This is a genomic window from Pirellulales bacterium (assembly GCA_019694435.1).
Classification (GTDB): domain Bacteria; phylum Planctomycetota; class Planctomycetia; order Pirellulales; family JAEUIK01; genus JAIBBZ01.
On sequence record JAIBBZ010000011.1, the window covers coordinates 1 to 115,343 of the forward strand.

Annotated in this window: 89 protein-coding genes and 18 tRNA genes (1 of these 107 running past the window's edge); 48 read left to right on the forward strand and 59 right to left on the reverse strand. The window is 63.9% G+C overall.

Annotated elements, in window-relative coordinates; translation table 11 throughout:
- Nucleotides 1-253 precede the first annotated feature (253 nt).
- The 4 genes from rpsP to K1X74_10485 all read left to right on the forward strand — a co-directional run bounded on the left by rpsP (nt 254) and on the right by K1X74_10485 (nt 2,336).
- Nucleotides 254-679: a 30S ribosomal protein S16 gene (rpsP, locus tag K1X74_10470; protein ID MBX7166758.1), complete on the forward strand. Its 426-nt coding sequence runs from the start codon at nt 254-256 to the stop codon at nt 677-679.
- Between the two features lie 44 nt (nt 680-723).
- Entirely contained in the window at nt 724-1,467 is a 744-nt protein-coding gene (gene trmD / locus K1X74_10475) for a tRNA (guanosine(37)-N1)-methyltransferase TrmD (GenBank protein MBX7166759.1), read from the forward strand.
- 1 nt (nt 1,468) lies between these two features.
- A complete protein-coding gene (gene rplS / locus K1X74_10480) occupies nt 1,469-1,852 on the forward strand; it encodes a 50S ribosomal protein L19 (protein ID MBX7166760.1) in 384 nt (127 codons plus the stop codon).
- A gap of 73 nt (nt 1,853-1,925) precedes the next feature.
- Nucleotides 1,926-2,336, forward strand: coding sequence for a YraN family protein (locus K1X74_10485; GenBank protein ID MBX7166761.1), 411 nt, complete (start codon nt 1,926-1,928; stop codon nt 2,334-2,336).
- 21 nt (nt 2,337-2,357) lie between these two features.
- On the opposite strand, the gene K1X74_10490 is transcribed toward K1X74_10485, so the two are convergent.
- Nucleotides 2,358-4,700: a tetratricopeptide repeat protein gene (locus K1X74_10490; GenBank protein MBX7166762.1), complete on the reverse strand. Its 2,343-nt coding sequence runs from the start codon at nt 4,698-4,700 to the stop codon at nt 2,358-2,360.
- A gap of 66 nt (nt 4,701-4,766) precedes the next feature.
- The gene (locus tag K1X74_10495; protein MBX7166763.1) at nt 4,767-6,299 is read right to left on the reverse strand and encodes a tetratricopeptide repeat protein; all 1,533 of its coding nucleotides are present in this window, start codon (nt 6,297-6,299) and stop codon (nt 4,767-4,769) included.
- Between the two features lie 287 nt (nt 6,300-6,586).
- On the opposite strand from K1X74_10495, the gene K1X74_10500 reads away from it, so the two are divergent.
- The 3 genes from K1X74_10500 (at nt 6,587) to K1X74_10510 (ending at nt 12,195) form a co-directional block, all read left to right on the forward strand.
- Nucleotides 6,587-8,221 (forward strand): tetratricopeptide repeat protein, encoded by a 1,635-nt coding sequence (locus K1X74_10500; protein MBX7166764.1) that lies wholly within the window; start codon nt 6,587-6,589, stop codon nt 8,219-8,221.
- An 84-nt stretch (nt 8,222-8,305) separates the two neighbouring features.
- A complete protein-coding gene (locus K1X74_10505; GenBank protein MBX7166765.1) occupies nt 8,306-10,963 on the forward strand; it encodes a tetratricopeptide repeat protein in 2,658 nt (885 codons plus the stop codon).
- Complete coding sequence (locus tag K1X74_10510) at nt 10,960-12,195, forward strand: hypothetical protein (GenBank protein ID MBX7166766.1); 1,236 nt, start codon at nt 10,960-10,962, stop codon at nt 12,193-12,195. Before K1X74_10505 ends, K1X74_10510 begins: the two co-directional genes overlap by 4 nt.
- Before the next feature lie 41 nt (nt 12,196-12,236).
- On the opposite strand, the gene K1X74_10515 is transcribed toward K1X74_10510, so the two are convergent.
- Entirely contained in the window at nt 12,237-14,747 is a 2,511-nt protein-coding gene (locus K1X74_10515; protein ID MBX7166767.1) for a tetratricopeptide repeat protein, read from the reverse strand.
- 510 nt (nt 14,748-15,257) lie between these two features.
- Between K1X74_10515 and K1X74_10520 the strand changes: the two genes are divergently transcribed.
- Nucleotides 15,258-17,090, forward strand: coding sequence for a hypothetical protein (locus K1X74_10520; protein ID MBX7166768.1), 1,833 nt, complete (start codon nt 15,258-15,260; stop codon nt 17,088-17,090).
- A 79-nt stretch (nt 17,091-17,169) separates the two neighbouring features.
- On the opposite strand, the gene rph is transcribed toward K1X74_10520, so the two are convergent.
- The 9 genes from rph to rpsB all read right to left on the reverse strand — a co-directional run bounded on the left by rph (nt 17,170) and on the right by rpsB (nt 26,819).
- A complete protein-coding gene (rph, locus tag K1X74_10525) occupies nt 17,170-17,895 on the reverse strand; it encodes a ribonuclease PH (GenBank protein ID MBX7166769.1) in 726 nt (241 codons plus the stop codon).
- Between the two features lie 49 nt (nt 17,896-17,944).
- Nucleotides 17,945-18,865, reverse strand: coding sequence for an ornithine carbamoyltransferase (gene argF / locus K1X74_10530; GenBank protein ID MBX7166770.1), 921 nt, complete (start codon nt 18,863-18,865; stop codon nt 17,945-17,947).
- A gap of 35 nt (nt 18,866-18,900) precedes the next feature.
- Complete coding sequence (locus K1X74_10535; GenBank protein MBX7166771.1) at nt 18,901-20,088, reverse strand: aspartate aminotransferase family protein; 1,188 nt, start codon at nt 20,086-20,088, stop codon at nt 18,901-18,903.
- A 123-nt stretch (nt 20,089-20,211) separates the two neighbouring features.
- Complete coding sequence (argB, locus tag K1X74_10540; GenBank protein ID MBX7166772.1) at nt 20,212-21,111, reverse strand: acetylglutamate kinase; 900 nt, start codon at nt 21,109-21,111, stop codon at nt 20,212-20,214.
- Between the two features lie 172 nt (nt 21,112-21,283).
- Nucleotides 21,284-23,395, reverse strand: a complete 2,112-nt coding sequence (locus tag K1X74_10545) for a peptidyl-prolyl cis-trans isomerase (protein MBX7166773.1) — start codon at nt 23,393-23,395, stop codon at nt 21,284-21,286.
- Between the two features lie 180 nt (nt 23,396-23,575).
- Entirely contained in the window at nt 23,576-24,136 is a 561-nt protein-coding gene (gene frr / locus K1X74_10550; GenBank protein ID MBX7166774.1) for a ribosome recycling factor, read from the reverse strand.
- 115 nt (nt 24,137-24,251) lie between these two features.
- A complete protein-coding gene (gene pyrH / locus K1X74_10555) occupies nt 24,252-25,010 on the reverse strand; it encodes a UMP kinase (protein MBX7166775.1) in 759 nt (252 codons plus the stop codon).
- Between the two features lie 64 nt (nt 25,011-25,074).
- Nucleotides 25,075-25,902 (reverse strand): translation elongation factor Ts, encoded by an 828-nt coding sequence (gene tsf, locus K1X74_10560; protein ID MBX7166776.1) that lies wholly within the window; start codon nt 25,900-25,902, stop codon nt 25,075-25,077.
- Between the two features lie 167 nt (nt 25,903-26,069).
- Nucleotides 26,070-26,819 carry a 30S ribosomal protein S2 gene (rpsB, locus tag K1X74_10565; protein MBX7166777.1) on the reverse strand — a complete coding sequence of 250 codons (750 nt, stop codon included), beginning with the start codon at nt 26,817-26,819 and terminating at the stop codon, nt 26,070-26,072.
- Between the two features lie 217 nt (nt 26,820-27,036).
- Between rpsB and K1X74_10570 the strand changes: the two genes are divergently transcribed.
- Complete coding sequence (locus K1X74_10570; GenBank protein ID MBX7166778.1) at nt 27,037-27,885, forward strand: DUF547 domain-containing protein; 849 nt, start codon at nt 27,037-27,039, stop codon at nt 27,883-27,885.
- A 16-nt stretch (nt 27,886-27,901) separates the two neighbouring features.
- Here K1X74_10570 and K1X74_10575 read toward each other — a convergent pair whose 3' ends face one another.
- From K1X74_10575 to K1X74_10605, 7 genes are all read right to left on the reverse strand, one after another.
- On the reverse strand, nt 27,902-28,174 hold the full coding sequence (locus tag K1X74_10575) for a hypothetical protein (protein MBX7166779.1): 273 nt from the start codon (nt 28,172-28,174) through the stop codon (nt 27,902-27,904).
- A complete protein-coding gene (locus K1X74_10580) occupies nt 28,156-29,040 on the reverse strand; it encodes an ATP-binding protein (GenBank protein ID MBX7166780.1) in 885 nt (294 codons plus the stop codon). The genes K1X74_10575 and K1X74_10580 overlap by 19 nt, the downstream gene beginning before the upstream one ends.
- Nucleotides 29,041-29,349 carry a hypothetical protein gene (locus K1X74_10585; GenBank protein ID MBX7166781.1) on the reverse strand — a complete coding sequence of 103 codons (309 nt, stop codon included), beginning with the start codon at nt 29,347-29,349 and terminating at the stop codon, nt 29,041-29,043.
- Nucleotides 29,350-29,416: 67 nt separating this feature from the next.
- Nucleotides 29,417-30,847 (reverse strand): DUF1501 domain-containing protein, encoded by a 1,431-nt coding sequence (locus K1X74_10590; GenBank protein MBX7166782.1) that lies wholly within the window; start codon nt 30,845-30,847, stop codon nt 29,417-29,419.
- Nucleotides 30,848-30,850: 3 nt separating this feature from the next.
- Nucleotides 30,851-33,418, reverse strand: coding sequence for a PSD1 and planctomycete cytochrome C domain-containing protein (locus tag K1X74_10595; protein MBX7166783.1), 2,568 nt, complete (start codon nt 33,416-33,418; stop codon nt 30,851-30,853).
- Between the two features lie 66 nt (nt 33,419-33,484).
- Nucleotides 33,485-34,603 (reverse strand): mandelate racemase/muconate lactonizing enzyme family protein, encoded by a 1,119-nt coding sequence (locus K1X74_10600; GenBank protein MBX7166784.1) that lies wholly within the window; start codon nt 34,601-34,603, stop codon nt 33,485-33,487.
- A 24-nt stretch (nt 34,604-34,627) separates the two neighbouring features.
- Nucleotides 34,628-35,503 (reverse strand): hypothetical protein, encoded by an 876-nt coding sequence (locus K1X74_10605; protein MBX7166785.1) that lies wholly within the window; start codon nt 35,501-35,503, stop codon nt 34,628-34,630.
- Between the two features lie 176 nt (nt 35,504-35,679).
- Between K1X74_10605 and K1X74_10610 the strand changes: the two genes are divergently transcribed.
- From K1X74_10610 to K1X74_10620, 3 genes are all read left to right on the forward strand, one after another.
- On the forward strand, nt 35,680-36,246 hold the full coding sequence (locus K1X74_10610; protein MBX7166786.1) for a DUF1559 domain-containing protein: 567 nt from the start codon (nt 35,680-35,682) through the stop codon (nt 36,244-36,246).
- Between the two features lie 171 nt (nt 36,247-36,417).
- Nucleotides 36,418-36,999: a hypothetical protein gene (locus K1X74_10615; GenBank protein MBX7166787.1), complete on the forward strand. Its 582-nt coding sequence runs from the start codon at nt 36,418-36,420 to the stop codon at nt 36,997-36,999.
- Nucleotides 37,000-37,156: 157 nt separating this feature from the next.
- The gene (locus tag K1X74_10620; protein ID MBX7166788.1) at nt 37,157-39,394 is read left to right on the forward strand and encodes a penicillin acylase family protein; all 2,238 of its coding nucleotides are present in this window, start codon (nt 37,157-37,159) and stop codon (nt 39,392-39,394) included.
- Nucleotides 39,395-39,510: 116 nt separating this feature from the next.
- Here the strand turns inward: K1X74_10620 and K1X74_10625 are convergent, their stop codons facing one another.
- Nucleotides 39,511-43,782 carry a tandem-95 repeat protein gene (locus K1X74_10625; GenBank protein ID MBX7166789.1) on the reverse strand — a complete coding sequence of 1,424 codons (4,272 nt, stop codon included), beginning with the start codon at nt 43,780-43,782 and terminating at the stop codon, nt 39,511-39,513.
- Between the two features lie 807 nt (nt 43,783-44,589).
- On the opposite strand from K1X74_10625, the gene K1X74_10630 reads away from it, so the two are divergent.
- On the forward strand, nt 44,590-46,167 hold the full coding sequence (locus K1X74_10630) for a B12-binding domain-containing radical SAM protein (GenBank protein MBX7166790.1): 1,578 nt from the start codon (nt 44,590-44,592) through the stop codon (nt 46,165-46,167).
- Nucleotides 46,168-46,342: 175 nt separating this feature from the next.
- On the opposite strand, the gene K1X74_10635 is transcribed toward K1X74_10630, so the two are convergent.
- From K1X74_10635 to K1X74_10645, 3 genes are all read right to left on the reverse strand, one after another.
- Entirely contained in the window at nt 46,343-47,887 is a 1,545-nt protein-coding gene (locus K1X74_10635; GenBank protein MBX7166791.1) for an ammonium transporter, read from the reverse strand.
- Between the two features lie 456 nt (nt 47,888-48,343).
- Nucleotides 48,344-48,417: transfer RNA gene (locus K1X74_10640), tRNA-Arg, on the reverse strand.
- 34 nt (nt 48,418-48,451) lie between these two features.
- A complete protein-coding gene (locus tag K1X74_10645; protein MBX7166792.1) occupies nt 48,452-48,994 on the reverse strand; it encodes a hypothetical protein in 543 nt (180 codons plus the stop codon).
- Between the two features lie 424 nt (nt 48,995-49,418).
- Here K1X74_10645 and K1X74_10650 point away from each other — a divergent pair, with 424 nt between their 5' ends.
- Entirely contained in the window at nt 49,419-50,501 is a 1,083-nt protein-coding gene (locus tag K1X74_10650) for an SGNH/GDSL hydrolase family protein (protein ID MBX7166793.1), read from the forward strand.
- Here the strand turns inward: K1X74_10650 and K1X74_10655 are convergent.
- The 3 genes from K1X74_10655 to K1X74_10665 all read right to left on the reverse strand — a co-directional run bounded on the left by K1X74_10655 (nt 50,471) and on the right by K1X74_10665 (nt 52,824).
- Nucleotides 50,471-50,878 (reverse strand): hypothetical protein, encoded by a 408-nt coding sequence (locus K1X74_10655; protein MBX7166794.1) that lies wholly within the window; start codon nt 50,876-50,878, stop codon nt 50,471-50,473. The genes K1X74_10650 and K1X74_10655 overlap by 31 nt on opposite strands.
- Before the next feature lie 89 nt (nt 50,879-50,967).
- Nucleotides 50,968-51,912: a ribose-phosphate pyrophosphokinase gene (locus K1X74_10660; protein MBX7166795.1), complete on the reverse strand. Its 945-nt coding sequence runs from the start codon at nt 51,910-51,912 to the stop codon at nt 50,968-50,970.
- A gap of 168 nt (nt 51,913-52,080) precedes the next feature.
- Nucleotides 52,081-52,824 (reverse strand): NTP transferase domain-containing protein, encoded by a 744-nt coding sequence (locus tag K1X74_10665; GenBank protein ID MBX7166796.1) that lies wholly within the window; start codon nt 52,822-52,824, stop codon nt 52,081-52,083.
- Between the two features lie 276 nt (nt 52,825-53,100).
- Between K1X74_10665 and K1X74_10670 the strand changes: the two genes are divergently transcribed.
- From K1X74_10670 to K1X74_10690, 5 genes are all read left to right on the forward strand, one after another.
- Nucleotides 53,101-53,781, forward strand: a complete 681-nt coding sequence (locus K1X74_10670; GenBank protein MBX7166797.1) for a hypothetical protein — start codon at nt 53,101-53,103, stop codon at nt 53,779-53,781.
- A gap of 108 nt (nt 53,782-53,889) precedes the next feature.
- Nucleotides 53,890-55,191: an aminotransferase class I/II-fold pyridoxal phosphate-dependent enzyme gene (locus K1X74_10675; protein ID MBX7166798.1), complete on the forward strand. Its 1,302-nt coding sequence runs from the start codon at nt 53,890-53,892 to the stop codon at nt 55,189-55,191.
- Between the two features lie 74 nt (nt 55,192-55,265).
- Nucleotides 55,266-56,114 carry a class I SAM-dependent methyltransferase gene (locus tag K1X74_10680; GenBank protein MBX7166799.1) on the forward strand — a complete coding sequence of 283 codons (849 nt, stop codon included), beginning with the start codon at nt 55,266-55,268 and terminating at the stop codon, nt 56,112-56,114.
- A gap of 375 nt (nt 56,115-56,489) precedes the next feature.
- Nucleotides 56,490-57,626, forward strand: a complete 1,137-nt coding sequence (carA, locus tag K1X74_10685) for a glutamine-hydrolyzing carbamoyl-phosphate synthase small subunit (GenBank protein MBX7166800.1) — start codon at nt 56,490-56,492, stop codon at nt 57,624-57,626.
- A 133-nt stretch (nt 57,627-57,759) separates the two neighbouring features.
- Complete coding sequence (locus K1X74_10690; GenBank protein MBX7166801.1) at nt 57,760-59,421, forward strand: glycosyltransferase family 39 protein; 1,662 nt, start codon at nt 57,760-57,762, stop codon at nt 59,419-59,421.
- On the opposite strand, the gene K1X74_10695 is transcribed toward K1X74_10690, so the two are convergent.
- Genes K1X74_10695 through K1X74_10710 form a run of 4 tightly spaced genes read right to left on the reverse strand, consistent with a single transcriptional unit; the run spans nt 59,418 to nt 63,866 of the window.
- Nucleotides 59,418-60,716, reverse strand: a complete 1,299-nt coding sequence (locus K1X74_10695) for a hypothetical protein (GenBank protein ID MBX7166802.1) — start codon at nt 60,714-60,716, stop codon at nt 59,418-59,420. The two genes, K1X74_10690 and K1X74_10695, sit on opposite strands and share 4 nt — an antisense overlap.
- Nucleotides 60,717-60,749: 33 nt before the next feature.
- On the reverse strand, nt 60,750-61,661 hold the full coding sequence (locus tag K1X74_10700) for a hypothetical protein (protein ID MBX7166803.1): 912 nt from the start codon (nt 61,659-61,661) through the stop codon (nt 60,750-60,752).
- Nucleotides 61,658-62,959 carry a formylglycine-generating enzyme family protein gene (locus K1X74_10705; GenBank protein MBX7166804.1) on the reverse strand — a complete coding sequence of 434 codons (1,302 nt, stop codon included), beginning with the start codon at nt 62,957-62,959 and terminating at the stop codon, nt 61,658-61,660. Before K1X74_10705 ends, K1X74_10700 begins: the two co-directional genes overlap by 4 nt.
- A gap of 40 nt (nt 62,960-62,999) precedes the next feature.
- Nucleotides 63,000-63,866, reverse strand: a complete 867-nt coding sequence (locus tag K1X74_10710) for a hypothetical protein (protein ID MBX7166805.1) — start codon at nt 63,864-63,866, stop codon at nt 63,000-63,002.
- A gap of 385 nt (nt 63,867-64,251) precedes the next feature.
- Between K1X74_10710 and K1X74_10715 the strand changes: the two genes are divergently transcribed.
- From K1X74_10715 to K1X74_10725, 3 genes are read left to right on the forward strand one after another with little or no spacing between them, the layout of a single operon-like run.
- Complete coding sequence (locus tag K1X74_10715) at nt 64,252-64,590, forward strand: hypothetical protein (GenBank protein MBX7166806.1); 339 nt, start codon at nt 64,252-64,254, stop codon at nt 64,588-64,590.
- A 56-nt stretch (nt 64,591-64,646) separates the two neighbouring features.
- Nucleotides 64,647-66,068 (forward strand): iron-sulfur cluster-binding protein, encoded by a 1,422-nt coding sequence (locus K1X74_10720; GenBank protein ID MBX7166807.1) that lies wholly within the window; start codon nt 64,647-64,649, stop codon nt 66,066-66,068.
- A complete protein-coding gene (locus tag K1X74_10725) occupies nt 66,065-66,751 on the forward strand; it encodes a lactate utilization protein (GenBank protein ID MBX7166808.1) in 687 nt (228 codons plus the stop codon). Before K1X74_10720 ends, K1X74_10725 begins: the two co-directional genes overlap by 4 nt.
- Before the next feature lie 6 nt (nt 66,752-66,757).
- Here K1X74_10725 and K1X74_10730 read toward each other — a convergent pair whose 3' ends face one another.
- The 6 genes from K1X74_10730 to K1X74_10755 form a co-directional block, all read right to left on the reverse strand.
- Nucleotides 66,758-68,239: a B12-binding domain-containing radical SAM protein gene (locus K1X74_10730; protein ID MBX7166809.1), complete on the reverse strand. Its 1,482-nt coding sequence runs from the start codon at nt 68,237-68,239 to the stop codon at nt 66,758-66,760.
- A gap of 24 nt (nt 68,240-68,263) precedes the next feature.
- Nucleotides 68,264-69,559, reverse strand: coding sequence for a glycosyltransferase family 2 protein (locus K1X74_10735; GenBank protein ID MBX7166810.1), 1,296 nt, complete (start codon nt 69,557-69,559; stop codon nt 68,264-68,266).
- A gap of 142 nt (nt 69,560-69,701) precedes the next feature.
- Nucleotides 69,702-70,127: a rhodanese-like domain-containing protein gene (locus tag K1X74_10740; protein ID MBX7166811.1), complete on the reverse strand. Its 426-nt coding sequence runs from the start codon at nt 70,125-70,127 to the stop codon at nt 69,702-69,704.
- 95 nt (nt 70,128-70,222) lie between these two features.
- A complete protein-coding gene (locus K1X74_10745) occupies nt 70,223-71,515 on the reverse strand; it encodes an acetyl ornithine aminotransferase family protein (GenBank protein MBX7166812.1) in 1,293 nt (430 codons plus the stop codon).
- Between the two features lie 3 nt (nt 71,516-71,518).
- Nucleotides 71,519-73,063 (reverse strand): aldehyde dehydrogenase family protein, encoded by a 1,545-nt coding sequence (locus K1X74_10750; protein ID MBX7166813.1) that lies wholly within the window; start codon nt 73,061-73,063, stop codon nt 71,519-71,521.
- Nucleotides 73,064-73,277: 214 nt separating this feature from the next.
- Entirely contained in the window at nt 73,278-75,023 is a 1,746-nt protein-coding gene (locus tag K1X74_10755) for a carbon starvation protein A (protein MBX7166814.1), read from the reverse strand.
- Between the two features lie 215 nt (nt 75,024-75,238).
- Between K1X74_10755 and K1X74_10760 the strand changes: the two genes are divergently transcribed.
- Both K1X74_10760 and asnS read left to right on the forward strand, forming a co-directional pair.
- Entirely contained in the window at nt 75,239-76,363 is a 1,125-nt protein-coding gene (locus K1X74_10760; protein MBX7166815.1) for an FAD-dependent oxidoreductase, read from the forward strand.
- Between the two features lie 33 nt (nt 76,364-76,396).
- Nucleotides 76,397-77,788: an asparagine--tRNA ligase gene (gene asnS, locus K1X74_10765; protein MBX7166816.1), complete on the forward strand. Its 1,392-nt coding sequence runs from the start codon at nt 76,397-76,399 to the stop codon at nt 77,786-77,788.
- A 51-nt stretch (nt 77,789-77,839) separates the two neighbouring features.
- On the opposite strand, the gene fliM is transcribed toward asnS, so the two are convergent.
- From fliM to K1X74_10810, 9 genes are all read right to left on the reverse strand, one after another.
- Nucleotides 77,840-78,850 carry a flagellar motor switch protein FliM gene (gene fliM, locus K1X74_10770; protein MBX7166817.1) on the reverse strand — a complete coding sequence of 337 codons (1,011 nt, stop codon included), beginning with the start codon at nt 78,848-78,850 and terminating at the stop codon, nt 77,840-77,842.
- A 39-nt stretch (nt 78,851-78,889) separates the two neighbouring features.
- Nucleotides 78,890-80,164, reverse strand: a complete 1,275-nt coding sequence (locus K1X74_10775; GenBank protein ID MBX7166818.1) for a glutamate-5-semialdehyde dehydrogenase — start codon at nt 80,162-80,164, stop codon at nt 78,890-78,892.
- A gap of 191 nt (nt 80,165-80,355) precedes the next feature.
- The gene (gene folP / locus K1X74_10780) at nt 80,356-81,156 is read right to left on the reverse strand and encodes a dihydropteroate synthase (protein MBX7166819.1); all 801 of its coding nucleotides are present in this window, start codon (nt 81,154-81,156) and stop codon (nt 80,356-80,358) included.
- 136 nt (nt 81,157-81,292) lie between these two features.
- Nucleotides 81,293-81,856: a hypothetical protein gene (locus tag K1X74_10785; protein ID MBX7166820.1), complete on the reverse strand. Its 564-nt coding sequence runs from the start codon at nt 81,854-81,856 to the stop codon at nt 81,293-81,295.
- Nucleotides 81,857-81,874: 18 nt separating this feature from the next.
- Complete coding sequence (locus K1X74_10790) at nt 81,875-83,206, reverse strand: tetratricopeptide repeat protein (protein ID MBX7166821.1); 1,332 nt, start codon at nt 83,204-83,206, stop codon at nt 81,875-81,877.
- 7 nt (nt 83,207-83,213) lie between these two features.
- Nucleotides 83,214-83,969, reverse strand: coding sequence for a DNA repair protein RecO (gene recO, locus K1X74_10795; protein MBX7166822.1), 756 nt, complete (start codon nt 83,967-83,969; stop codon nt 83,214-83,216).
- A gap of 105 nt (nt 83,970-84,074) precedes the next feature.
- Nucleotides 84,075-85,274, reverse strand: coding sequence for a hypothetical protein (locus K1X74_10800; GenBank protein ID MBX7166823.1), 1,200 nt, complete (start codon nt 85,272-85,274; stop codon nt 84,075-84,077).
- A gap of 89 nt (nt 85,275-85,363) precedes the next feature.
- Nucleotides 85,364-87,799 (reverse strand): tetratricopeptide repeat protein, encoded by a 2,436-nt coding sequence (locus K1X74_10805; protein MBX7166824.1) that lies wholly within the window; start codon nt 87,797-87,799, stop codon nt 85,364-85,366.
- Entirely contained in the window at nt 87,796-90,198 is a 2,403-nt protein-coding gene (locus K1X74_10810) for a tetratricopeptide repeat protein (protein ID MBX7166825.1), read from the reverse strand. Before K1X74_10810 ends, K1X74_10805 begins: the two co-directional genes overlap by 4 nt.
- A 332-nt stretch (nt 90,199-90,530) precedes the next feature.
- Between K1X74_10810 and K1X74_10815 the strand changes: the two genes are divergently transcribed.
- Together K1X74_10815 and K1X74_10820 are read left to right on the forward strand one after the other, a co-directional pair.
- A complete protein-coding gene (locus K1X74_10815; protein MBX7166826.1) occupies nt 90,531-92,384 on the forward strand; it encodes a caspase family protein in 1,854 nt (617 codons plus the stop codon).
- 318 nt (nt 92,385-92,702) lie between these two features.
- Nucleotides 92,703-93,131: a hypothetical protein gene (locus tag K1X74_10820; protein MBX7166827.1), complete on the forward strand. Its 429-nt coding sequence runs from the start codon at nt 92,703-92,705 to the stop codon at nt 93,129-93,131.
- Nucleotides 93,132-93,298: 167 nt separating this feature from the next.
- On the opposite strand, the gene K1X74_10825 is transcribed toward K1X74_10820, so the two are convergent.
- Nucleotides 93,299-93,946, reverse strand: coding sequence for a DUF1080 domain-containing protein (locus K1X74_10825; protein MBX7166828.1), 648 nt, complete (start codon nt 93,944-93,946; stop codon nt 93,299-93,301).
- Nucleotides 93,947-94,714: 768 nt separating this feature from the next.
- Here K1X74_10825 and K1X74_10830 point away from each other — a divergent pair.
- From K1X74_10830 to K1X74_10845, 4 genes are all read left to right on the forward strand, one after another.
- Nucleotides 94,715-94,786 (forward strand) — tRNA-Phe (locus K1X74_10830).
- Between the two features lie 55 nt (nt 94,787-94,841).
- Nucleotides 94,842-94,915: transfer RNA gene (locus tag K1X74_10835), tRNA-Glu, on the forward strand.
- 81 nt (nt 94,916-94,996) lie between these two features.
- Nucleotides 94,997-95,068 (forward strand) — tRNA-Lys (locus tag K1X74_10840).
- Nucleotides 95,069-95,281: 213 nt separating this feature from the next.
- Nucleotides 95,282-95,352: transfer RNA gene (locus K1X74_10845), tRNA-Gly, on the forward strand.
- Between the two features lie 100 nt (nt 95,353-95,452).
- Here K1X74_10845 and K1X74_10850 read toward each other — a convergent pair.
- Entirely contained in the window at nt 95,453-95,890 is a 438-nt protein-coding gene (locus tag K1X74_10850; protein MBX7166829.1) for a hypothetical protein, read from the reverse strand.
- A 230-nt stretch (nt 95,891-96,120) separates the two neighbouring features.
- On the opposite strand from K1X74_10850, the gene K1X74_10855 reads away from it, so the two are divergent.
- The 9 genes from K1X74_10855 to K1X74_10895 all read left to right on the forward strand — a co-directional run bounded on the left by K1X74_10855 (nt 96,121) and on the right by K1X74_10895 (nt 97,712).
- Nucleotides 96,121-96,195: transfer RNA gene (locus tag K1X74_10855), tRNA-Asn, on the forward strand.
- 188 nt (nt 96,196-96,383) lie between these two features.
- Nucleotides 96,384-96,455: transfer RNA gene (locus K1X74_10860), tRNA-Gly, on the forward strand.
- Nucleotides 96,456-96,467: 12 nt separating this feature from the next.
- Nucleotides 96,468-96,538: transfer RNA gene (locus K1X74_10865), tRNA-Gln, on the forward strand.
- A gap of 132 nt (nt 96,539-96,670) precedes the next feature.
- Nucleotides 96,671-96,746 (forward strand) — tRNA-Gln (locus tag K1X74_10870).
- Between the two features lie 62 nt (nt 96,747-96,808).
- Nucleotides 96,809-96,894, forward strand: a tRNA-Ser gene (locus K1X74_10875).
- 24 nt (nt 96,895-96,918) lie between these two features.
- Nucleotides 96,919-96,989 (forward strand) — tRNA-Val (locus K1X74_10880).
- A gap of 14 nt (nt 96,990-97,003) precedes the next feature.
- Nucleotides 97,004-97,074: transfer RNA gene (locus tag K1X74_10885), tRNA-Thr, on the forward strand.
- Between the two features lie 484 nt (nt 97,075-97,558).
- Nucleotides 97,559-97,629: transfer RNA gene (locus K1X74_10890), tRNA-Ala, on the forward strand.
- Nucleotides 97,630-97,641: 12 nt separating this feature from the next.
- Nucleotides 97,642-97,712, forward strand: a tRNA-Ala gene (locus K1X74_10895).
- Between the two features lie 17 nt (nt 97,713-97,729).
- Here the strand turns inward: K1X74_10895 and K1X74_10900 are convergent.
- Nucleotides 97,730-98,032, reverse strand: coding sequence for a hypothetical protein (locus K1X74_10900; GenBank protein ID MBX7166830.1), 303 nt, complete (start codon nt 98,030-98,032; stop codon nt 97,730-97,732).
- 42 nt (nt 98,033-98,074) lie between these two features.
- On the opposite strand from K1X74_10900, the gene K1X74_10905 reads away from it, so the two are divergent.
- The 6 genes from K1X74_10905 (at nt 98,075) to K1X74_10930 (ending at nt 101,471) form a co-directional block, all read left to right on the forward strand.
- Nucleotides 98,075-98,161: transfer RNA gene (locus K1X74_10905), tRNA-Ser, on the forward strand.
- A gap of 195 nt (nt 98,162-98,356) precedes the next feature.
- A complete protein-coding gene (locus K1X74_10910) occupies nt 98,357-98,734 on the forward strand; it encodes a hypothetical protein (GenBank protein ID MBX7166831.1) in 378 nt (125 codons plus the stop codon).
- Nucleotides 98,735-98,919: 185 nt separating this feature from the next.
- Entirely contained in the window at nt 98,920-99,516 is a 597-nt protein-coding gene (locus K1X74_10915) for an HNH endonuclease (protein ID MBX7166832.1), read from the forward strand.
- A gap of 42 nt (nt 99,517-99,558) precedes the next feature.
- Nucleotides 99,559-99,628, forward strand: a tRNA-Trp gene (locus K1X74_10920).
- A 265-nt stretch (nt 99,629-99,893) separates the two neighbouring features.
- Nucleotides 99,894-99,967 (forward strand) — tRNA-Leu (locus K1X74_10925).
- A gap of 397 nt (nt 99,968-100,364) precedes the next feature.
- Nucleotides 100,365-101,471, forward strand: a complete 1,107-nt coding sequence (locus tag K1X74_10930; GenBank protein MBX7166833.1) for a slipin family protein — start codon at nt 100,365-100,367, stop codon at nt 101,469-101,471.
- Nucleotides 101,472-101,638: 167 nt separating this feature from the next.
- Here the strand turns inward: K1X74_10930 and K1X74_10935 are convergent, their stop codons facing one another.
- From K1X74_10935 to K1X74_10950, 4 genes are all read right to left on the reverse strand, one after another.
- Nucleotides 101,639-102,652 carry a transglutaminase domain-containing protein gene (locus tag K1X74_10935; protein ID MBX7166834.1) on the reverse strand — a complete coding sequence of 338 codons (1,014 nt, stop codon included), beginning with the start codon at nt 102,650-102,652 and terminating at the stop codon, nt 101,639-101,641.
- A gap of 147 nt (nt 102,653-102,799) precedes the next feature.
- Nucleotides 102,800-103,672 (reverse strand): arsenite methyltransferase, encoded by an 873-nt coding sequence (gene arsM, locus K1X74_10940; GenBank protein ID MBX7166835.1) that lies wholly within the window; start codon nt 103,670-103,672, stop codon nt 102,800-102,802.
- 59 nt (nt 103,673-103,731) lie between these two features.
- Nucleotides 103,732-104,043, reverse strand: a complete 312-nt coding sequence (locus K1X74_10945) for a metalloregulator ArsR/SmtB family transcription factor (GenBank protein MBX7166836.1) — start codon at nt 104,041-104,043, stop codon at nt 103,732-103,734.
- A gap of 216 nt (nt 104,044-104,259) precedes the next feature.
- Nucleotides 104,260-104,333 (reverse strand) — tRNA-Arg (locus K1X74_10950).
- Nucleotides 104,334-104,956: 623 nt separating this feature from the next.
- Between K1X74_10950 and K1X74_10955 the strand changes: the two genes are divergently transcribed.
- Nucleotides 104,957-107,197 carry an SIR2 family protein gene (locus K1X74_10955; GenBank protein MBX7166837.1) on the forward strand — a complete coding sequence of 747 codons (2,241 nt, stop codon included), beginning with the start codon at nt 104,957-104,959 and terminating at the stop codon, nt 107,195-107,197.
- Between the two features lie 218 nt (nt 107,198-107,415).
- Here K1X74_10955 and K1X74_10960 read toward each other — a convergent pair whose 3' ends face one another.
- The gene (locus K1X74_10960; GenBank protein ID MBX7166838.1) at nt 107,416-107,931 is read right to left on the reverse strand and encodes a hypothetical protein; all 516 of its coding nucleotides are present in this window, start codon (nt 107,929-107,931) and stop codon (nt 107,416-107,418) included.
- Here K1X74_10960 and K1X74_10965 point away from each other — a divergent pair.
- On the forward strand, nt 107,930-108,097 hold the full coding sequence (locus K1X74_10965) for a DUF1328 domain-containing protein (protein MBX7166839.1): 168 nt from the start codon (nt 107,930-107,932) through the stop codon (nt 108,095-108,097). The genes K1X74_10960 and K1X74_10965 overlap by 2 nt on opposite strands.
- Nucleotides 108,098-108,771: 674 nt before the next feature.
- Here the strand turns inward: K1X74_10965 and K1X74_10970 are convergent.
- Nucleotides 108,772-109,443 (reverse strand): hypothetical protein, encoded by a 672-nt coding sequence (locus K1X74_10970; protein MBX7166840.1) that lies wholly within the window; start codon nt 109,441-109,443, stop codon nt 108,772-108,774.
- Nucleotides 109,444-109,684: 241 nt separating this feature from the next.
- Between K1X74_10970 and K1X74_10975 the strand changes: the two genes are divergently transcribed.
- A complete protein-coding gene (locus K1X74_10975) occupies nt 109,685-110,662 on the forward strand; it encodes an integrase core domain-containing protein (GenBank protein ID MBX7166841.1) in 978 nt (325 codons plus the stop codon).
- A gap of 447 nt (nt 110,663-111,109) precedes the next feature.
- Here K1X74_10975 and K1X74_10980 read toward each other — a convergent pair whose 3' ends face one another.
- The 5 genes from K1X74_10980 to K1X74_11000 all read right to left on the reverse strand — a co-directional run.
- Nucleotides 111,110-111,628 carry a hypothetical protein gene (locus tag K1X74_10980; protein MBX7166842.1) on the reverse strand — a complete coding sequence of 173 codons (519 nt, stop codon included), beginning with the start codon at nt 111,626-111,628 and terminating at the stop codon, nt 111,110-111,112.
- A complete protein-coding gene (locus tag K1X74_10985) occupies nt 111,625-112,995 on the reverse strand; it encodes an RHS repeat-associated core domain-containing protein (GenBank protein ID MBX7166843.1) in 1,371 nt (456 codons plus the stop codon). Before K1X74_10985 ends, K1X74_10980 begins: the two co-directional genes overlap by 4 nt.
- 22 nt (nt 112,996-113,017) lie before the next feature.
- A complete protein-coding gene (locus K1X74_10990; GenBank protein ID MBX7166844.1) occupies nt 113,018-113,578 on the reverse strand; it encodes a hypothetical protein in 561 nt (186 codons plus the stop codon).
- Nucleotides 113,579-113,580: 2 nt separating this feature from the next.
- Nucleotides 113,581-114,615, reverse strand: coding sequence for an RHS repeat-associated core domain-containing protein (locus tag K1X74_10995; GenBank protein ID MBX7166845.1), 1,035 nt, complete (start codon nt 114,613-114,615; stop codon nt 113,581-113,583).
- A 220-nt stretch (nt 114,616-114,835) separates the two neighbouring features.
- Nucleotides 114,836-115,343, reverse strand: the 3' portion of a protein-coding gene (locus K1X74_11000; protein MBX7166846.1) for a hypothetical protein. It continues 155 nt past the right edge of the window; only the last 508 of its 663 coding nucleotides appear in the window; its start codon lies off the right edge, out of view; it ends in the stop codon at nt 114,836-114,838.

A 115,343-nucleotide genomic window follows, 5' to 3' on the forward strand; every position in this document is an offset into this window, starting at 1 on the left:
CGCGAGCGTCTACGGCACGTGCAGCAGCTCGCCTCGGGCGGGTTTCTCAATCCCGGCGCCAAGCTGCTCAAGCAGAAGCAAGGCACCGGCAAACGGTTGAGCAACTCGGAAAAGGCCCGGCTGCGCAAGCAGCGCGAAAAAGAAGCCCGCAAGCGCCGTCGCGGCGATCGCGGATGATCTCACAGCCCCACGACAAAAAACCAGCAATTACGTTCACCAAAAGCGAGGAGATTCTGTGGCAGTACGCATTCGCATGAAACGATTCGGCCGGAAGCACCGCTCGTTCTTCCGCATCTGCGCGACCAACTCGCGGCAGCCGCGCGACGGCGAGGTGTTGGAAGAATTGGGCACGTATGACCCGATGGTGCCGGACACCGACGCCCGGGCCCTGCTCGACGGCGAGCGGATCAAGTACTGGCTTAGCGTCGGCGCGCAGCCCAGCGACAAGGTGCGCGTGCTGATCAAGAAGTACGGTCTCGACGGCACGCACGTCGCGGCACAGACCGACGCCCGCGCGCGGCTGGCCATGCCGAAGGTCGTACCGCCGGCACCGCCGCTGCCCGAGCCGCCGAAGAAGCCCGAACCGGAAGCCGTTGCCGAGGTTAGTGACGAGTCCGGCCCGACCGATGCCGCGGAAGCCGCGGCCGCGGAACCGGCCGCCGAGGAGGCCGCCGGCTGAGCGCCTGCCCGGAGGGGCGCTATTGCGGCGGTTGCAGACGCGCCATGCGGTTCGATGTCTTGACCCTGTTTCCCGGGATGTTCTCGGGCTACTTGAACGAGAGCCTGTTGAAGGCCGCGATCGAGCAAGGGTTGATCGACGTTCGGTTGCACAACATCCGCGACTGGGCAGAGGGCAAACATCAGCGCGTCGACGATCGGCCCTATGGCGGTGGACCCGGCATGGTCCTGATGGTCAAGCCGGTGGTGGAGTGTGTCGAAGCGGTGCAGGCCGAATCAGGCACGCAACCAGGCCATGTCGTGCTGCTGCGGCCGCAAGGCCGCCGGCTGACGCAGGCGGTGATCGAGGAACTGGCCGAGAAGCCACGGCTCGTACTGATTTGTGGGAGATACGAAGGATTTGACGAACGCGTGATCGACATCCTCGCGCCCGACGAGGTGTCGATCGGCGACTATGTGCTCAACGGGGGCGAAGTCGCTGCGATGGTTGTGATCGACGCGGTCATGCGATTGCTGCCCGGCGTGTTAGGACACGAAGACAGTAGCCGCGAGGATTCGTTTTCGGGCACAGAACGACTCTTGGAGCATGAACAATACACCCGGCCGCGCGAGTTCCGCGGCCGAAGCGTGCCCGAGATCCTGCTGACTGGCAACCACGGCCAGATCGCCCAATGGCGCCGTCAGCAACAGGAGCTCCGGACGCGCAGTCGCGAGGCGCAGCCGCCGGGCATCCATCCGGCACAGCCCGAAGCGGCCTCCCCGAACCAACCTGAAGAAAGGACCCCCTGAGATGACACACAAGATTCTTTCGCTCGTGGAGAAATCGAGCCTCCGCCCGGACAAGCCGAAATTCGAGATCGGCGACACGGTCGACGTCCATACCCGGATCTTGGAAGGCGACAAGGAGCGAATCCAGATCTTCAATGGTGTGGTGATCGCCCGCGCCGGGGCCGGCAGCCGCGAGACGTTTACCGTGCGCCGCATCGTGCAGGGCGAAGGGGTGGAGCGCAAGTTCCCCTTGCACTCGCCGAAAATCGCCAAGATCGAGGTCAAGCGCTCGGGTGTTGTCCGCCGGGCCAAGCTCTACTACCTGCGCGACCGCGTGGGCAAGGCGGTGCGGCTGACCGAGAAGCGCACCGATCGAGGCGGCAAGGACAAGAAGGCCAGCGTGTAATTCGACCCGTCCTGACCGGCGGGACGGGGCAGTCAGCATGCAGGGCCACGCAACCGGAAACACGTTGGGCTGGATGCTGCGGCTCGTCCCGGAAGCCTGGCGGCAATCGCTGCCCTTGGGGCGACGCGGTGAGCGCGCCGCGGCGCGCTATTTGCGCCGGCTGGGCTACAAGATCGTGGCTCAGGGCGACCGTTCGCGACCAGGCGAACTCGACTTGGTGGCGGTCGACGGCCGCACCGTCGTGTTTGTCGAAGTGAAGACGCGCAGCTCGCATCGCCGGGGCCACCCTGCCGAGGCGGTTGGTCCGGAAAAACAACGCCGCCTGGCACGCCTTGCGCTGGTTTATCTCAAGGCACACGGCCTCTTGGCGTGCGCCGCACGGTTCGACGTGGTTGCCGTGACCTGGCCGGCGGGCAGGCGGCCGTCGATCGAGCATTTTCGCAATGCCTTCTCGCCGCCGGGACGCGGGCAGCTCTACAGCTGACCGGTTCGGCCGCAGCCTCGGTTAGCTCCCGGCCTCGATCCGCTGCAGGTCCTGCCTGGCGGCCGTGTAGTTGGGCGCGATTTCGATGGCCTTGCGCAAATGAGCGAGCGCCTCGTTGCGCCGTCCTTGCTGGTCGAGCAACAGTGCCAGTTGATGATGTGCCAGCGCCGAATCGGGATGGTCGGCCAGGGCTCGTTGCGACTCGGCCACGGCTGCGGCCAGTTGTCCCAGCGATGCCAAGGTCGCGGCCAGCGAGAGTCGCGCTTCGAGCAACGTGGGCTGGGCGTCCAGTGCGGCACGAAACTCGGCCGCAGCCGCGGCGTGCTGCCCCCGGCGCGAGAGGATCGCCCCCAGGTTGTAGTGTGCGTTCGCATCGCGAGGGTGTTCGTGCAATGTGGCCCGCAGCTCGCGCTCGGCCTCGTCGGCGCGGCCCATTTGCAACAAGGCGGTGGCCAGATTGATGCGCAGCTCTGTGCGCTGGGGCGCCAAACGGCAGGCTCGACGCAGATGATCCACGGCTGCGTCTGTCCGATTGGTCTGCAGCAGCACCTGGGCCAGCTGCGCGTGCATCGCCGGGTCGCGCGTATCGAGGCGCAGCGCGGCGCGGAAGCAGGCCTCGGCTTCGGTCGGTTGCCCGGCCTGGACCCAGAGCAACGCAGCACGCGAGTAGAGGCTCGCGGTCTGGTCGCGTCGGGCGGCGTCGTTCATCTCGCGGGCCGCTTGCGAAAAGTCCCCCGTCGCGGCGAGCGCGTCGGCCAGATTGATTCGGGCATAGACATAGCTGGGGTCGGCCGCCAACACCCGGCGAAACATCTCGATCCCCTGCACAAGCTCGCCGCGAGCGGCCCGTGCCATGCCGACGGAATTCATGATCCGCGTTTGCCCGGGCGCCAGAGCCAGGGCTCGCTCGTAACAGGCGAATGCGTCGTCGAACTGGCCCGCGTTGTGGTACCACTTGCCCAGGTTGTGCAAGGCACTGAGACTCTGCGGGTTTCGCCGAGCGGCCTCTTGGTAAAGTGCGGCCGCTACCGCAGGGTCGTCGTCGAGTTGCTCTGCCCGAATCGACGCAAAGATCCAACTCGCTGGGTTTGTGCGCAAGACTCCTTCGGCCAGCGTAACGGGATCTCGCCAGAGGCTCTGCTGCTGGAAGGAGACCCCGGCCAGCAGTACCAGGCAGCCGCCAAGCACGAGGGTCCAGCGGGCGTTCTCCGCACGGCGATGATCGACGACGAGTGCCAAGAGCCACGCGACGGGAAGCATGGCGAGATACAAATAACGGTCGGCCACGGTTGAAATGTCTTGATGGCCGAACGTCACGAGCCCGAGCACCGGTGCCACTGACAACGCAAACACCACGGGAACGATCCAGGCGGCGCGGTTGCGAGTCTTCCAGGCGAGCACGGCCGAGCCAAGCACCACGAGCACGGTTGCCGCGATGTAACCACTCTGCGCCGGCAGCGCGGCAATCAGTGCCTGGGGCGTGCGGCCGTAGTCCGGGACCAATCGCCAGGGCCAGACCAGGCAGGCGAGATAGAACCCCAGGGCATCGAGCGCGATCACCGGCCTCCAAGGCCAGGGATTTGCGAGCAGCATCGAGGCGTCGGTCTGCTCGCCGATCGTGACGCAAGTCACGGCGAATGCCGCGCCCAGCCAGGGCAACAGCAGGGCCAAGGCCGATTGCCAGGGACGCCGAAACCAGGCGACATCGAGCAGACCCACGATCGCCGGCACCATTACGACCAGCGGCTTGGCGACGGTCGCCAACACGAACAGCGCCGTCGCAGCTGCATAGCGTCCCCCGGCGACGCCACGCACCGTTCGACCGTGGCTGGTAGCAGCGCGCAAATCAAGAAACAGAATCATCGCCCCCAGTGCGAGGCACGTGCCAAGCAGCCCTGGCAGCCCGGAAATCCACGCCACGCTTTCCACCTGCACCGGGTGCACAGCAAACAAGGCTGCGCCGCAACCTGCTGCACGGCGCGATGTGCCGAGGCGCGTCAGGAGCGCAAACACCAGGACCGTGGCCAGGGCATGCAGGGCGACAGCCGCGGCATGAAAGAGGAGCGGGTCGGCCGTCTCGCGCGTGCCGTGGCCCAGGGCCACGGCTGCCGCCGAGATCGCCAGGTACAGCGAATATCCGGCCGGGATGTATACACCGTGATATGGCGCCGTCCAGAAGGCGGCGAACGCCCCCCAAGAAGGCCGCATCACGCGCTCGTTGGCGCTAACATAGACCTGATCGTCATAGCCGCAGAAGTCGAACGCGAGCGTGCGGCCGAACACGACGACCACGACCAACGCCAACGCGAGCGGCGCGTAACGCAGTTCGCGGCGAACCGTCTGCTTGCCGGCGGTACTTGACACGATGCGTTCCATCACGGGTTCGACGCCGCGGCCAGCACGCCGGCGGTGCGATGCTGCCATCATAGCTCAGGGGCCGGAACGTACCTGGCCCAGCCGCTGGAGGGCCTCGATGGCCTTGGGGTAATCGGGCCGGAGGACGAGAGCCTTGCGGTAGTAGGCGACGGCCTCGTCGGTGTGCCCTTGCAGTTCGCAGATTCGTCCAAGGTTGACGTAGGCTCCCGCGGCAGCGGGCTGAATCGCCGCGGCCTCTCGGTACCAGCGTTCGGCCTCGGACCATTCGCCGCGACGGACGGCCGCGTGACCAAGCGCATTGCAAGCGACCCAACTGCGCGGATTCAGCTCATAAGCATGCTGGAACAGCGCTCGGTCGTCGTGCCAAAGCAAGGTCTGCCGAAAGCTCAGCACACTGAGCGTGACAAGGAGCAGCACGCCGATGGTCGCCAGCCATCTTCGCGGCAGGCGAGCGCAGACGGCCGCGACCATCCATGCCGGCGCAATCAACGCCAGGTAGGCGTAGCGATCGGCGGTGGTAGAAAACTGCTGGTAGTTGAACGGCACCAAGCCCAGAACCGGCAACAGCGCCGCCACGAAGATCAGCCAGGCCGCCAGCCAGCGCTTTCGCCCCGGGAGCAAGAAGGCTGCGCAAGTCACGGCGACCGGCACGGCGAAATCGAGCGCGCTGGCCGTGGCGAGCACTTGCTGCGGCGTGGCGCCGTAATCCGGCGAGAGTCCGGCGGGTGCGACCGTCTTGACGACGTAAAATCGCAAGGCCGTTGCGGCAACTTGCGCGCGCTCGCCGAAGCCGAGCTTGGGCAATTCGGTGACCAGTGTCGTTTGGATTTGCTGAGTGATCAGCGAGCACAGCGCGGCGGCCAGCAGCCACGGCGCGACGCTCGCCAGGCTGCGCCGCGCCGGGCGGACCGCCAGGAAGCGGTCGATTGCCAACGCGATCAGCGGCACGACAACTGCTGAGGGTTTGGCAAGCAGGCTGAGAACGTAACTCGCCAGCGCCCACCCAGGGCGATGCTGACAGCGGTTCGCCGGCTCAGTTCGTACCTCGGCCGGCAGCCACAAGACGATGGCCCATACGGCAAACGCTGCCGAGAGCAAACCCTTGGCTTCGGTGACCCAGGCGACGCTTTCGACGTGCAACGGATGCAGGGCAAAACACAATGCGCCGACCAGGGCTGCCAGACGATGGTGGACCAGGTACCGCAGGAGTTGCCAGACGCCGCAGGACGCCAGCGCATGCCACACCAGGTTTGCGCCGTGGAACAAGACCGGGCGTTGTGCGATCTCGTCGGCCGCGACACCGAAGGCCAGTTCGGTGAGCCGCGACTCGATCAACCAGGAGGTATAGGTGACAGGCACGTAGAGATCGGCAAACGGCCGGGTCCAGAAGTACGCCAGGGCCACGTACCACGGTTGGTGCAGGACCTTATTCGAGGTGACGTTGACCGGGTCGTCCCAGCTGATGAACTCGGCAGTCAGCGCCGTGCCGTAGACGAGCAAAATCGCCGCGCAGATGACCGCGGCCGCTACTTGCCACGACGGACTTGCGGACGGCGGCGGATCGGCAAGACGGGGCGTTGCGGTCACGGGCGATTCCAAGACGCTTGAGGGCGAGCCAACCGGGCCGATTGGCGCGGCTCGCACGTTTATACAGGGCCAAACCGCCCCATTGGACCGATCGCTTTGACAGTCCTCAATGGCGGTTCTTAAAGTGGGTTTTTCGCAGTCTTGCCCGTCTCACGGTCATTGCCGCCCGTCGCCGGGGGTGTCCGCTGGCTCGTCGAGGTTTGCACCGCAAAGCCGATCGCGCGGCGCAGGCAACCGCCCCCGGGGCAAGCCGGCCTACGCTGTTCCTCTGGGCAATTTCGCTCGCATTGGCATTGACCACCGTGGCGTTGTATGCCCGAGTGGCCACTTACCCCTTCCTGGAGTACGACGATCAAGACTACGTCTGGCGAAACGACATGGTCAGCCATGGTTTTTCAACGGCAGGCTGGCGGTGGGCCTGGACGACTCGGCATGCCGGCAATTGGCACCCGCTGACCTGGTTGTCGCATATGCTCGACTGCCAATTGTTCGGCGTTGAGCGCCCGGGTGCCCACCATTTGGTCAATGTTGGGCTGCATGCGGCAAACGCGTATCTGGTATTTGCCGTCTTGGTGTCGTTGACCAGAACGGTCGGGTCGAGCGCCCTGGTCGCCGCGCTGTTTGCGGTGCACCCACTTGCGGTCGAAAGCGTGGCCTGGGTGGCCGAGCGCAAGAACCTGCTGGCGATGATGTTTTGCCTGCTGGCCATCGGGGCCTATACGCGCTTCGCCCGCGGTGGTGGGCCGCGTTGGTACGGGGTCGTGTGGCTGTGCTTTGCCTTGAGCCTCATGGCCAAGCCGACTTGGGTCACCTTGCCGATGGCTCTCCTACTGCTTGACTATTGGCCGCTGGAGCGCCTGGGTACATCGACCTGGCGAAGCCGGGTTGTCGAAAAGCTGCCGTTGTTGGTGCTCACCCTGGCCTCTTGCTGGCTCACGCTCGACGCACAACAGGTTGCTCGAGCCGATACCGAGACACTGCCGCTGGCCGTGCGGCTCGCCAACGCATCCGTGGCATACGTCGAGTATCTTCGTCAAGCGATCTGGCCCGTGGATCTGGCCGTGCTCTATCCGCATGCGCGCGGCGGGTTGCCGGCCTGGCAGGTGGTTGGTAGTGGCGCGGTGCTCGTGTTGATTACCGTCGCGGCTTGGTCGCAGCGAAAGCCGCGCCCTCAACTCCTCGTCGGGTGGCTGTGGTACTTGGGGACCCTGGTGCCAGTGATGGGCGTTGTGCAGGTCGGGATGCAGGCGCACGCCGATCGGTATACGTATGGTCCGCTTCTGGGCGTTTTTGGCGCGGTGGTCTGCCTGGCGGCCGAGTTGGCCCGTCGTGGGCGGCTCTGGCGAATGGCCGTGGTCGCCGTAGCGAGCGCGGCCGTCGTCTCGCTGGCTGCAGTGACCTACGTGCAAGCGGGCTATTGGCGCGCTGAGCATGCCCTGTTTCAGCGCTGTCTCGACGTGGGCCAGGAGAGCGGCGTTGCGCACATGAACGTGGCTCTCGCGCTATTGCGCGAGCGCCAGCCGGCTGAGTCGATTGCCCACTTCGAGGCGGCCGCCCGACTGGAGCCGGGTCGCCTCGAAATCCACCTGGCCCTGGCCCAGGCGCTGCTGGAACTGGGCAATCCGGCCGCGGCCCATCGTGCGCTCGATCGGGCCTTCGAACTCGATGCGGATAGTGCCCGCGCCTGGTTTTTCCGCGGTCAGGCTTTTCGCGCCGAGAATCGTTTGCTTGAAGCAGAACAAGCATTTGCGCGCGCCGTCGAGCTGGGCCTCGGCAACGTAGCCGGCTATTTCAACTTGGGGATCGTCCGGCTGAGTTTGGGCGATCGGGCCGGCGGTGTCGCCGCGCTCGAAGAGGCCTTGCGACAGGCACCCGACGATGCGGAAATCCAGGCGATTCTGGCCCGCGAGCGCGGCCGCTAGTTTTCAGCACGATCGACGCACCGTCGCCTAACGCCATTGATTGCAGAACTGATTTCGACAGATTTCGCAGGAACCTCGCACGCCATGTCTCAAGCCAAACGCTATTTCGATGCGTTGACCGGCGTGCGCGCAGCGATGATGTACCTGGTATTCCTCTGCCACTACAACTTTGTCGACCCGCGGATTTTCGGCGAGGTGCTCTACCGTTTCTCGCGCGAGTTCCACGTCGGCGTGCCGGTCTTCTACGTGCTGAGCGGGTTCTTGATCTACTACCGCTACGGGCATCAATTGACGCGCATGTCGTGGCGCTGGGGCCTGCAGTACCTGCAAAACCGCGCCGCGCGGATCTACCCGATCTACTTCTTCGCGTTGACCTACACCTACCTGGTGCGCGGCCTGCCACGCTGGTTCGACCACGGCTACTTGCGCGTTGATTGGCGCGAGACGCTCGTCACCTATACGCTCACCCAGTCGTTCTTCCCCGACCTGGTGCACAAAGGCATCGCCCAGGCCTGGACGCTGACGATTGAAGAGACGTTCTACTTCCTGGCACCCGTATTATTCCTGCTGGCCCACCTGGGCATTAATTTGCTGGGCCGGGGCATGAAGCCGCTGGCCGTCCAGGCACGCTGGGCGGCAGACGTCGTCGATGGTCTCTCGATCGCCGGCGTGTGCTTCTTGGTGGGGGCTTCGGGCGTGGCGCTGGCCGAGGTCTACCGGGCGTACTTTCCGCAATACGATCCGCTGAAGCATGTCTACGGTCGCACGTTGTGCGGCACGATCGCCTGTTTCGGCAGCGGTATGTACCTGGCGCGCGTGGTGCTGCGCTACGGGCGCGAATTGCCCTCCGGAAGGCGGCCCTATTGGACGTACCTAGGCGCGTGCGCAGCGATCGGCGTCGTGTTTATCACGTCGCAGCTCTGGGTCTTTGTCGACCCGGCAACGCTGTCCGCGGGCAAAGTTCCCCGCGGGGTCGATCACCCCTTGGGTGCGATCCTGGTATTCTGGGTGTTCCCGGTGTTCGTGGCCAGTACGATGTGGGGCCTAATGACCGAGGAGAGCCGGCTGCGGCGAGTGCTCGGCCACCCGCTGCTGGTCCTGCTGGGGGGAAGTTCCTATGTTTTCTACCTGATCCACTTGGGGGTGGTGCACGATCAGATTCAGCAGCGCGTCACCGAGAATTACGTGCTGCGGTTCTTGTTGTTGAACCTGATCGCGGTGACCGGGTTCGTGCTGGTGGAGCGGCCGGCCAACCTGTTTCTCAAGCACCTCGGGCACCGCCGGCCCGAGGGTCAGGACAAATCGACTGACGGCGAGCAAGGGTTTTTGCACATGTCGAGTCTCGTGTTTCCTTGGCCGGTCTACCTGGTGATCGCGGGCATCGTCCTGACGATCGAAATGCTGCCGCGGTTCCTGGCCGCTGAATACTCGCCGAGCAAGGTCGACGGCTGGCTGTTTCGCGAGGACGGCGTTTACGAGTCGGCCGAGGCCGTGCTGTGTCTTTTGGGGGCCGTGGCCTTCCTTTGGATCGCCGCCCGCGTACGCAGCGGTGAAGGCGACGAGCCACCCCAGCGGAACGACCGCATCTGGCATTATGTGTTTGGCGCCGTCTGCATTTTCATGTTCGGCGAGGAAATCAGTTGGGGGCAGCGACTGTTGGGATTCAGCACGCCCGATTGGATGAACCGTCAGAATTTTCAGGGTGAGTTCACGCTGCACAATATGAAGGTTTTTCAGCCGGGCCAGACGACCAACGTCATGCAGGCCACGTGGTTATTAGGGATGCTTTTCTACCTGGGGATCTTGCCCTGGGCGCGGTTTGCCTTTGCGCCCGTGCGCGAGCTCCTGGACCGTTGGGGAATCCCCGTGCCCAGTTGGCCCATTGCGCTAGTGACTCTGGGTTGGTTCATCATCTACGCCTCTGGAGGCTATACGAGCAGCGAAGTCCTCGAGTTGGTCATCGTCTTTCTGTTCGGCTGCGTGGCGGCCGAGTCGTTCTTCCGCTTTCGCGGCGCACTGGGTGTTCAGGAAGCGCGCATCCTGGGGGCCACGTTGGCCGTGGTTGCCGCACTGTTTCTGGTGTCGATCCCCTTGCAAGGTGGCGACTCGGACCTGCCCAGCGTGCGCAGTATGAATCTCACCCGCCAGGCGGCCGACGAGTACAAGGAGAACAACCTCGACGACGCGCGCCAGCACTACGAAGAGGCCCTGAAAATCTGGGAAGGCAACGGTATGGCGTGTTACGGGCTGGGCCGGGTCTTGATGTTGCAAGGCGACACAGCCAAGGCCATCGAACAGTTTGGCAGAGCCGTGCAGCTCGAGCCCGAATACCAAGAGGCCAAAGAGCAATTGGCCTTGGCCTACTGGAAAGACGGCCGCGTGGCGGATGCCATCCGCACGCTGCAGTCGATCATCGCCGAAAACGAACAGCATCTTGGCGCGACGAACTTCCTGGCATGGCTTTGGGCGACCACTCCCGATCAGTCGCTGCGCAATGGCAAGCAGGCCGTCGAGCTGGCGCGGCGCGTGTGCAACGCCGGCAAGCAGACTCCTGCCACTTATCTCGACACTTTGGCGGCAGCGCTTGCCGAGACGGGCGATTTTGAAAGCGCAATCAGCACGGCCCGACGTGCGGTCCAGGTGGCGCTCGAAGAAGGCAACGTGGCCTTGGCTGCGAAAATCCAAGACCGGGTCGCGTTGTACGAGATCAAGCAGCCCTATCGTGAGGTATCCGGCAAATGACCGGTGACCTGCGCGAGGTCGCTGGCGCAACGGGCCGCGCGCCGCGCGCCGCGCCGTGGCGCTCCGTCATGCTGCTGGCGGCTGGGGCACTGGTGCTGGTCGTGGTGTTGATCCAGGCGCTCGTGCCCTGGCTCCATCGAATCGACCGTACCGACTGGGCCGCGGCCGTGGTGCGCGAAGATGGCCTGTTCGAGTCCCTCGGCGCGATGGCATGCCTCGTGGCGTCGGTTGGCTGTTTCGCCACGGCCGCTGCGCTGCGCCGGCACGTGCCTGCGGCGTCCATGTCTCGGGTTGCCGCTTGGGTGGCCTTGGGCGCGATGCTGTTGCTGATGTTCGGCGAAGAGATCAGTTGGGGACAACGCGTCCTGGGGTTCGCCACGCCCGAGTGGGCACGCAAGGGCAACATCCAACGCGAGTTCAATCTGCACAATCTGCGGTTCTTCCATCCCGCGCTGAACTTGAATTGGCTGAAACTGCTGTGGAGCCTGGCGAGCGTCGTTTACTTGGGGCTGGCGCCGCTCGCTTTCGCCCTGGTGCGCCGCCGGGCGACACCCAACGTCGGGCACGCGGTGCCCGTCGCCGGTCCGGTCATTGGCGCATGCATGGTCGCCAGCTTCATCCGCTATTGGGTCGGGACGCAGTCGGCGATTCGTGCCAACGACAATTTCGGCGGCCACGAGATTGGCGAGGCCTTCGAGGCGACCATCGAGCTGCTCTACCTGGCCTTGGTCGTCGAAGGTTTTCTTGCCTTGCGCGAGAATGGCTGGAATCTGCCCGTCGCCCGCTGGCTGCGCGCGCTGGGAGTAGCAGTCTCTGTGGGGTTGGTGATCTGCACGATCGGCTGGTGGCGCTCGCCGGAGCTCGATTCCGAGGCCCTGGCCGGGATCCATTACCGTCGTGGCCGCTACCTGCTCGATCAGGGACGCCTGGGTGAGGCTTGTGAGGAGTTTCGCCTGGCCTCGCAGGCAGTCCCCGACGCCGCCATCGTGTATCTCGATTGGGCCAATGCACTCGCGTTGAACCACCGCGACAGTGAAGCGGCAGCGCATTACGAAGACTACTTGCGCTACTTCCCCGACTCGCCACTGGTCTGGCAGCAACTGGGATTGGCCCGGCTGCGGCTCGGGCAGCGCGGCCCGGCCGTGGCCGCGTTTGAACAGGCGATCGCACGCGGCGGCGACTCGCCGGAGAATCGGGCCAACCTCGAACGAGCCCAGGCGCTGTTGCCTTGACGAAGCGCGCTGGCGACGCGCTTGCGCAGGGCGCCGAGCGTTTACTGCGGGCGTTCGTGGTACGGAAGCTGATCCCGGTAAAGCGCCAACCGCGCTTGGTAGGTTCGCACGGCTGTTTCGTCGCCGTGTTGACGGGCCAGGTCGATCGCGCGGGTCGCGGTGGCGATCGCGGTCGCGAAATCCCCCGCTTCGGCATAGGCTGCGGCCAACGTGTCGAGCATACCCGCGCTGGGATGGTCAGTCTGCCGGCACATCGACTCGGCCAGCGCGACGGCTTGCGCGCCATCGCGCTGCGGCGCCGACGGGCAAGTCGCCAGCAGCCAGGCCAGGCGGTTGAGCGCTGCGACCCAGCCTGGGCGCAACGCCAGGGCTCGCTGGTAGTGATCCAGGGCTCGATGGAAATCGCCGGTCTGGGCCAGCAGATCGCCCCAACCGAGATCCACGGCCGGATTCTCGCTCTCCAGTTGTCGGGCGCGCTCGAGCCGGCTGCGCGCCTCGTCGAAACGCTTTGATTTCACGAGCACGCTTGACGCCAGGAGATACCCGGCGGCACGATCGTTGGCCCGGGCTGCAAGTCGCTCAAACGCGGCGAGCGCCAGCTCCGTACGGCCCGATTGAAGGTAGACATTGCCGAGCAGTTCTTCGACCTGCACGTCGTCGGGCGCGAGTTGCTGGACCATTTGCAGCTGCTGCTCGGCCGCGGAAAAATCGCGCTCGGCGAGCGCAATCTCGGCCAACAGCTTGCGCGGCGCAGTTTCCTTCGGCCGGTCGGCCAGGATCCGCTGCAACTGCTCTCGGGCGCGCGCGTGGTCGCCGTCCTGCAACAGCAGCCGCGCCAGCTCAAACCGGGTTTCGTGGCGCGTGGGATCGAGCCGCAAGGCGAGCTCGAACATTTGCCTGGCGCGCTGGCGTTGGCCGAGGCCGGCCAGATAGCGGCCGCGAGCGTGTAACCGGTCGACCGGCCAGAGCGTCGTCACGATGCGCAGTCCGGCGTCGCTGGCCGCTGCCGGAATGTATCTCTCGTAGATGAGCAGTGGCGAACCGGGAAAGCCATCGCGAAACAGCACGCGATCGCGAGGATCGGGCAGCGGAATCTCGCCCGTCGCGTTTTGTCGAAAGCGGTTGTTGAGATACACGAAGACCGGATCGGTAGGCGCGTCGTCGAGCACGGTATCGGCCGGCCGAAACGTGGACGTGGTAAACGAGTTCACCGACACGCCCGACAACGGGCGAGCCACATATCCCAAGCGCGGCAGCGACAGGAAATGCACCAGGGGGTTGCCCGCCACGATCGGGCGGCTACTGCAATGTTCGGCCAGGTAGCGCACCGCTAACTGATTGGCGCGGTGGTCGAGCAAATATTCGCGGCTCCGCTCGAGCACCGCGCCGGTGCGCAGATCGACGGCGGCCTCCGTGGGAATGGCCGGAAAAAACCGGCCGTCGGAGTTGGCGAGATTCAGACCGATGACGACCGCCAAGGCGGCCGACCCCAGCGTTCGTGTCCACGCTGTGCGCCCCAGCAACGTGCCGACGATCAGATATACGCAGACCAGCGGCAGGCAGAGATATCGGGGGATCGTGTAGGCCACGGCCAGGGCCACGACCATCAGCGCGACAATCAGCCACGCGAACAAATACAGCGGCTCGTTCAGGACGAGCGCCTGCCAGAGTCCGATGAGACGCCGGCTGGCGGTGAGTTCGCGTCTGCGGCGATGCCGCCCGGCAATGACGCCAGCCGCGACCAGGGTGCCCAAGAGGGCGACGGCGGCAACCGACAGAATGTCGGGGCACCAATACGGCAGGTCCGCCATCACGGCCATGCCGCGCGTGGTGTCGTGCTCGTAGTTTTCGGCCTGGCTTGTCGCCTGGGTCGACAGATAGACGACCAACAGCACCAGGCCATCGACCAACAACAGGCTGGTGCCCAGGGCCAGCCACAAGCGCCGCCGCCAATGCGCGGTTGCGCGTGGATAGCGCGCGGCCGTGGCCACGACGAGATAGGCGAACCAGGCCGCGCCGACGATCGCGCCGATCATCTTGCAGGCCGCGGCGACGAGCACCAGTCCGAACGCCGTGAAATTGCGCCCTTCTAGCATCGCCCCGATGGCCAGCAAGGCGCAGAACACCATCGGTACGTCCATTCCCAACATGTCGATCTGCGTGGCCAGCAGGGGCGTCGTCAACGCGGCGGCGGCCGAGAGGACGGCCACGAGCGCTCCCGACCGCCGACGGACGATGGCAAACATCGTCAACGCGATCCCCGCGGCGCACGCAAACGTCAGCAGGTGATAGGCGATGAACACGTCGCGGGGCGCGGGCAGCGTCTTCATCAGCGCCGCCACGACGGTCGGCAACACGCTGATGAGATAAATCGCCGAGCCCCCTTCGACGAATCGCTTTTCCTGCAGCCACAGGCGCGGGTAGTCGAAGTTCGTGTCGGCCAGAAAATTGGCCTCGAGAAACAGCCCCATCGCCGAGTCCCAATAGGGCGGCGAAGCGACGATCTCGAAGCGCCAGGCCGTGATCAGCGCGAAGACAAACAGGAACGCCACCCCTCTGCTCAGCCGGGGGTGGCGCTGAACCCAACGAACCGTCGGGCCGGCAGCCGTACCAGATTCATCGGTCGTGGGCCGCGCGGCTCGATTCGGCATCGCCGGAGAACTGGAGACAGCCATCGGCGAATTGCGGCCCGGGAGCCAGGGACAAATTCGACTCATAGCGGATAAACCCTCAGTCTAGAGCGCTGCGGCTGGGGCGGACAAGCTTCATCGGCCGATCCGCGGTGGGTGCACATGCCGCGCTGCGCACGGCGACGAACGCGACGCTTGCCCGACACGAACGCCGCAGCCGCAACCGGAGGCCAGTCCAGGGGGTTGCTGGTCCGCGACCTGACCCGATGTTACAAGAGAACCTGCAGCGGCCGGTCAATCGATGGCCCTCGCGGCGCGCCGGTCGAGACAACTTTTCGCCCAGATCTTGTGATAGAACTCCGCCAATCATTGATCGTCGCGGCGTTGCTCGCCGTTACCTTGGGCGCTGCTCGATGGTTCGGACCCGAGGCGGTGGCGCTTGCGCCTCAGGCGGCGCCCGCGGTTCCCACGCCTGATGTGCGGCATGCCCAGTTTGTCGGACTCGAAACTTGCGCCGAATGCCATGCGGACAAGGCAGCCGGTTTCACGACGACGGGGCACTACCTGGCCATGCGGTTGCCCGAGCCGCGGCTGCTAGAGCAGGCGCTCGCCACGGCAGGCCCGACGATGGTGACTCGCTCGGAGAAGCTCGTTTACGAATTCACGCGTCAGAGCGACCAGTTTGCCTGGACTTCGGTCGACACGGTCGATGGCCCTCTGAACAAGCGCAGCGAGCCGGTGGCGCTCGTGATGGGCTCGAACAAAATGGGACTGGCCTTTTTCTATCGTCAAGGGACGGCGCTGTTCCAGATGCCCGTGATGTACGCGGCCTGCATCGACAAATGGAGCAATCCGCCAGGCTATCTCGACACCTGGGCCCGTTGGGACCGTTCGATCGATGCCCGCTGCCTGGAATGTCACTCGACCTACTTCGAGCAGATTCGCGGCTCGCAGAACTGCTACTACCCGGAAACGGCCATCCTTTCGATCACCTGCGAAAAATGCCACGGGCCCGGCAGTGCGCACGTGGCCCATCATCGCGAGGTGCCCGACGCCGAGAGCGGCGCGCATATCGTCAACCCGGCCCGGTTGTCGCGTGCGCGGCAGCTCGACGTCTGCGCCCAGTGCCACGGCGAGGTTGGGCAATCGCTGCAGCCCGAGTTCTCGTATCTGCCGGGCGAGCCGCTCGAGCAGTACATGGCTTTTACCGGCGACGAGGAACACTCGAACAAGGTCCACACGGTCAACCAGACGGCACGGCTGGCCAAGTCGGCCTGTTTTCAGCACAGCGAAATGAATTGCGCCACGTGCCACGACCCGCATGCGGACGAGCGCGGCAACGTTGCGCTGTTTTCCGGCCGCTGCCTGGAATGTCACCAGGTGGCGCAGTGCGGCGTCTCGGCGCGTTTGGGCGATTCGATCGCGCGCAATTGCGTCGATTGCCACATGCCGATCCAGGACGACCAGAGCCTGCCGATGTACAACCTGGTCGGCGACAAAATGCGGCTGTTGCAGTTGCGAGACCACTTTGTGGCCGTCTATCCGCGCGAGTCGCAGGCCGTCGAGGCGGCGTGGAATTCGCCCGAAATGCAGCTCGACCCGCTCGAGCGAAGTTACCGCCTGGCCCGGCAACGGATCGCCGAAGCGGGCAGCCAGCGAGCCGCCGACCTGCTGGCCGCAGGCGACCGGCCGCAGGCCGAATGGGTCTGGCGGCAGACGATCGCGATGGTGCCGCACGAGCTGCTCCCTCGCACGCGCTACGCGCAATATTTGAACGAGCAAGGGCGTTTCGGCGACGCCGCTGCGGCGCTCGAACCGCTGGCCGAGGCGGCTGCGACCGACGCCGGGGCAGTCGAGGCTTGGGGGTGGGCATTGACGGGCACCCAGCAGACCGCCCGGGCCGTGGCGGCCTATCGCCAGGCGGTCGAACAGGGCATGGCGACTCCGGCGACCCGTTTGCGGCTGGCCTGGCTGTTGGCGACCGATGCTGATGACGCGCTACGAAACGGTGCCGAGGCGCTGGCTCTGGTCGAACCGCTGCTCAAGGCGGACTCGAACAGTTGGGCCCTGCTCGACACGCAGGCCGCGGCCTTGGCCGAACTCGGCCGGTTCGACGAAGCGGTCGCCGCCGCCGAAGCTGCGCGACAGATGGCCGTCGCCCAACAACGTGCCGACCTGGTGGCCGAGAGCGAAGAACGCCTCAAGCAGTTCCGCGAGGGCAAGCCGCATCGCCGGCGAAACCTTCGCGCTGGCGATGTGAAGTAAGCGCAAACCGCTTGTTCTTTGCTCAAAGGGCAGGAGCTACTGACTCGGAGGCAAGTGTGCCAATCGAATCGCCAGCCCGCTACACCCCGAGTGGCCAATTCCTCCCCAAAGTTTTGCGCTGAAACTTGCCCAGCGTCGTGATGCCGCCGCGGGCCAGTTTGAGCAGAGCGGCCAGTTGCTTTTCGCTGAACGTGCTGCCTTCGCCGGTGCCTTGCACCTCGACGAACTGGCCTGCGCCGGTCATGACGACGTTCATGTCGACCTCGGCGCGCGAGTCTTCCTGGTAGTCGAGGTCGAGCACCGGGCGGCCCGCCACGATGCCCACGCTGATGGCCGCGACGCTATCGCGAAGCACCGGTGCCGGCGAGACGGGTTCGAGCGTCGCCAGGGCATCGGCCAGGGCGAGCCAGGCGCCGGTGATGCTCGCGGTGCGCGTGCCGCCGTCGGCTTCGAGCACGTCGCAATCGACGGTGATCGTTCGCGGGCCCAGGGCGGCGAGGTCGACGACGGCACGCAGGCTGCGGCCGATCAGTCGTTGGATCTCGGTGGTGCGGCCGTCGACACTGCCGCCCCGATCGCGGCGTTTGCGCGGGCTGGTGCTGCCGGGCAGCATGTTGTACTCGGCCGTGACCCAGCCCCGGTTTTCATCCTTCATCCAGGGCGGCACCTGCAAATCGACGCTGGCCGTGCAGAGCACGGTCGTACGGCCGGCTTGGAGCAGCACGCTGCCGGGGGCCGAACGCGTGTAGCGCCGCTTGACGCGCAGGGTTCGGAGCTGGTCGGGAGCGCGTCCGTCGGGTCGCATGCGTGACCGTGGCCTGTCTGGTTGAGGAGGAGCGAGGGGGGCCGTTCGGTTAGCGTGCCTGGGGGCCCAGCAGCCAGGCGAGGATCCCCTTTTGCACATGCAACCGGTTGCCTGCCTGTTGCACGACGACGCTCTGATCGCCGTCGATTACCTCGGCGGAGACCTCCTCGCCGCGGTGCGCGGGGAGGCAATGCATGAACAACGCGTCGCGCGGCGCGGCCTGCATGAGCCGCTCGTTTACCTGGAACGGAGCGAAGGCCTGGCGCCGCAGATCGCGCTGTGCCTCTTGGCCCATGCTGGTCCAGACGTCGGTATAGACGACCGTCGCGCTGCGTACCGCGGCTTGGGGATCGCGCGTGACGGTCAGTTGCAGCTCGGGTACCTGGCGACGGCAGATCTCCAGAAAATCGGCGTCGAACTCATAACCGTCGGGCGCGGCCAGGACGAACGGCATCCCCAGTTTCCCACAGCAGATGGCCAGGCTCCGCGCCACGTTGTTGCCGTCGCCGATGAAGGCCACGGTGTGTCCGGCGAGGCAGCCAACGCGCTCGCGGACCGTGTACAGATCGGCCAGCGATTGGCACGGGTGGAAATAGTCGGTCAGGCCGTTGATGACCGAGCAGGTGCAATAGCTGGCCAGGTCGAGAACCGTCTGATGGCGATAGGCACGAACGACGACTACGTCGACATACTCGCTGAGCACGCGGCCGAAATCGGCCACGCTCTCGCGCGAGCCCCAGCCGACGTCGTTCCCTAAGAACAGGCTGCTGCCGCCGAGGTGGATCATCGCGGCTTCGAAGCTGACGCGCGTCCGCAGCGAGGGTTTTTCGAAGAGCAAGGCCATCACGCGGCCCGGCAGAATCGACTCGCGCAGACCATCCTGGAACTTGGACTTGAGGTCCTCGGTAATGGCGAAGATGTGCTCCATCTCCGCCGCCTTGAGATCGGCCGTCGTAATGAGGTGCCGCATGGCACGCGATCCTCTTGAAATAGCCGTGCTGGCCGTCATCCGGCCAGACCCTTGATGACATCGCCCAGGATGTCGCAGCCCTCGTGGGCCTGCGCAGGCGTGAGATTCATTGCCGGGAGCAGGCGGATAACGACGCCCTGGGTGCAATTGACGAGCAGCCGCCGTTCGAGACATGCCTTGACGACCGGCGCGCCTTCGACGGCCAGCTCGATGCCGATCATCATGCCGCAGATGCGCACCTGCCGGACCAGGTCGGTCTGATCGGCCAGCTCGTCGAGCCGCTGACGAAAGACGGCGCTGAGCTTGTGGACATTGTCCAACAAATGCTCCTGTTCGATCGTTTCCAGCGTGGCGATGCCGGCCCGCGCCGCGAGCGGATTGCCGCCAAAGGTGGCTGCGTGCATGCCGGGCCGCAGGCTGGGGGCGATTTCCCGGGTCGTCAGCAGCGCTGCGCCCGCTACGCCGCCGCAAAGCGATTTGGCCAGCGTCATGACGTCGGGTGTGACGCCGAAATGCTGGTAGGCGAACCAGTTGCCCGTGCGCCCGCAGCCCGACTGGACCTCGTCGAAGATCAACAGCAGGTCGTGCTCGTCGCAGAGCTGGCGGAGACCGGCCAGAAAGCCGTCGGGCGGAATCTTGATCCCGCCTTCGCCCTGGATCGGCTCGATCATGATCGCGGCCGTCTCGTCATCGATCAGCTTGGCCACCGCATCGAGATCGCCGTACGGGGCGTAGGTGAAGCCGGCCATCAACGGGCCCAGGCCCTCGTGATACTTGGGCTGAGCGGTCGCGGTTACGGCCGCAAAGGTGCGGCCGTGGAACCCGCCTTCGAACGTGATGATCTTGTAGCGCTGCTTCGGCGTGTGCAGCCGGGCGAGCTTGATCGCCGCTTCGTTGGCTTCGGCGCCGGAGTTACAGAAAAACGCCTGGCCGCCGAAGCTCCGCTGGCTGAGCATCTGGGCCCAGCGCCCTTGCCACTCGGTGTACCAGGTGTTGGGCACGTGAATCAGCGTGGCGACTTGTTCCTGGATGGCGCGGACGACCGGCTCGGGACAGTGCCCCAGCAGATTGCAGCCCCAACCGGGGAAGAAGTCGAGGTAGCGGTTTTCTTCTGCGTCCCAGACGTAGGAACCCTCGCCGCGCGTCAGGCACACCGGGTAGCGCGTATAGTTGGGCACCACGTACTGGGCGAACAACGCGACGACATCGGCCGACGAGAGCATGCTGGTTGCCACGGCAAGGATTCCTGGAAGGGGGGAATTCTGGAAGTCAGGCGATGCTCACCAAGAGGTTCTCGGCGCAATTCGGTTCGCGCGGGCGAGTGGTGGGATAGTCGCGCAGACCGTTCAGACGCGATCCTGGATGATTTCTGTGCCGACCCCTTTACTCGTGTAAATCTCCAACAGCAGCGAGTGCCGCAGCCGGCCGTCGATAATGTGCACCTTGGGCACGCCGCGGCCGAGCGTCTCGAGGCAGGCTTCGACCTTGGGGATCATGCCCGAATCGACCGCACCCGAGCGGATCAATTCGCGGGCTTCGCTGGCCGTCAACGAATGAATCAGTGAATACGGATCACGCTTGTCGCGGCGCACGCCGTTCACGTCGCTCAAGAACACCAGCTTCTCGGCGTTCAGGCACTGGGCCACGGCCGTGGCGGCGGTGTCGGCGTTGACGTTGAGCTTTTCCCCCGCTTCGCCGATACACATCGACGGCAGCACCGGCACGATGCCCGCGGTGCAGAGATTGCGAATCGTCGCCTGATCGACACGGTTGACCTCGCCGACGAAGCCGAGATCGATCGGCTCGTCGCTGCCGTCTTCGCCGGGCAGCATCAAACGGCGGCCGAACAAGACATTGGTCGTCTTAAAATTCAGTGCCGCGGCGCGTCCACCCAGGTCCTCGATCATGCGGAAGATCTGGTCGTTTGTTTCGTAGGCGAGCACTTGCTCGACGATGTCGCGCGTCGCCTCGTCGGTGAAGCGGCGACCCTGGATGAACCGTGGCTCGATCCCCGCGGCGTTCATCGCGCGGCTGATGGCGGCGCCGCCGCCGTGCACGATGATCGGCCGCATGCCGACCGTCTCCATAAACACCACGTCGATCAACAGGTGGCGGAGCGCCTCGGGCGTCTCCATGACGCTGCCGCCGAGCTTGATCACGACGATGGTGTCGCGAAACTGGCGAATCCAGCGGAGGGCCTCGATCAGGACGTCGGCTTTTTCAATCGCGACCTGGTTGTCTTCCAACAGTCCGACCCTCGAACCGCAAGTGCCCACGCGCGGCGGGCAGCCGCTGGCCGGGCGGCAAACAGTTGCCACCAGTGGAACGCGCGCCGGTGGGCGCCAAACCGACGATTTTAAGGCGTCGGCCGGGGGTGTCAACGCACGCAGTTCGACGGTCAACGCCGGGCCCGTGCCGTCAAGAATCGCGGGGCGTGGTCGCGGCACGCGGGGCGACGCGCTGCGGCATCGCCCGCGGGGCCGCTGCAGGTGCACCCCCCGGAGGCGTCGCCGGGCGGGTATTCGCCGCGGGGGTCATGGCCGTGCCTGCCCGGGCCGCACGTGCCGTCCGCGGCTCGGCCGGCGCGGGGCCCAGCGGGTTTTGCAGCGCGTCGTAGGGCGACTGCGAGGTGCCCGCCAGCATGTTGTCGACCTGGGCTTCCTGCTGGAGCTGATCGAACATTTCGGCCATCGCCAGGCGAGTCTTTTTCTCTTGGATATCTTCTTGCAGCAGCTCACGTACCTCGTCCATCTTCACGACGGTCGGCTGCGTGAAGCCCTCGCACAACAGAATTACGTACTTGTCGCCCACCTGAATGATGCCCGAGAGTTCCCCCGGCTTGAGCGAGAACGCTTCCTTTTCCAGTACGGGCTGACCGCACCAGCGCTGAATCGGGGGCACCTCCCCGCGCAGGGCGCGGCTGCCCGCTTCGATCGAATACTGTTCGGCGAGGTCGCCGAAGTAGTCGGGCGTCGGGTTCGCGCGGGCCATTTCCCACACCTGTTGTGCGCGGCGATTGTTGTTCAACACGATGGCCCGGCAACGGACTCGGGCGCCGTAGTTGGCCTCGAAGCCCTTCTGTAGGTCCTCCGAGGTAACTTGCACCTGACCACCCACCAGCTTCTTGAGCGCGACGGTGGGCCAAACGGTGTCGTGAACGTAGATCTCGGTGCTGAGTCCCTGCTCTTCCTTGATTTTCGCAAGCCACGTCGGCACGTCGGGGTTGCCGGCGTCATCCCGGCAGCCCATCGCCTTGGCGGCGCGGGCGATTTCTTCCTGGATCTCCGCCTGCGAGACCGTGACGTTCTGCTTCTTGCATTCCTGTTCAAGCAGCTTGCGGCTGATCATGCCGTCGAGCGTCTCGATGCCGTGCCGGGTGATGCATTCTTCCGACAATTCGCGGATCGTAACCTGGCGGCCATTGATGATCGCCGCGATGCCCGGGTGCGCCGCGCGCTGCTGCTCGTCGTTGAAGATGTTTTCGACTTGGGCCTGACTCTGCAGGCGGCGCAGCAGCGTGTCGGCCGCCTCGCTCAGCTTGCGATCCTTCAGCGCCGACACGAGTGCCGGCTGCACCTGGTCGAGCGGCACCTTGCGGGCCGGAATGATCTGTTCGCACTTCAAGATCAAGAACTGCTGCTCGTAGCTCAACACGTCCGAAACCTGTCCGGGCTTCAGATTGAACGCGACCTGTTCGATTTCCTTGGGGCCCGCGTTGCGGCGTATCGGCTGGATCAGGCCCTTGGAGCTGGCGCTGGCGTCGACCGAGTGTTCCTTGGCCAGATTGCCGAAATCGTCCGGATTGGCGACGGCCAGCGCCTGCACGTTCTTGGCCTTGGCCGCGTCGGGGCACACGATCAGCCGGGCTTGGACGGAAGGACCGAATTCACTTTCGTAGGCGGCCTGAATCTCGGCCGGCGACACGGCCAGTTGCGGCGCTGCGAGCTTTTCCAGGGCCAGCTTCGGCCAGAGGATGTCGTCGGCGTACTGATGAGCCGTAATGTGCCGCTCGCTCTTCAGCAAGTTGAGCCACTGATCGACAGGCAGATTGAAGCTCTTGGCGACGCGCTCGATCTCCTGCTTCACCTCGACAGGCGTGACCGAGACCTTTTGCCGTTGGCATTCCTGCTCGATGAGTTGCTTGTTGACCACGCTTTCGAGCACCTGCTCGCCAAAGTGCCACAGGCACTCCCGGCCCAAGTCATTGCGACTGATTTCCTCGCCGTTCACCACGGCCACGAGATTCTGCTCGGGCTGCGGCGCGGCCTGATTCGGGGCGTTCGACGGGGCCGCGCTGGTCGCGGGCGCCGCGGCCGCGCGCTTGGCCGGCGCCGTGGCAACGGGCGTGACCGCGCGACGTGGCGCCGTGCTGGCCGGTGGCGTCTTGGGCGATTGCGCGTTGGCCTCGTGGCCACCTCCTTGCCCGCGCACCAACAGGCAGATCGCCAACACGGCGAGGCACGCAACGATGAAGCCGACGAGTCCGCGGCGCGAAGGGGGCGAGGCAGGAAGCGTATCGATCGACGCCATGAGGGTTCCTCCATGAACCGTTAGCGCGTGCCAGTCAGCCGATGGCCCGACCTCGTGCCGGAACCGTTGCGGCGGGGGAGTATAGCGCCAGGGCAAACAGCCGATCAAGGTCGGCCTGCCGCAATTGCTCGCAGGGCGAAGCGCGCGGCGCCAGCAGTGCCAGCAAGGAACAACGCGCGGCTAGTTTTCCATCACCTCGGCCTCGCGGACCTTGGCCATGTCGCCGGCTTGTTGTTCGTACTTCTTCGTGAGGTCTTGCACCTCTTCCTTGACGCGCTTGGCATCGTCCTCGGTGAGCACCTTGTCCTTCTCGGCCTGCTCGACGGCCTTGTTGCCATCGCGGCGGACGTTGCGAATCGCGACGCGGGCCTCCTCGGTAAGGTCCTTGATCCGCGTGACCATCTTCTTGCGGACCTCGGTCGACAGCGGAGGCACGATCAGGCGGATATTCTTGCCGTCGTTCTGCGGGTTGAAGCCCAGGTCCGCCGCTTGAATCGCCTTTTCGATGTCCTTGATCGTCCCCGGGTCGTAGGGACGGATCAGGATTTGATTGGGCTCGGGTACCCCGACCGAGGCGAGTTGCTTGATCGGCGTCGGCGAGCCGTAGACCTCGACCCGGAGCGTGTCGACCAGGCCCGGGTTGGCCCGGCCTGTGCGAATGCCGGCCAAGGCATGCTTGAGCACGTCGATGGCCTTCTCCATGCGTTCTTCGACGTCGAAGAGGATTTCGTCGGCGGTCATGTTCGGTCCTCGTGCGGGGCGCGTCGGCCAAACGCGCTAGGGGGTTCAGCGGAACTTGGATTCAGCGTGTTCTGCTATCGATTCACGACCGCCCTGCACCGGGTTTTTCGGAGCACTAACCCGCGGTGCCTTGGCTGTTGATGATCGTGCCGATCCGCTCGCCCCGGACGGCACGCTCGATGTTGCCTTCTTTCTTGTAATTGAACACCAGGATCGGCATCTCGTGTTCCATGCAATGGGCGATGGCCGTGGCATCCATGACGCGCAGATTCTGTTGCCGCACCTGCTGGAAGCTCAACTCGCGATAGAGCACCGCATGCGGGTTTTTCTCCGGGTCGTCGGTGTAGACGCCGTCAACCCGCGTGGCCTTCATCAGCACATCGGCGTCGAGCTCCAAGGCGCGTTGCGCAGCGGCGGTGTCGGTCGTGACAAACGGGCTGCCGGTGCCGGCGGCCAGGATCACGATGCGGCCTTTTTCCAGGTGGCGTTTGGCGCGGCGACGGATATACGGCTCGGCGACGCCTTCCATGCGGATGGCCGTCTGGAGCCGCGTCTCGCAGCCGAGCGATTCCAGGGCATCTTGCAGGGCGAGGCCGTTGATCACCGTGGCCAGCATCCCCATGTAATGGGCCGTGGCTTCCTGAATGCTCTGCTGGCCGGCGGTGAACTGGGCCCCGCGAAGGATGTTGCCGCCGCCAATGACGATGGCGATCTGCACGCCTTGGGCCGCAGCCTTCTGCGTCTGGCGGGCGATCAGCAACACCTCGGGCATGCTGATGCCGCGCTCGGCGCCGTGGCCGAAACTCTCGCCGGAGATCTTGAGCACCACCCGTTTGAAAGGCTGGTGCGACGAAGCGGCCGATTCAGCGGTCATACAACTCCTTCTTCACCCCAACGCACGCACCGCAAACCACTCTCGATCCAGCACGGCCGAGAACTTATTCCTTGCCGAGCTGCCAGAGGACGTAGCGCAGGACCTTGGCCTTGTTCTGGCCGGCGTACTTGCCGACGGTCTGCTTGTCGTCCTTGACGAAGGGCTGCTCATTGAGCACGCGCTCGCTGTAGAACACGCGCAACCGGCCTTCGACCATCTTTTCCAGGATGTTCTCCGGCTTGCCTTCCTGACGCGCGGCGGCCAGCAGAATCTCGCGCTCCTTGGCGACCACTTCGGCGGGCAGGTCTTCCTTGTTGACGACCATGGGCCGCATGGCCGCGACGTGCATGCTGATCTCGTTGGCGACCTGTTGATTGCCGCCTTCGATTTCGACCAGCACGCCAAAGTCGCCGCTGTGATGCGCATAGCCGCCGCAGGGGCTTTGGATCCGCACCAGCCGGGCCAAGCGAAACACCTCGCGAATCTTGTTCGCCAGGTCGTCCCATTGCTCTTGCAGCGTGCCCGCGCGGCTGGGCGATTTCTGGGCGAGCAGTTCCTCGGCCGTGGCGGCCCCGGGCCCGGTCGCCAGCTGCGTGACCAGATCGTTACCGAGCTGGATGAACTCTTCGTTCGAAGCCACGGGTGCGCTTTCGCACTGCAGTTCGACCATGGCGCCGACCTTTTTGGCCACGTCGGCCAGCACGAACAACCGCCCCGAGGCCGTCTCGCGGTCGCTGCGGGCGGCCATGGTCTTCTTGCCGGCCTTGCGCAACAGCTCGATGGCGGCCTGCTCGTCGCCGTTGGCCTCCATCAGCGCCTTCTTGCATTCCATCATCGGCAGGCCGGTCTTGTCGCGAAACGCTTTGACGGCGGCTGCGGAAATCTCGCTCATCGTAAACTCCTCTCTCGCAACCGACCGCGACCGGCCGGCTGGCGTGAAACTCGGTATCAGTAGATTGCGGGAACCGCCGGCCAGCGTTGCACGGCGCCACCGCTCGACGGCGCTCGTGGCCAGACGCAAGATCGGGGCCCGGTGAACTTCGTCGGCGAACGATGCGACTACGACGCGGGCGCCGCGTCCTTGTCGACCGGGGCGGCTTCGCCTTTGGCGGCCAAACCGCCGGCGGCGTTGTTGCGGCCCTTGAGGATCGCGTCGGCCATTTGCTGCAGCACGATCTCGATCGAGCGGATGCTGTCGTCGTTGCCCGGAATCGGCAGATCGACCCAGTCCGGATCGCTGTCCGTATCGATCAGTGCGACCGTGGTGACCCCCAGCTTGCGCGCCTCTTTCACCGCGTTGTGTTCCTTGCGCGGATCAATGATGATCATGGCCTCGGGCAACCGGCTCATCGTCCGCATGCCGTCGAGGTTGCGGAGCATCTTGCGGTGCTCGCGATTCAGGGCCGACTGCATCTTCTTCGAGTACATGTTGAACTTGTCGCCCGCCTTGAGGGCTTCCAGCTCTTGCAACCGCGTCAACCGGCTACGGACCGTGCGGTAGTTGGTCAGCGTGCCGCCGAGCCAACGCTCGTTCACATAGGGCATGCCGGCACGCTTCGCCTCGCGTTCGACCGTCTCGGCCGCTTGCCGCTTGGTGCCGACCACCAGGATCAAGCTGTTGTTCGCGGCGACCTGTTCGAGATACTTGCGGGCCCGCAGCAGACCGCGGACCGTTTCGCGCACGTCGATAATGTGAATCAGGTTGCGCCGAGCGTAGATGTACGGGCGCATCTTGGGGTTCCAGCGGCTGGCACGATGGCCAAAATGGACCCCCGCTTCGATCAGTTGTTCGACCAGGGCACTCGACACGAAAGACTCCTCGGAGCTGGATGGCACACCGGCTCTTGGCCGCGCGACCCACGGAGGGTCGGGGCGTCCGGCGTTCGGACCGACTTCGGCCTGACAGGGGTGCCCAGCGTGCCGGGAAGGCAATACAAAGTACGCTGGCGCCACGGCTTGGGCCGCTCGAACCGTGACAAGCCCCTAATGCTACCGGTCGGCTGAGGAAATTGTCAATTCGGGGGTGATGGCGATGCGGAACCGCTTGTCGGGCTTGATGTTGGTGCTCGCCGCATGGTGCGGCGAGGAAGCCGTCGTCGAAGCGGCGGAGACTTGGACCGTCGGCCGCGAGGTGCCCGCCGGTGAGCTGGTGTCGATGGATCAGGTCGACCATCGTCCCTGGGACGCTCTGCTCAAGCGCCGAGTCGATGCCCAGGGCCGAGTCGATTACACCGGGTGGAAAGCCAGCGCGGCGGATCAGCAGGCCCTCGACCAATACCTGGCGGCCCTCTCGGCGGCCGGTCCAAGGCTGGCGGCGAGTCTCCAGGGACGCGTGGCGTTTTGGATCAACGCCTACAACGCCCTGACGATCCGGGGCATTCTGCGCGAGTACCCCACGGCCAGCATCCGCAATCACACGGCGGCGCTGTTCGGCTACAACATCTGGAAGCACCTGCTGCTGCGCGTGGGCGGCGAGGAGTACTCGCTCGATGCGATCGAACACCAGGTGCTGCGGAAAATGGGCGAGCCGCGGATTCACTTCGCGATTGTCTGCGCGTCGGCCGGCTGTCCGCCGCTACGGAACGAAGCCTATCAGTCCGATCGGCTCGACGGACAGTTGACCGAGAACGCCCGGGCCTTCTTTGCCTCTCCGGCGCGGTTCGCCTACGACGTCCGGCAGCGGCGGATCGAGGTCTCGCCGATTCTGAAATGGTTCGCCAAGGATTTCGGCGCCGACGCGGCCGCGCAAATGGCCACGATCGCGCCGTACCTGCCGACGGCCGAGGCCCGCGAGCTCGCCGCCGGCGGCCAAGCGCGGGTGAGCTATCTGGATTACGACTGGTCGCTGAACGAGCGAAAGACCTTGCCCCGGTGATGGCGGCACTTGCGCCTCAGCAGGCTTCGCAATCTGCGCCGACGGCGCCGAGCAGGACCCGGTTGAGCGATCCTCCGGCGGTGAGCATCTCATCGAGCGCCAGATCGACGTCGGCCATCTCGATGCTGCCGCCGCCGTTGCGTTCCAGTTGGAATTGAAGTGAACGCCGCATCAGCTCTTTGATAAACGCGGCGCTACACCGTTCGGTGCGGCGGACAAGCGAGTCGACCGTGTCGTCGGTAAGCGCTGCGCCGGCCGCGTACAGGCGAATCAGTTTCTTACGGCCCAAGGCGTCGGGCAGTGGAAACTCGATGGCCTGATCGATACGTCCGGGGCGCGCGGCGAGGGCCGCTTCCATCGCCTCGGGCCGATTCGTCGTCGGATGAACAGAATGTCGGCGTCCTCGCGCAAACCGTCCATCTCGTTCAGCAGCTTGTTGAGCAAAACCTCTTCGATCGTCTCCATCTGCGTTCGTTCGCGGGCAATCAGGTCGGCATCTTCGATCACGACAATGCTGGGCTGCAGCAGCCGCGCAAGGGTCATGTACTCGCCGAGATTTCCCACCTGTTCGGCCGCGATCAACAGCGTCGTATGGCCGCGAAGCTCCTTGCTCAGGTAGTGAATTGTATGGGTCTTCCCGGTGCCAGGCGGGCCGTAGAACAGCAGTCCCTTCTTGGTCGGCATGTGCACCCGACGCAAAGCCTCGCGCTGCTCGACGAAGCGGAGCACATTGCGATCGAGCAGTTCCAAGGTGGCCTGCGGCAGGATCACCTGGTCGCGCATGACGGTGCGCAACCGGTGAACGGTGATGCCCGAGTGGGTGCCTTGGTACGAGTCGCGGCTCTCGAAGGAAAGCACCCTGCCGCGGTACGACGCGGAACGCTGCACGGCCTCATCCAGCACGGCAAAGATCCGCTCACAAAGTTGATGCCCGCTGTCGCCTTCAGGTACGCAGATTTGCACGTTGATGCGATTGATGACTCCGCAGCGTCCGTATGCCGCCGCCTGCGTGACGAGTAACGCCAGCTTGTCGCTGCCCGCGGTGCCAATCCATAAACCTGTTCTCAGGCAGCGCACCGGTCGTTCGTCGCCCGTGTCGAAGTCGTCGTATTTGGGCGTTCCCGCATAACAAGTGTTGTGCGTCTCGATCAGCAACTACGACAGCTCAGGGGCACTATGGCCTTCATACGCCTGCGTCACACCGCAAAATCGCTCCACCTGGAGCAATTCGGCGACCACGCTGTCGAGTGCGATTTGGAGGTCGGGGCGAATGCGCTCCGAGTACGTGCGTTGGCGAATCGTCAGGTCAGGGACGCCTAATGGATAGAAATGGCGGTAGAGGAGATGCGGGACTAATTCCCAGGTCGACGAAGCCTTCCACTGACGTCTCAGCCTGACGATGGCTGCCACGATTCCCGCGGCAACTCCAAGGATCACTGCAATTTCGGCGAACGTTTCCAGCATGCGGCAATGCCCCGAAACATCAGGACTCGAACGACTGTCTTCTTCGTAACGCTCCTTGGCAGGATTGTCACGCGAGAAGTTCGCTGACCACCTGCGCCTGGGTGACGACCTCGTCCGTCAGGCTGTCGTCGCGGCCGTCGTGGGGCCAAGTGAGCCGCATATGGTCGAGGCCCAGGGCATCTAAGAGCGTGGCGTGCAGATCGTGGACGCTCACGCGGTTTTCCGTGGCTGCATAGGCAAATTCGTCGGTCGCCCCGTGGACGTACCCCGCGCGGAAACCGCCGCCGGCCAGCCAGAGCGAGAAGGCATGGCGGTTGTGATCGCGGCCGTCGGTGCCCTGCGAGATCGGTTGCCGGCCGAATTCACCGGTCCACATCACGATGGTCGAATCCAAGAGCCCGCGACGGGCCAGATCGATCACCAGGGCGGCGCTCGGCTGATCGGTCCTTGCGCACAGGCCGCGGAGGCTCTCGGCATTCTTGTTGTGCGTGTCCCAGGGCTGACCATTGAGGAACAGTTGCACGAACCGCACGCCGCGCTCGACCAGCCGCCGGGCCAACAGGCACCGCGCGCCATACTCCTGGCTTTCCTTGCGATCGAGCCCGTACAGTTCGCGCGTTTCGGCCGTCTCGTCGGAGAAATCCATGACCTCAGGCACGGCCGACTGCATGCGGGCCGCGGTCTCGTACTGGCTGATCCGCGCGGCGAGTTCGCCGTTTTCCGGGAAGCGTGCCAGGTGTTCGGCGTTGAGCTCGTCGAGCAAGCGGCGCTGTGCTGCCCGTGCAGCGGGCGTTACTTCGCCCGGCGTGTTCAGGTTCAAGACCGGCGAATCGCCGGAGCGGAAGGGCGTGCCTTGATACTGCGCCGGCAGCCAGCCGCTGGCCCAGTTGTTCACGCCGTCGATCGGCAGGCCTTGCGGATCGGCCAGCACGACATAGGCCGGCAGGCTCTCGTTTTCGGTGCCCAGCCCGTAGATCGACCATGCACCCCAGGTCGGTCGGCCGGGAAACGCCTTGCCGGTGTGGATCAAACGCAGCGCCGCTTCGTGGTCGACGGAAAAGGTGTGCATCGACCGGACGAGGGTGATGCGGTCGGCGATCGATGCGGTATGCGGCAGCAGCTCGGACAGCTCCATGCCGCATTGCCCCGCCGGCGTGAAGGTGAACGGCGAGCCGAGCAGTTTGCCGCGCTGGTTCTTGAAGTGAATCTCGAACTTGTCGCTCCCCTCTTCGCCGTTGCGGCGGACCAGCTCGGGCTTGGGATCGAACAGGTCCATCTGGCTGGGGCCACCGTGCTGGAACAGGCAGATCACGGACTTGGCCCGGGCCTTGCGGGGCGGCACGGCCGACTCTGCCGCGCGGGCCTCGCGCTGGGCCAGATGCGCAAGGGCCAGGCTGCCGAGCGAGCCGCAAGAACTGCCCAGGAACGCCCGTCGCGTCAGGGCGGTCAGACGGGCCAGATCGCCATCATGCCGGCGAGATTGAAGCAGCATCGGCATGTTTTATTCCACGTAAAGAAACGCGTTGCTCGCCAACAGCATGTGGCAAAAATCGACCAGCGCAGGATCCCCGTCCGGGGGCGTCTCGCCCGCTTCGGCCGGGGGATACTCGGCGAAAAATCGCGCCGCGGCACTGCGTTCGGTCGCCCGCGGGGCACGGCCCATGGCCAGCAGGAAAGCCTGCTCGACCTGTTGCTCTCGCACAGGCCCGATCGCCGCTGCGCGCGAGGCCAGGCCGGCCGCGCGGCGGCGGACAAAGTCGGCATTCATCAAGGCCAGCGCCTGCAGCGGCACCGTGGCTTGCGAACGACGCGTGCAACTGGCGACGATCGACGGCGCGTCGAAGACTTCCAGCAGGCTGGCGACCTGCGTGCGACGTTGCTGTAGGTAGATCGATCGCCGCAGCGCACCGGGCACATCCTCGGCAACCACCACGTTGCCGTCTTCCGCGCGCTTGCTCGGGATGTAGGGCCCGCCCACGGCGCGATCCAATTCGCCCCCCGCGGCAAGCATCGAGTCGCGCAAGGCCTCGGCATCGAGCCGGCGCAGGGGAAAACGGCTCAGCAGCCGGTTCTCCGGATCGACCGCCGGCGGCGATTCGCCCGGGCGGCTCGATTGGCGATAGACGGCCGAGTGCATGATTTGCCGGTGCATGTCCTTGAGTCGCCAGCCGCCTTGCTGGATCGCCACGGCCAGGTAATCGAGCAATTCGGGGTGCGACGGCTCGGCGCCGGTGTAGCCGAGATTCTCGGTCGTTTCGACCAGCCCGCGGCCGAAATGCTGCTGCCAGACTCGATTCACCAGGACGCGCGCCGTGAGCGGCTGCTCGGGCGAGACGAGCCAACGAGCGAATTCGAGCCGCCGCGTGGCGCCCGTGGCATCGTGTGGCTCGAACTTGTTGCCGGCGGTACACAGGCCGGCCGGCACGCCCGGCCCGACGACCTCGCCGGGCTGCGTGTGGACGCCGCGCTGGCTGACGTGATGTTCGACGACCACGTCCGGCTGATCGTAGAACACGGCCAGCTCCTCGAGTGGCGCGGGCCGTTCGGCCTGGGCCGCTTCGATCGCCGCGGCCGTTTCTGCTTTCGCCGTGCCCAACTCGGAAAAGGCCTCGGCCAGTTGCTCGTCGGTCACCTCGACCGTCGCTTGATGCTCGGCCAGCAGGGCGGTCTGCGCCTCGTTGCGTTGATCCTCCGGCGTCGCGAGCGCCGCGCGCAGCGCATCGGCCAGTGAGCTGTCCAAGGCAGCCAGACGCTGATCGCGCAATTGTTCGGTGAGCTTTGCCTTGCGTTCGGCCAGCGCGCCTTCGAGCTGTTTGATGCGCTCGTCGATCGCCTGGTTGGCGGCCGCGTGCGTCTCGCGCTCGGCGACCGTGCCGACCTGCACGACGCGCTGGTTGGGCTTGAGCCAATGCTCCGGGCTATAGGTCGGCAGCAGGATGGCTTGCAGCTCGTAATATTCGCGCTGGGTGATCGGCTCGAATTTGTGATCGTGGCACTTGGCACACGCCACGGTCATGCCGAACAAGGCCGCGCCGAACATGTTGACCGTGCCCTCGAGCACGGTCATCCGATCGTTGAGCACTTCTTCGTCGTTGCCGTCGCTTTCGCCCGTGCCGTCAGGCGAGTTGCGCAAGAAATGTGTCGCCACGAGCAGCTCGACGTCGTCGGGCAGGATGTCGCCGCCGGACGTGTATCCGGCCAGCGCGTCGCCGGCGATCTGCTCGCGCAGGAATTGATCCCAGGGCTTGTCGGCGTTGAAGCTGGCGACGACGTAATCGCGATAGCGCCAGGCGAGCGGGCGATCGGTGTCGGCGTTGAAATAGCCGTTCGAGTCGGCATAGCCGGCCGCGTCGAGCCAGTACTTGCCCCAGCGCTCGCCGTAATGGGGCGACGCCAAATAGCGATCGACCATCCGCTCGTAGGCGCCGGGCTCCGCGTCGCTGAGGTACAGGGCGATTTCTTCCGGCGTTGGCGGCAGTCCGGTCAGATCGCAGGCCACGCGGCGAACGAGCGTGGTGCGATCGGCCTCGGGTGCGAGCTGCAATCCTCGTTCGGCGAGCGCGGCAATCACAAAGGCGTCGATCGGCGTGCATACCGGACCGGGGTCGGCGACCAGAGGCACCGGGGGCATGACGGGTGGAGTGAAAGCCCAATGGTCCGCGCCGTCGCGGCGTTGGTCCTCGCTGAGACGCGGCATCTGCGGCGCGCCGGCGGCGATCCAGGCGCGGAGCAGTTCTTTTTCTTCGGCGGACAGCGGCTGCTCGGGCGGCATTTCGTCGTCGGCGACGCGCTGCCACAAGGAGCTGTTGTCGGGTTCGCCCGGCACGACCGCGGGTCCGCCGTCGCCGCCGCGGGCAATCCCCGCCGGCGTGACCAGATTGAGCTTTGCCGCGCGCTTGCTCTTGGAATGGCAGCTTCCGCACCGCTCGATGAGCAGCGGTGCGACCTCGCGGTCAAAATCGGGCACTGACGAAGGCTCGGCGGCCTGCAGTCCCGACTGGCCCAGACAAACGACCACCCCCAGCACCAGGCAAGCAATCAGCGGCAGGAGGGGTGAGCGGGCGGGCATGGACCTATTGAAGCCGGCACAGGCCCGCAGGGCAAGAAAATCACTCGCCCCGTCCCCGGGCTGTACTTAGCGCGACTCGCAGACGAGGTGTCGCCGGACGAACTCTTCGTCGAGCGTCACTCCCAGGCCAGGCCGGTCGGGCACCGTGATCCAGCCATCGACGGCCTGGAGTTTCTCGTGCGTCAGGTCATGCCGCAGCGGCAGGTCCTCGACGCAATCCTCGAACAGAAACGCATCGCGGCAGGTAGCCAACCAATGCAGACTCGCTGCGACGGTGATCGGGCTCGTGTAGCAATGGTTGCAGAGCCGGGCACCGATTTCCTCGACCCGGGCCCGGACATACGCGGCATCGGTAAAGCCGCAGCGCGAGATGTCGACCTGGTAAACATCGAGCGCCCGGCGATCGACCAGCGGCCGAAACGCCACCCGGCCGCATTCTTCTTCGCCGGCGGCGATCGGAATCGGCGAGCGGTCGCGTAGCCAGACGTACCCCTCGACGTCGTCGGGGCGCAGCGGCTCTTCCAGCCACTCGACGCCGTAATCGGCAAACGCAGTTGCCCGCCGTAGCGCCGTACGTGCGTCCCAGACGCAACCCGCGTCGACCAGCAGCGTGGCATTGCCAAGCCCTTCGCGGGCTCCGCGCACTAGGTCGAGATCGACCGCTTCGCTTGCGCCCATCGGTTCCCAGCCGAACTTGACGGCCGTATAGCCGGCCGCGGTCCAGCGGCGGGCGATTTCGGCCGTCGCGCGGCCGTCACGCCCGAACAAGATCGAGGCATAGGCCCGGAACCGATCGTGCTGCTTACCGCCCAGCAGGCGGTGAATCGGCTCGCCGAAGTGGCGTCCCTTGAGGTCCCAGAGCGCCATGTCAACCGCGGCCATGGCCGTGAGCGTGACGGACGAGCGGCCGAAGTAGAGGGTGCCGCGAAACATCTTTTGCCAGAGCCGTTCGATCTCAAGCGGATTCTCGCCGAGCAAGAGGCCGCGCAAGCCGCAGGCGATGTTGTGGCTGAAGGGGGCGTCGATGATGGCTTTGACGACCTCGGGCGAGGAGTCGGCTTCGCCGATGCCTTCGAGTCCGTTGTCGGTGCGGATGCGCACCAGCACGGCGTCCTGGGTGCTGGCCGTCTTGGCGGCCACGGTGCCGACGCGCAGCACTTGGCAAACAACTTCGGTGATCTTCATGCTGGGTGGCTCGAGGGCGGGTGCCTAGTGGGGCAAGACCGCCATCTTACACCGCCGCAGCCACGAACCAGCGCCGCGCCGGGCCTTGCCTAGCAAACCGGACGCACGGCCCGGGCGAAAGGCCTCGGGAACCGCTTCGAGCAACCGCCGCGTTCGGCGCGAGGTATTCGCTTGATCGCCGAGCTGCGTCTGCCACCAGCTCCGGGGCGGATAGATGGGCCGCTCGGCCAGCAGCGCGGCCAGATCGGGGCGAGACGGCCGCGGCTCGTGCCATGCGGCGCTCGGCGCGACGTGCCAGAGGTCGCGTGGCAGGCGTCTCGGGCCGGTCACCTGGCCCAGACTTTGAAGCGTGCGGCCAGGGAAAGCGTTGCGCAGACACGGCTCGATCGGCCCGATCGCACGGAGCACTTCGGGCCGGCCTACGCCGGTCTCGTCTGCGGCCGGGTATTCGACGAACACGTGGCCGGCCGAACGATGAAGCAGTTGCAGAATCGATGCGTAGTCCGGCAGCCAGTGCAAAATCGACAAGAGCAAGACCGCATCGAAACGCTGACCGGCCGCGATGAGTCGCTCGAGCGTGCCCGCGCGAAACGTACGCGTCAGCAGGGCCACCCGCGTGGCGTGATGCGACGCGAGCACCAGGTATTGGACAGCGGCCGAGCGTTCGTCCGCCTCGAAACTGGCGACCAGCATTTCCGGCCGGCATTGCGCGGTCTGGAGGGCGAACCAGCCAAAGTTCGAGCCGACGTCGAGCACCGTACCCGAATGCGGGAGATACGGCTCGATCAGCGCCCACCGCGCCGGGCAATCACGCTCTCCGGCGGCCACGGTTTCGCCGGCCAGGACAATATCCTGGTAGATGGAAATTCCGGCAGTGAGCGAAGTGATGTCGTCAGTCACGAGGGGGATTGTTGCCGGCCCGATGCCATTGGGCCAACACCAGCCTGGACCTGATTTCGATTGTGCAATTCGGGAAACCGTTGCCGGCACGCCAAATTTACGAAACTCGGCCTCGGTACCGGGGTTAAACCCCATGGGCACGCTGCGCGCCAAGGCCACCGAGGGATCTACTGGTCATGCGATTGCCGAACGACTACCGCACCACGCCAGCCAATGGCCGAACCCCGGGCTTTACGATCATTGAGCTATTGGTCGTGATCGCCATTGTGGGAATTATCCTGGGGCTCTTGATGGTGGCACTCTCCGGTGCCCGCCAGACGAGCCGCAGGGCCCAGTGCCGTTCGCAACTCCGGCAGTTGGGCCTGGCCTTGGACCAATACATCGAGCTCAACGGCGGAGCGGCCGGCGTGTTGCCCTGGGCGGCTAAATTGCCCAGTGTGACGCCCGAGCGTCCAAGCATGGTCAAGCTCCTCGGGCCCTGGATCGAGAACAACCTGGCTGTCTACGAGTGTCCCGACGATCGGTACTACTTCGACCGCGAGGGGCTGAGTTACGAATATCGCGCGGAGTTCCTCGAGGGTCGGACGCGCATCCAGGCCCGTCGCCGCCGCGGCCGCGACGAAGACCTTTTGCCTTCGAGCGAAGTGTTGGTGATGTACGACTTCGAGCCGATCCACGGCGAGCTCGGCACTCCCGCCGCGCGGAACGCGCTGTTTCTCGATTGGCACGTCGAGGGTCTCTAGCCGAACCGACAGCGCAGGCCGAACCGACAGCGCAGGCGGTCGCGAGGCATTTTCGCTAGACCGTGAGAGCCACAAGTGTAAACGTATTTGGGGGGCAGCGAGCGATCGCGGCCCGCGTCCATTCACTGCCGAGCGTGTAAGCTGGCCCACTTCCATCGCAGGAGTCGAACCATGATCAAGCGCGTGCTGCTGGTGTGCTCCTTGATGGTGGCCGCAGGATTGACCTGGTACTTCTTCTTCCGCGAAACGCCCACCGATCGCATCGAGGCGCTCGAGGCGAGGTTGCGCGACAACTCGGAACAGGCGCCCAACCGTGAACAGCGCCGCGAGATTTACGAACAGATCCGCAAGGAGTACGACCAGCTTTCGCCGGCGCAACGCCGGACCATGGCGCTCGAGCGGGAAAAGGACTCGTGGTTCCAGAAGGATATCGACGCCTATTACGCCTTGCCGGTGGAGCAGCGCCCCGCCTATCTCGATAAGCGGATCGACGACATGATGGCCATGCGCGAACGTTGGATGGCACAGCGCGAGGGCGGCAGCGGCGACGGTGGCGGTCGCGAGGGCGGCCGGGGTGATCGCGGTGGTCCGGGCGGCTGGGGTGGCGGCGGATTCCGTACGCCTGAGGAGCGCAATGCCCGGCGGCGCGAAATGCTCGACAATTCCAGCCCTGAAGGTCGCGCCAGACGGCACGGCTATTTCCAGGACCTCCGCGCGCGGATGAACGAACGCGGAATGGGCTTCGGCCGCTAGCCGCTCCTTTTCTGACCGTGCTTGCTGCGGCCATGCCTTTTCCGGCCCTGGCCGGTGGTCCGCAGCCCGGGGGCTGACTCGCTACGCCGGGCGGACTACGATGGGCGTTTTCGTCCGGGGCGGTTCTGTTGTCTTGGTGGAAAGTGAGCCTGTTGTGATGCGCCGATGGCTATGGTCGGGTGCGATGGCGTTGCTTTGCTCGTTGGCTTTCTCGGGCCGGGCCGCGGCCGATAACGACCCGCTGAGCGTGGATCCCGCTCAGTTGGCCGCCCAGGTCGTCGTCTATCGCGATCCTTACGGCGTACCGCACATCGACGCCAAGAACGACGAGGCGGCGATGTTCGCCTTCGCCTATTGCCAGGCCGAGGATTATCTCTGGCAGATCGAGGATTCCTATGTCATGGGGCTGGGACGCTTTGCCGAGCTGTATGGCAAGAAGGTCCTCGAAAAGGACATCACCAACCGGGCGTTCGAGATTCCGCAACGTTCGCAGGCCGATTTCAAGCAGCTCGATGCCAAGTCACAACGCTACTGCGTGGCGTTCACCGCCGGGTTGAATTACTACCTCGCCAAACATCCGCAAGTGAAGCTGCGGCTGCTGGAGCGATTCGAGCCGTGGTACATGCTGGCCTTCGGTCGTGCGGCGATGATCGAGCTGGGCGGCGGGCATTTGCACACCAGCCGCGAAGTGCCGGAGTCGTATGCCGACGCCACGGAGCGTCAACTGCAATCGGAACTCAAGGTGGCCATCGGCAGCAATGCCTGGGCCATCGGCCCCCAGAAGACCAAAGACGGACACGCGATGCTGTTCGTCAACCCGCATCAGCCCTATTACGGCTTCGGTCAGTTCTACGAAGGGCACATCCGCAGCGGCGACGGTTGGAATTTCATCGGGGCCACGTTTTTCGGCAGCCCCGTGCCGACCTTGGGGCATAACGAACATTGCGGCTGGGCCTTTACGGTGAACGAGCCGGATATCGGCAGCGCGTGGATCGAGACGTTTGACGACCCCAAGGAGCCGCTCAACTATCGCTATGGCGACGGCTATCGCAAGGCGGTCGAATGGACCGACACGATCAAGGTCAAGAAGGGCCGCGGCTTCGAGGAAGTCAAGCGGACCTTCCGCAAGACGCATCATGGCCCGATTCTGCGCCGTCACGGCCAGAATCAATTTGTCGCGGCGATGCTCGGCAAGCTGTACGACGCGCTGCTCTCGCGCCAGAGCATCGAAATGCTCAAGGCGAAGAATCTGCAGGATTTCCGCCGCGCGATGAACATGATCGAACTGCCGATCTTCAATACGGTGTACGCCGACGTCGAGGGAAATATCTATTACGTTTACAACGGCATCATTCCCCGGCGCGATCCGTCGTTCGATTGGAGCAAGCCGGTCGACGGCAGCGATCCCCGCACCGAATGGCAGGGCTACCATTCGCTCGACGATTTGCCCCAGATGCTCAATCCTCCGTCGGGCTACATCCAGAGCTGCAACTCGACTCCGTTCACCACCTCGGACGACGGTAACCCGGCGATGGGTGACTTCCCGGAATACATGGTGACCGACAAGCATGACGACAAGCGCAGGGCCAAGGTCTCGCGCTACCTGCTGCGCGACGTCCAGAATGCCACGTTCGACGACTGGCTGAAGCTGATCTTCGATACGACGATCTACTGGGCGCGTACCGAATTGCCGGTGTATGGCCGCAAGCTCGAAACGCTCAAGGAGACCAACCCGGACCTGGCCGCTAAGGCCGAGCCGTACTTGAAGCACTTGCTCGATTGGGACGGCCGTGGCGACATCACCTCGACCCAGACGACGCTGTGCATGGCCTGGTACGAAGAGCTCTACGGCTTCGGCTACCCGGCCGAAACGCTCAAGCGCGAATTCGTCGGCAATCCGGCCGGGCAGTTCGAGGCCCTGATTACGGCGGCCCGCAAACTGCAAGACACCTTCGGCGATTGGAAAGTGGCTTGGGGCGACGTCAACCGCCTGCAACGGCACGCGAACGTGTCGGACTTCTTCTTGATTCCGTTCAGCGACAATTTGCCGAGCATTCCCAGCGCCGGCCTGCACGGCCCGCCGGGCGTGGCGTTCACGATGTATTTCACGCCGACGGTCTACGTGCCGCCGCTGAAGATCATGAAGAAGCACTACGCCGTGGTGGGCACCAGCTACATCTCGGCGGTCGAATTCGCCCCGAAGGTGAAGAGCCAGACGCTGGTTCAGTACGGCGTGAGCAGCGATCCGAAGTCGCCGCACTTTTTCGACCAGGCCAAGCTGCTCTCGGAACGCAAGCTGAAGCCGAGCTATTTCGATTGGGAAGAAGCCAAGGCCCACGCCGAACGGACCTACCATCCGGGCGAAGAAGTGAACCTCGAGACGGCGGGCAAATAGCCGTCCGCATCGCCGCGCTGCCTGGCACGCGATGGGCGATGTTGGACACGAGCGCAATCAGCTGCCCCCGGCGATTCCAGGCGAATTGCCGGGGGCTTTTGCGTTGAGTCGCCGTGCTATCGCCGGGCGAAGATTCGTTCGACGGCGCCCACAGTCGGCAGCCGGCGGACTCCGGGCAGGATGCGGTCGGCCATGATGTCGTCGGCCAGGGGGCCCAGGTCGTCGAGCCCGGCAACGTGACCCAACTCGTGGGCCAGCACCGAGAGCAAGTCGAGCTTGCCGCTGGCCCAGGGCGAGTTGGCCGCAAGCCCGGCGGCCGTCGCGAGGAATTCTTCGTCGGCACCCGGCGTCGAATCGACGAACCAACCGTGGCCCGCCGCGTTGAGGTCGATGTAGATGCGGTCGCCGACGGTGCGCGCCAGTTGCGTGCCCGGCAGGTCGGCGATCTGTAACGAGACGTTGCCGAACTTCGACGCCACGGTGGGGCTGATCCCGGCGGCCGCCCATCGGGCCACGGCCTCGCTGATGATCGCCGGCACTTCGGCCGCGGTCAGCGTCGGGGCCCATTCGGCCTTGACCACCTTGGTGTCGAGCGAGTTGCCGCCGGCCTCGACCACCGCCTGCCAATGGCCGATCACGGGCTGCCAGCCCGGGGCGCCATAGGCAAAGACGGGCACGTCGCTGCCACCCCAGGTGTTCGCATTGCGCAGGTAGAACTGGGCCGTATTCGGGTTGAACACGCCGATGGTGTCGAAGCCGTCGCCGTTGAAATCGCCCGAGACGGGCATCCACCCCGGGGCACCGAAGGCGAACGCTGGCGTGTCGAGGCCGCCGGCATCGTTCGAATTGCGGATATAAAACACGGCCGTCCGCGGATCGTAGACGCCGATCGTATCGACCTGATCGTTGTTCCAGTCGCCCACGACCGGAACAAAACCCGGGGCACCAAAGCGGAACGCCGCGACGTCGGTCAAGCCACTGTCGTTCGAATTGCGTAGATAGAAGCTCGCGGTGGTCGGGTCGTAGACGCCGACGGTGTCGATTCCGTCGCCGTCCCAGTCGCCGGCCAAAGGCACCCAGCCCGACGCACCGTAGTTGAATGCCGGCACGTCGGCCACGCCGCGCTCGTTGGCGTTGCGCAGGTAGAACGTCGCCGTGGCCGAGTGGTACAGGCCCACGGTCTCGCTGCCGTCGCCGTCCCAGTCGCCGGAGATGGCAACCCAGCCCGGCTGGCCATAGTTGAACGGCGCGATATCGGGCCAACCCGGCGTCGCGGTGTCGCGCAGGAAGAACGTGGCCGTCTGCGGATTGAATACGCCGATCGCGTCGAGCGATTTCGGCGTCGGCAGGACGACGGGTGTGGTCGTCAATTGCACGTCGACATCGGGATTCGATCCTTCGACGCGCACCAGCACGGCCTGGCCTGGCTGCCCTTGGTAGCTGACCGCCGCGCGGCCAGGAGTGTTCGAGGTGGCCAGCCGCTGCAGAGCGGCGTTGTAGACCGAGATGGTCGCGCCCCCCAAGGCGGGGTTCGACGTGGCGACGGCGTTCAACGTGCCGCCTACGCCACCGTCGAACGAATACCAAACGTCGCCCGCGGCCGTGTTGAGATTCTGGAAGCCGCCGCCACCGTTCAATTGCATGACGCCGAAGGCATCCGTGGCCAGGAAGAAGCGATCGGTCTGGTAGGCGGTGAGGAATTCGACGCGAATGCCCCGCTCGCCAAACGTGAAATTGTTCGCCGCAACTCCGGCGGGCACGTAGATGTCGAACCGGTCGTTGGTCGGTGAAAACTTCGGGAAGCCGGGGTCCGGCGCGCCGACCAGCACGCCCAAGGCGTCGAGTCCGTCGACCCAGGCCGCGGGCTGCGTTTCCACGATCGAGTACACGCCGGCCGGCATCAAGACCGACAGGTCGCCCGGCTCGCTCAGGGCGTAGTTGCCGTTGTCGTCCGTGAGCAGCGTCTGATCCAAGGCTACATCGGCGTTGTGCACCGTCACCGCGACATTCGGAATGCCCGGCTCGCCCGGGTTGCGGACGCCGTCGCCGTTGGCGTCGTGGAACACGCTGCCTTGGATCGAAACGGCATTGCCGACGCGCACGCGCGCCGTGGCGATGTTCGAAAGGTTGTTGTTCGTGTCGCGCAGCCGGTACTGGATCGCTTCGCCGCCGACATAGTTCGGGTCGGGCGTGTAGACGATGTTGCCGGCGACGATCTGTACCGAGCCGTGCTTGGCGCCGGCCACGATGATCACCTGCGCCGTGGCGATCGGATTGTCTGGGTCGGTGTCGTTGGCGCGGACATTGATGGCCACCGGTGCATTGACCGGCGTAATCGCGACGTCGTCGAGGGCAAACGGCGGATCGTTCACGCCGTAGACCTGAATGCTCACGTTCGCGGCATTCGAGACCGCGCCGCGCTTGTCGGACACAACGTATTGGAACGAATCGGCTCCCGAGTAATTCGGGCTGGGTGTGTAGCTCACTCGACCCGTCGCCGGATCGACGACCGCGGTGCCGAATTGCGGCTGCACGGTGATCACGACCGACTGCGGGAGCAGGTTGCCGTTGGTGTCGGTGTCGTTGGCCACGACGTTGATGACAATCGTCGTGTCTTCGAGCAGGAAGGCGTTGTCAGGATTGGCCACCGGCGGCTCGTTAGGATCGAGCAGCGTCAACGCGGCCACCGCATCGAGCAAACCGGCTCCCGTGTCGAAATCGAAGCCCGGGGTGCCCATGTCGATGGCCGTGGCGCGGAAGCCGGCGTAGATCTCTTGCGGCGTGGCGTTTGGCGCAAACTGCCGGACCAACGCGGCCAGGGCCGCAGCGTGTGGCGCAGCGGCCGAAGTGCCGAAAAAGTTCGGAAAACCGTTGAAGTCGGCGTCGAAACCGAAAAAGGTCGTATCGGTCCCGTCGACGGCCGTGAAGTCGGGCTTGTTGCGCACCTCGTTGATCGGATCGCCCGTCGGCGTAAAGAAGATCGGCGTGCCACCGGCCGAAGAAAACGACTCGAGCTCCGGCGGTGAGGTGCCGAATGCAGGCGTGTCGACATACCAGGCGGCGCCCACGCCGGCCGCGCCTGCGGCGTTCGGGTGCCCAAACAGCGTGCTGCTGTTGGTGAAGTACTCGTTGATGACCGGATTGCCGTTCCAGAGCAGGTACTTCAAATGGCCGGGCACGGGCCCGCCGTTGCTGGTGATGATGATGTTGAACGAGCTCGCGTCCGTGTCGTTGACGAAGACGACGAACTCGAAGGCATCGTTGCCGATGTTCTGGTTGACACCCGAGGCAAGGATGGTCGTCCCGGCGGCGTCCATAATGAAGAAATCGACGTTGTTCGTCGCGCCGCCGACCGTACCCGCCGAAGCGAACGGTGAATCCCATTGGAAAGCGAAGACCGCGAAGCTGCCGATGGGCACGGTAAACTGCTGCATCGTGTCGACGCCCGGACCGGGATCGAAATCGTGCGCGAGCCCGACGTCCTGGCCGCCGAGATTGATAGTCTGGCCCGAATTGCGGAAATCGCTTTCGTACGAGTCGCGAGCGCTATTGCCGGCCGACGAGAAGTACGGCACGCCTTGGGCGGCCACCTGGTCGACGGCCTGCGCTACGATCCCGTCCTGAAAAAACGGCTCGGTCGCATAGCCGACGTCGTCTACGATCACGTCGGCACCGGCGGCCGCGAGATCGAGAATGCCCTGGGCAAAATTTGCTTCAGAGATGAACGCCGTGTGAAACAACAACCCCGCGCCGGGCGCGAGATCGTGGACCAGTTCCAACATCGCGCGGCCTTCATCCGAACCGGACGCCAGGTCCTGGAGCACCTGCACGCCGGCGGGCAAGTCGCCCGTGGCTACGCCGGACGCCGCGCCGCCCAGGGCGTTGTAGGTGTCGGACAGCACACCCACGTCGATGCCCGTACCATCGACGCCGAACAGGGCTCGGGCTTGGTCGACCTGCATGGCCACGTCGGCCTGCGAAGTGACTGCGCCAACGCTGGTGCGGGCATGCGACATCCGTACCGTACGCATCGATGCCAGGTCGGCGATCGACGCCAGGGCATCGACCGGCAACTGCCCGCCGACGACCTGGCCAAAGGCCGCGCCGTTGATCAACCCGGCGTTCGTCAGGTCCTGTAACAGTTGATTGGAGTTACCCGAGGCGATCGCCGAAACGCTGACATAGCCTCCATAGAGGGGTACCTCGGGCGTGCTGGTCTGGAAGGCGGATCTTTCCGCGGTGGGGTGGGCCGTTGCGAAGGCCGCGTATTGCGAGGCCAGATCGTAGAGTTCAAAGCTCAGCTTCGTCTGGTCGCGGACCGCCAGGTAGTCGAGCGTCTTCTGCTGGGCCGAGGCGTTGAGGATGTCGGGATAGGGGATGAAAAACATCCACCGGGTTTCAAGTCGTTCAAGACGCGGGCCACCGAAGCGGCGGTTGCGACGTCGATGCGGATCTGGCCGAAGCCCCATGTGCCGTACCTCGATGCAGCGAAAAAAATCGATCTTGGTCCCGTACCTACGAAAAATCCCCGAAAATTGGGACCAGCAGCAATTCTGATTGGACCCTCCAACGCCGTCAAATTAGGAGGGTCCCGAAGACAATTCGGGCCTGGAAGGCGGCAATCTTCCCGACTCCGGGCGGGCCTGGCGATGGCGACAGTAGCCGACACGGTCCGAAAGAGGGGAAGCACCACCCAGAGTGACCGCGCTCCTCACATTCATCCATCGCTAACGCAATCCAACTCGATCGACCCGGTGGTGGGGCTCACCGCGATCTTCGACCGTTCGGCGATGACGGTCACCTAGCCGGGGCGACCCTGATTTCGCCGCGAAGATAGGGCTAGCCGTTTAGCGGTGTCGGGAAAAAATCTGCGGTCTTGCCGGATTTTTCTTGTAGTTAATGCCAGCGATCGGGTAGTATTCCCCACGTTTGGGTGAGCAAGGCCTTGTTCCAACGCGCCTCGGCCGGCGTGAAGGACGTAGGGGAGGCTTGCTACCGCAAACGATTAAAGGTGGGGAATTCAATTCCTCGCGCCCGTTGGTTCGGGAGCGAGTCGTTGACGTGCGCGCTCGGATTGATTGACTGGTTGCCAGTCGACCGTCTGCGAGATTCACCGCCAGTGAAGCTCGCAGCGCCGCGTCGAAATTGATGCCCCCGCCGAACAACATTGGCTTCGGCAATTGGGGGCTCGATCGATGCTTGATCGTGCGCCGATCCGTGTCTTGTTGGTTAAGTGCTACCGTCCGACGACTTCCGACATTGTTTCCCCTCCTTTGGGGCTACTCTACCTGGCCGCCTCATTGCGGCGGCAATTCGGCGACGACGTTAAAATTCGCGTCGTCGATCGTGGATTGTCCCGGGCGCGTTGGGACACAGCGGCCGCACTGGCCGAGGATTTCCAGCCCGACGTCGTAGGCTTCTCGGCGTTGAATTGGGACGCCGAGGAATGCTGCCGATCGGCCCTGGAAATTCGCCGGGCCTGTCCCCAGGCGATTCTGGCCCTCGGCGGACCTTTCGCGCACTCGAATGCGAATCGCATCTGCGCGTTGAACCTGTTTGATTGGATCTTCGACGGCGAAGCCGACCTGTCGTTTCCGCTGGCGATCGAGCGCAGGTTTCGAGGTGACGGCAGCTTGGACGACGTCGTCGGCCTGACGTGGCGCATGGCCGAGGGCTATTGTAACAACGCCGAGGCGGCGGCCGTCGGGAAACCGATGGTTGGCGTTGTCGAGGATCTCGACACCCTGCCGTTTCCAGCGTGGGATCTGGTCGATTTCGCGGCGTATGCGCGCGAAACGCCGATCAATCACATGCTCAGAGGCAAGCGTTACGCCCCGGTGTTCACATCGCGCGGCTGTCCCTTCCTGTGCACTTATTGCCATGACATTTTTGGCAAGCGTTTCCGGTGGCGATCGCCGGAAAACGTCGCCGCCGAGGCCCGGTTGCTGCGTGAAAAATACGGCGTCGACGAGTTGGCCATCGTCGACGACATCTTCAACATGAATTCGGCGCGGATGAAAGCCGTGTGCCGCGAGTTGGTTCCGCTGGATTTGCACCTGTGCTTCCCGAATGGCCTGCGGTTCGACATTCTCGATGAAGAGGGCGTCGAGGCGTTGGTCGAGGCCGGGACTTATGCTGCGTGCGTAGCTGTCGAAACGGTCACGCCGCGCTTGCAAGAGCTCATCAAGAAACGCCTGCACCCGGAACGGACGATGCAAGCGATCGGCTGGATGGCCGAGCGTGGCGTGATGGTGCGCGGGTTTTTCATGATCGGGTTTCCCACGGAAACGCGGGAAGAGATCGACGCCACGATCGATTTTGCCTGCCGGTCTCAACTGTCGCAGGCCATTTTCTTCAAAGTCTGCCCGCAGCCAGGCACGCCGATCTTTGAGCTTGCCAAGCAAATTGCGCCCGATGCCCTCGAGGACCAGCACACGCAGGAATACGGCTCGTCACACAGTTGGTATGCCGCGGCCTACGGCGTGAACCTGGCCAAGATTCAACGCGCCGCTTTTCTGCGGTTCTACTTCGCGACGCCGCGGCGGGTATGGCGGCTCTTCTGGGGGCTGTCAATTCGCCAGCGCATACGCCAGTTCAGCGTGTTTTTGCGCCTCTTGCACACCGGGCGCGGCGAAGACGTCGCGGCCTTGCCCGAAGCACTGCAGCCGTTGGGCTCCGTGAGTGCGCCCGATCCGCAGCCGGTGACCAGCGCCGTACTGCTCCATGGGCGGCGGCGTGCTGCGGTCCCGGGCATCGTCGCCAACATCGCGTAGTGCGGTTGGTGCCGGGTGCGCGCTTGCGCTCTTCCCGAGTGGCAGAGGAATAAAAATGCCCTCGGGACTTGGATTAGCCGCAGGCGGTACGACAATCCAAGCCCGAGGGCATCCTTCTGGGCGTAAGGAGTGCACGGCCCGTTACCTGGGTGGCATCGGTCCGTGCCCGCAAGCTTTAGGTGGCCATGGCCTGACCGCCGGCAGGAGCGACTGCGGCACCAGGGGCGAACATCGAACCACCGGTTACGGGGCTCACTGAAGTGGTTTCCGAGTTGGCGATCCAGCCTGGCGGATAGGCCGACATCCCGTGTTCGTGCAGGTCGAGGCCTTCGATCTGCTCCAGATCGCTGACGCGCAATCCAAGCGTGGCCTTGATCAGCAGGAAGATGGCACCGCTGACGCTGAACGACCAGACGAACGCGGCACCACAGCCGATCAATTGGGTGACGAGCAGGTCGACGCCTCCGCCGTGTACCAGCCCAATCTCCTTGGCAAACAGTCCGACGCAGATCGTGCCGAAGCAACCGCAGACCCCGTGAACGGAGATGGCACCCACGGGATCATCGATGCGAATCTTGTCGAAGAACACGCACGCGCCGACAACCAACACGCCCGCGAGGAAGCCGGTCAAGAGCGCGTAGGGCACCGGGATGATGTCGCAGCCCGCAGTGATGGCCACGAGGCCCGCGAGCGTTCCGTTGAGCGTGAACGAGACGTCAGGCTTTTTGAAGGCGATCCACGACGCGAGCATGGCGCCAATGGCGCCTCCGGCGGCGGCGATATTCGTCGTGACGGCGATGAAGGCGAAGTTTCCGTTCCCGACGGCCGTGGTGCTGCCCGGATTGAAGCCGAACCACCCCAGCCAGAGGATGAACACGCCAATCGCGCCCAGCGGAATACTGTGACCGGGAATCGGCATGGCTTTGCCATTGACGAACTTGCCGATCCGAGGACCGACGACGAGCGCACCGGCTAGTGCGGCCCAGCCGCCGATCGAATGCACCACGGTCGAGCCGGCGAAATCGTGGAAGCCGCGTTCAGCCAGCCATCCTCCGCCCTGCCACAGGTTGCCCCACGCCCACGAGCCGAAGACCGGGTACACGATCGCGGTGATGAAGACGGTGTAGATCAAGTAGCTGGAGAACTTCGTGCGTTCGGCCATGGCGCCGCTGACGATCGTCGCGGCCGTGGCACAAAACACCGTTTGGAAGATCAGGAACGCCCAGCCAAACGAGACCTTGTCCGGCGAGGCAACTTCGGGATCGAAGAAGAAGTTGTTGGTGCCGACCAGATTGTGATACGTCGCGCCGAACATCAGGCCGAAGCCGACGATCCAGAAAGCGACGCTGCCCAGGCAGAAATCCAGCAGGTTCTTCATCAGGATGTTGCAGGTGTTCTTCGCACGCGTGAAGCCTGCTTCGACCGTGGCGAAACCAGCCTGCATGAAGAACACGAGGAACGCCGCGATACACGTCCAGAGAGTATCGGCGTCGGCATAGACGGTCGAAGTGACGGTGCCGGCGTCGTCGGTCTTGAGCGACGCATCCTTCAACGCCGCGAGTTTCTCATCGACCGACATCGCGTCCCATGTTTTTGCAGCTTCGGCCGCTTCCTCGGGCGCGGTCTCTGCGGGCGGCGCTTCGACCGGCGCAGCAGCTTCCGCCGGGGGGGCGGCCTCCTGTGCCCGCACGAGCGCCGGTAAGTAAACGAGGGCTCCCAGTAGAACGCTGCATCGCAGCAAGCCTGCACAGAAGGATCTCACGGTGATATCGCCTTTTGCACGAGTGCACGCGCCGCCACCTCTGCACGCTGCGAGGGAAGGATGGGACTCGCCCGGCGGAGCGTCTTCGCCAGCGCAGGCAATGACCGTGCCACATGCCAGCACCGCCCCATTCGGACGCGCGGCGGAGGATGGCAAAGCCAAGTCGTGCTTTGTCCTTAAGAATTGTTCAAGGAATTCGGTCGGTACCCGGAAAGTATGGGTTTGCCCAGCATTTGGGCAGGGAGTTGACCTGTTCCTGCGCAACGGAATTCTCAGAGAAATCCGCACTTCGCCACCCCTAGGCCGAACGTGCCGCTATGTCTGCGGCGGACCTAGCGCAGCGACCGCGGCGGGATGAACCTGCGGTCGGGAGATCGCACTTGAGAATGCCCGCAGGTTGAAGGGGTTGCCAAGCACGCCCGGCAGGAATCGAACCTGCAACCTGCGGATTAGAAGTCCGCTGCTCTATCCGATTGAGCTACGGGCGCATCTGTCTATTCTGACTAGTTTCTCGCCGATCTCCTACTGGCTGGCTTGCTCGACCTGGTTGGCCTGCTGAACCTGGGCGAGTTGCGTGTAAAAGCGCTCCCAGTCGTGGGCGTCGGGAGGGTCTTGTTGTTTGAGCAGTGCGGCGAACTCGGCGGCTTCGGCAGCCGTGATCGATTCGCGCGGGACAAATCTGACGCCTGCTGGCGGCTGGTCGAAGGCAATCCGCAGGCATTGGTCGATAGGCAGCTCCAGCCCCAGGTCGGGATGCTCTCGCTCGGGATGCGATTGGTTGAACGGCGGCAACGGGAACGTGTGCTGCACGGACTGACCAAACTCCGACAGCCATGCCAGGGCCCGCAACTCGGGCAAAACCGTGCGCCACCGCAGCGTCCATTCCGCCGCCGCGGGCAAGTTCGAGGAGATCACCAGTGTCGTGGCCGCCGCGACGTCGGCATCGGTCTCCTGGTCGGTTGAAACGATCTGCACATGCGGCAAGCCGGCCGGAAACTCCAAGACCCTCAGCGCCGAGAGCGGATAGAACACCGGTTGAAAGTACGGCGGGACCGCCAGTGGCAATTCCGGCACTCGAATTATGCTGTCGTGCCGTCGGCGCGTGAAGCAGGCCTTTCGCGTACATGATTACAACAGCCGTACTGGCGAGGCTGTGCGGTTCCCTACGCGCCGCGTCGCGAGTAAATCAGTCTGATCGTCGTCGTGCTCGATCGCTTGAGTGTACATCGCCCGGTGGTGAAGCGACTGCAGGCCCGTCGAGCTGGACCAGGGGTAGAATCGGGCCGCTGCTTCTGCTGGCAGAAGCAGCCATCCGGCGGCTCACCTTAAGCCGGGGGGAATTGCCAACCCCCAAGATGCCCGCGTGCGACGTCGATTCGTTGCGGTCGACCTCTCAGCCAACCGAGTAGATCGAGTTCGCGGCCATGCGCTAGAATCGCGTATGTGAAGGCAAGTTTAACCTCTAGACAGTTCGGATGGCGGTCGACTCATGCGCAGGATTCGCTCGCGGCTGCTTTTGAGCATGGTCACCCTGATATCCGCCTTCTTGGTGCTGGAAGCGGGCCTTCGTCTGTATGCAAGGTGGATCAATGCCTTGACGGTGGTGCAACTCGACCCGCAGCTTGGCTGGCGGTTGATTCCTCAAGCTCGCCGACACGTTGACAGCGAAACCGAGCCCTACGACATAGCTATCAATTCAGCGGGATGGCGCGATGGCGAGTTCTCGACCGAAAAGCCGCGAGGAGTCTATCGCATCCTGCTGTTGGGCGACTCGTTTCTATTTGCGACGGGGGGCGTCGATTACGGTTTACGCTATTCGGAGATTCTTGAACAGCGTCTTCCGAGTCTAGAGGCACTGAACTTCGGCGTGCCCGGCTTTGATCTGGCGCAAGAGTACCTGTTGCTTGAGCGCGAGGGCCTCAATTACGATCCCGATCTCGTTGTCGTCTGTCTCTACTGGAACGACGATCTGGAGTCTTTTCTCGGCTATCACCCGAAAATGGCCCATGCCAAGCCGTGCTTGCGGAGGGAAGGCGGTGAGTTGGTCATCCGTCCCCCCGCGCATAGCCTGTTTGCGCGAGCCGTGGAGTCGAGTGCTGCGATTTCGTGGGTCGAGCGGCGTCTGGCTACGCTTACTGCCAAACGCGACGCACTTCCAGAGCGAGACATCCCCGACGAAGAACGCGCGTTCTGCTTCCGACAGATCTTTCGTCGATTTGTTCAAGGATCGCTGCTCGAAGGCGCCGACCTTGCCGTGACCTATTTGCCTCATCCGTGGGACGCAAACGCGCAACCAAACCTAATGCAGGTCTCGGTCCGCGACTCGGCCAAGGAACTTGGATTTGTTTGGGTCGACTTGACACCGCGGTTGGGCCCCGGCAACGCCAAAGAGCCCTATTTCTTCGCCGTGAACGGGCATCTAAATCGCCGGGGCCACGAGGTCGTAGCAGCCGAGCTGCAAGCGATGATCAAATCGTTACCTTCCTGGAGCCGTTTTCAAAGCCAGACAGCAAACTCAGGTCTAGATGTTCAGCCGAAGGCCTATGGTGTTGTCTCCACTTCGCAACCCTGACGGCGCTGCGAAGACCAATGCAGGATCACGCCCGCGAACGTGACGATCATGGCCGGCGCCGTCCAGGGGCGTCGCCCGAGGCCGCACGACCAGGGTTCAAGACAAAAGGCCGTCAACAGCAGCAACGGGGCGGCCAGCAAGGCCGCGCTGCCCACCTTTTGCCACATGCCCCGACGGCCCGAAGCGGGCTGCAGATACAACCCCAAGGTGACATTGATCAAGCCGACGAGGAGCAGATAGACGTGATCTGAACGCAGCAGCAGGCGAACGACGTCGGGCTGCGAATCGATGCCACCCAGGCCGAATCGCAGGTACAGACCCGTGGCAAGAAATGCCACGACCGACAAGAGGCCCACGAAATGATGTGCGCGACGCATGCCACCGTGGACAGTCCGAGTCGCGCGGGGGTTCGCTGCCCGTACGGCCCGGCACACGCAACCGGTTCCTGGTCGATCAACCAAGTCGATCAGCCGAACAGCCGGCTGACCGACTCGTTGCGATGAATCCGCTTGATGGCCTCGCCCAACAACGGCGCGACGGTGCGGACCTTGATCTTGGGCAGCAACTGGTGCGGCTTGAGCGGAATGCTGTCGGTGATCACCACGCTTTGGATCGGTGCCGACTCGAGCCGTTGCACCGCCGGACCACACAGCACGCCGTGCGTGGCGGCCACGTGGATTTCCCGGGCCCGGGCTTCGTGCAGCACTTGTGCCGCGCCGCAGATCGAGCCGGCCGTGCTGATCATATCGTCGAACATCAGGCAGATTTTGCCTTCGACCGGCCCGCCGATGATGTTCTCGTGGCGGACTTCTTCGGCGCTCGTGCGTCGCTTGTCGACGATCGCCAACCGGCCGCCGAGCCGCTTCACGTGCCCCAGGGCGCGCTTGATGCTGCCTTCGTCCGGGCTGACGATCACGATGTCGTCGGTCTTGAAGCCCATCGCCTGGAAATACTCATTGAGTACCGGCGAGGCATAGAGGTGGTCGACCGGGACGTCGAAAAACCCTTGAATCTGCGCGGCGTGCAGGTCCATGGTCAGCACCCGGTCGGCGCCGGCCCGGGTGATGACGTCAGCGACGAGCTTGGCGGTGATCGGTACCCGGCCCGAGTCCTTGCGGTCCTGGCGGGCATAGCCGTAGTAGGGGATCACGGCGGTGATCCGCTCGGCGCTGGCCCGCCGGCAACTGTCGATCATGATCAACAGTTCCATCAGGTTTTCATTGACCGGCGGGCAGGTCGGCTGCACGAGAAACACGTCGCGGCCGCGGACGTCCTCGTCGATCTTGCAGGAGATCTCGCCGTCGGGAAAGTTGCCGATCGAGATATGGCCGAGCGGCAAGCCCAGGTACTCGCAAATCCGCGAAGACAACTCCGGGTTTGCCCGACCGCTAAAGATTTTCAAGTCGTTCATGGCGCCGTTGCCACCGAAAGCATGATCCGTTTCGTGCCGGAGCCCGAAGGCATGGCCGCGGTGAATTCGCTGCGGAATCGAACCTATCGTCATGGCGTCGGACGTAACGAAAGTCGTATCCGGGCAGCGGGCGCGGTGCAGGTGAACCGCCAACTGCCGGTGCGGCCGCTAATGCGTCAAAGTACGCATGGCGGCCTCCACCGCCGCCAACTCATCGGGGGTATTGATCGACAGCGCCTCGATGGGCTGTAGCACCGGCAACGCGCGCACGTCTTTGCCTTCGCGCAGCAGCACGCCGGGACAATCGGTCAAATAGTATTCGCGCTGAGCGTTGTCGGCTCGAATATGATCGAGCGCGTGCAGCAGCTCGGCCGCGTCGAACACGTAGGTGCTCAAGTTGACTTCGGTGATTTGCCGCTGCTGGGGCGAGGCGTCTTTCTCCTCGACGATGCCGACAAAGCGGCCTGCATCGTCGCGGAGGATGCGGCCCAAGCCTTGGGGGTTTTCCTTGTGCGCGGTGCCCAGCAGGCACGCCGGGCGCGTCCGTTCGAACTCGTCGAGCAGGGCCCGCACGCTGGCGGGCTGCAGCATAGGCGAGTCGCCGGCGACGACGAGGACGGGGCCCTGGTGCGCCGCGAGAAAGTCGCGGCACATCATCACGGCATGCCCGGTGCCCAATTGTTCGCGCTGTTCGCAGAACAACAGGCCGCTGCGTCCCGCGAGGGTCTCGCGGACCAGCTCCGCCCGATAGCCCACGACGACGGCGATCTGCTCGACCCCGCCGGCGACCAGGGCGTCGAGACAGAAATCGACCATGGGCCGGCCCGCGACAGGGATCAGCACCTTGGGCAGCTCGGACTTCATCCGGGTGCCCTTGCCGGCAGCCATCACGACCGCAACGCTTCTTCCCATTGCTGGGGTGCTTCTCCCGTCGGCGATACGGCGCCTGTCCGCCCCAAGCGGCGGCGCCCCTGCATCATTCTTACCACCGACAGCGCAGCCAAGCGTGCCGGCCGGAGCAAACGGCTATCTTGGCAGGTAGGCGTGGGGCATGCCAGTGGGTGGCCGGCCGAAACTTGCGGGCACCGCGGCACTGGCGCCGGCGGGGGATTTGTCCTGCCGGCAAAAAATGCACAACCGGCAGGTTCGATCCTTGCCGCTGTCGATTCCGCGTGAGGAGACGAGACGATGAAACGGTACTTGCGACGCTTGGCAGTGGTGCTTGCCGTCACCGGTGCTGGCTGGGTTTGTGCGGCAGGGCGCGTGTTGCCTCCGCGTCAGTTTGAGGTGTCGATCAATGGCGAGACTTTTCAAGTCGAGGCCGACCGCCGGACGACACTCACGAGCCGCAAGACGCCCGGCACCAAGTACGAGGTGGCCGTGCGCGTGGCGCCCGCACAACGGGCGTCGTTGGGGCGGCTACGACTGAGCTACGATCGCGGGTTCGTCGCGTCGCTCGATGCCGAGCCGCCGGGGGCAACGCTGACGCTGACCCACGAGTTGGGGTTTACGGTGACGATCGCGGAATTGGGCCCGGCACACGACGAAACAGCGCAGCGGCGCGTGCTGAGCCAGTTGGTGGACGTCATGCGCGCGGCGTCGGCCAAGGCCGCCCAGGGCGACGTGCAGGTCGGATCTCCCGCGGATACCGACACCGATCACGGTTCCGGGCAGGTGGTGACGCTACGATTTCGCGACCGGAGCGAACAAGATCGCGTCTGCGCGGTCTATGTGTTGAATGTCGGCCGCGTCGCCTGCTCCTGCGTCGCCCAGGTGGCCGATGAGGTGGCGGAGGACGCCCAACCCTTGGTCGACGCGGTGCTCGATTCGCTCGAGGAGGAGCGTTCCGGCCAAAACGGCAATCCGTAAGACCCTGTGGCCTGCGCGATCCTTGGCCCGCGGCCCTGCGCGCGGGTATTCTTGATTTGGGGATCCATTGACCGACCGATCGCAGCTTCCGGCAACCTGACGGCATCCATGACCGAACCCAGCGCCCCGAACGGAACGCCCGCCGACTCCCGCCCCCTGGAGATCCAAGTCTCGGAACGGGTGAAGCGATTGCCGCCCTATTTGTTTGCGCGGATCAATGCGCTGAAGTACCAGAAACGCCGCGCGGGAGCCGATGTCATCGATCTGGGCATGGGCAATCCCTCGGATCCGCCCGCGCAGATCGTGATCGAAAAACTGGCCGAGGCAGCGCGCGACGAGCGCAACCACGGCTATTCGCAAAGCCTGGGCATTCTGAACCTGCGTCGCGAGGTGGCGGCCAAGTATCTCAAGCGCTGGGGGCGACGGCTCGACCCCGAAAGTGAAATCGTCGTCTGCCTGGGCTCGAAGGAAGGCTTCAGCCACATGTGTCTGGCCCTGCTGGGGCCGGGCGACACGGCGATTGTGCCGGCACCTTCGTATCCGGCGCACATGTACGCCGTGGCGTTGGCCGGAGCGAACGCGATTCAGCTCGAGGTGGCCGATAGCGAGAAGTACCTCTCGAACGTGGCTTACACCTGCGAACATCTCTATCCGCGGCCGAAACTGCTGATCCTCAACTACCCGCACAATCCTTCGGCCGTCACGGTCGATCCGGAGTTTTACGCCGATGCCGTGAAGCTGGCGAAAAAATACGGGCTGATGGTGATCAGCGACCTGGCCTATGCCGACTTGTGCTTCGACACGTATCAGGCCCCCAGCTTCCTCTCGGCGCCTGGTGCGCTCGACGTGGGCGTCGAGTTCACGACGATGAGCAAGGGCTACAACATGGCCGGCTGGCGCGTCGGCTATTGCGCCGGTAACTCGCAGATGGTCCGCGCGCTGTCGACGATCAAGGGCTATTACGATTACGGCATGTTCTTGCCGATTCAGGTGGCCGCGATCGTGGCCCTGCGCCATACCGATGCCGAGGTCGAGGCGCAATCGAAGATCTATCAGCGCCGCCGCGACGTGCTCTGCGAAGGGCTGCGCCGCTTGGGCTGGCAAATGGAGACGCCGCGCGCCGGCATGTTTGTCTGGGCGCAGATCCCTGAATACTGGCGCAAACAGATGGACTCGATCGACTTCGCCATGAAGCTGCTCGAAGAAGGCGACGTAGCCGTCGCGCCGGGGGGCGGATTCGGACCGGCGGGAGAGGGTTTTCTGCGACTGGCCATGGTCGAGAACGAGAATCGGCTACGGCAAGCAGTCCGACATATTGGCCGCTGCCTGGGCAGCGAGGTGGATCGGGCGGCAGATGTGCCTGGCTCGGGCGATTCGGGCGTCCTGCAGGGCGGCAAGGCCGTGAGCTAGGCTTGCTTGCGGCGCCCGATGTGCGATGTGTACATAAGTGCACTTAATGGGCGCCCCCCGCAGGCGGGCCGCCCATGCAGATCGACCAATTTGAGCTCCATGCCCGGATCGAGCAACGCCATTGGTGGTTTGTTGCCCGGCGGCAAATCGTCCGCAGTCTCATCGAGCAGGTGGTCCCCCCGCACCAGGGCCATCTGGTGCTCGACGTTGGTTGCGGCACCGGGGCCAATCTAGCCGCCTTGTCCGATGGGTACCGTTGCGTGGGGGTCGATACCTCGGCCGATGCCGTGCATCTCGCGGCACGGAGGTTTCCCTGGATCGATTTCGTCCATGGATTTGCCCCGGATGATGTGCCCGAGGCGATCGAGCAGGCCAGCCTGGTGATGCTCAACGACGTACTGGAGCACGTGCCGGACGATTTCGAGCTAATGTCGCGATTGCTGGCGGCGGTGAGGCCGGGTACGCATCTGCTGGTCACGGTGCCGGCCGATATGTGGCTCTGGTCGCCGCACGACGAGAGTTTCGGGCATTTTCGACGTTACGAGCAGTGGCGATTCGAGCGCGTTTGGGCAGGGCTGCCTGTCGAACCGCTGCTGGTCTCGTACTTCAACAGCCGGCTGTACCCCGTCGTGCGCTGGGTACGCGAACGGAACCGCCGCCGCGGCAGTGTACAAGGCGAAGCGGGCACCGACTTTCGCATGCCCCCGGCACCGATCAATGCGGTGCTGACCCGCTGGTTCGCCGGAGAAGGCAACGTGTTGCTTCGGGCCCTGCAGCGGCGTCAAGGCGGCTACCGCACGGGGGTGAGCCTGATTGCCCTGCTACGACGCGGGGAAGGCGTCTGCGAGCTTCAGCACCGGCCGGCCGACGTCGAGGAAGACGTGCATTTCCCGCTGCACGCCGAATTGTCGGCGGCGCACTGAATCGCTTGCACACCGCGTCGTGCCTGCTGGTCAACGTGCGCCCGCGCGGATAGACTTGAGCCCGTCTGCGGTTGCGCGCCCGCGCAATAAAAAAGAGGGCTCTTGTTCGCCGGTACAAGAACCCTCTCAAAGAGGCTGTCCGAACTTTGCAAACCAAGGTTTGCTCGGCCCGGAGACCCACAGCCGTAACTGGGGTATCGGGCAAACGTGGCCGCCGACTTGAGTACGGCGTGATCCGCGGACGCCGAGCGTGTTTGCAGGGAGGCCGGCGGTGGCACGCAGGCGACAGGCCGGCAGGGGTTATGCGGCCTGCAGCGATTGCGCTGCCGGCGACACAAACCAACAAGTCCAACTCAGCGAGGAACCAGCGCAGCGATGAGCATCCCCGCCAAACTCGCCCTGGAAGACGGCACGATCTTTCGGGGCATTTCTTTCGGTGCCCAAGGCGAGGTCGACGGCGAGGTGTGCTTCAACACCTCGATGACGGGGTACCAGGAGATTTTGACCGATCCGAGCTACCGGGGTCAGATCGTCACGATGACCTACCCGGAGATCGGCAACTACGGCGTCAATCACGAAGACGTCGAGAGTTCGAAGCCGCATCTGGCCGGGTTCATTGTACGCGAGTACAGCCGCCGCAAAAGTAATTTCCGCGCCGACGGCGATTTGCACGATTACCTGGCGCAATACGGAGTTCCAGGTTTGGCGGGCATCGATACCCGTGCCTTGGTCCGTCGCCTGCGCATGCGCGGTGCGCTGAAAGGCGTGCTGTCGAGCACCGACCTGGACGAAGGCCGGCTGGTGGCCAAGGCGCAGCGCAGTCCCGGCCTGGTGGGGCGCGACCTCGTGCAGGAAGTGATTCCAGCGCAGGCCCGCGAGTGGTCCGAGCCGCTCAGCACTTGGACGCATCTCGACGGTGCCCCGAGCGTCGAGGCAGGGGCCGGCGATCGGCCGCACGTCGTAGCTCTCGACTATGGGATGAAGTGGAACATTGCGCGGCACCTGGTCGATCAGGGATTTCGCGTCACGGTGCTACCTGGCAAGGCCACGGCCGAAGACGTGCTGCGGCTGGAGCCCGACGGGGTGTTCCTGTCGAATGGTCCCGGCGATCCGGAGCCGCTCGAATATGCGATCCAGACCATTCGCGGCATCATGGGCAAGCAACCGATCTTCGGTATCTGCCTGGGGCATCAATTGTTGTCGCTAGCCTGCGGTGCAAAGACCTTCAAGCTGAAATTTGGACATCGCGGCGCCAATCAGCCGGTGATGAATCAGCAGACGGGCTGCGTCGAGATCACCTGCCAGAACCACGGCTTTGCGGTTGACGAGTCGTCGTTGCCCGACGAGCTGGAAGTCACGCACCGGAATTTGAACGACCAGACGGTCGAGGGCGTGCGCCACCGACAATACCCGGCGTTCAGCGTACAGTATCACCCCGAGGCATCGGCCGGCCCGCACGACAGCCACTACTTGTTCCGGCATTTCCGCGAATTGGTCATCGCCGCGCGGTAGGGTGCGCATGCAACGCAAGCGTTCCAGTTCTCCGCGTGCGCCTCAATCCCATTCGCCGGCGGATCGGTCCGTTGCACCAGCGGGCGCCCGGTCTTGGCTGCGGCAGCACGGCGCCGAGTTGGGGCTGACGCTGTTGGCGGCCCTTTTGATCCTGCCGAATCTGGGCGGCACTTGCCTGTGGGCCGACGAGGGTGACACCGCCGTATTTGCCCAGAGCATTCTGGTCAACGGCGTGCCGAAGGCCTGGGACGGCCGGACGTTTACCGACTCGGACGGCGGCAAACGTCTCAACGAGCAGTTGATCCAAGTGGTGCATCCATGGGTGCCGTTCTACCTGGCGGCCGCTTCGATCGGTCTGTTGGGCGATACGAGTTTCGCGGCGCGGTTGCCGTTTGCTTTGGCGGGCATCGCTACGGCGCCGCTGCTCTATTGGCTGGGCCGCCGGCTGGGCATGAATCGCCGCACGGCTTGCCTGGCGGTCGTGCTCCTGCTGCTGAGCGTGCAGTTTCTGATCTATACCCGCCAGGCGCGCCACTATTCGCTCAACATGATGTTGAGTTGCCTGATGTTGTACCTGGCTCTCGACCTGGACAAACGCTGGGGGCGCGTGGCGTTCGCCGTCACCGCCATCGTGTTGTTCCACTGTCATCCGCTGCCGGCCTTGGCGCTGCTGGGCGCGGTCGGCTGCCTGGCTGTTGCGGTTCCCGAGCTACGAAAATACGCGGTCGGGTGCGTCTGGACGTTTCCGGTGATCGTGCTGTGTACCGTGCCTTGGCTCACGTTGAGCGTCGTAGGTCTGCAACAAAACTCGGCATTTCCGCAGCGGTTCGAGGTCGTAGGCTATCGCCTTTGGCAGTTTTTCGTTGAGATCAGCGATCTGCTTCCCTGGCTGCTCTGGCTGGCGCTGCTGCCTTGGGTGCTCTGGCGCGGCGATCGCGCCGTGCGAACCAGGCTGGCGATTATCCTCGTGGCCCTGGCCGCGATTATGGCCGTCACCGTCGCCACGCAGAGCTGGTATCACATGTGGGACCTGGGGCTGCGATATGCGTGTGCCTGGCTCCCGTTGGGGGCGCTCGTGACGGCCACGCTGATTGCCGAGGTGTCGCGCGGGGCGGTCTGGATCGAGGTCGTCCTCGTGGCCATCTGCACGCTGACGCACTGGTTCGACGACGCGCTCCCCTGGCTGGTGCTCAAGCCACGGACGGCCATCGAATACCAGTTCCACCTGCCCGGCACGATCACGTCACGACTGTTTCGCACCGAGGTGCCGGCCTTCCTGCCCGAATACTGGTCGCGCAACGCGGGCGTCGTGACCAGCCTGTCGGCCTACCTGCGCGGCCATGCGAAGCGGGACGATCTGCTGATCACCAATTACGAATGGGAGCCGCTGTATTTCCATACCGGGTTGAAGCAGGCCTATAAGGTGCTTCCTCAGTACGACTGCGTGGGCGCCGCACGCCGTCACAACCTGCCGGAGTATGTGTTCAGCACTCAGGGCGCGCGGTGGGTCGTCTGGCGGCCGATCTGGGACGGATACATGGACTATCGCCTGACCCAGGTGCGGCAAGAACTCGAGCAGCAGGGGGCCCGATTGCAACTGGTTCACGACGTGCGCGACACGCGTTGGGAAAACCGCGAAGGGGTGCATTTCCGCCGCTTTCCAAACGTCGGCCAACTGTATTTCGTCTGGCTGGGCCCCGGAAAGCTGGGAGTGAACCCCGATTGGGGCCGGGCACAGATCTATCGCGTGACTTGGCCGGACGCGAATCCAAGCCAGCCACGGACCAGCGATTAGCGCGGACCAGCCGACGGGTTCGGTGCCGCGTCGCCTAGCAGCACTTCGATCACTTCGAGCGCCGCCAGTCCGCGCTCAGGAGTCGAGCGATCGTCGCCTGCGTTGAAGTGCTCCCAAACGGCCAGCGCGTGCCGCAGGTATTGCGCCTTCGACTCTTCGATCAGGTTGGGACCCAGCCGTTCGAGCACGGTGGGCCAAAGTTGCTTGAGCGCGGCCAAAGCGGCCTGCTTGCCGGCGATGGCCTCGAAGACCACGTCGTCGAGCTGTTCGAGCGCCTGGAGTGCCCGTGGACAATGGACGGCCAGTTGTTGCGAAGGATCGCTGTACAGATCGTCCCGCGCGGCCAGCTCGCTCACCGCGGCAACGACTGCAGCCGGCGAGGTCGCATGCGACTTGTCGCGGCGCCCCGTGCGAACCGCACGGTGGGCGCTCGCGCCCGCAGCCGGCGCCTTGGGCTGCTGACCCGCGCCGGCTGCGACCGACTTGGCCGATTGGCCGATGGCGCCAATCAAGGTCTCCCAATCGCGGCGCGCCAGGCAATGGTGCACGAGTTGCCCCCAGGTGGAACGGGGCGCGACGCCAGCTTCGTTCGCAGAGAGCACCGTCCAGCGCTCGCGCCGGGCATGTCGCAACTCCTCGCTCCGAGTCGACCAGCAATGCACCAGGAACGGTCTGCGCGAGGAGTACCTCAGCCCAGTCGTAAACGTGCAACGCAGCCGCGCCTCGAGCGGCAAGCATGCGACGGCCGCCGCGAGAAAACGCTGGGGCCGCTCGGGCAGCACCAGTGCCAGGTGGCCGCCCTGCGACAGCACTTCGACCGTGGCGGCCAGCAGGTCGTGGCCCAAGCCGCTCACGACGTCGGCCACGAGGTCGGTGTCGATCGCGGCGGCCTTGCCCGCCAGGCTCAGGGCCGGCAGTTCGGCCGGTGGGTCGGGCAACACTGTCCATATGCCCTGGGCGAGCAGGGCCCTGGCCAGCACCAAGGGCTGCCGCGCGAAGCGCGCCAAGAGGTCGTCGTCCAGGATCAGGCATTGCGTGTAGATGGCCGAGCCCCCGCGAGCGCTGTACTCGCTTCCGGCGGCCACGCTGCGCGACAAGCACCAGTTGCCGCTGGGCAGCCCGTGGAAATTGAAGCACTCGGCGTCCGTGGCCTGGCTGTCGAGCGCGTCGTGCGACGGACACCACGTGGCCAGCGCCTTGGCGTCGGCGTCGGACAAACCGCGGCTGCGCGCAACGAGGTGATAGCCGGCCGCGTGGGCCGTCTGGCGCGACGTAAAAATTGCTTGCTCGATCAAGTGCGTGTCACTCCGCAGCGCGTCGGCTTGGCGCTATGCCCGCAGCCGCTCCATCAACCAGGAGAACGGTTCGACGACGCCGCGGGGCTCGATGCGCAGCGGAATGCGCTGCAGATTCCCGCTGGGCAGGTGGCGATAAGCGCAGGCGCCGGCCACGCTGGTGGCGAAGAACCGGAACTGCTTATAGCGCTGCGCGCAAATCTGCCAGGCCCCGGAGAGTTGGGTCTGGGCAAAGGCGAGCGGGTCGTCGAAGCAGGAGGCCGACTGATCGGCCTTGGTAAAGACCAGCGCGACGGGGCGCTGGGACCAGCCGTTCTTGGGGTCGTCGTTCAATTCGACGAGATACGACAGCAGCTTCATCGCGAAGTAATCCTGGTTGCGATGGCCCTCGAGCGCCTGCGAAGCGTCGACCAGGACCAGCACGCCGGCGCATTTGTGCAACAGCGACTGGATGACGGGATACGTGTGCGGATGATCGACCTCTTCGAGCAGCGCCTCGCCGGCCAGGTCGGGCATCACAAGTTCGGCCGGTCGCCGCAGCTTCGGGTCGCGAATATGACAGTGGACCCAGTTCCAGCGGTCGGGCTCGTTGGGGGTCTTGTCCGGAAACTGGCATTGTTCGAGCGCGGCGATCGTCGTCTGCTGCAGGGTGACGGAAAAGGCGCCGCGGGCCAGCAATTGCAAGTCGGGCGTCTGCCGCGACAGGATGTCCATCAGCATGCCCAAATACACCGTCTTGCCGACGCCGCTGGCCCCCAGCGTGGCGATCAGCCGCGGTTGCACCTTTTGATGCGCGGCCTGGTGGCTGACCGCCATCGGCGCGCAGCAGTGTCGGCAATACTCGGCATCAAAAGTGTTTGGACCGTCGCAGATGTAGCACGGCACCTGGACCGCGTATTGCGCCAGGCGATACGAATCGAGTTCGAGCGTGACTTCGCGATTCATGCATGCATCTCCGCCAGGGTTTCGGCGCACCGCGGGTCAGCGCTTGCGCAACCCGCGGCGATCGATTCGTCTGCAAGGTCTGCGGCGGCCGGCAGATCGACGGGATTCAGCTCTTCGCCGGCGCCGGCGTCACTGCCCATGGCCAGCTCGCCCATGCTCACGGCGCACCGAAAGCCCACGTTGTGTTTGCGGGCCAACGGGTCGTCGCCGCTGCGGAACTGGCAAGTGGCCTGGCACGGGAAGTAAGTGTCGAAGGCGCCACCCCGTAGATTACGCAGCGGTGCGGCCAGAATCAGGTCGTCCTGGTCGTCGCCGTAGGCGCCGGCGGTCCATTCCCACACGTTGCCGACCATCTGGTGGACACCGCCCACGCTGACGCCCGTGGCGAAATCTTGCACTGCGGCCGTGCCGGTGCGCGCGCCCCACAGGTTGGCGCGGTTGCGCTCGAAGCCATCGCCCCAGGGGAATTTGCGGCCCGGCCGTGTGTTGCCCGAGCGTTGCGCGGGCCAACTGGCGGCCTTTTCCCACTCGGCATCGGTGGGGAGCCGCTTCCCGGCCCAGCGTGCATAGGCGCAGGCCTCGTACCAGCACACCCCGACGACGGGATGATCGTCTTCGCCCTCGGGATAGTTGCCGTCGTGCCAGCCGCGCGGCCCGGGATGGCCTGTCCGATCGGTGAAATCGAGCACCCCGGGCCAAATCTGTGGATCCCACAGTCCCATCTGCTCGTAGCCTCCGTCGGCGATGAAGGCGCGGTACTGCGCGTTGGTCACGGCGAAGCGATCGATCAGATACGAAGCGACGCGCACCACGCGCCCCTGTGGGATCGTTTCGGGGCTGTAGCACTCGGCGCCGGACGTCGATCCGTCGCCGACCCAGACTTCGCCTTCGGGCACGAGGGCCATCTGGTCGGCCAATTCGGCGAGCGTGCGCTCAAGCTGTTCGGCCGTGAGATTCTCGACGATCTCGGGACGCAGCAAGAGCGCATGACGGCCGTGCCGCAATAATTGATCAATGAGTTGTGCGGAAGAGTTGCCCGGCTTTTCGGCCACGGGCGGCGGCGCTGCCTTGGCCGGCGCGCTGGCGCGGCAGGCCACGGGTTGGGCGACTTTGCGCCAAACTGCCGCCAATCGCCAACCGCTGTAGACCAGGCCCACGCAGCCGGCAACGACGGGAAGCAATTGCTGTTTGCCGAGGCCCAACGCGCAGGCGGCGAGGCTCGCTGCCAAGGCGACCAGCAACACGACACGACGACGTCGGCAATAGCACCACTCGGCGAATTGGCGGAGGCGCGTCATGGCAAACCGGCTCCTGTGCGTGGTCGTTTCCGAAAGGATGCTAATCTGTCGGCGTACCGGCCGACTCGCGGCCTCGTCGTCGGGCACGATCTTTTTGCAGCTTTTCGAACTGCAACATCACGGCATTGATCGCCGGATCGCGCTGCGCGACGGCCACGGCGCCATAAACCTCGGTCGTCGCCGAGATGCATCGCGCGCCGGCCTGCACGGCTGATTCGTGATCGGCGACGAGCATCGCCTGGCGTTCGAGCACTTTGCGCAACTGCCGCAGCTCGCCGGCCCATTCGGCGCGCTCTTCGGCCATCTTGCGGCGCTCGAGCGTGAGGTTTTCGGCCATCTCCGCGGTGCGGTTGCGGACCGCTTCCAGCTCGGCTTCCAGGGTGTCGCGCTCGTGTTCGACGGCGGCCAGGCGCTCGACGATTTCGGCTGGTGGCGCCGCCGCCTCGGCGGCGAAGTGCTCGGATTGGCGTGCCAGCTCTTGCTGGGCACTTAACAGATCGGCCAAGGCGGTGTCGCGCTGAATGGCAACGGCCTCGCATCGCTCGGCCAGTTCGTCGCAGCGCTGCGCAAGTTCGGTGTGTTGCCGCTCGCCTTGGGCTTGCAGCTCGGTTTGGCGGCGTTCGATCTCCGCTCGCAGCTCGACCAGTTCTGTCTGCTGGGCGAGCAGACGTTGATCCTCGGTGTCGAGGCGCGCTTCACGCAGCTCGAGCTGCGACTGGCGCTGGAGCAATTGGTCACGCAACGCCGCCAGCTCGGCCAGTTGCTCGTCGACAACCTGCCGAAAGCGGTTGCCGTCAGACAACAGCTCGGCAAACACCTCGCTGACCGGGCTCCACGAACGAATTGGTTCGCGCCCGGCTACGGGCTCGCTCGACGCGCAGCGGCGTTCATCTGCGACAAGCGTCACGGTATGTTAGGCCTCGATGGCCGTGCAGCGGAACCGCATTGGTCCGCCGGCGGCCGACCGTGCCAACATGGCTCGGGCGAGCGCCGGAGTGCGGGCCTGGACCAGAAAGGGAACCCGCTTTCGGAAACCTAGGTCACAAAAGTCGATGCGGCAAATGGACGTCGTTCTCCGGCCTGGAGGTAACGTTTACTCCGCAGGTGCGCCTTATGATTGGGTGCCGACGCAGGCACTCGCCGTGCCGGCCCCCCCTTTGCGGTCGGGGCCGAAATATGACAAGCTTTGGTGCAGGCCGGCACTGCGATTGCCGGCCTGCGTTCGCACGGCAACTGGCGCGGGCACGCCTGGCGCCGGCAACCGGAACATTCAGCGCAAGAGGAGAATCACCATGCCACGACAATTGAAGCGGATGTCCCAGGTCCTCGTGTTGGCTTTGCTGCTCGTCGCGGCTGCGGGGAATACGGCCCAGGCCGCACGGCTGGGCCTGCTGTGCCCGCCACCGGATTGCTGCACGAAGACGTTCACGGTCATCGTGTGCCATCCGTGCACCGGCTGCGAGATCCCGATCGACCTGTGCATTCCGTGCTGCTGCGACGGCTGCCCCGTGGTCAGCGAGCGCTGCACGCTCATCGGCGCCGGCCTGGTTCGCTACGACTGGTGCTGCGGATTCACGGCCGTGATTCGCTTCGACAAGTGCGGCGGCTACAAAGTGCATTACCGCGGTTAGCCGCCTGCGGGCGGGGACTGTAGTCGCATCCTCGGGCCGGCGTTATTATGCCGGCCATGATCGACTACACCCGGCAAGAGCATCACGAGTTTCTTGCGGCGACTGACGAAGCGCTGGCCAACGCCAACTTGCAGTTGGCGTTGAGCCGGCTGGGCGACACCTTGGGCAGCCGCAATCGCGAGGCGTTTGCGCAACTGCGCGAATCGAGCCTGCTGCGCGAACGTGCGCGGGCGATCAAAGACGCGACCCTGCTGCGACTCGAAGAACACCTGGCGACGCTCGAGCGCAGTATCCTCGCTCGTGGCGGCCAGGTGCATTACGCGGCCGACAGTGCCGACGCCTGCCGGATTATCGGCGACCTCGTCGAAGCCGCCGGCGGGCGCAAAGTCGTCAAGTCGAAGTCGATGACGACCGAGGAGATTCACCTCAACCGGGCGCTCGGCGAGCGCGGCATCGACGTCGTTGAAACGGATTTTGGCGAGTACATCCTGCAAGTCGCCGAGCAGCGCCCCAGTCATCTCGTCGCCCCGGCCGTACACTTGACCGTGGGCAACGTGGCCGAGATTCTCTCGAACTCGGCGGGACGGGCGCTACCGGCCGATGCCCCGCAATTGGCTGCCTATGCCCGGGAAACGCTCCGCGCCGAGTTTGCCTCGGCCGACGTCGGGATCACCGGGGCGAATTTCGCTGTGGCCGAGACGGGGACGATCGTGCTCGTTTCGAACGAGGGGAATGCACGGCTCACCGTCAGCCTGCCGCGGGTGCACATCGCGGTGATGGGCATGGAAAAGGTGATTCCCCGGTTGGCGGATCTGCCCGTGTTTCTCAAAGTCCTGGCACGCGCGGCCACGGGCCAGAAGCTGTCGATTTACACGTCGCTGATCACCGGCGCGCGCCGCGCAGGCGAACTCGACGGGGCCGAGCAATTTCACCTGGTCGTGCTCGACAACGGGCGCTCGCGGATCCTCGGTGGTCCGCTGCGCGAGAGCCTGTTCTGTATCCGTTGCGGGGCCTGCTTGAATGCTTGTCCCGTGTATCGCAATATCGGCGGTCATGCCTATGGCGGCGTCTATGCCGGGCCGATCGGAGCGGTGCTCACGCCGCTCTACGACGGTCTGCAGGCAAATCCCCACTTGCCCCATGCGTCGAGCTTGTGCGGCGCGTGCCAGGCAGCCTGCCCGGTGAAGATCGCCATTCCCGAGATGCTCATCAAGCTCCGCGAGCAACTGCACGACGATCCGGCGACCGGCAGCAAGTTCGAAGCGCTCGTCTATGGACTCTGGGCGCGCGCGATGCGGCGGCCTTGGGCCTACCGGTTGGCTACGTGGCTGGCGACGCGCACCGTGGGGCGGTTGAAACGCGGCTCGCCGTGGTTGCGCCGTTTGCCCGGTGTCGGTGGCTGGACGGCGGCCCGCGATTTTCCAGCGCCGGCTGCACAACGGTTTCGCGACTGGTGGCGCGAGGAGCAGCGGGGATGAATCGTGACGAGTTTTTCCAGCGCGTGCGGCAGGCGACCCAGTCCGGCAGCCGCTTTCACGTCGCGACGCGCGGGGACATTCCGGCGAGCATCGGCTACGTCGGTGGTGGCGACGATCGCGTAGCATCGTTCGTGCGCGAGGCCACGGCCGTCGGCGGGACGGCGGTGGCCGTCGACGATTGGATCGCGGCCCGGCACCAGGTGCAGGAGTGGATCGAGCGGCACGGGGCGCGGCACGCGCTCTGCTGGCAGCATCCTGTCCTCGAGCAATTCGGCTGGCAGGATCTCGCGGCCGAGTTGGGCTTGACCGTGGCCGACTACGCGGCGCTGGCCGAGATACAACCGTCCGCTGCCAAAGCCGCGATGCTGGCGGCCGACGTCGGCGTCACCAGTTGTGAATGTGCCGTGGCCGAGACCGGTTCGCTCGTCATGCTTGCCCGGCCGGGCCACGAGCGGCTCGCCAGCCTGGCGCCCAAGGTGCACATTGCAATCGTCGCCGAAAGCCAAATCGTCGCCGATTTGTTCGACGTGTTCACTCGGCTCGAAGCCGCGGGGCTCGATCGCCTGCCGAGTAACGTCACGCTGATTACTGGTCCGAGCAAGACCGGAGACTTGGAGCTGAAATTGACCACCGGCGTACACGGACCAGGGTTCTGGTACGTCGTCGTCGTGCGCGGCGTCTAGTTCGTCTCAGGCAGCCGTGCGCGAACCGGGAGTCCGCGAGCCGGGCGACGAAATCGTGTGTACCTGTTCGTGCGGCTGATCGGCGCGCAGCTCGGACCGCTGGTCGAGCACCGGCAACGGGTCGGTCGCCGGCGCCGCAGCGGGCTCGGCCTTCGGCGGGGCTTGCAAGCCCAGGTGCTTCAGCCACGGCCAGAGCAACAAAGCGTTGTCCTGCAGATACGGCCAGCGGAAGTAGTAGCTCGTAAAACACTTGGCGTGCCATTGCTGCACTTCTTCGGCTGTCAGGTGCTGGTACTTCATCACCGGCGTGTAGACGCTGTACTTCGAGTAGTCGAAGCTAGCGACCTGTTCGCGGACCTGCTGGAAGAACTCGGTACCGGGGTAGGGGGTGACGATGTTGAAATTCGCGAAAGTCGGGTTGACCGACTTCGCGTATTTGAGCACGTTGCGGATCGACTGCGGCGTGTCCTCGGGAAAGCCGATCATGAACCCGGCGACCGTGCGAATGCCCAGCTCGCGGCACCGGGCCACGAACTCCCGCTGCTTGTCGTCCTTGATCGGCGCGCGCTTATATTGCTTGAGCGTCGTCTCGGCCGGCGTTTCGATGCCTACCGTGATGCTCACCAGGCCCACTTCCTTGAGCACTTTGAGCGTTTCGGGCCGGAGAATGTCGATCCGCCCCTCGATCGAGAATTGAACTCGCTTGGGCAGCTTGCCGAGATGCTCGGCCAGCGCGAGCACCCGCTTGCGGTCGAGCCCGAACAGCGGATCGCGGAACTTGAACGAGCGAAAGGCGTATTCGCGCATGCCGTGGCGGATTTCGGCGACCACCTGTTCGGGATCGCGGAACCGCGTGGCGTTTTCCATGATGATGTACGGGCAATAGTTGCAACTGAACGTGCAGCCGCGGCTCTGCTGGACCAGTCCCGTGGGAAACTGCCAGAAGTCGTAAGCGATCTTGAACCGCTGCGGCTGGAACGGCGACCAGTCGGGCCAGGGCAGGTCGTCGAGGTTCTTCACCGTGCCGACCTCGACGATCCGCTGCGGCGATTCGAGCACCTCGTCGAGCTTCCACAGCAGTTGCTCGGGCTCGCCTTTGACCAGCTTGACGTCGAGATTTGCGAAGGCCTCGGGCAAGGTGTAGGCCACGAGTCCCGTGACGAGTACGCGCGGCCGCGGCGTTTGGGCCAGGGCCTGCTGCATGGCGGCCACTTCCAGGTCGAGCGTCACCAGCGCAGGATTGAAGACGTACAGGTCGGCGCCGGCGGGGAGCTGGTCTTCGGCATACTGGACCGTGTGGCCCAGGCGGCGAAAGATCGCGGCCAGGTACGCGAAATTCAGCGACACGGGGCGGCGGTCGCGCTTGTACATCTGCCTCAGGAACCAGCCGCGGGCGCCGCCGTGACCCTGGTACATGCCGACGCCGTAGCCGCCGGCGAAATCCTTCGAGATGTCCCGTTTACGGGTGTCCCAGAGCACGACGTGCATCGACACGGTTCCTTTCTTGCAAACTCAAACTTGAGCGACATCGCCGGTCCGCACCGATCGTGAATGCGGTCGTGGCGGAGTGAACGATTCTGCCGCACTTGTTGCGCGGCCCAACACGGCGACTTGTCCGCCGCGGAGAAAGCGATAGGTCACGCCGCGCCAGGTGACACAGCGACCATTCAACGCAGACATCCAGCCGGCCCAGTGCACGAGCGTCGCCAGCGGCGCGGCGAGGCAGTCGAACACGGCCCACGCCCGCAAAGTTGGCCAGGCCTGGGGCAGGCATGCTTGCAGAATCGCCTGCCGCACGATGCCGCGCGCGACGAGCAACAGGTAGATGCTCAGCGTGGCCGCCAAGGGCATGGTCCACCACGCCGCACCGCTCAGCGCGCCGAACAGGGCCAGCACCAGGCCGCCCCAGAACGCCCCCACGGCGATTGCCAGAATCATGCCAGCCAGCCAGAAATACTTGGGCACGTTGAACCGCGCCATCATGTACTGACGGCGGATGAACTCGAGGCTCTGACCCAGCGAGACATCGAGCGGCGAAGCGACCATGCACTCGGGCACGAACTCGATCTTCAGGCCGGCCCTGGCCAGCACGCGGCTCGCGACGAGATCGTCACTGACCGCGCCATACCAGGCATCGTGCAGGTCCAGGCGGTCGAACGTCGCGCGGGCAATGGCCCAGGAGCCTCCCCAGACGAGGTGATGGCCGCCTGGCCCCAACATCGAGGCGACGCCCGCATTGATCGAATAGAGCAGCGCGTTGCCCAACCCCGCACGCTGCGGCACGAACCAGCGATATCCGGTGGTGGCGCCGCACTCCAGCCGTTCGAGCCGCGCCACGAGGCGAGTGAGCCACGATCGCTGGGGCCGCGCATCGGAATCGGCGAAAGCAATCGTCGAGATCGCCGGCGACAAATGGGCCGTGGCCGCGAGCAGATTGTGGACCTTTTGGCCGCCGTCGGCGGCGCGTCCGGCAACGACCAGCCGCGCGTCGAAGCTGGGGAATTCGGCGAGCATCTGGCGAATCGTCGCCACGGCGGGGTCATCGAGCGACTCGACGATCAGGGCCAATTCGTAGTTGCCGTGGTCTTGTTGAAACAGTGGCCGAAGGTTTTCGGCCAGGCCCGTTTCCTGGCCTTTGCAAGGCACGCACAGCAGCACGCGCGACGGCGCCTCCGGTGCAGTCGCCGGGGTACGGATGCGGCTGACCGCAAAGCGGCGATGTTCCCAGGTCTGGAGTAGGCCCAGCAGTGCCTGGATCAGGCCTGCGAAGGCAACCGTGGACCAACTGAGGAGCACGAAGCTCGACATCCCGGGCCATCCTTGGCGCAGGGGGGCGGAGAACGGAGAAATACAGGGTGCGGCAAGCTAGCCGGAGCCGGCGTAGCGGGTCAAGGCGGCGAAGGTCGACGGGTGCTAGCGATGCTGGCGCGTGGATCGCAGCGCAGGGCGGCTAGTCGCCCTCGGCATGAGCGAAGCCAGCCACGACGAGGTCCTTGTATCCCGGCTTGAGCGGGCGAAAGTCGTAACCTTGCGCCTGTTCGAGGACGTCGCATGCCAGCAGGCAGCGATGGCCCGACGCGCAGTGGACGTAGATCGGCTTGTCCTTGGGCAGATCTTCGAGCAGTCGGGCCAGCGCGGCAGAATCCTTGGCCGCTTTCCCCAGCACGCTGAGCGGCAACAGCGTCGCGCCGACGATGTGTCCTTTGCGCCACTCCTTCAGTTCGCGCACATCGATCAGAATCGCCTTGTCCTCGTCGACGAGCTGTTTGACCTTGTCGATCGGATCAGGCGTGTGTTTGCGCTCCTCGGCAGTGGCGCTGGCGCTCGGCAGCAAGGCGAACATCAAGAGCGCGAAAGTCAGTTGCCGCGTTGTCATGTGTCGTTCAGGCTCCCAAATCTCGACGGCCGATCATCTTGCGGGGAGCATACCAGAACCCGCCTCGGCTGGCATGGGGGAAAGCCCCCGGTGGGCTAGCGGCTGGCGCCGGTCGCCTGCAGGGCGCTGGCCAGCACTTGCAGTGCCGTCTCGCATTGCGCGGATGTAACGCACAGCGCAGGGCAGAACCGGATTCCGGCCGGCCCGCAGCCCAGCAATAACAAGCCGCGCTCAAAGGCTTCTTGCAGGACATCGTCGCGGCGCCGCGAGTCGGGTTGCCCGTCGGTGACGACGTCGCAGGCCAGCATCAGGCCGAGGCCACGGACGGCCGTGATGGGCAGGCCTTGCGCGGCCAATCGCGCGAGGCCTTGGCAAAGCTCGTCCCCGCGTTGGCGCGCCTGATCCAGCAAGCCACGATCGATCAGGTCGAGCGTCGCCAGTGCCGCGCGGCAACTGATCGGGTTGCCGCCAAAAGTCGAGGCATGTGCGCCCGGCGGCCAGTCCATCAGCTCGGCCTTGGCCACGACGGCCCCCAGCGGCATCCCGCTGGCCAGACCCTTGGCGAGGCAAATCACGTCGGGCACCACGCCAAAATGCTCGCAAGCAAACATCCGGCCCGTGCGGCCGATGCCCGACTGCACCTCGTCGGCCACGAGCAGAATGCCGTGGCGATCGCAGACGCGTCGCAGCATCGGCAGGAAGTCGGCGCTGGGAACGCGATAACCACTCTCGCCTTGGATCGGTTCAACAAACACGGCCGCAACTTCCTCGGCCGGGGCGACGTGGGCCAACACGCGCTCAAGCTCACGCTCGTCGCAGTCGTAGGTTGCGTGGTGCACGCCTGCCAAGAGCGGCCCAAACCCCCGTCGATGGATGGCCTTGCTTGCGCTGAGCGACAAGGCGCCGCAAGATCGCCCGTGAAACGCGCCATAGAAAGCGATCAATCGGCTGCGGCCGGTGTGGTACCGGGCCAGCTTGATGGCGGCCTCGATGCTTTCGGTTCCGCTGTTGGCGAAGAACACCCGTTTTGGCTCTGCGCCGGGGGCGAGCCGTGCCAGGCGTTCGGCAAGTTCGATCTCGGGACGATAGAAGAAATCGGTGCCCGACATGTGGATCAGCTTGCCGGCCTGATCGGCGATCGCGGCCACGACCTCGGGATCGCAATGACCGGTGGCCGTGACGGCGATCCCGGCGGTGAAATCGAGGAACCGGTTGCCGTCGACGTCCTCGATCACGCAGCCCCAGCCGCGTTCGGCCACCAGCGGATACTGCCGCGTGTACGACGGCGACAAGACCTGGTCGTCGCGCGCGATGAGCGCGGCGGCCTTGGGTCCCGGCAGTCGGGTAACTAGCTGCGGAGCAGTCTGTAGTTCGGCGGTCGTGGTCATGCGTCACTTCGGGGGCTGGTCGGAGGGGATTTGTGCGCTCATCCCCTGGGCCATGGTGATCTTCGTGTCGTGATTGACCGTAAAGGCCGTGCGATGCGTGACCGCTTCGACCAGGGCCGCGGCCGAGGGCTGGCCGTTGCCGCTGCGCTTCACGCCGCCGAACGGCAGATGCACCTCGGCGCCGATGCACGGCAGATTGACGTAGCCCATGCCGTAGTCGCACTCGTCGCGGTAATAGCGCCAGCGGCGGTAATCTTCGGTAATCACGGCCATCGACAGGCCGTACGGCGTGTCGTTGTAAATCTCGACCGCTTGCTCATCGTCGCGAAACGGCACAATCGCCAGGTGCGGCCCGAACACCTCTTCGCGAATCGTGCGCACGCCGGGGCGATAATCCTGGCGATAGATAAACGGCGACAGGAAATAACCGCCCGCCAGCGAACCGTCGGTCAGGCGGCCCCCTGCGAGCAGTACCTCGGCACCCTCTTCCCGGGCCAGCGCGTTGTAGTGCAGAACCTTGTCGAGGGCGGCCTGGTTGATCACCGGCCCGGCAAACGCTTGGGGGTCGAACGGGTCGGCAAATCGCAGCCGACGGGCTCGATCGACCAGGCCCTCGGCAAAGCGATCGACGAGCGATTCGTGCACCAGGATGCGACCGGCCGAAACGCATCGCTGGCCGGTGGTCTTGAACGCGCTCAGTACGGCGGCGTCGCAGGCCAGTTCCAGATTGGCGTCGGCACATACGATGACGGCGCTCTTCGAGCCCATCTCGCACGCGCACGTCTTGTGGTCGCAATCGGCGGCCAGCCGGCGAATGTGTGCGCCGACGTCGTAGCTGCCGGTAAAGCAGACGACGTCGACGTCGTTGTGCCGCGCCAGTTGGTCGCCGGCTTCCTGGCCCAGGCCATGCACCAGATTCACCACGCCCGGCGGAAACCCCACTTCGGCGAACAACTCGACGAGCCGCTGGCCGATTTGCGGCGTTTCTTCCGAGGGCTTGAAGACAACCGTGTTGCCTTCGAGCAGGCTGGGCCCCAGCATCCACAACGGGACGGCGAAGGGAAAGTTCCACGGCGTAATCACTGCCACGACGCCGCGCGGCTTGCGGCGCACATACAGGTCCTTGGCGGCGATCTCCGACGCGAGCACCTCGCCGATCGGCTGCCGCGCCGTACCGCACACGTATTCGACCATGTGCAGCCCTTCGGTCACTTCGGCCCGCGCTTCGTTGAGCACCTTGCCGCTTTCGCGGGCCAGTACGGCCGCGAGGACGTCGGTCTGTTGGGCGATCCGCTCGGCCAGGCGGAGGAACAACTCGCCGCGGCGAATGCGACTCGTACGACGCCATGCCGGCTGCGCGCGGCGGGCGGAACGTACCGCTTGATCGACTTCATTCGCTCCGCCGCAGGGATAGGTGCCCAGAACGACGGAGACGTCAGCGGGATTACGGTTCTCAAACGAATCGCCGCCGACTGAATGCCAACCGCCGTTCCAGTAGTGACTGCCGACCCAGCCACTTCTCGTTGCGCGCATGGTTCCCGCGGTCATGAGCCTACTCCTGACGACTGGCGCGTCGTCTTCCCGAACGCTACGGCCCGACGGGGCAGCAGCAAAACTAGAAACCGCCACCTCAACCATACGTCCATGTCGAGGCCGGGCAAGGCGGTTGCTACCGAAGTCCAAGTCCTTGATTGGCATGGACTTGCGGCGCTAGTTGCTGCCCGGAAAAGGACATCCGGGGCAAACTGGCAAGTGCGATGGATCAGCCGGCCGGAAGCGTTGCCGGCTGGCCTTTCGGGGGCGTGCCCAAGAAGGGGCGAATCAAGATCACCCAGATGGCTTCGAGCAACATGAGCGCGGCCAGCGCCACGAGGATGATCGCCACCCAGGGCACCGCCGTGGCCGGCTGCCATGCACCTTCGGCGTTGTAGCCGGCCCGCACCATGCTCAGCAGCGCCCAACTGCTCATCACGTACATCAACACGGTGGGGACGCCCGTCACGAGCCAGACCCACCAGGCGCGGCGTGTGCGCCACAACCAGACGGTGACGCCCAACAGCGTCAGCGCCGCCAGGAGTTGATTGCTGGCTCCAAACAACGACCAATAGACCTTCCAGGCCGGCTGGGCCTTGCCGGCGGCGTCGGTGACCGTCTGCGTGACGAAGAACAAGGGCGTGCAGGCCGTCAGCGCCGTGCCAAACCAGCGGCCGCCGGTGCCGCGCCAACCGGTGAGTTCTTGGATGATGTACCGACCCAGGCGCGTGCAGACATCGAGCGTGTCGTAGACGAACGTCGTGAACGCCATCAGCGCAAACGAAATCGCCAGCGCGGGCGGTATGCCCAACGACTGCATATAGGTCCCGATCCCGTGGGCATAGATGTAATTCGGCTGCCCGTTGCGCAACGGATCGGAGTTGGGCATCAGGATCATCACGCAGGACAGCGACAAAATGGCCACCAGCGCTTCGAGCAACATGGCGCCATAACCGATCGGCCGTGCGTCGGTCTCCCGTCGCAGTTGTTTCGACGTCGTGCCCGAGGCAATCAGCGAGTGAAATCCCGAGCAGGCGCCGCAGGCGATGGTGATGAACAGCATCGGAAACAGCGTCTCGCCCTTGGCGCTGGTCCAGCCGGTGAAGGCCGGGTACTCGATCGGTTGCGGGCCGAACAACAGGCCCACGCCGCCGCCGATGAGCGCGATATACAAGAAGTAGCCACCGAGGTGCCCTCGCGGCTGCAGCAGCAGCCACAGCGGAGTGACCGACGCCACGAGGCAATAGCCCAGCAGCAACACGTCCCAGAGCTTGTGTGTCTGCTGCGGCGTCAGCTCGAGCCAGCGATCGAGGTCGACCGGCACCTTCTGGCCCAGCCAGATCGCCACGCCGATGAGCGGCACGAAGATGGCCGTGGCCTTGCCGAGCGACAATCCCGTATAGCGCATCAGCAACGCCATGACGATCGGCAGCATCAAATACATCAACGACGAGCTGGCGATGCCGCCGCCCGAGACGACCTGGCCGCTTTCGAGCGTTTGCTGCCCGACAAAGGCTGCGGCCGTGATATCGGTGAAGGCGACGATGATGTACACCAGCGCCAGCCAGACAAAGCTCAGGAACAGCAGGTACGACCGCACGCTCATGTGATCTCGGACCACTTCGGCAATCGAGCGCGCCTGGTGCCGGATCGAGGCCACCAGCGCCAGCATGTCGTGCACGCCGCCGATGAAGATCGATCCGAATAAGATCCACAAGAGCGCCGGCAACCAGCCAAATGCCACGCCGGCCAGGATCGGGCCGACGATGGGGCCGGCCGCGGCAATCGCGGAGAAATGTTGGCCCAGCAGGAATTGCGGCGCGATGGGCTCGAAATCAACGTCGTCGCGCAGCGCCACGGCTGGCGTCGGGCGTTCGGAGTCGAGCTGCAGCAGCCGGCCCAGCAAGGGACCGTACACGCGATAGGCGGCCAACAACACCACCGCCGACGCGAAGAAGATCAAGAGCAGGTACATGGAACCGCCTTCAGACCCCGTGTGCCGCCGCATCGTGCGTTCGGTCAATCGCCCAATATAGGTCAGCTGCCGGGGCCGCTCCACCGCAACGCGAATCCGGTAGACGGACTGCGCGGGTCCCCTATAATTCAGCCTCTTTCCGAGCGGCGCTCGCCATGCCGCGCTGCCGCGAGCGGCCTGGCCCGCGCAACGGCTGGGTCTCGCGTGGCCAGTTCATGCGGGGCCGGGGCGGTAGCCGCCCCTTCAGGCGACCTCATCCCAGGGCTCTAGGTGCAGGAAGCGAATTCGTGACAGAAAAAGTCGTCATCATCGGCAGCGGCCCAGCGGCCTGGACCGCGGCCATCTACGCCGCCCGCGCGGCGCTCAAACCGCTCGTCATCGAGGGGGCGATCACCGAAGAAAACCGCCTGGCCGGCACCTTGCCGCTAGGTCAGCTGGCGCTCACCACCGAGGTGGAAAACTACCCGGGCTTTCCCGCGGGTGATTTGGGTGGGTATCTCGACCACGCGATCGTGGCCGATCGCCGTCAGCTCATGGCGCCGCACCAGAAAGAAGGCGTCAGCGGTCCCGAATTAATGGAGCTCATGCGGCAGCAGGCCACGAATTTCGGCTCGCGGATCGTCACCGACGACGTGGTCGAAGTTGATTTCTCGCATCGGCCCTACCGCCTCAAGTTGCTCGAAGGCCAGCCAGTCGAGGCCCATGCCGTGATCGTGGCCACCGGTGCCCGGGCCAACTACCTGGGGCTCCCGTCGGAAGATCGCTACAAGAACCGCGGCGTCAGCGCGTGCGCAGTCTGCGACGGCGCGCTGCCGCGATTCCGCAACAAGCCCCTGGTTGTCGTGGGCGGGGGCGACTCGGCCGTCGAGGAAAGCACCTACTTGTCCAAGTTCGCCAGCCGCGTTTACCTGGTCCATCGCCGCGACGAACTGCGGGCCTCGAAAATCATGGCACAGCGCGCGTTGAGCGATCCGAAGATCGAGGTGGTCTGGAATCATGCCCTCGACGAGGTGTTGGGCACCGACGAGCGCGGCGTGACCGCGGTGCGGCTGCGCAGCACTGCCGACGGCGGAGCGACGCACGAGCGCGAAGCCGCAGGGGTGTTTCTGGCGATCGGCCACACGCCGAACACGCGTTTTCTCGAAGGCAAGCTGGAGCTGACGGAGAAGAAGTACGTCAAGCTCACCGTGCCGCATCGCACTTTCACCAGCGTTGCCGGGGTGTTTGCCGCGGGCGACGTGGCCGACGACTACTACCGGCAGGCGATCACGGCGGCCGGCACCGGCTGCATGGCGGCGCTCGATGCCGAGCGGTGGCTCGCGGCGGAAGGCGTGCACTAGTCTCAGGACCTTTCTCCCGCGGCAGGACGCGCGATGGAACGACTTTCGGTTGCCCAGGTACGCAAGGCCGACGCGATCGGCCGCCAGGTGGAGCTGGCCGCCTGGGTGCGAACGCGCCGCGATTCGAAGGGGGGCTTCAGTTTCCTGGAGCTCAACGACGGCTCGTGCCTGGGCAATTTGCAGGTCGTCGCGCCGGGAGAACTATCCAACTACGATGGCGTCGTTCGACATCTGACGGCCGGGTCGAGCGTCCTCATTCAGGGCGAAGTGAAAGCGTCGCCCGCCAAGGGCCAGGCCACCGAGTTGCACGCGAGCCACGTCGAATTGGTCGGCACGGCAGACGCCGAAACCTACCCGCTCCAGAAAAAGGCGCACTCGTTCGAGTACCTGCGGACGATCGCCCATCTGCGCCCGCGGACGAACACCTTTGGCGCCGTGGCCCGGGTGCGCAATTGCATCTGCCGCTCGATTCACGAGTTTTTCCAGGAGCAGGGCTTTCTCTACGTTCACACGCCGATCATCACGGCCAGCGATTGTGAAGGCGCAGGCGCGATGTTTCGCGTCACGACGCTCGATCTGGACAAGCCACCGCGCACGCCGCAAGGCATCGACTACGCGCAGGATTTCTTCGCGCAGCCCGCGTTTCTGACCGTCAGCGGGCAATTGGAAGCCGAGGTGTTCGCGACATCGTTGGGCAAGGTGTACACCTTTGGCCCCACGTTTCGCGCCGAGAACTCGAACACGTCGCGCCACCTGGCCGAGTTCTGGATGATCGAGCCGGAAATGGCCTTCTTCGATCTGTTCGACAACATGCGGCTGGCCGAAGCCTTCTTGAAGCGCATCGTGGCCGACGTGCTGTCGCGTTGCGAAGAAGACATGCAGTTCTTTCAGGCTCGGATCGACGACAGCGTGCTGAGCACGCTACAGACGATCGCCGCTCGTGAATTCGTACGCATCGAATACACCGAGGCGGTCGAGATCCTGACCAAGTCGGGCCAGAAGTTTGAATACCCGGTCGCCTGGGGGCACGATCTGCAGGCCGAGCACGAACGCTACCTCACGGAAAAGCACATTGGCGGGCCGGTGATCTTGTACAACTATCCGCGGTCGATCAAACCGTTCTACATGCGGCTCAACGACGACGGACGCACGGTTCGGGCGATGGACGTGCTCGTGCCCCGCGTCGGAGAGATCATCGGCGGCAGCCAGCGCGAGGAGCGGCTCGACGTGCTCGAGGCGCGGATGCGCGAACAGCATCTCGATCCGCAGGCCTACTGGTGGTATCTCGACCTGCGAAGGTACGGCACGGTGCCGCATGCCGGATTTGGCCTGGGGCTCGAACGCATCGTGCAGTTCGTGACCGGGATGGCGAATATCCGTGACGTGATCCCGTTCCCGCGCACACCGGGGAACGCCGAGTTTTGAGGCACGGCGCCCGGCCGCCGGCGGTTAGCCGCGTGCCCGTCGGACGGCGATTCAGCCGGGCTGATTGGCCACCGTGTCTTGCACCATGATGGCCTTCTGGCCCTTGTAGGCCCCCAGCCGGGCGTGGAATTTTTCGACGCCTTCGATCCGCACGATCAGCGGAGTGCGGACGTCTTTGTCGGTGGTGATGATGTCGCCCACGCGGAGGCCGATCAGCTCACGGGTGGTGATGGTTGTCTCGGCCAGCTCGACGACCAGCTCGGTCAAGGCGCCGCTAATCGCCTGGCTGATGTGCTGCACGGTCTCGGGCGTGGCGTTGCGCCGGCCATAGGTGGTCCAGCTATTCGACGAGAGTTTCGAGCTGATGCGTTCGATCGAGTTGAATGGGATGCACAGGTTGAGCATGCCGCGCAGCTCGCCCATCGTGAGCTCGAAGCTGATCAGCACGACGACTTCGTTCGGCGGCACGATCTGCACGAGGTGCGGGTTGCTCTCGACGCGGACCACCGACAGGTTCAAGTCGAGGACGTTTTCCCAGGCCTTGCGCAGCTCGTGCAAGAACAACTGCGTAATCCGCGAGACCAGGCCGAGCTCGATCTCGGTCAGCGGGCGGCGCATCGGCGCGCTCGGTTCTTGCCCGCCGCCCAGCAGCCGATCGATGATTGGGTACAGGATCGAAGGATTGATATCGAGGATTAGGTTGCCTTCGAGCGGCTCGGCCTGCAGCAGGTTGAAGCAAGTCGGGTTCTCGAGGCTGAAGACGAACTCGCTGTAGGTCAACTGATCGACGCTCGTCAGCTTCACTTCGACAATGCTGCGCAAGAACGCCGAGAGCGCCGCGCCGAAATTGCGGCTGAAGCCTTCGTGCAGGGTCTGCAGCGCCCGCATCTGCTCTTTGCCGACGCGTTCCGGCCGCTTGAAGTCGTAGGGCGTGACCTTCTCGCGCGGGCGACCCGGCGCGGCGGCCTTCGGGGCGGCCGCGGCGGCGGGTTTGGGCTTGGCTGCGCCGACGGCGGACAGCAAGTTCTCGACTTCCGCCTGGCTGAGTACGTCTTCGGACATGCGGGGCCTCCTTGCCCAGACCGCATCGGTGCGAGGCTGCTAGGTGCGCGTCTGGCCGCTCCCGTAGCAGATGTATTTGTAGCTGGTCAATTCCTTCAGTCCGCACGGGCCCCGCGCATGAAACTTGTCGGTGCTGATGCCGATCTCAGCGCCCAACCCAAGCTGCCCACCATCGTTGAACCGCGTGCTGGCGTTGATCATCACGGCCGCGCTGTCGACACGGGCCGCGAATCGCCGGGCCGCGTCGTAGTCGCGCGTGACGATCGTGTCGGTGTGCTTTGAGCCATAGCGATTGATATGGTCGATCGCCTCATCGAGCGAACTGACCACCTTGGCCGAAAGAATCGGCGCCAAATACTCGGTGGACCAATCGTCGGCCGTCGCCCCAACGGCGCCGGGCACAAGTCGGCAAACCTGCTGGTCGCCGCGGATCTCCACTTGTTGCCGGGCCAGGACCGGCGCGAGCCGCGCGAGAAACGCCTCGGCGACGTCCTCGTGGATGACCAGCGATTCCGCGGCATTGCAAACGCCGTAGCGCTGGCACTTCGAATTCTCGGTCAAACGCACGGCCATCTCGAGGTCGGCCGCGCGATCGACATAGACGTGGCAATTGCCCGTAAAGTGCTTGATCACCGGCATCCGGGCCTCGGCGGCCACGCGGCGGATCAGGCTCTCGCCGCCCCGGGGGATGGCGACGGTGACATATTCATCCAAGCCCAACAAATGTCCCACGGCGTCGCGATCGGTGGTGCCAACGAGCTGCACGGCGCTGGCGGGCAGCCCGCAGGCGGGCAGCTCGGCGACCAGTAATTCGGTGAGCACGACGTTCGAGTGCAGGGCCTCTTTGCCACCGCGCAGGATCACGGCGTTGCCGCTCTTGACGCACAGCGCGGCCGCGTCGGCCGTCACGTTGGGGCGCGACTCGTAGATGAAGAAGATCACGCCCAAGGGCACGCGAATCTTTTGCACGTCGAGTCCGTTGGGACGTACCGACGACTCGATCACCTCGCCGATCGGGTCGGGCAGTGCGGCGACCTCTTCGAGCCCCCGGGCCATGTCCTCGATGCGCGCGGGCGTCAAACGCAGCCGGTCGACGGCCGCCGGCGTCAGGCCGTATTCGGGTGCCGCGGCCACATCGCGGGCATTGGCGTCAAGGATCTTCTCGGCACGCTCGCGTAGTCGTGCCGCGCATTGCCGCAGCCATTCGTTTTTCTGAGCCCCCTGCGCGCAGCCGAGATCGACCGATGCCGCCTGGGCGCGCTGCGCCAAGTCGACGCAATAGGTGCGCAAATCGGACTGCTCGGCGATCGCCATAGGGAAGAGCCTGAAATCAGGCGCAAAGCGTGCGGGGAAAGACACTTCGATCCAGAGCGAAGTATTGCCAGCCCCTGCCGCAGAGTCAACGCCGGTCGAACGCCGCAGAGATTGGCATGAAATGTCCTAAGTGGCTGTGCAGAAGAGGTTTGTGCGCTGCGGTTCGGGCGAGGCTGCCGCCTGGCCCGCGGTTACTCGACTCGCCGCGCGGTTCCGTCGATCCCGCCGACCGCCGCGAACAGTTCCAAGGCTTGCCGCACCGGTCCGACGTCGTGCACGCGCAGGATTTGCACCCCTTGGGCCGCCAGAGCCAGGGTCACGCCGATGGTGCCGGCCATGCGGTCGAGCGCTTTGTCGCCCAGAACCTTGGCGATAAAGCCCTTCCGTGAAGGGCCGACCAAGAGCGGACAGCTCAGGTCGTGAAAGCGCCAGCAGCCGGTGAGCAGATCCAGGTTGTGCTGATGCGTCTTGCCGAAACCAATGCCCGGGTCGAGGGCGATGCGCTCCTGGGCGATCCCCTGCGCGGTCAGCGCATCGCGGCGGTCGCGGAGAAAGCCGCCGATTTCGCCGAACAAATCGCCATAGCTCGGAGCATCCTGCATGGTTTGCGGATTGCCGCGCATGTGCATCGCGCAGACCGCGGCTCCGCTCGTGCGTGCGACGTCGATCATGCGCGGATCGCCGGTCAGCGCCGTCACGTCGTTGATGATTTCGACACCGGCTGCCAGGGCCGCTTCGGCGACCACGGCCTTCGACGTATCGATCGACAGTGGCACGCCGGCAGCTCGCAAGCCCTCGAGGACAGGCATGACGCGGCGCAGCTCGTCATCGGCCGGCACCCTCTCGGCATAGGGCCGCGTGCTTTCGCCGCCGATGTCGAGCAGGTCGGCGCCGGCGGCGCACAACCGTAGCCCATGTTCGATCGCCTGCCGAGGATCGTCGTACAGCCCACCGTCGGAGAAGCTGTCGGGCGTGACGTTGACGATGCCCATCACCAGCGGGCGCGGACCAAGCGGCACAGCCCGCGTGCGCAGGCGCCACTCGGTCGACCGGCCGGGAAAACGTTGTGCGAGAGGAAGCGGCTGTTGCGGGAGCCGCGGATCGATGGCATTGCTCATGCCACGGAGTCTACCACGGGGCTTCCATCAGTCCGACGATCTGCTCGGCGATCTTCTGGATCGCCTTTTGCTGGCCGACGACGATCGATTGGCCGGCCTCGGGAACGACGCTGCTGGCATAATCGACGTCGGCCAACGCGCCGGGAATCGCTACCGCGGCCGGCGCGCGGAGCAGCGTACCCTGGCGATCGACCCAGCGGACCTGGACCTGGAAAGTCAATTCGGATTCGCGGGCCTCGTCGGTCGGGCTCGTGACGATCACCCGCTTGGTGTCGTTGACCAGGGTGCCCGTCAGCACGCTGTCGGCATTGGGCGTGTTCACCACCTGGAACGGCGTCTTGAGCTGGATTTCCTTGACGACGGCCTCGGTCAGCCGTTCGCCCAAGTTGCGGCGATAGCTTGTCGAATCGAAGATCGGTACATAGACCGTGCGGATTTCCGGCGGGTAGAGCGAGGCCACGCCGGCGCGATAGCCCGCGCATCCGCCCGCCGTCGCGAACAACAACAGCAACGCCGCAAGGCGGCGCGCCGGCCGGCCGTATGGATGGCAGATTGGCGAGCGCTGGCGATCCATCGCGTGTCTCATGCGCGGCTAGCGCGGGTTGCGTGCCAGGCGCGCGGTGCCGGTGTCGCTCCCGTCGGGCAAGCCCTTGGGCTTCGGCTCGGGGAAGGCATCGACGAGCCATTGGAACTTGCTCGTCGGCACATCTGGTTCCGTCTGGAATTCGCCCAGCCGCTGGCGGGCCATTTCGGCGAACCGCGTGTCGGGAGTTTCCTCGAGCACCTGGGCGTAGTAGTACTTCGCGGCGCGATAGTACTTGCCCTTGGCATAATGCTCGCCCATGTTCCAGAGCCGTTCGCCCCGCTGCGCCAAGATGGTTTGCCGGGTGCGCAGCAGCCGCTCGCGTTCGTCGGCCGGCATTTCGGGATATTGGACGAGCGTCTGCTCGACGATGTCTTGGGCTTCTTTGAGCGGTGTGTCGTCGTAGCGCGGCCCCTGGTACTTGCCCAGTTTGGCACGCAGGCCGAGCAGATGCGCAGCCCACTGGTGCTCACTCTTGGGATAGTCGCGGCGCAGTTGGGTGTAGTACTGGTCGGCGTCTTCGAACCGGTCGTGAACGAAGTGCTCGTTGGCCGTGGCGATCACGGCGTCGTCGGCCAGCGGCCCGGTCGGATCGTTCAGCCACACGCTTTCGTACACGGCCAGACCGTTGCCGGCCGTGTCGAACCAGGGCCGCGTTTCGTCCCAGATGTTGGGCACCAACAGCGGAATCGGTTTGACGCGCTGTACTTCGACCCAGTAGCGGGCGATGGCAAATTGCCGTTTCACCACCTTGTCGAGGTGCCGCGAGTTCTCGTACTTCTTCATCAAGTTGACGAACACGTCGCTGGCGTCGTCGTAGTGATCGGCGAAGAACAAGCTCTCGCCGCGCATGAACATCGCATCCTCTTCGAGCGGCGAGTCGGGCCAGCGCTTGTGGGCGCGCTTGAATTGTTTGGCCGCGGCGTCGTAGCGCTTCTCGCGAAACAGCCTTTCGCCTTCATGGTAGGCGGCGTCCGCGATCCGCCGATCCGGGCCGAGGCCCACGGCGCTTTTCATCTTGCCGTAGGTCTGCTTGGGCGAGGGCAAGCGCTGAAAGAAGCTTTTGTCTTCATCGTCGTCCGCAGTGTTCGCGCCGGTCAGGGCTTCGCCGGGGGCATCGTAGCCCGCCAGGTTGTCGCGCACCGGATTGCCGTACCGATCGAGGACCGGCGCGGCGACTTGTTCTTCGGTTTGCGCGACGCCCTTGTTCCACGAGCCGAACAGGCCCTGGCCGCCCGACTTGCAGCCGGCGCATAGCACGGCCGCCAGCGCCAGAGCGGCGCAGACGACGGTGGCACCGCAAAGCGGCGCGTGCGGCGATTGACGATTGCAGGTGACCAACGTGCGGCTACTCCAAGGTGCGACCCAGATAGCGATGCAGCTTCGGTCGTTTACCGATCAGGTGTGCCAGGTAGTTGTTCATCACGCCGCGCAGCTCCCCGGCCAACGGCCGCTCGAGCGCGACGCGGCTCCAGGCATCCGACTCCAGGTCGGCGAATTGTTCCAGCAGCAACACCGCGGGCCCGCTGACCGAAATGACCTGCGGCTTGCCGGGGCGGCAGCGCGGGCACAACACGCCCCCGGCCAGTTGGGCAAAGGCGACGCGGCCCGTGGGTTCGACCGATGCGCCGCATTCGACGCAGAAGCGCAGCGAGGGGAGGTGCCCCAACAGCACGAGCGCAGCGAGTTCGAACCGCAGCAAGAGCGCGGGGATCGAACCGCTCGTGGCGAGCGCAAGGAGCGTGTGCTCCGCGACGTCGAACAGCGCGGGATGGGCATCGTAATCGTGGGTAAGTTCGTTGAGCAGCTCGGCGACGTAGTATGCGCCGTACAGGCTCGACAGCTCGCGGCCGCGAATGCGAAACCGTCGCTCGAGCTTGGCTTCGGTCAAGAGGTCGAGTGCCTCGTGGGACTTGCGCAGGAACACTATGCGAGACAGGCAAAGCAGGTCAAGGGCAGACTCGAAGGGCCCCTTGGGCCGGCGGGCTCCCTTGGCCAGCGCGCTGAGCTTGCCAAATTCGCGCGTGAACAGCGTGACCACGCTGCTGGTTTCGCTGAAGTCGACCGTGCGCAGCACAATCGCGGTAGCTTTCTCGGTCGACATGACAGCGATGCCAGTGAGCTGGCCAAAACAGGGCGAGGCGGCGTCCGGACGATGGACGCATCGGCCCCAGTTTCGCCGAACGCCCGCCGGCCTGTACAGACACGCTCACGGCCGGCCCGCCGCATGCTGCCGGCGTTGCAGTCGGCGCCGCCGCTTTGCGGATTGTATGCACAAGTCGGCGGCGATGATCCAAGCGAAACCGGCGGCAAACAGCATCGCCCAGCGCAGCGCCGTCGTGTCTCGATAGAGGACGACCGTCTCGAGGGGTGTCAGCGTATCGGCCGTCCAGAGCCTCACCTGGCCGCGCGAACCACCGGTCGCGACTCGTTGGCCATCGGGAGAAAAGGCCAGGGCGAATATGCCGGCACCGTTCTCAACGGAGCGCATCGGACCGCCCTGGAGGTCGAGCATCCGCAGAGTGCCCTCGTAGCCACCGGCCGCCAGCGTCCTCCCATCCGGCGAAAACGCGAGCGCGAGTGTCTTCTCGGGGATAGCACAGGAGTGCAGGCGATGGCCGCTCGCCGCATCCCAGACGGTGATGCAATAGCCGCTGGTGTCACCTGAGTCGATTGACACACCGCTCGCGAGGAGTTTTCCATCCGGCGAAAAGATGAGGCCGAACTTGTCGAAGGGATAGTTACCGGCGTTCAATTCGAGCAGCCGCGCTTCCGTCCGCGTGTCCCAGATTTCCAGCTTGCCAAAATCGTCCCTGAACGTGGCCAGCTTTGTTCCGTCAGACGCCAACGTAGCATTGGTGATTGGATACTGAGGCTGATTGAGTTCTTTTAGCCCTCGCGTGTTCGGAGGCTGCAGGAAGCACACGCCGTCCGCAAGGGCCATCAACAGGTCGTTGTTGGCCCAGGCAATGCTGCCACTGAGGTAACCGCCGGTGGGCAACTCGGCGTCCTTCCGACCCGTGTTCACATTCCAGATCGAGACGCTTCGGCACATGCCCGCGAATGCCAGCCGATCTCCGCGTGGCGAGAACGCGAGCGACTGCCCCTGGCCCAGCTTGTTTACAGGCCAGGCGACGCTAATGACTCCTGACCGGAAAGTGGCCTCCAGCAACGTCACCCGATCGAGAGCCGAAGCCTGGAGCAAAAACGCCGAACGGCTGGCGTTGGTACCCAGCAAACGTGGCGTGCCGGAATTGCTCTGGCGAACGTGGTAGACGTACAGGCTCGTGGCGAGTGTCCTTCCGTCGGGCGAAAACGCGACCGCTGAGACGAAGGGAATTGGTGTGCCCGCATGGCTGAAGTACAAGATCCCCGCCGAAAGCAGGATCGCTGCCAGCGAGACCATCAACAGGAATTGAGCCAGCGAGAACTGGATGCGAGGAATACGCATCGCGCGGACGCCCGCGGACCGTGTAATGGAACCGGCTGCCTACCATCCTATCGCGCGGCCGGCTTCCCCGGCGCGAAAAGTGCGCCGCGCGAGCGGCGGGGTTCGGCCGCTGCGCTGCTCGTGGCCGTCAAGAGAAACGGCTGCTGCTTGCCGTAGCGGGCCAGGATTTGTTGGGCGGTTGCGTAGTAGGCGTCGTTCTTGGGCAGCCGCTTAAGGGCCTCGGTTTGCCAGCGGACCGCCTTGTCCCAGGTCCCCAGGCCCGCGTAGGCCGCGGCGATGGCCTCCATGCTCCAATATGACTTCTTCTCTTCGAGCTGGAAGCCGGCGTTGGCCTGTTTGAGTGCGAGCTTTGGATCGCGCAGTTGCTCCTGGTCCGTGGCGGCATAGACCAGGGCCTGTTTCCGGTAGGCCTGCGGCTGCTCGGGGAGCATGACGATCAACCGCTGCCAGTCTTTCAGGGCTTCGTCGTGCCGGCCGAGCGCCAGGTGGGCCTCGGCCCGCCAGCGGTAGTTGTCGGGACAAGCGGGCTGGAACAGCACCGACTTGTTCAAGTCGCCGATCGCCTCGTTGTGCTGGCCATAGGCCAGCCGGATGATTCCGCGTTCGAGCCGCGGCAGGTAATAGCGATTCGTCGAGGGCAACACGCTGGTCAGATCTTCGAAGGCCTGGCGTCGCGAACCGCGCATCGCCAGCAGCCGCGCGTGGCCAATCTTATACTCCTCGCTAGCGGGCAGGATTTCGCGCACCCGGTTGAGTTGTTTTTCAGCCGCGGCAAGATCGTTCAATTCGAACTGCACCCAAGCGCTCATCGCATATGGCATGGTTTCTTGCGGCTGGTCCTTGACCATCTCCTGGGTAAGCTTCGCAGCGCGGTCTCGTTCGCCGCTCCAGATCCAGTAGCGACAGAGCAGCACAGTAAAGCCGGCGTCGTCCATCTGCTTATGCTCAAGACCTGCGTAAAGGGCATCGATCGCATCCTGCCAGCGGCCCATGCGGGCCAGCACCTCGGCCCGGTAGATCGGCGCAGCGGCGGAGTTCGGGGCGATGCGCTCCGCCTCGTCGATGTCTGCGAGCGCTTCGGTCAGCCGGTCGAATTGCAGATGTATTTTGGACCGCAACAGCAGGACATCTTCGCGTTTCGCGTCCAATTCGGCTGCCCGTTCGCAAGCTGCGGCTGCCTCTGCAGTTTGTCCCAGCAGTAAATAGTCGTTGGCCAAATCCACCTGGTACGCGACCGACTTGGGATCGAGCCTGACTGCTTCGAGCCGATTGCGAAGTGCTTCCCGAGGCTTCCCCAGTTCCTGGTAGCATTGGGCCCGAAATTGCCAGGCGTTGGCGTTGCGCGGATCCAATTCGATCGCCCGATCGAAGCTGGCCAAGGCGGCGTCGAAGCGACCGCTGTCGGACTCGGCCAGACCGCGCATGCTGTGTGCTTCGCTGCTGCGCGGCTCGAGTTTCAGCCAACCGGCCGTGGCGTCGAGGGTTCCCTGGACATCATTGTTCTGGCGACAAATGAAGGCCCGCTGGCGAAAGATGCTCGGGTCTTGGGGCTGCAGTTTCAGGGCGCGGTCGAGCTCTTCGAGCGCCAAGGCATAGCGTCCTTGCATGCCCAGGGCTGCTCCCCGCAGTACGTAGACGCGCGCATTGGTCGGGGCCAGCCGCGCGGCAATCGAGAGGTCTTTGATCGCGGCATCGAGTTGATTCAGCTCCAGAAGACATTGCGAGCGACTGACGATGGCGTCGACATGGGTGGGAATGATACGCAGCACGGCCGTAAACGCTTTCGTGGCTTCCGCCCAGGAGTGCAATTCCATCAAGCCGTAGCCCAGCACGCAGATGGCGTCTGGATGATTCGGGTACAAGTCCAGCGAGCGTTTCAAGTCGCGCAGCGCGCCCTGCACGTCGTGGTTGCGGAGCCGTGCATCGCCCGAGAGGAACAGGTGGTATGCGTGGTCGGGCAGCAGCTTGAGCGCGACGTCGAAATCGGCGATCGCCCGGGGAAGGTCATGTTTGATGCTGCCGAGCAGGTGGCCGCGATAGGCATAGGCCGCGGCCAGCTTGTCGTCGCGCTCGATGGCCGAGGTCAAATCGGCGATCGCGGCGTCGACTTCGCCACGCTTGACGAGGGTGCGGGTAATGCCCCGATAGCAGTAGGCGCGCGCGTTGTTCGGGTCCCCCTGCAAGACCGACGTGTAGTAGTCGATCGCCGCTCGGCCGGGCACCAGTTGATTCTTCGGCACCCAACAATCGGTGACGTGCACTTCGTCGGCGCGCTCTTCGACGATCAGGAACGGGATCCACATCGCGTCGAGTGGCACCGGCTTGCCGTCCAGTTGGCCGACGCAATCGATCTTGGGCAGCCAGGTCTTGCCCACGTAGTCGCTCTCGGCGCGGACTGTCGATCCGTACGCGCCGCAGCAAGCCGCGCTCACGAGCACGGCCGAAACCAGACGGAGCCGCTGCCGAACGGTCGCGAAGCTCATTTGCCCCGCGCCCCGCTGGGAATGTCGGACGACTTGCTCTTGCCGGCGTCGCTGCTCGCGCGGCCTTTGGCCTCTTGCGCGGCCACCGGCAGTTCCTGGCGCTGATAACTCGACAGCAGCTTGTTGCCCACGTCCCGCTCGGCGGGCGTCGTGAGGCGCTTGTTGGCCGACTGCTGCCATTGCACGGCCTTGTCCCATTGGGCAAGCATCGCGTAACTGGCCGCAATCGCGGACATTGCGCGGGAGGATTTCTTCTCCTCCAGTTTGTAGCCTTGTGTGGCGTCTTGCAGGGCCAGCTTGCCGTTGCGCAAGGCAGGGTCCACGGCGTAAGTACGCGCCTCGGCCCGCAGGATGTAGGCCAGCGACGACTTAGGCAGCAAGGCGATAAATTCGTTGGCCGCCTCGATGGCCGCCTGGTCCTGATGCAGCACGATCAGCACATCGACGCGCAGATACAGCAGGCTTTCGTTGTACGGCGCCAGGTCCAGCGCCCGCGCGATGTCTTTCAACGCCGCGTCGTACTGAGCTTCCGCATAGTTGAGGTTGGCGCGCAAGAACGTTGCGTCTGGAAAGTAGGCGTCGATGGCCAGGCATTGATCCAGGTGTTGCCGGGCATCGAGCAGGTCCTGGCGTTTACAGGACAAGGCCCCCAGCACGAGGTGCGCAAGCGGCTGCTTCGCATCTTGCTCGAGGGCCCGCTCGGCGTCTTCCTTGGCCCGCGACAGGTCTAACTTCCCGAACCACAGATAAGCGCGGGCGCCGAGAGATTCGCTGTGAGTGGGTTTGTCGGTCAATCGCTTGGTGAAGTAGTTGATGCCGGCGTCGAGTTGGTTCCCCATGACGTAGACGATGGGCAGACGTCGATACGCCTCGACGAATTGCGGGTTCTGTTCGAGCGTTGCCTCGTAGCCTGAAATCGCGGATTCATAGCGCCCCTGGTGCTCGTCGGCATAGGCCTTGAGCCAGAGGGTTTCGGTACTCTTGGGTTCGAGCTCGACGGCGCGTTGAACGTCGGTCTTGGCGCGTTCGACATTCCAAATGAGGAGAAAGACGGCCGCTCGACCGCGGTAGCCATCGGCGAAGCTCGGATCGAGCCGTATGGCTTCGTCGAAATCGGCCACAGCACCGCGCAGATCGCCCCGCAGACGCCGCGTCTGGCCGCGTCCGCAAAGCCCTTGCAGGTAGTTCGGATCGAGCCGAATGGCTTCGTTGGCGTCTTGAACCGCCTGGTCGAGTTGGCCCAAACGGCGGCGCACCATGCTGCGGCCATGCCAGGCCTGCGGCAGGTGAGGCGCCAACTTGATGGCGGCGTCGAAATCTACGATGGCCTCGGCGAATCGCCCCATCGCTTCATAGCAACTGGCCCGCACGACGTAGGAGCCCGCCCGGTCGGGCTGCGAATTGATGGCCCGGCTCGCATCGCTCAGGGCTTCGTCCAAACGCTCGAGCTGCCACAACAGCGCGCTGCGGGCAAACAGCGCGTCGAGCATTTTCGGATCGAGCTCGAGACAGGCGTTCAGGTCGGCCAGCGCCTCTTCGCGCTTGCGAACGTTCATATAGATCGTCGCACGCTCATAGCGAAACTGGGGCGTCTTGGGTTCAAGCTCGATGGCGCGGCCGATATCGACCAGCGCGGCGTCGCGATCACCCATGCGATTGCGCAAGGCCGCGCGATGGCGCAGCGACTTCGCGTCCTTGGGGCTCAACAGGATGGCCTGGTCGAAATCCTGGATGGCGTGTTCCGGCCGGTTTGATTGGGCATAGGCGAAGCCGCGTTGGGCGAAGGCGTCGTGGAACCTGGCAAAGGTTTTGAGCGCGGTGTTGCAATCGGCGACCGCCTCGTTGTACTTGCCCAAGGCGTTGTACATCTCCGCCCGGTTGACCAGCGCCTGCGCGTTTTCCGCGTTGGCCTGGATCGCCGCATCAAAATCGGCCAGCGCCTTGGCGACGTCGCCCAGTTGATTCCAGGTGATGCCGCGGATGTGCAAGGCGTGCGCATTGCCGGGCTGCAACTCCAACGATTTCGTCAGATCGCGCTCGGCCGTCTTCGGGTCGCCCGAGAGCAGGTGGGCCAACCCCCGAAAGCAGAGGGCGAACGCATCTTTGGCATCCTGTGCCAGGAGCTGGTCGTAGTAGGCGATGGCCGCAGCGAGCGGAACCACGTCGCGGCGATTGACCAATGCCTTCGGGGCGACAAGCAACCAGTCCCCTTCGGTCTTGAGAACAGCGATCGGGACCCAGATTTTCTCCAGGGGCACGTTTGCGCCGTCCGCGCCCCGGCCCGTGCAGCCTTGGCGCGGAAGGAGGACCTGTGCCTCTTGCGCTGCCGCCGGAATCGCCGGAAAAAATAGCCAGACCAGCAAAGTCACCGTGGCTGAGCCCAGCGGCCAGGTGCGCATAGTCAGTGTGTCCCGCTTGCCCAACCGCCCCGCGGCAGGTCCGTGATGCCTTGTGACAGCTAAGTATACCCGCGCCGGGCTCGAGTTCGACGAGTTCGGGCAGCCTTGCTCGCCGGCTAATCGGGCGGGGACGCGGCTGTTATTTGTCGCACCGACCGGGGCGCGGCCGGTGCACTCGGCAAGGATTTTCCTCCAGCAAGGAGGAATATTCACCAATTGTTTTTCGAAGAATTCATTGTTCAACGCTATGCTATGCTCCGCACGCGAATGTTTCCTTCGCGCACATCACTGCGATCCGCCTAGTCGGACCGTTCACTATCGGAGCAATATCCATGATCATTCTCGCCGTACATGGGCTGGGGGGGTGGGAGCAGGAGTTCACCTGGCAGGATGCGTGGCGCAAAGACTTTACGAAGGCCGTGCAAGGCGCCGGAGGGTCTACGCCGCCACGTGTCGAGTTCGTCAGCTATGACGACATCTTTGCGAACAGCGATTTGGGGCTCGTCGAAACGGCGCGGGCGCTGGCTCTGCTGCTTGGTAGCGGTCTGGGGTTGGGCCGGCCTCGAGCGCTTCAGGACTCATTGCGGACCTACTGGCAATGGTACGCGGGTATGGTCGTGCAATGGGTGGGCGACGAGGACTTACGGCGTAAGACGCGCAAGCGATTGTTCGACGCCATCCAGTCGGTCCAGCCCGATGTGATTGCGGGCCACAGCCTGGGGTCGCTCATCAGTTACGACACCTGCACGCATCCCGACACCAAGGCCTGCATCGATGGCCGCACGTTGATCACCTACGGATCGCAGGTCGGCAATCCGTTCGTCGTGGGCCAATTTCTGGCCGGGCGAATTCAGCCGTTGCAAGGCGACGCCTTCTGGTATCACCTTTACAACCGGTATGACGACGTGTTTACCGCGCCGATCAACCTGACGGCGGCCAATTTTCTCCAGGTCGACACGCCGTTCGACATCGAAGGCTGGGCCGATCACGCGTCGGGGCCCTATGTCACGCACCCGAATGCCGTCCGCTCGGTGTGGGCGACCATCGCCGGTGGCCCGAAAATGCGTCGAGCGGTATTGCCGGGCGGCACCCCGGCGGTGGCGGCGCGCTCAATGCGGCGCGAGCCGCGCCGCAAGGCTCTGCTGGTGGGCATCAACGAGTATCCGACGCCCGAGAATTGTCTCGAAGGCTGCGTCAACGACGCCTTCCTGACGAGCAGCGTGCTGCAAGAGGTCGGGTTCAAACCCGAAGAGATCCGCTTGCTCTTGAACGAACGGGCGACAACGGCGGGCATTCTCGAACGGTTTGGCTGGCTGCTCGAAGATGCGCAGCCCGGAGACCAATTGTTCTTTTTTTACAGCGGACACGGCGGCGTGCTGCCCAGCTACAACGCCGAGTCGGTCGTCGATTCATTGCACGAATGCCTGGTACCCCACGACTACGATGGAACCGAGGCCCATTGCATCACGGACGCGAAGCTGTTCCAGCTCTACAGCCAGATTCCATACGAAACGGTCTTCGTCATGGCGCTCGACTGTTGCCACTCGGGAGGCATGACGCGCGGCAACGGGCCTCGGGTTCGCGGTCTCGATCCGCCGGACGATATTCGCCACCGCATGTTGCGCTGGGACCCCATTCGCCAACTGTGGGTCGCACGCAAGTTGCCGCAGATCAATCAGGATCTGGGTGGTACTGAAAAGCAGCGACGCGAGTTTGCGGGCGACTCGGGAGCAGTGCTGCGCTTGGGCACTGCGATGCCGCTGCGCACGTTGAAGCAGGCCGACTACGACCAGGTTCGCCAGGAACGTGACCACAAGGGGCCCTACATGCCCATGATCTTGCTGGCCTGCGCGGCCGACGAGTTTGCGCTGGAGTACGTGCATGGCTCGGTAAGCTATGGATCGTTCACCTATGTGATGACGAAAACGCTGCGCGAGTCGTACCGCGTCCAAGGGAAGACGCTCACGTTCCGGGAGTTGGTCGACGCTACGAAAAAAGAACTGGTGGAAATCGGCGTTAATCAAACGCCAGATATCTCGGGCCCAACCGCCCTGCTGAAGGAAACCATACCCTTCCCTGTGGCGGATGCCGGACGCGGCAAGCGTGGGCGCGGAAGCGCGCCGCGAAGCAAGTCGAAGCCCGCAACCAAGCCGGTACGCGGAATCAGGCGAAAGCGACGCAAATAAGCCCCTGTTCGGCCCTGGACCGATTCGATCGGTCAGGCGATCAACCCGGTCCATTCGCCGATGCTGCATGGGCCGAGTTTCAGCAACGCCGTGGCCGACTTCGAGGTCCGGAGAATGCTTCACGATCGAACGGGCAAATGCCATCAAGAATTGGAGTGATCGATGGACACCAAATCGCAGCGGATGGAATGGGCCGAGCTTGTTTGGAAATGCAGCACGTCGATGGCGATCGTCGCGAGCGGTCTGTAGGCGGTCTATACGTTCAAATACACACGCGATCAGGACAGAAGCTCCCTCAAGCAGGAGCAAGCCAAGCTGTTGGCGACCAGAGAGTCCGAACTGAAGCAACGCCAAAAAGACTTCCAACTACAGTTCTTCAACAAGCAAATGGCGCTGTATTTCGATGCCTGTGAGTGCACCGGTCGTCTGGCGGCGTCTGCCGACAAGCAGTCGCCGCAAGATCTCGAACACGAAATTGAACAGTTCTACGTGCTCTACTGGGGAAGTCGTTGTGCGGTTGAGGATGTGCACGTAGAGCAATCAATGGTGAAGTTCGAACCGGCGTTGCGCGCCTGGATCGCCGCTCCTAGCGCCGCAGATCTCGTGCGAGATCTGAAGCAGTCGTCTTATCAGCTTGCGCATCGTTGCCGCGACTCGTTGGACAAGACTTTCATGTTGGAGTTGGGTGCCCTGTCGGCAGAAAAGCCGGCAGATGCGGCAGGCGGACAGATCAAGCCGTCGTCGTAACGGCCCGAGACACTCGCGGTTCCCAGTCGGGCCGGCGCGCGAGCGTTCCCCAGCGTCATCGCAGGCAGTTTACCCACCGCGCATCGCGCCGCATGTGAGGATCGGTCGCGCGGCCGCAAACGCCCGTCCTGCAGTGTTGCTGCAGGACGGGGCCTTGGGCATGTCGACTACTTGTCTGTGTCCGGCAGCACCAGCACCTCGGCCTTGCGGATGCAGACGCGGCTGCCCGGATCGTGCTGTTGGAACGCGAAATGGCCCTCTTTGAACTTCTGCTCGAAGTCGAGGTACTCGTACAGTTCGCGTCCGTCGACCTTGATCTTCATCCGCGTCACCTTGCGCCCGCGCCACACGTCGTCGCGCACCTCGAGTTCGTAGAGGAACCAGGTATCGGGCTCGACCAACCGGTCGTACACGTGACACATGCCATAGAGCGAGCCGGTACGGATCGGATCGGAATGCGTGCTGTCGATCTGCGCCTCATGACCATCGGTAAATCCCGGGCGGCGCTTGGCGCGGAAGTACAGGCCCGAGTTGCCCTTGTCGTTGATCTTGATTTCGGCGCGGTAGCGGAAGTTCTTGTAGGGCCCCGCGGTCGCGACGAGCATCGACGCGGCACCCGAGCCGCACAGCGCGCCGTCCTTGACTTCCCAAATGCTCTTGTCGCCACCCACTTTTTCCCAGCCGTCGAGCGACTTGCCGTCGAACAAGGCGACCCAGTTTTCGTCCGCCGATCGAGCGTCTGGCGCGCCAATCAGAACCAGGCAGGCCGCAGCCACCAGAGCAGATCCCCACCGAGCTTGTGCCGAACTCACCATGGATGCCTCCACGAGATGCTTACTGGATAGAAAATGTGGAACCTACCCGCACGGCGATCGCTCCCTGCGCGCCGGCAGAATCGGCCTGTTCACGGTCGTGGATCGGCGGTGCCATCCCATGTGGCACGGCCGCACTGCCCGGCACGCCGTCAACGAGCGGTCTAGCATCCGTCGTTGGAGGGCTCGTGGCAAGTGCCGGCCTCCAGGCCTGGGTCGAAAAAGCGACTGCCAAGGTCAATACACCCTTCCGGTGGACGAGAATCCCGCCGGGAAGTCGAGGCGCCGCTCGACGCGATTGCCGCGCGGGCTGGTGCCGTCGGTGGGGGCACTCATGGCCTTCAGCATTCTCGGTCGATACGCCACATAGCGAACCGCCAGCAACGGGGCCGATTGCCCGCGCAAGGCAAGAAAGAGAAAGAAATGGGCGAACCCGTCGCAGGCGGCCTGCGTCTAAGAGGGACGGAATGCGGCGACCCGTATTCCAGGCGCTGAAACTCTGGTTCTATTGCTCAAGTAATACTCTCCATGATCTCCTTGCGACCGAGTTCGATCCAAGCACGCACAGGTACGGGTTATTCCGGCCAGCGAGCGGCGTTTTTCGCGCAAGAGAATGGCGCGCTCGCGGGGAATACCCCCTCGCGACCACTGCGCTTGTGACACTCGGCCGCTACGACGCGATCCCCTCCAAGGCCTGGTGTCCGAGCGACATCAGGCCTTTTTCGTTGGTCGACGCGATCGGGGAACTCCGAGCAGACAGCACACAACGACGGGTCGGTAGCTGAGACGGTTTAGCGGCGGTCTGAAAAGCCGCAGACGAGGATTCGAGCGCCTCCCGACCCACTTGCGCTGGAGCACCGACCGAAGGTTGGTCCGTTCGCGCTGACGGGAAACAAAAGGCTCGTTCGTCTATCGGCGCGAGGATACCGCCCTTTCAAGGCGGAGAGATGGGTTCGACTCCCATACGAGCCATTGGAACGTGATGAACGAGATGGAGTGGTGATGCATGCTGCAAACACATCGACTCAAACGCATACGCCCAACCCGCAACACGGGGTCGTGGCGTAACGGCAGCGCTTCCGCCTTTTAAGCGGAAAGGTAAGGGTTCGACTCCCTTCGGCCCCACTGCATTGGCATCGCCAGATAAGGCGACGCATAGCTCCGTGGTAAGAGCGGGCAGCAACGGAGGCCGCCGAACGAATCGCGAGGATAAAGGCTGAAGGCGGCAGGCAGACTATCGCCCTGCGCATGCGACAAGCTCGTGTGGCGTGCTCGGTTGCTCGATTCGAGCCCCACCCGGTGCTCTGAGTTCTTTGACAATTCGCGTTAGCGTTCGAAGCGCCCATGATGTAGCGGCAGCCTACTGCCTTGCCATGGCGGATGTGCGGGTTCGACTCCCGCTGGGCGCTTTTCGTTTCGGTGCGTGGCGTAGCTTGGAAGAATCGCGTGTTTCGAAAGCACGGGATCGGCCGTTCAAGTCCGTCCCCTGGACCTCTATATGGGTAATGCCTAGGTCCGCAATCGGACAGATTCAACGATCTGCCAGCCTTCTGCTTCGTCCGAGACGTCATCAAAGTAGACGGATAATTGAAGATGGCCTTCGTCTGCAAAAAAGAGTGCGTTGATGGATTCAACGGGTCCGTCAGCGTTCGCATCATGAAGGCGGTAGCCGAAGCGAGTGACGCCATTTGCTGACTGTTCGCGTTCATCAAATCTCAGCACGGAGGCGCGAGACTTCGCCGAAGAGGCTCGGTCTGCTTGTGATTTGTTGTGGTTGTTATCCCAAGCCGCCAACCAAAGCGTTAGCCCTGGACGCCACAGCACCAGACTGCGCTCTTCGATTCGACGAGCAAATGGCTCGGGAAGATGGAGCATCCAAGTGTCAGTAAGCGGGTAGTCACCTTGAACGATTGGAAATCCCGGCGGTGGCCAAATTCGTTCCGGCATCGCTGCACTCAACTGCTTGGCAATACGGCCCTTCCCACAAAGTTTACTGTGCATCGCGAGCAGAAGGACGTCCGTTCGATTCCGCCCGCTCTGACTTGCCAGAGCATATCGAAGCCTGGCAACGCCCGCTTGGGGAGCCAGTGTTCGCTTGTAGCTACCGCCCATCGCTCGCAATACGCCCGTGTCGCGTGCTCGGTTGGTGGTTCAAATCCTGCCACTCTGATTCTTATTGCGGTGGAGCCTGTGTTGGTACAGGCAGGCGCCTGTTAAGCGCCGCTTCGCAGGTTCGATTCCTGCCACCGCAGCTAGCAACCGAGCACGGCACATGGGCATGTGCCGAGCGCAGGGCGGTAGTCCGAACCAAGACGGAAAGGCAAGCACGACCAACCTTCGGTCGGTGCCCGGCGACGGCGCTGTTTCGAAAGCAATCGAGTCATCCGCTGCACGGGTACCAGGCCTTGAAGGTTTGCGTCCCTCGCCTTCCGCCTTTGATGTGCTCTTGGCCGAGCAGCAAAGGCGCCAGCCTTCCAAGCTGGACAGGCGAGTTCGACTCTCGCGGGGCACTCTGAAGATCCATTCGGGGATCGGCTAACGGTAGGCCACCTGGCTTTGAACCAGGCAGTGGAGGTTCAAGTCCTTCTCCCCGAGCTGACACGGCGTTGGCAAGTGTTCGTGGGAACGATTCCGGAGTAGTTGCTGTTGGTAGAGCAACTGAGTCCGCCGAGCGATAGCGAGGATGAAGGACGAAGTCGGTCGTGCGCAAGGATAGTTGAACGACTCTCCGGAGTTGTCGCTGCTGGTACGCGATCCCTGGCTCTGAACCAGGAGGCCGTTGGTTCGATTCCAACCTCCGGAGCTAGCAACCGAGCACGCGACACGGGCGAGTCGCGAGCGCAGGGCGGTAGGAAGACAGAGAACGGAAGTCATCCGGCTGGATGAGGAGCCTGTCTTGAAAACAGGTGGCGGCCTCGCGCCGCTTGTGGGTTCGAGTCCCACGGCTTCCGCATTGAGGTATGAGCAAACAACTCGGTCCCGTGGTCCAACGGCACGACTCCTGGCCTACACCCAGGCAACGGTGGTTCGATTCCATCCGGGATCACAGCAATGCAAGTTGGTCTGTAGGTGTTTCGGCAGCACGCCTCCTCGGTAAGGAGGAAGACCGGGTTCAATTCCCGGACGGACCTTCTACGGCGCACGGGAAGCAGGCGCGTCGCGCGCGGGGCGAAAGCTATGGAGGGAAACAGGCGAGCAAATCGCGCCACAACATCGGCGAGACATCAGTCCCATGGCGACTATGAAGATAAGCAAGGGACTCAGTTGGCGGCCGTCCCTCGGCACGTGCGAGAGCGAATGCGGCGATCGCTGGTGACCGGCTCAGGCCGGCGCCACAAGACAACAGCGTCGGAGTGTTGGAAGTCACGAGTTGGTGAACGGTCGCGACCGCGAGTCGTAGATTCTCGGGTGGATTGTCCGACCCATCGTAAAGCGGGAGGCGAACAACGATGATTTCGCGAGGGAAAGACACAAGCGATTCTTCCGCGGCAAGCTGAACCACGGCGCGAATCCCCGCGTCAATAACTTTGGCCACGTCGCGACAGTCACCAGCGTGGCCTAGCCAAAGCAGATATGGCTCGATTTGAATCATGCAGGAGCGATCATAAAACGAATGGGCTGCTGGTCCAACGGGACGACACCTGGCTTGCAACCAGGAAATCGGGGTTCGACTCCCCGGCGGTCCACTGACAGATGACGGGCTCATGGTCCAAAGGCAAGACATCAGGCTGGCAGTCTGAAGATCCGAGTTCGATTCTCGGTGGGTCCACTGACAGGGAGCAAGGTTCACATCGGACGGCCTGCATCTATGGCAGCCCGTCGATTGTGGCCGGACTGAAGCAGTCGTGTGCCTTGAAAGACTTTGACCTCGGCCGTGATCAGATCCGACGGAGGTAGTTCAACGTAGATCTGTGTGTTGCGGTCGGTTTCGACAACATGGAACCATGCTTGTGCTGTCGAGCTGTGAACATGAATCTCGATTGACTCGCCAGGCAGCAACGTGAAATCGTGAGGCCACGGTTCAACCCAAATGACGCGCACATGATGTTCGTCATTGGACACGCCGATCTTGGCGAAGCACTGGGTCATTATCTAAGCGTATTTCGGAGAGACACGACAAACAAGTGAAACGGAAGGTAGCCGGATACGGTTGGCCGGGCCGCTCTGCTAAGGCGGTTCTCGCTGGTTGAGATGAGGGTTCGACTCCCTGGCCTTCCGCTCGTGGGCCGCATTTCGCAAGTCGTCTTCAGGCACAACCATCCCGAGTTGCTCTCGCGCGAGGCGTAGACGCGCGAACCCATCGCTGCGGAATCGAGTCCAATCACTCTTGCCGTATATCGCATGTGACCCCAAGTCAACTCCAGCGGGGCAGACGGGGCTGGTGTTCAGCCCTGGTGCCGCTTGACGCTTGCCATGACGACGCGACCCCTACACACCGAGTGCAGCTTCCTCGCGGCGTCGATCGCGCCGGAGGATCTGCGCCGCGGCGACTTTGTCGCCGTGTTGAGCGAAATCGTTGAGCTGCCGTCGTTCCTCTGGAATGACACGTGGCCCAGCGGGCGGGACGAGTTGGTCCGCTTGCGCTGCCTCCCTGCCGAGGGGCGCATCCCGCAGAAGGTGAAGGCCGTTTGTCTGCCATTCGTTTTCGTGAAACTGCCTTGCGGCAAGTTTCAGACGATCGACATCCGGCTGACCAAACTCGTGCGGCTGGAGGAAGAGTACGCCCGAACCGTCTGGAAAGCGATGAAGCCACGGCGTCCGCACGCAGGCGTTACGTCTCGAACGGTGTAGCCGCGTCGGACGGCCGCGCTCGGTTGCTGGTTCAAATCCTGGTCGACGCACTGCGACCATAGATCTGGCGTCCGTCTTGTAGCGGCTTTTGCACGTCTGGCTCGGGCACCGACCCGAAGGGTTGGTCGCCGGCAGGTAACGGTTCGACTCTGTTCGGACGCGCTGAATTGATAAGGAACGAAACGATGGTAGCCAAGATGCTTGGGCGCCCCACGCTGGTGCTGAACCGCAACTGGCAGCCGGTGAACGTGGCCACGGTGGCGCGGGCACTGGTGCTGTTGTGGAACGAGGCGGCCCGCGTCGTCGATCCCGACGACTACCAGCTTTACACCTGGGACGATTGGTCACGGCTGCGGCCGCGCGAGGACGAAGCGTTCATTCGGGCGGTGCGGCAGCGGCTGCGCGTGCCGGAGGTGATTGCGCTGGCGGATTTCGATCGGCTGCCGAAAGCGGCCGTGAGTTTCAGTCGCCGCAACGTGTTCAAGCGGGACCACTGGACCTGCCAATACTGCGGTGTGCAGCCGGGCGGCGAGGAGCTGACGATCGACCACGTGTTGCCGCGGTCGCTGGGCGGTGTGTCGAGCTGGGACAACTGCGTCCTGGCCTGCATCGACTGCAACAAGCGGAAGGCCAATCGCACGCCGGAGCAGGCGCGGATGAAGCTCCGCAAGACGCCGATCCGCCCGGCCTGGAAGCCGATGTACGCTCGCGACTGCGTGCGGATTGAAAGCTGGTCGAAGTTTGTCAGCGAGACGTATTGGAACGTCACGCTGGAGAGTTGATGGACGATGTGCCCACCGGTGCTTGTGGCCGGTGGGCAATACACGAGTGTGCTCCTGGGAGAGCAAGCGGTCTCCAAAGCCGCCCCGCGGGGTTCGATTCCTCGCGCTCGTGCTTGCCGACGTGGCTCGCCTGAGTGAGGCGCTGACACTTGAATGGCCGACTACCGCCCTGCGCACGCGACCTGCCCAGGTCGCGCGCTCGGTTGCTGGTTCGACTCCCACCGGCGTCGCTTGGATTCGAATTTGGAAGGGTTTTTTAAGCAAGGTTGGTTCAGCCGGCTCCAGCGGCGCACGGCGACTCGTCCTCGTGGAGAGGCGATGGTCGCACATGCGTTCCGTGAATGGTTTCTGACGATGGTTGCATCGACCGCAATGCCCGATGGGGTAGCTCAACGGTTAGAGCACCAGACTGAGAATCTGGCTGTTACGGGTTCGACTCCCGTCCCGGCGTGAAAACGCCACCAACGCAGCCCGCGGAGGCGGGCAACAAGTCGGTCTGCCGCCGGCATGGTCGGTTCGTGGCGCAAATGCGCCGCGGACGGTAAGTGCCGGCGGCAACGCAGGACGGTGCCCTGCAGCGCGCAAGTCGCGCAGGTGCGATTTCCTGGGCCAAGATCAACCGCCGCCGCCGGCCAAGCGCGAGCTACGGCTCATGCGGCCCCGGCGGCCAGGTCAATTCAAGGCCCCGGATAGCACCGGCTCAAGCGCGCTCCGCACACGGCTGTGGGACTGGCTTGTTGTTCCGCCTCCAACGGTTTTTCTCCGCGAACCGAACCAACACGATCGGCGTCCTATTGCTTCCGGCTCTGTGGCTCAGCCAACGAGCCGGGGAGGTATCACCCATGAACATGTTCATCATCAAGACCGTCAAGATTCGCGACTACGAAGTGGGCCTGTACTTCCGGGACGGCGAGTTCAAACGCCTGCTCGATCGCGGCCGGCACTGGTTCTTCGATCCGTTGGGCAAGGTCAAGGTCGACGTGGCGTCGCTGCGCGAGCCGTGGTTCGTGCACGAGAAGCTCGACGTGATCGTGAAGTCGGGTGCGCTCAAGGACCGCGCCGTGGTGCTGGACCTGAAGGACTTTGAACGGGCCCTGGTCTGGATCGAAGGCCGGTTCAGCCACATCCTGCCGCCGGGCCTGTATGCCTACTGGACGGCGTTCAAGGACGTGAAGGTCGAGCTGATCGACGCGCGGAGTGTGCGCTTCGAGCACCAGGACCTGCCGGTCATCACACGCTCGGCAGGGGCCGAACGCGTGTTGGAGGTGGCCACGGTCGAGCCGTATCGCCAGGGCGTGCTGACGGTCGACGGCGACTATGTCGCCACGCTGTCGCCGGGCCGCTACGCCTTCTGGAAGAACATGGCGCAAGTCAAGTGCGTTCAGGAGGACATGCGCGAGGCGATGTTCGACGTCAGTGGCCAGGACATCATGACGGCCGACAAGGTCACGCTGCGGATGAATGCCGTGGTGACCTACCGCGTCGTCGATGCCCGGGCCGCGGTCAGTACGGCCGAAGACGCCAAGCAGGCCCTGTATCGCGAGGCGCAGCTCGCCCTGCGCGCCGTGGTCGGCGGTCGCGAGCTCGACTCGTTTCTGACGGACAAGGATGCGGTCGCCACGGAACTGGCCGAGATTGTCCGGCCGCGCGCCAAGACGCTTGGCCTGGAGCTGATTTCGGTCGGCATCCGCGACGTGATCCTGCCGGGCGAAATGAAGGAACTGATGAACAAGGTCACGGAGGCGAAGAAAGCGGCCGAGGCCAACCTCATCGTCCGCCGCGAAGAAACGGCCGCCATGCGCAGCCAGGCCAACACGGCCCGGCTGCTCGCGGACAACCCGACGCTCATGCGCCTGCGCGAGCTGGAAGTCCTCGAAAAGGTGGCCACGAGCGCCAAGCTCAACGTCGTGTTGGGCGAGAAGGGCCTGGCCGACCGCGTGGTCAACTTGCTGTAGCCCAACCCCAGGAACCCGAAGGTCGGGAATCGACCCGACCTTCGGGGATTGGGATCACGAGCGCGGCCCGGCCCGTATGCCTGAGCACCGGAAGAACGCGACCTGATTCCCAGTGCGCTGTTTCGCAGTGCGCTAGTTCGTAGTGCGCTATTTCCTGGTGGGCCGCGTTACTTCGCGTCCGGGTTGGGCAGATCTTTGTAGTGAGCGACCCAGCGCACATGTTCGATGGGTTTTCCATCGACCTCGGCGACCGGCCCATGCAGCATGTTGATGGGTGGCCCCTGCTGCGGCGGCTCGAGCACGACATCGCGCCCGTGCGCCAGCGTTAGCCACGTGCTGCCCAGCGTGCCGAAATAGTACTCGCGGTCTTTCGGGTACTTGTTCGCCCGCGAGGCGTCGATCGGCACCCAGCCCACGCCGGCCACCCAGAACTGCGCCCAGCAATGACAATACTTGGCCTCTCCCTCGGGCTTCTCCGGAGGCAGCGGCAAACCAAAGACATGATCGGCCGGGATGCCCCGCCAGCGGCAAACGCCGATAAACACCGAATGAAAGTCCGTGCAATCGCCCGTCTTGCTGTCGCAGGCCCAGACGGCGTCTCCCTGACCTGCGCCGCGGGCCAGATAGTTGTACTTCATCGTATCGACGAGGTAATCATAGATCGCGCGGCCGGCACGCAAGGGTTCGCCCTTCGGTAAGTCGATGTTGAGCGCCAGCTCCGTGATCTTGCCCTCGATCGGAATCTTGTTCGTATCGCGCAAATAGGGCGCGAAGTCGGCCGTGGGCACGTCGTCTCGCGTCGAGATGAGCTGCTTCGCGGCCGGCACCGTCGCTTCGTGCACTTCGACCTCGTAAATCAACTCGACCTGCAGGGGCCGATCACGATCGGTCGCGTCGAAGCGCCGATAGTACAGGCGATTCCTAAACGTCTTGTCCTGCGTGAATTGTCCCCCCGCCAACTGATCTTCGTTGAGCAGCTTGATGGTTTGCCGCTCGTTGGTCGGCGGCACCGGTACCCAGAGGTCGACGACCTTCGCGTCGGGCGGCAACTCGTCGAGCTCGCACTTGAAATGGATGCTGAGATGTCGCACCTGTGGCAACTCGGCTGCAACGACGTTGGCACACCAGCCGGCGCAAAACGCGGCGGCTGTAAACAGACCGGAAAAGCGTGGCGTTCTCATGCGTAACCTCCCGCTGATGTTCATCCGGACGGCCTTCCAACATAGGGCGATCGCCCGAGCGGGCCAAGCGGTCGCTCCCGGAGATTGGGGGCCCGGGCCCTGTCCGCGATGCCGTTCGCGGCGTTGTGTCAAGATTCGAGGCAGCGATTAACAGTCGGGCTTGACGGCGAACACTCGAACGCTGGCGGCATACGCGTTGATATCGTAACGCCGCAGCAAGTCGGCCAATTCTTCGTGGATGGTCTTGCCGCCCATACCGCAGCAGCCCTGCTCGACGACCGGCAAGCCCATTTTTTCTTGCGGCGCGGACGAGCAAGAAGGCGCGTGCTCGACCTCGGCATAGGCGGTCAGGTCGGCGCCCGTATCGATGATGGCGATATCGCGGAATCCTGCCGTGGCCAGTTGTTGCCGATACGTGTCGATCTCGATTGCGCCCGCGACGCAGCCGACGTAGGCCAACACATTCTTGGACACTTCCGCGGGCAGCGGTTGTTTGAGCGCGATGTCGCTCACGGCCAACCGTCCGCCTGGCTTCAGCACGCGGAAGATCTCGGCGAACGCCCGTCCCTTGTCGGGCACGAGGTTCAAGACGCAATTGCTGATCACACAATCGACGCTCGCCGTTTCCAGCGGCAACGACTCGATTTCCGCCAGGTGAAACTCGACGTTGGTCAATCCGGACTCGACTGCGCCGCGGCGAGCCCGATCGATCATATCGGCCGTCATGTCGATGCCGACGACCTTGCCTGTGGGTCCGACTTTTCGAGCCGCGAGAAACACGTCGAGACCGCCGCCGGAGCCGAGGTCGACGACCACTTCGCCGGGGCGCAGATTGGCGGTGGCCGTCGGGTTGCCACAGGAGAGCCCCATGTTGGCGCTCGCCGGAATCGACGCCAATTCCTCGGCCGTATAGCCGAAGGCCTGAGCCACGCGCACGACAGCCGGCGACTCGGTGGAAAGCCCACTTCGGGCTACGGCCCCGTACCGATCCTGAACCGCAGATTTGATTTCGGTCGACATCCGAGTTTCCTCCTATGCGTAGACACCCACCCGCACGATGATCGTTCGACCCAGGCCGGCTACAGCCGTCCTACCAGGTCTTTCAGTTCTTCCATCACTCGCGGCGCAATGCAGTAGCAAATCCGCGGTCCGTCGATCTCGCCTTGGATCAAGCCTGCATCCTTTAACATCCGCAGATGCTGCGAGACGGTCGATTGCGCCACGGGCAGCTCGTCGACCAGCTCGCCACAGACGCACGTCTTGCGCTTGGCCAGGATGCGCAAGATGCGGACCCGCAACGGATGCCCCAGCGCCTTGGCAAGTTCTGCCAGGCGATCTTCGGCTTTCGTCGCTCCGCTCGTTTCGATGGAGCAGCAACTCCGGCTAGGCATGCCACGCTCCCAAAATCGCTTATCGTAGTTTTACGATTAAGCGGAGCGGAGTCAAGCCCCAACGTGTGCGAGGCATTCGGAACTGCGCCCGGGGAGCGAAGCACGCGGGGCGCGTGCGGCGTGGCAGAAAGCCAGCGAACGCCGATCCAGCAAGCCGACGGCGCGAAGGACGCAGACAGCGGCAACACGCCGTCGGAATCGGCAGCAGAGAATCAGTATCCCCGACAGGATTCGAACCTGTAACCTTCGGCTCCGGAGGCCGACGCTCTATCCAGTTGAGCTACGGGGACGCAAACTTAGGTGCCAGCTGGCGGGCGATTGCCGCTGCCTTGGGCTGGGCCTCGACCACGCACGGTGTTCGCCGTGGGCATGGGGCCAGACCTCAGGCCGATGCTTGAGCATTGCCGGCCGCACCAGAGGCAGCCTTTTGGGGCTTCCTCCGCACCGGCAAGTGTCCCAAGCGAGCTTGGCTTGGCCATTAGACGCGAAAAACTGCTGGCTGAAAAGGTGTCGGCCGACTGCTGGCGGTTCCCGGAGTTTGCCGTGTCGGCCGCGGCGATCCTGGCTGGTCTTGGCGGTTGCCGGCAATCTCGTCGGCGAGAGGACGGCGCACAGGTGCCTGCCGATAGGCTTCACGCGGTCGCGCGGCCATGCCCATCCACGCGGCGGTCGCGTCGAACAGGCCGCATCGCAAATTAGGATGTCGCGGCGCGGTCGTCCGCGACGATGTGACGACGGTGCGCGTCCAAGTCAACAAGGCCAAGGCGGCTATGGCAAAGCCTTGATATATACGAGGCCAACACTGGGTGACCGCGTAGCCAACAACAAGTGAAAGCACCTGGCAGCCGGGCTATAACATAGCCCTCCCCAATCTTGGCGATCCGTCAGCAGAGAATAGGGCGGAGGGGTAAAGGTGGCCGCGAAATCGATTTCGGCATCGCAGTTAATCGAACGCATCGCGACGCGTTTGCAATCAGCCGGCGACAACCGGCCGTGCTGCACGCTCATCATGGGCTCGGGATGCAGCGTGCCGCTGATTCCGACGACCCGGCAGATTGTTCATGACGACCTGCCTTGGTGGTTGATGTGTCGGGCGAAGGATGTAAGCAGCCCCTCGCTCAAAGATTTTGAGCAGGACCGGGCAGACGGCTTCAAGCCGCAGCGGGAGTCGTTCGCCAAGGAGTTCTGGAAGCGAGCCGTCGCGTCGAGCGAACTCGGACGAGCGATCACGCTCGGCGACGATGGTCTGCCCGTCAAGGACTGCATTGCTGAGGCGTACAAGTTTGTACTCTCCGCGGACTGTGGTTGCGGGCTGAGCACGCCCGACGAAGTGCGGCGCTACTTCGCGGCCATGGTCGCCCGGATCGGCAACCGGCTTAACCCGGCGCACCTGCTCCTGGCGTCGCTCGTCGCCGAGCAGCCACGGCTTTTCGGTACGATTTTCACCACCAACTTCGACCCGCTGCTGCAGCGGGCCATGCAGTTGATGAACGTGCCCTATTTTGTATCCGACCAACCTGGCTCGATGCAGCACCCGGATGACGATGACGCCGTGGCGGCGCTGCACCTGGTCCACGCACATGGCAGCATCTACCGCTACCTGTTGCTCAACAGCCCCGATCAGATCAGCGAATACGCCCAGCGCAACCAGGCGCTGCTGCCAGAGTATTTCCGCAAACACCTGGTCCTGATCGTCGGCTATGGCGGTTGGGACGATGCGATCACGCGTGCGCTGGAAAACGTCGCTCAATTCGACCACAACCTTTACTGGTGCGACCGAGGTTCTACCGTCGCGTCGAGCGGGCTGTCGAACATCGCCACACGCGTGCTGGCGAAGCACAGTAACGCCTTCTACGTGCCGATCGAGGATGCCGACCTGTTGATGCTGGAGCTGCACCAGGCGGTGACCGGGCATACCCTGCCGCGACTCTTCCGCGAACCGATCACCGTGCTGAACGATCAATTGCAGCGTTGCGATCTCAGTTCGATGAAGCTGTCACGCGCGGAAGGGTCGAAAGCCGCCGATGACGTTTGTTCCTCGGGCGCCGAAAAAGAAGATGGAGCTGGAGAAGATCGGTCAACCGATTCAACCGACTTACGCGCCCGCGGTGCGCCGGCGTCGGGTTCAGGGTTCGAGCCGCTCGACCTCGGTGGACAAGTCAAGGACATCTTGCGACGCTTAGAGCGAGCCGACCGTCTATTCAAGGGCGTAACGGACGAGGCGGGGGCAGAGACGGCAAGATTGAGGGCCCAAGTCGACCAGAGGATTACGCTCGCGAGCGACCTATATTTCAGCAATAGGTACGCGGACGCGTTGCCCCATTTTGATTTCGTCATCTCGAATGAGCATGTGCTCGACGTTTCGGAGCGGGCGCGGGCCCATTTTTTCCGCGGCTATGCCTGCGGGCAGCGCGGAGAGGCGGGCGATTGGGAGCGTGCGATCGCCGACTACACGGCAGTCATCGACATGCCAGAGGCCCCCGCGGAGCAATGGGCACTCGCCCGCGTGAATCGCGGTATTACTTACTCAAAGCGCGGAGAGGCGGGAGATGTCGAGCTTGAGATCGCCGACTACACGGCCGTCATCGAGACGCCGATTGCCCCCACCGAGCAGCAGGCAAAGGCCCGCTTGTATCGCGGTATTACCTACAGGCAGCGTGGTGAGGCGGGCGATCTAGAGCTCAGGATTGCTGATTACACGGCCGTCATCGAGATGCCGGACGCCACCGCAGAGCAACGGGCAATAGCTCACTTGAATCGCGGCTTTGCCTACGGCGAGCGTGGTGGGGTGGGCGATATTGAGCGAGAGATCGCGGATTACACGGCCGTCATCGAGATGCCCGAGGCCCCCGCCGAGCAACGGGCGAAAGCCGGCGTGAATCGCGGTCTTACCTACTGGGAGCGAGGCGACGCGGGCGATAAAGAGCGTGCAATCGCGGATTACACGGCCGTCATCGAAATGCCGGAGGCCCCCGCCGAGCAACGGGCAAAGGCCCGCGTGAATCGCGGCCATTCCTACGGGCAGCGTGGCGAGGCGGGCGATCTCGCGCGTGCGATTGCCGACAACACGGCCGTTCTCGAAATGGTTTCAGTCCCTTCGCCGTTCAAGCGGGTTGCACAGCGACGCCTCGACGAACTCAAGCAGCGTTCCTAGCAGCCACTTCGCGTCTCGAGGCGCCAAGAAAAACGCTCCAAGCTCCCCGGGGGGAAATCCTCTTCGCAACCATGCTCTCTGTTGCGAAGGCTGTACAGGATTGCGCCCCTGTGCTTGTTGAATCAGAGACCCTTTCAGCATCATCGCTGCTTTCGTCGTGGCACTGCGTGTCGACCGCAGGCCCAGGCCGCTGTGTTTGGTCTTGACCTAGGCGCAGATCATGTGATTCGATGACCAACATTCGAAGCGGCGTCGAAGCCACGGCGTGTCCCATCCGCAAAACCAGCCGCCAACCGCCGCCGGTTCATCGAGACAGCAGTACTTTGACGAATTGTTCCCGACCGCCGGTTCAAAGCCTTCGGCGCAGCCCGCCAACACGCGGTTGGACAAATACGCGTCGATCTCCCTCTTGCTCTCCCCCCCCCTTTTCCGGCCGCCTCGGCTTCCGGCAGGGTTTTCAACCCCGTGGGGTTGCTGTACAGCAGCGGGTTGTTGCCCGAGTACGCGTCGAGGTTTGTCCCGCCGCCGCCGAAGCCCAGTGGATTCTGGCTGATGAACCGGCCGATCGTTGGATCGTAGAATCGGGCTGAATCCACAGCTCCTGCCGCTCTTGCTGCGCCTGCAAACCGTTGCGTCGCTCCGATTCTTTCGATAGCTTGGCCAACATAGCCGACGGGGCGACGCGGGGCGGACCTGAACTCTTTTCTGGCCAGATACTCGCGAGGTGATGCCATGCTTCGTTGGGCGCTTATCTTTCTGGTCGTCGCGCTCGTGGCAGCAGTCTTTGGTTTTGGGGGGATCGCCGCAGATGCCGCGTGGATCGCCAAGATCCTCTTCGTGGTCTTTTTGATCTTGTTCGTGGTGTCCCTGGTGATGGGGAGAAAAGGTCCGGGCGCCTGAATGGCCTTAAGACTTGTTCCGTGGCGGTTGTGGTCGGCCTAACCACCGGTCACGCTTCATTCATTCTTTGCTCGGCGAGTCATCGCCAAGAGGTTTCGCAGCATTGCGGCTACGTGCGCAATATTGCGCAGGCCGGCTGATGAAGGTGTGCCGTCCGCAGTGGATCGTGAGCGTGCCCAGCCGCCCGTGCCTCAGGCCTTCCCCCTTCAAAGCGAACCACGTTGAACGTGAACATCGCAACCGGGCACGAGCCCAAAAAGGATGTTGGCAATGATGCGGATGGGCCACACGAAGGGGCAGCACATTGAGAAGCTGCCCCAGGCGGACGTAACATTGTTTGAGGGCCGAGCTTTCCGAGGTCGATTAGACGCGGACGATCAGGCCGCTGCTTAAGGATCCCGGTTGGCAAGACGCACCTACGCGACAGCGGTGTTTTGTTGCCTAATCTACAGCTTCATGTTCAGTCGAATGCCAGCGACGACGGCCCCATCCCAGTCGGTCAGACCTCCCAACGCGACGGGAGTGTCTTTTTGCACAAAACGCTGGATAGCTTGCCCGCCGCCGCCGCGCTCAAGATTAACCTGCGCGTCCAATTCTCCGGATCGGTGTACAGCTGGAGCAGGTGCCCGTCAGTTTCCAGATTCGACCACAAGTAGGCCAGGCACGGGCGCGGATTAATGCGACGCGAGTTGTTGGGCACAATACTCGCGGTTTTGGCTGAGCAGGCTGCTGCTGGGGCATAGCTTGAGACCTTGATCGTAAATCTCGATCGCCGCGGCCCAGGCTTGCATATCCATCGCGGTGCGGGCCCAGGTGTCGATCGCCACGGCCGCGTTCTGCGAAAGCAGCTCACTTGTCGGCCGCTGTTGCAGGCCACGTTGATATGCCGCGACTGCGGACGTCCATTGTTGTGCATCGACCAGGTTTCGTGCTTGAGTGTCGACAACCGCATCAGCCCAGCGATCGCGCTGCGTCGCGGTCAACCACCCGTTGTGCGTTGCCAGGTACTGATCGGCACGGCCAAACTCGCCAGTTTCGAGCAATGGCTGCACTGCGCGGGCCACGTGCCCATCGACTATCTCGTCCAAGCTCACCCCGGCGAACTGCACGCGAATGGCCACGATCCAGGCCTCGGCTTGGGCAACTTGTGACGCCTGATCCATCGCCGCGAGGCACTCCTGGGCTGCATAGGCGGCAATCTCGTTGAACACGCTTGCGGGCAGCTTTGCAGCCTGCGCGGCTTCCAGGGTGGTCATCACGCCGGCCAGGTCGCGCACCTCCCCGTGCGGAACCCTCTTCGTGAAGATTCTCTGCGCGCTCTCGGCCGCAAGGGTCGGCGCGAGCACGAGTTACGAGTTCCACGTCCCTTTCGATGGCCGTGACGGTACGGGATGATCTGCGGAAAAGCGGGCGATCGGTTAACAGCGGCGCGAGCGCGGAGAGCGCGCGAAGCTCAGGCCAGGGGGGCAACAGGTTTCGTGCCCAATCATCCACCAATGATGGCCCCTAGCGCAGCGGTCGTCGGGGTGCAAAAATAGCGCCATCATGTGGACCGCCAACCCCTTGCGCCGAGCGACTCATTTGCCCATGGCGACAATCTTTAATTCGCTGGTGATGCTCCTTGCCGGTGCCACGCAAAAGGAACTGGCCCGGCAGATCAAATACTTGAAGGTCGAGAACGAGGTTCTGAGGAGCCGCTTGCCGGAGCGCATCCACGTGACGCCCCGCGAGCGGTCCCGGCTGCTCAAGTTCGCCGGAAACCTGCCCGCCAAGGCGCTGAAGCAGTTGGTCACGATCGTGCATCCCGATACGCTCTTGCGCTGGCTGCGGGAGGAGCGGCGGCGACGGAACCCGACCCCAATCGTAACCCGCGGTCGCCCCAAGACGGCTGTGCAGATCCGCCGCCTGATCTTGAAGCTGGCCCGGGAGAATCGCTGGGGCTACACACGGATCATGGGCGAACTCAAGAAATTGGGCATTCAGCCGCCGTCGCCAACGTGGAATACCTTCTTGGCGGAGCACGTCCGGGACATCGCGGCAATCGACTTCTTCGTCGTGCCGACGGCGACGTTTCGACTCTTGTACGTGTTCTTTGTCCTGTCCCACGATCGCCGACGGATTCTGCATTTCAACGTCACGGCCAATCCCACGGCCGAGTGGACGGCCCAGCAAATCGCCGAGGCGTTTCCCTTCGAAACGGCGCCTCGCTTGTTGGTGCGCGACCGCGATTCGATCTACGGCGACGCCTTCAAACGCCGGGTCGAGAGCCTGGACATCGACGAGGTCGTGACAGCGGCCAGATCGCCGTGGCAGAATCCCTACGCCGAACGCTTCGTGGGAACCGCCCGACGGGAATGCCTCAACCACTTCATCATTCTGAACGAGCGGCATCTCAAGCGGCTAATCTCGAAATTCTTGGGCTACTACCACGGTTCGCGGACGCATCAAGGTCTGGACGGGGACTGTCCCGAGCATCGCAAAGTGGAGCCGCCCGAACTCGGCCCGGTTGTTAGCGTACCCTTGGTCGGCGGATTGCATCACCGCTACACCCGCACCGCAGCGTGAACGCCAGGCATGCGCTCCGTCGAGTTTCGAGTTGCGGTTCATGCTGCGCACTTCGCACATTCTCGCAAAAAAGCCAGTCTTCTGTTCCCGGTTCATTCGAGCAAGCAGCGACTCAAGGTTTGTCCCTACCCGAAATCTCTCCTCCAGGGCCCACTCGTCACCCCTCGGTCGGAGTTTTCGGTAGGGACACCCCGAAACGTAGCCGCCCCCGCAACGCCACCTGCGTTCGACGGAACGGACACCACTTTCTCGCGAAAAAAACCAGATTTCTGTGCCCGATTCATTCGAGCAAGCAGCGACTCAAGGTTCGTCGCTGCCCGAAATCCCTTCCAGCGATCCCCTCATCTCCCCTCGGATGGCGTTTTCGGTAGGGACAACCGTGAGTAACGGAGTAGCACTAGCCGCGAAACCACCCGGATGAGGTTTTCGGGAACCACAGCACAACGTTCACCCATTTATCACAATTCCCTCCAAAAAAAAAGCGGCAATTCGCTTTTCCGAGATTCCAACAATCAGACGGTCAGATACACGATAATGCATCACAGGCGATTTCGCATCCTCAAGCGAGATTTTCAAACGCGAATCTGACTCACAGTACGCGTAATGCGGTGCCTTACCTAAATCAAGGCGATCGTCGCCGTACGTGCCAACGAGCAATAATTGGCCAGCGTCAACAGTCGCTGGAGGGACAAGGCCGGGATCGCGAGACCACTTCCCGAAGTTTGTATACGACTCAATAGATGTAAGCTCAAGATCATTGCCCGCAAACCTTACAACCAATGTGTCTGCAATCAGCAGAACATATTTTCTTGCCAGATCGCCAACACTCAGATTGCGACGCGCGTCGCTCGAACTCGATTGCCCTGCGCAATGACTGTAGGCTAGCGAAAAGCCCTTTGTGTCGTAGGTGACAGTAGCCGAAACCGCAGGACAACCTGCTTTGAAGTCAATTGCGTACTTAATCATTTGTATAAGAAATGGAGAATCATATTATCTGCTTCTCGCCAAATTATTTCAAGAGTCTTAATTTTTCCGTTTACGCATACTTCTTGTACTATCTTCACTGCGCCGGCAGCGCCTTGTGGGTCCGCCATTCGTTGCCCGTGCAGAATGGCTTGGGCAAGTATATGTCGAGGAACATATCTACCGGCTTCAGCCATGTGTCGAGCTGTCGTTGCTGTGAATTGAATCTTCGTTGCCAGCTCAGCTACTGCCTTTTCCGTGGCTCTTACGGTGCATTTTCCCAAAACTCCACCGGCCATCGAGCCGCCGAGCCCTACTCCCAAACCAGCAGCAGTTGCGGCTGGCAACCCGCCATGCGGATCGTCGGGCAATGTTCCATCACCGGGCCCTGGCGCATTCGAATTGTTCGGATCAAGTAAATAGATTATGCCCGCAATCACTCCGCCGATGATTGGCCAAAATTTACCTGTGGGATCCGAATAGTTCGTAGGCTGATTCCCCACATACCGACTCAGATTCGCATCTCGCGCCGCAAACCCGATCGGGTCCTCGCTCATCCACCGCCCGGCGTGGGGGCTGTACCAGCGTGCTCGATTGTACTGCTGGCCGGTCGCGGAGTCATATTCGCGGCCGGTGAACTGGTAGCGCGTCAGGTAGGCTTGGTCGACCGGCGTGCCGAAGGCGTCGTAGACCTGGTGGCCGGCGACCACCGTGCGCCCAGTCCCCGCGTCCCAGCGGACCAGGTCGTGTGTCGAGTTCAGGTGGTCGCCCAGAAGCCAATACGTCTCGCCGCCGACGTTTTCTTGGGCCAGCACCTGATCGACCGCCGGCCCGTGCAGGTAGCGGCGGGCCAGCGCGGGCAGCGCCGCCCCGTTGGCGTCCGCGTCGGTGAAGTCCAGCAGCACGTCGTCGCCGTCGTAGACATACAGCTCGCGAGACTCGGGATTGAGATCGCCATTGGTGTCGAGGTCGCGGCGCACACGGCGATTGAACACGTCGTAGGCATAAAACTCGACCGCCGTCGCCGCGCCGCCCACGCTGGGCCGATGGACCACGGCCGCCAGGCGGTTGCGGTGATCCCAGGCATACTCCCGCCGCACACCGGTGGCGATCGTCGTGCGGCTGAGCAGGTTCCCTTCGTCGTCGTAGGTGTAGCTGTAGGTCCCGTCGTTCGTCAGGCGATTGTTGGCGCCGATGGTCGCGGCCACGCCGTTGGTTGCGGTGCGGTTGCCGTTCTTGTCATAGGCGTAGGTCTGCGTGGTGACGGTGAACGGCGTCGGGATCGTCTCGACGACGCTCGTCAACTGGCCGCGGCTGTCGTAGCCATAGTCGCGGTCCCGGCCGGTGTAGTAGATCCCGTCGATCGTCACGCGATCGTCATGGGCCGTGAGCCTACACGTCAACCAATCCTTCGATGTTGAGCCGACTGCCTGCCTTCATCGCCTCCCGGGCCGCCGTGCCAATCCAATAGCGCCGGCGAACCTGTGTAGACCGAACACACTTTGCCCCGCGCTTGATCTCGCGGACGATGTTCTTGTAAATCTGAACCAATTCACCAGGAGCCTGTTCCGGTATGTCGGAACCGGTTACCCAAAAGCTTGAATAGTACGATATTGACCCCTGTGAAATCCAGCGGACGCCATCTTGCATATACGGCCTAGCCCAGGAGATGTCAATCGTCGGCCCATCCACGCGCTGTGGCATCGCAAATTGCCCGGCATAATAACCTGCCGAAATCCTCGTGAGTGTGAACGGATGCCTAAAGTAGCTGTCGTGCAATACAAACAGCAATTCTCCTCTTTCTCGATGCTTTATGTAAGCATCCCAGTCGCGAATCTCGGCAGGCCTATCGCAGTCGCTGAAGTTTCGTACTATCCAGCATCCTATGGAAAGAACAAATCGAATAACGCGATCCTCGTCCGCGTCATCCAGAAAAAAACTTGTTTCAGCCATATCTACAGGCCTTCGACGGGACGCGTCTCGTGTGGTATTTCAAGGCGGTCGTACTCCGCCTCGCGCTCGCAGTTTCGCTTGTGAGTTGGGCGTCGCTCTCGTTCAATGATTTTGCGAGTCTTGTTGTCTGGTCCGACGATTTGATTATCGGGAATTCGCGTTGAATCATGCCCTTCAATCCTTTTTTGCGTCTTGACTCGTTCGCCTGGTCCAATCTCGAGAAGCAATTCTAGTCGATCCTTTTCCACGCCAGCCTTGTGGTCGGGGTGCCCCGGCGAGCCGGGGCGCTTCTTCTTCAGCGAGTCATTCGCATCATCGATTGAGCCCAAGATCGGCCCGCCGCGCTTCGGCGTGCCTTGCAGAGCCGAAGCGATTTCGGTGAGCTGGTTGATGTTCGCCAGCCAAGGGCTGGAATTCTGCATGACCTGTAGATGCAGGTCCTCGCCTTCGAGCGCCGTAAGAATCGAATCGACGCAGTCCGAGAGGATGCCACGATCGAAGTCAGAGACAATATCAAAGGCTTGATGTGCATCGCCTCCATGCTGCAAGTACGCGGCGCCGGCCGCGATTGTCGCTTGTTCATAGACGTCGTCCGGTGCATTGGCGTCTCCGGTATACAGCCATCGAAATAGGCCGTCCAGATTCCAGCGACCGCCTGAATACGGCTCAAGCCCAAACGGATCGCGGTAGGACGTCGGCCCGTTCCCCACGTACCGATTAAGATTCGCGTCCCCCGCGGCGAAGCCGATTGGGTCCTCGCTGATCCAGCGGCCGGCGTTTGGGTCGTACCAGCGGGCTCGATTGTACTGCAGCTTGGTGTCGCCGTCGTATTCGCGGCCCGTGTACATGTAGCGGGTCAGCGCGCTGGCGGCTTGCTGGTACGGCTTGCCGTAGGCGTCGTAGACCAGATGCTCCAACGGAGCGCTGGCCCCGGCTGCGGCGTCGTACCAGACGATGTCCTGGGTCGAATTCTGGTGATCGCCCAACAGCCACAGCGTCTTGTCGCCGACGTTCTCCTGCGCCAAGAGCTGATCCACGGCCGGCCCGTGCAGGTAGCGGCGCGTCAGAGCAGGCGCGTCGGTCGTGTTGTGATCGCCGGTGGCATCAAGGAAGTCCAGCAGGACGTCGTCGCCGTCGTAGATGTAGAACTCGCACTGGTCGATCGTGCCGTCAGCGTTCGAGTCCTCGTCGCGGCGCAGCTTGCGGTCGAACGCGTCGTAGGCGTAGTAGACGATCTGGGTGTTGATGCCCGTCGGACTACTTAGCTACAGGGTAGAAGTCGCAGCCGTGCGTTTCCGCTGGCACAAACACAGCGTTTGTCACTCGGTGTGCTTCGCAGAAATCCTTGAATCGCTCCGTCGCGACAAAGTCACTGCTCGCTCGCGGAATAAAGATATCTTCGCCGCCCCAGGTGCCCTCTTCGAGCACGGTTCCTTTCTGTCGCAGGAAGGTCGCCCGGCTTTTGTCCAGTCGGCAAGTCGGGCAGATGTCGGGGGTGCGATCCCACTCTTTGCCCGACGCAGCCGGATCGACGGCCGCAGTACCGCGAATGACGTCCGCCTTGAAATAATCCGGCGGTTCGCCGCTGATCCTTCGATGGTGCCGAATCTTGGCGAGCTCGACGAGATTAAAGCCGCTGAGTCCGACGAGGTCGTGCAATTCCCAGAGTGCCTTAAACCTCAGGGAGACCAAGAAGCTGACGCCGCCGCCTGCAAACGCAAAATCACCAAACTCCCTGCCCCAGGTTTCGAGCTCCACTCGGTAA

Bases quoted from the DNA above. Each gene is read 5' to 3' on its own strand.
- rpsP (MBX7166758.1), top strand. From the start codon at position 254: ATGAAACGATTCGGCCGGAAGCACCGCTCGTTCTTCCGCATCTGCGCG.
- trmD (MBX7166759.1), top strand. From the start codon at position 724: ATGCGGTTCGATGTCTTGACCCTGTTTCCCGGGATGTTCTCGGGCTAC.
- rplS (MBX7166760.1), top strand. From the start codon at position 1,469: ATGACACACAAGATTCTTTCGCTCGTGGAGAAATCGAGCCTCCGCCCG.
- K1X74_10485 (MBX7166761.1), top strand. From the start codon at position 1,926: ATGCTGCGGCTCGTCCCGGAAGCCTGGCGGCAATCGCTGCCCTTGGGG.
- K1X74_10505 (MBX7166765.1), top strand. From the start codon at position 8,306: ATGTCTCAAGCCAAACGCTATTTCGATGCGTTGACCGGCGTGCGCGCA.
- K1X74_10510 (MBX7166766.1), top strand. From the start codon at position 10,960: ATGACCGGTGACCTGCGCGAGGTCGCTGGCGCAACGGGCCGCGCGCCG.
- rph (MBX7166769.1), bottom strand. From the start codon at position 17,895: ATGCGACCCGACGGACGCGCTCCCGACCAGCTCCGAACCCTGCGCGTC.
- argF (MBX7166770.1), bottom strand. From the start codon at position 18,865: ATGCGGCACCTCATTACGACGGCCGATCTCAAGGCGGCGGAGATGGAG.
- K1X74_10535 (MBX7166771.1), bottom strand. From the start codon at position 20,088: ATGCTCTCGTCGGCCGATGTCGTCGCGTTGTTCGCCCAGTACGTGGTG.
- K1X74_10545 (MBX7166773.1), bottom strand. From the start codon at position 23,395: ATGGCGTCGATCGATACGCTTCCTGCCTCGCCCCCTTCGCGCCGCGGA.
- frr (MBX7166774.1), bottom strand. From the start codon at position 24,136: ATGACCGCCGACGAAATCCTCTTCGACGTCGAAGAACGCATGGAGAAG.
- pyrH (MBX7166775.1), bottom strand. From the start codon at position 25,010: ATGACCGCTGAATCGGCCGCTTCGTCGCACCAGCCTTTCAAACGGGTG.
- tsf (MBX7166776.1), bottom strand. From the start codon at position 25,902: ATGAGCGAGATTTCCGCAGCCGCCGTCAAAGCGTTTCGCGACAAGACC.
- K1X74_10570 (MBX7166778.1), top strand. From the start codon at position 27,037: ATGGCGATGCGGAACCGCTTGTCGGGCTTGATGTTGGTGCTCGCCGCA.
- K1X74_10585 (MBX7166781.1), bottom strand. From the start codon at position 29,349: ATGCTGGAAACGTTCGCCGAAATTGCAGTGATCCTTGGAGTTGCCGCG.
- K1X74_10590 (MBX7166782.1), bottom strand. From the start codon at position 30,847: ATGCCGATGCTGCTTCAATCTCGCCGGCATGATGGCGATCTGGCCCGT.
- K1X74_10595 (MBX7166783.1), bottom strand. From the start codon at position 33,418: ATGCCCGCCCGCTCACCCCTCCTGCCGCTGATTGCTTGCCTGGTGCTG.
- K1X74_10600 (MBX7166784.1), bottom strand. From the start codon at position 34,603: ATGAAGATCACCGAAGTTGTTTGCCAAGTGCTGCGCGTCGGCACCGTG.
- K1X74_10610 (MBX7166786.1), top strand. From the start codon at position 35,680: ATGCGATTGCCGAACGACTACCGCACCACGCCAGCCAATGGCCGAACC.
- K1X74_10615 (MBX7166787.1), top strand. From the start codon at position 36,418: ATGATCAAGCGCGTGCTGCTGGTGTGCTCCTTGATGGTGGCCGCAGGA.
- K1X74_10620 (MBX7166788.1), top strand. From the start codon at position 37,157: ATGCGCCGATGGCTATGGTCGGGTGCGATGGCGTTGCTTTGCTCGTTG.
- K1X74_10625 (MBX7166789.1), bottom strand. From the start codon at position 43,782: ATGTTTTTCATCCCCTATCCCGACATCCTCAACGCCTCGGCCCAGCAG.
- K1X74_10630 (MBX7166790.1), top strand. From the start codon at position 44,590: ATGCTTGATCGTGCGCCGATCCGTGTCTTGTTGGTTAAGTGCTACCGT.
- K1X74_10650 (MBX7166793.1), top strand. From the start codon at position 49,419: ATGCGCAGGATTCGCTCGCGGCTGCTTTTGAGCATGGTCACCCTGATA.
- K1X74_10655 (MBX7166794.1), bottom strand. From the start codon at position 50,878: ATGCGTCGCGCACATCATTTCGTGGGCCTCTTGTCGGTCGTGGCATTT.
- K1X74_10660 (MBX7166795.1), bottom strand. From the start codon at position 51,912: ATGAACGACTTGAAAATCTTTAGCGGTCGGGCAAACCCGGAGTTGTCT.
- K1X74_10665 (MBX7166796.1), bottom strand. From the start codon at position 52,824: ATGGGAAGAAGCGTTGCGGTCGTGATGGCTGCCGGCAAGGGCACCCGG.
- K1X74_10670 (MBX7166797.1), top strand. From the start codon at position 53,101: ATGAAACGGTACTTGCGACGCTTGGCAGTGGTGCTTGCCGTCACCGGT.
- K1X74_10675 (MBX7166798.1), top strand. From the start codon at position 53,890: ATGACCGAACCCAGCGCCCCGAACGGAACGCCCGCCGACTCCCGCCCC.
- K1X74_10680 (MBX7166799.1), top strand. From the start codon at position 55,266: ATGCAGATCGACCAATTTGAGCTCCATGCCCGGATCGAGCAACGCCAT.
- carA (MBX7166800.1), top strand. From the start codon at position 56,490: ATGAGCATCCCCGCCAAACTCGCCCTGGAAGACGGCACGATCTTTCGG.
- K1X74_10700 (MBX7166803.1), bottom strand. From the start codon at position 61,661: ATGAATCGCGAAGTCACGCTCGAACTCGATTCGTATCGCCTGGCGCAA.
- K1X74_10705 (MBX7166804.1), bottom strand. From the start codon at position 62,959: ATGACGCGCCTCCGCCAATTCGCCGAGTGGTGCTATTGCCGACGTCGT.
- K1X74_10715 (MBX7166806.1), top strand. From the start codon at position 64,252: ATGCCACGACAATTGAAGCGGATGTCCCAGGTCCTCGTGTTGGCTTTG.
- K1X74_10720 (MBX7166807.1), top strand. From the start codon at position 64,647: ATGATCGACTACACCCGGCAAGAGCATCACGAGTTTCTTGCGGCGACT.
- K1X74_10725 (MBX7166808.1), top strand. From the start codon at position 66,065: ATGAATCGTGACGAGTTTTTCCAGCGCGTGCGGCAGGCGACCCAGTCC.
- K1X74_10730 (MBX7166809.1), bottom strand. From the start codon at position 68,239: ATGCACGTCGTGCTCTGGGACACCCGTAAACGGGACATCTCGAAGGAT.
- K1X74_10735 (MBX7166810.1), bottom strand. From the start codon at position 69,559: ATGTCGAGCTTCGTGCTCCTCAGTTGGTCCACGGTTGCCTTCGCAGGC.
- K1X74_10740 (MBX7166811.1), bottom strand. From the start codon at position 70,127: ATGACAACGCGGCAACTGACTTTCGCGCTCTTGATGTTCGCCTTGCTG.
- K1X74_10745 (MBX7166812.1), bottom strand. From the start codon at position 71,515: ATGACCACGACCGCCGAACTACAGACTGCTCCGCAGCTAGTTACCCGA.
- K1X74_10750 (MBX7166813.1), bottom strand. From the start codon at position 73,063: ATGACCGCGGGAACCATGCGCGCAACGAGAAGTGGCTGGGTCGGCAGT.
- K1X74_10755 (MBX7166814.1), bottom strand. From the start codon at position 75,023: ATGTACCTGCTCTTGATCTTCTTCGCGTCGGCGGTGGTGTTGTTGGCC.
- K1X74_10760 (MBX7166815.1), top strand. From the start codon at position 75,239: ATGCGGGGCCGGGGCGGTAGCCGCCCCTTCAGGCGACCTCATCCCAGG.
- asnS (MBX7166816.1), top strand. From the start codon at position 76,397: ATGGAACGACTTTCGGTTGCCCAGGTACGCAAGGCCGACGCGATCGGC.
- fliM (MBX7166817.1), bottom strand. From the start codon at position 78,850: ATGTCCGAAGACGTACTCAGCCAGGCGGAAGTCGAGAACTTGCTGTCC.
- K1X74_10775 (MBX7166818.1), bottom strand. From the start codon at position 80,164: ATGGCGATCGCCGAGCAGTCCGATTTGCGCACCTATTGCGTCGACTTG.
- folP (MBX7166819.1), bottom strand. From the start codon at position 81,156: ATGGGCATCGTCAACGTCACGCCCGACAGCTTCTCCGACGGTGGGCTG.
- K1X74_10785 (MBX7166820.1), bottom strand. From the start codon at position 81,856: ATGGATCGCCAGCGCTCGCCAATCTGCCATCCATACGGCCGGCCGGCG.
- recO (MBX7166822.1), bottom strand. From the start codon at position 83,969: ATGTCGACCGAGAAAGCTACCGCGATTGTGCTGCGCACGGTCGACTTC.
- K1X74_10805 (MBX7166824.1), bottom strand. From the start codon at position 87,799: ATGAGCTTCGCGACCGTTCGGCAGCGGCTCCGTCTGGTTTCGGCCGTG.
- K1X74_10810 (MBX7166825.1), bottom strand. From the start codon at position 90,198: ATGCGCACCTGGCCGCTGGGCTCAGCCACGGTGACTTTGCTGGTCTGG.
- K1X74_10815 (MBX7166826.1), top strand. From the start codon at position 90,531: ATGATCATTCTCGCCGTACATGGGCTGGGGGGGTGGGAGCAGGAGTTC.
- K1X74_10825 (MBX7166828.1), bottom strand. From the start codon at position 93,946: ATGGTGAGTTCGGCACAAGCTCGGTGGGGATCTGCTCTGGTGGCTGCG.
- K1X74_10850 (MBX7166829.1), bottom strand. From the start codon at position 95,890: ATGCCGGAACGAATTTGGCCACCGCCGGGATTTCCAATCGTTCAAGGT.
- K1X74_10900 (MBX7166830.1), bottom strand. From the start codon at position 98,032: ATGACCCAGTGCTTCGCCAAGATCGGCGTGTCCAATGACGAACATCAT.
- K1X74_10910 (MBX7166831.1), top strand. From the start codon at position 98,357: ATGACGACGCGACCCCTACACACCGAGTGCAGCTTCCTCGCGGCGTCG.
- K1X74_10915 (MBX7166832.1), top strand. From the start codon at position 98,920: ATGGTAGCCAAGATGCTTGGGCGCCCCACGCTGGTGCTGAACCGCAAC.
- K1X74_10930 (MBX7166833.1), top strand. From the start codon at position 100,365: ATGTTCATCATCAAGACCGTCAAGATTCGCGACTACGAAGTGGGCCTG.
- K1X74_10935 (MBX7166834.1), bottom strand. From the start codon at position 102,652: ATGAGAACGCCACGCTTTTCCGGTCTGTTTACAGCCGCCGCGTTTTGC.
- arsM (MBX7166835.1), bottom strand. From the start codon at position 103,672: ATGTCGACCGAAATCAAATCTGCGGTTCAGGATCGGTACGGGGCCGTA.
- K1X74_10945 (MBX7166836.1), bottom strand. From the start codon at position 104,043: ATGCCTAGCCGGAGTTGCTGCTCCATCGAAACGAGCGGAGCGACGAAA.
- K1X74_10965 (MBX7166839.1), top strand. From the start codon at position 107,930: ATGCTTCGTTGGGCGCTTATCTTTCTGGTCGTCGCGCTCGTGGCAGCA.
- K1X74_10960 (MBX7166838.1), bottom strand. From the start codon at position 107,931: ATGGCATCACCTCGCGAGTATCTGGCCAGAAAAGAGTTCAGGTCCGCC.
- K1X74_10975 (MBX7166841.1), top strand. From the start codon at position 109,685: ATGGCGACAATCTTTAATTCGCTGGTGATGCTCCTTGCCGGTGCCACG.
- K1X74_10980 (MBX7166842.1), bottom strand. From the start codon at position 111,628: ATGATTAAGTACGCAATTGACTTCAAAGCAGGTTGTCCTGCGGTTTCG.
- K1X74_10990 (MBX7166844.1), bottom strand. From the start codon at position 113,578: ATGGCTGAAACAAGTTTTTTTCTGGATGACGCGGACGAGGATCGCGTT.